The 111,807-nt window shown below is 68.0% G+C and carries 107 protein-coding genes, 1 tRNA gene and 1 pseudogene (1 of these 109 only partly in view); 43 read left to right on the forward strand and 66 right to left on the reverse strand.

What is annotated here, in order from left to right:
• Window positions 1-552 precede the first annotated feature (552 nt).
• Both ACT53R_RS11250 and ACT53R_RS11255 read left to right on the forward strand, forming a co-directional pair.
• Window positions 553-684: a hypothetical protein gene (locus ACT53R_RS11250; RefSeq protein ID WP_476171969.1), complete on the forward strand. Its 132-nt coding sequence runs from the start codon at window positions 553-555 to the stop codon at window positions 682-684.
• Window positions 685-693: 9 nt separating this feature from the next.
• Window positions 694-768: pseudogene (locus ACT53R_RS11255) on the forward strand (SymE family type I addiction module toxin); the annotation flags it as partial.
• Between the two features lie 168 nt (window positions 769-936).
• Here the strand turns inward: ACT53R_RS11255 and ACT53R_RS11260 are convergent.
• The 5 genes from ACT53R_RS11260 to aceE all read right to left on the reverse strand — a co-directional run bounded on the left by ACT53R_RS11260 (window position 937) and on the right by aceE (window position 7,572).
• Complete coding sequence (locus tag ACT53R_RS11260) at window positions 937-1,845, reverse strand: retron St85 family RNA-directed DNA polymerase (protein ID WP_476171970.1); 909 nt, start codon at window positions 1,843-1,845, stop codon at window positions 937-939.
• 14 nt (window positions 1,846-1,859) lie between these two features.
• The gene (locus tag ACT53R_RS11265; protein WP_476171971.1) at window positions 1,860-2,921 is read right to left on the reverse strand and encodes a retron St85 family effector protein; all 1,062 of its coding nucleotides are present in this window, start codon (window positions 2,919-2,921) and stop codon (window positions 1,860-1,862) included.
• 264 nt (window positions 2,922-3,185) lie between these two features.
• The gene (locus tag ACT53R_RS11270; protein WP_476171972.1) at window positions 3,186-4,238 is read right to left on the reverse strand and encodes an XVIPCD domain-containing protein; all 1,053 of its coding nucleotides are present in this window, start codon (window positions 4,236-4,238) and stop codon (window positions 3,186-3,188) included.
• 10 nt (window positions 4,239-4,248) lie between these two features.
• Window positions 4,249-4,644, reverse strand: a complete 396-nt coding sequence (locus ACT53R_RS11275) for a DUF6393 family protein (protein ID WP_476171973.1) — start codon at window positions 4,642-4,644, stop codon at window positions 4,249-4,251.
• A gap of 237 nt (window positions 4,645-4,881) precedes the next feature.
• Window positions 4,882-7,572: a pyruvate dehydrogenase (acetyl-transferring), homodimeric type gene (gene aceE / locus ACT53R_RS11280; RefSeq protein ID WP_476171974.1), complete on the reverse strand. Its 2,691-nt coding sequence runs from the start codon at window positions 7,570-7,572 to the stop codon at window positions 4,882-4,884.
• Window positions 7,573-7,876: 304 nt separating this feature from the next.
• On the opposite strand from aceE, the gene ACT53R_RS11285 reads away from it, so the two are divergent.
• Window positions 7,877-8,380: an REP-associated tyrosine transposase gene (locus ACT53R_RS11285; protein ID WP_476171975.1), complete on the forward strand. Its 504-nt coding sequence runs from the start codon at window positions 7,877-7,879 to the stop codon at window positions 8,378-8,380.
• A gap of 132 nt (window positions 8,381-8,512) precedes the next feature.
• Here the strand turns inward: ACT53R_RS11285 and ACT53R_RS11290 are convergent, their stop codons facing one another.
• The 4 genes from ACT53R_RS11290 to rsgA form a co-directional block, all read right to left on the reverse strand.
• Window positions 8,513-10,840: an NADP-dependent malic enzyme gene (locus ACT53R_RS11290; RefSeq protein ID WP_476171976.1), complete on the reverse strand. Its 2,328-nt coding sequence runs from the start codon at window positions 10,838-10,840 to the stop codon at window positions 8,513-8,515.
• Between the two features lie 43 nt (window positions 10,841-10,883).
• Window positions 10,884-12,239 carry a dicarboxylate/amino acid:cation symporter gene (locus ACT53R_RS11295; RefSeq protein WP_476171977.1) on the reverse strand — a complete coding sequence of 452 codons (1,356 nt, stop codon included), beginning with the start codon at window positions 12,237-12,239 and terminating at the stop codon, window positions 10,884-10,886.
• A gap of 34 nt (window positions 12,240-12,273) precedes the next feature.
• The gene (locus tag ACT53R_RS11300) at window positions 12,274-13,539 is read right to left on the reverse strand and encodes a flavohemoglobin expression-modulating QEGLA motif protein (protein ID WP_476171978.1); all 1,266 of its coding nucleotides are present in this window, start codon (window positions 13,537-13,539) and stop codon (window positions 12,274-12,276) included.
• A gap of 96 nt (window positions 13,540-13,635) precedes the next feature.
• The gene (rsgA, locus tag ACT53R_RS11305; protein ID WP_476171979.1) at window positions 13,636-14,760 is read right to left on the reverse strand and encodes a ribosome small subunit-dependent GTPase A; all 1,125 of its coding nucleotides are present in this window, start codon (window positions 14,758-14,760) and stop codon (window positions 13,636-13,638) included.
• A gap of 146 nt (window positions 14,761-14,906) precedes the next feature.
• On the opposite strand from rsgA, the gene ACT53R_RS11310 reads away from it, so the two are divergent.
• From ACT53R_RS11310 to ACT53R_RS11320, 3 genes are read left to right on the forward strand one after another with little or no spacing between them, the layout of a single operon-like run.
• Window positions 14,907-16,169, forward strand: a complete 1,263-nt coding sequence (locus tag ACT53R_RS11310; protein ID WP_476171980.1) for an aminotransferase class I/II-fold pyridoxal phosphate-dependent enzyme — start codon at window positions 14,907-14,909, stop codon at window positions 16,167-16,169.
• Window positions 16,170-16,205: 36 nt separating this feature from the next.
• Window positions 16,206-16,877 carry an SGNH/GDSL hydrolase family protein gene (locus ACT53R_RS11315; protein ID WP_476172182.1) on the forward strand — a complete coding sequence of 224 codons (672 nt, stop codon included), beginning with the start codon at window positions 16,206-16,208 and terminating at the stop codon, window positions 16,875-16,877.
• A complete protein-coding gene (locus tag ACT53R_RS11320; protein ID WP_476171981.1) occupies window positions 16,874-17,557 on the forward strand; it encodes a methyltransferase domain-containing protein in 684 nt (227 codons plus the stop codon). Before ACT53R_RS11315 ends, ACT53R_RS11320 begins: the two co-directional genes overlap by 4 nt.
• Before the next feature lie 233 nt (window positions 17,558-17,790).
• Here ACT53R_RS11320 and ACT53R_RS11325 read toward each other — a convergent pair whose 3' ends face one another.
• Window positions 17,791-18,588 (reverse strand): polysaccharide deacetylase family protein, encoded by a 798-nt coding sequence (locus ACT53R_RS11325; protein ID WP_476171982.1) that lies wholly within the window; start codon window positions 18,586-18,588, stop codon window positions 17,791-17,793.
• Window positions 18,589-18,602: 14 nt separating this feature from the next.
• Here ACT53R_RS11325 and ACT53R_RS11330 point away from each other — a divergent pair, with 14 nt between their 5' ends.
• The gene (locus tag ACT53R_RS11330) at window positions 18,603-18,950 is read left to right on the forward strand and encodes a rhodanese-like domain-containing protein (RefSeq protein WP_476171983.1); all 348 of its coding nucleotides are present in this window, start codon (window positions 18,603-18,605) and stop codon (window positions 18,948-18,950) included.
• Window positions 18,951-19,166: 216 nt separating this feature from the next.
• Here the strand turns inward: ACT53R_RS11330 and ACT53R_RS11335 are convergent, their stop codons facing one another.
• The 7 genes from ACT53R_RS11335 to ACT53R_RS11365 all read right to left on the reverse strand — a co-directional run bounded on the left by ACT53R_RS11335 (window position 19,167) and on the right by ACT53R_RS11365 (window position 28,991).
• Complete coding sequence (locus ACT53R_RS11335) at window positions 19,167-19,622, reverse strand: hypothetical protein (protein ID WP_476171984.1); 456 nt, start codon at window positions 19,620-19,622, stop codon at window positions 19,167-19,169.
• A gap of 2 nt (window positions 19,623-19,624) precedes the next feature.
• Complete coding sequence (locus tag ACT53R_RS11340; RefSeq protein ID WP_476171985.1) at window positions 19,625-20,065, reverse strand: hypothetical protein; 441 nt, start codon at window positions 20,063-20,065, stop codon at window positions 19,625-19,627.
• Window positions 20,066-20,072: 7 nt separating this feature from the next.
• On the reverse strand, window positions 20,073-21,542 hold the full coding sequence (locus tag ACT53R_RS11345) for a dihydrolipoamide acetyltransferase family protein (RefSeq protein ID WP_476171986.1): 1,470 nt from the start codon (window positions 21,540-21,542) through the stop codon (window positions 20,073-20,075).
• On the reverse strand, window positions 21,539-21,904 hold the full coding sequence (locus tag ACT53R_RS11350) for an SH3 domain-containing protein (RefSeq protein ID WP_476171987.1): 366 nt from the start codon (window positions 21,902-21,904) through the stop codon (window positions 21,539-21,541). The genes ACT53R_RS11345 and ACT53R_RS11350 overlap by 4 nt, the downstream gene beginning before the upstream one ends.
• A gap of 7 nt (window positions 21,905-21,911) precedes the next feature.
• On the reverse strand, window positions 21,912-22,931 hold the full coding sequence (locus ACT53R_RS11355) for an alpha-ketoacid dehydrogenase subunit beta (protein ID WP_476171988.1): 1,020 nt from the start codon (window positions 22,929-22,931) through the stop codon (window positions 21,912-21,914).
• Window positions 22,894-23,976, reverse strand: coding sequence for a pyruvate dehydrogenase (acetyl-transferring) E1 component subunit alpha (pdhA, locus tag ACT53R_RS11360; protein ID WP_476171989.1), 1,083 nt, complete (start codon window positions 23,974-23,976; stop codon window positions 22,894-22,896). Before pdhA ends, ACT53R_RS11355 begins: the two co-directional genes overlap by 38 nt.
• Window positions 23,977-24,167: 191 nt before the next feature.
• Window positions 24,168-28,991 carry a Calx-beta domain-containing protein gene (locus tag ACT53R_RS11365; RefSeq protein WP_476171990.1) on the reverse strand — a complete coding sequence of 1,608 codons (4,824 nt, stop codon included), beginning with the start codon at window positions 28,989-28,991 and terminating at the stop codon, window positions 24,168-24,170.
• 282 nt (window positions 28,992-29,273) lie between these two features.
• On the opposite strand from ACT53R_RS11365, the gene ACT53R_RS11370 reads away from it, so the two are divergent.
• The 4 genes from ACT53R_RS11370 to ACT53R_RS11385 all read left to right on the forward strand — a co-directional run bounded on the left by ACT53R_RS11370 (window position 29,274) and on the right by ACT53R_RS11385 (window position 33,194).
• A complete protein-coding gene (locus ACT53R_RS11370; protein WP_476171991.1) occupies window positions 29,274-30,134 on the forward strand; it encodes a tryptophan 2,3-dioxygenase in 861 nt (286 codons plus the stop codon).
• Window positions 30,135-30,141: 7 nt separating this feature from the next.
• Window positions 30,142-30,789 (forward strand): energy-coupling factor ABC transporter permease, encoded by a 648-nt coding sequence (locus tag ACT53R_RS11375; protein WP_476171992.1) that lies wholly within the window; start codon window positions 30,142-30,144, stop codon window positions 30,787-30,789.
• 255 nt (window positions 30,790-31,044) lie between these two features.
• Window positions 31,045-32,574 (forward strand): peptide MFS transporter, encoded by a 1,530-nt coding sequence (locus tag ACT53R_RS11380; RefSeq protein WP_476171993.1) that lies wholly within the window; start codon window positions 31,045-31,047, stop codon window positions 32,572-32,574.
• A 188-nt stretch (window positions 32,575-32,762) separates the two neighbouring features.
• Window positions 32,763-33,194, forward strand: coding sequence for a hypothetical protein (locus ACT53R_RS11385; protein ID WP_476171994.1), 432 nt, complete (start codon window positions 32,763-32,765; stop codon window positions 33,192-33,194).
• Window positions 33,195-33,200: 6 nt separating this feature from the next.
• On the opposite strand, the gene ACT53R_RS11390 is transcribed toward ACT53R_RS11385, so the two are convergent.
• Window positions 33,201-33,668 (reverse strand): MarR family winged helix-turn-helix transcriptional regulator, encoded by a 468-nt coding sequence (locus ACT53R_RS11390; RefSeq protein ID WP_476171995.1) that lies wholly within the window; start codon window positions 33,666-33,668, stop codon window positions 33,201-33,203.
• 100 nt (window positions 33,669-33,768) lie between these two features.
• On the opposite strand from ACT53R_RS11390, the gene hppD reads away from it, so the two are divergent.
• From hppD to ACT53R_RS11425, 7 genes are all read left to right on the forward strand, one after another.
• Window positions 33,769-34,863, forward strand: coding sequence for a 4-hydroxyphenylpyruvate dioxygenase (gene hppD / locus ACT53R_RS11395; protein ID WP_476171996.1), 1,095 nt, complete (start codon window positions 33,769-33,771; stop codon window positions 34,861-34,863).
• 76 nt (window positions 34,864-34,939) lie between these two features.
• Complete coding sequence (locus ACT53R_RS11400) at window positions 34,940-35,344, forward strand: endonuclease domain-containing protein (RefSeq protein ID WP_476171997.1); 405 nt, start codon at window positions 34,940-34,942, stop codon at window positions 35,342-35,344.
• On the forward strand, window positions 35,341-36,645 hold the full coding sequence (gene hmgA / locus ACT53R_RS11405; protein ID WP_476171998.1) for a homogentisate 1,2-dioxygenase: 1,305 nt from the start codon (window positions 35,341-35,343) through the stop codon (window positions 36,643-36,645). The genes ACT53R_RS11400 and hmgA overlap by 4 nt, the downstream gene beginning before the upstream one ends.
• A gap of 119 nt (window positions 36,646-36,764) precedes the next feature.
• On the forward strand, window positions 36,765-37,715 hold the full coding sequence (locus tag ACT53R_RS11410; RefSeq protein WP_476171999.1) for a sodium:calcium antiporter: 951 nt from the start codon (window positions 36,765-36,767) through the stop codon (window positions 37,713-37,715).
• A 13-nt stretch (window positions 37,716-37,728) separates the two neighbouring features.
• Window positions 37,729-38,982, forward strand: coding sequence for a Na+/H+ antiporter NhaA (nhaA, locus tag ACT53R_RS11415; protein WP_476172000.1), 1,254 nt, complete (start codon window positions 37,729-37,731; stop codon window positions 38,980-38,982).
• Window positions 38,982-40,349, forward strand: a complete 1,368-nt coding sequence (nhaD, locus tag ACT53R_RS11420) for a sodium:proton antiporter NhaD (RefSeq protein WP_476172001.1) — start codon at window positions 38,982-38,984, stop codon at window positions 40,347-40,349. Before nhaA ends, nhaD begins: the two co-directional genes overlap by 1 nt.
• Before the next feature lie 31 nt (window positions 40,350-40,380).
• Window positions 40,381-41,244 carry an NAD-dependent epimerase/dehydratase family protein gene (locus ACT53R_RS11425; RefSeq protein WP_476172002.1) on the forward strand — a complete coding sequence of 288 codons (864 nt, stop codon included), beginning with the start codon at window positions 40,381-40,383 and terminating at the stop codon, window positions 41,242-41,244.
• Window positions 41,245-41,272: 28 nt separating this feature from the next.
• Here the strand turns inward: ACT53R_RS11425 and ACT53R_RS11430 are convergent, their stop codons facing one another.
• The 10 genes from ACT53R_RS11430 to ACT53R_RS11475 form a co-directional block, all read right to left on the reverse strand.
• Window positions 41,273-41,908 carry a hypothetical protein gene (locus ACT53R_RS11430; RefSeq protein WP_476172003.1) on the reverse strand — a complete coding sequence of 212 codons (636 nt, stop codon included), beginning with the start codon at window positions 41,906-41,908 and terminating at the stop codon, window positions 41,273-41,275.
• 35 nt (window positions 41,909-41,943) lie between these two features.
• Window positions 41,944-42,759, reverse strand: coding sequence for a hypothetical protein (locus ACT53R_RS11435; RefSeq protein WP_476172004.1), 816 nt, complete (start codon window positions 42,757-42,759; stop codon window positions 41,944-41,946).
• Window positions 42,760-43,016: 257 nt separating this feature from the next.
• Entirely contained in the window at window positions 43,017-43,652 is a 636-nt protein-coding gene (locus ACT53R_RS11440; RefSeq protein ID WP_476172005.1) for a hypothetical protein, read from the reverse strand.
• 92 nt (window positions 43,653-43,744) lie between these two features.
• Entirely contained in the window at window positions 43,745-44,548 is an 804-nt protein-coding gene (locus ACT53R_RS11445; RefSeq protein ID WP_476172006.1) for a hypothetical protein, read from the reverse strand.
• 71 nt (window positions 44,549-44,619) lie between these two features.
• Window positions 44,620-45,435 carry a hypothetical protein gene (locus ACT53R_RS11450; RefSeq protein WP_476172007.1) on the reverse strand — a complete coding sequence of 272 codons (816 nt, stop codon included), beginning with the start codon at window positions 45,433-45,435 and terminating at the stop codon, window positions 44,620-44,622.
• 119 nt (window positions 45,436-45,554) lie between these two features.
• A complete protein-coding gene (locus ACT53R_RS11455; protein WP_476172008.1) occupies window positions 45,555-46,457 on the reverse strand; it encodes a DMT family transporter in 903 nt (300 codons plus the stop codon).
• A 31-nt stretch (window positions 46,458-46,488) separates the two neighbouring features.
• Window positions 46,489-46,971 carry an Mpo1 family 2-hydroxy fatty acid dioxygenase gene (locus ACT53R_RS11460; RefSeq protein ID WP_476172009.1) on the reverse strand — a complete coding sequence of 161 codons (483 nt, stop codon included), beginning with the start codon at window positions 46,969-46,971 and terminating at the stop codon, window positions 46,489-46,491.
• 33 nt (window positions 46,972-47,004) lie between these two features.
• Window positions 47,005-47,496, reverse strand: a complete 492-nt coding sequence (locus ACT53R_RS11465) for a hypothetical protein (protein WP_476172010.1) — start codon at window positions 47,494-47,496, stop codon at window positions 47,005-47,007.
• An 18-nt stretch (window positions 47,497-47,514) separates the two neighbouring features.
• A complete protein-coding gene (locus ACT53R_RS11470) occupies window positions 47,515-48,078 on the reverse strand; it encodes a hypothetical protein (RefSeq protein WP_476172011.1) in 564 nt (187 codons plus the stop codon).
• Window positions 48,079-49,008: a phosphoribosylaminoimidazolesuccinocarboxamide synthase gene (locus ACT53R_RS11475; RefSeq protein ID WP_476172012.1), complete on the reverse strand. Its 930-nt coding sequence runs from the start codon at window positions 49,006-49,008 to the stop codon at window positions 48,079-48,081. It abuts the gene before it with no gap.
• Between the two features lie 87 nt (window positions 49,009-49,095).
• On the opposite strand from ACT53R_RS11475, the gene ACT53R_RS11480 reads away from it, so the two are divergent.
• The 8 genes from ACT53R_RS11480 to ACT53R_RS11515 all read left to right on the forward strand — a co-directional run bounded on the left by ACT53R_RS11480 (window position 49,096) and on the right by ACT53R_RS11515 (window position 57,072).
• Complete coding sequence (locus ACT53R_RS11480; protein ID WP_476172013.1) at window positions 49,096-49,437, forward strand: J domain-containing protein; 342 nt, start codon at window positions 49,096-49,098, stop codon at window positions 49,435-49,437.
• Entirely contained in the window at window positions 49,437-49,976 is a 540-nt protein-coding gene (locus ACT53R_RS11485; RefSeq protein ID WP_476172014.1) for a hypothetical protein, read from the forward strand. Before ACT53R_RS11480 ends, ACT53R_RS11485 begins: the two co-directional genes overlap by 1 nt.
• 52 nt (window positions 49,977-50,028) lie before the next feature.
• On the forward strand, window positions 50,029-50,712 hold the full coding sequence (gene rpe, locus ACT53R_RS11490) for a ribulose-phosphate 3-epimerase (protein WP_476172015.1): 684 nt from the start codon (window positions 50,029-50,031) through the stop codon (window positions 50,710-50,712).
• Window positions 50,713-50,851: 139 nt separating this feature from the next.
• Entirely contained in the window at window positions 50,852-51,232 is a 381-nt protein-coding gene (locus tag ACT53R_RS11495; protein WP_476172016.1) for a YggL 50S ribosome-binding family protein, read from the forward strand.
• 408 nt (window positions 51,233-51,640) lie between these two features.
• Window positions 51,641-53,131, forward strand: a complete 1,491-nt coding sequence (gene trpE / locus ACT53R_RS11500; RefSeq protein ID WP_476172017.1) for an anthranilate synthase component I — start codon at window positions 51,641-51,643, stop codon at window positions 53,129-53,131.
• A gap of 438 nt (window positions 53,132-53,569) precedes the next feature.
• A complete protein-coding gene (locus ACT53R_RS11505) occupies window positions 53,570-54,778 on the forward strand; it encodes a hypothetical protein (protein ID WP_476172018.1) in 1,209 nt (402 codons plus the stop codon).
• Window positions 54,779-54,802: 24 nt separating this feature from the next.
• Entirely contained in the window at window positions 54,803-56,575 is a 1,773-nt protein-coding gene (locus ACT53R_RS11510) for an NACHT domain-containing protein (protein WP_476172019.1), read from the forward strand.
• A gap of 293 nt (window positions 56,576-56,868) precedes the next feature.
• Complete coding sequence (locus tag ACT53R_RS11515; RefSeq protein WP_476172020.1) at window positions 56,869-57,072, forward strand: hypothetical protein; 204 nt, start codon at window positions 56,869-56,871, stop codon at window positions 57,070-57,072.
• 241 nt (window positions 57,073-57,313) lie between these two features.
• Here the strand turns inward: ACT53R_RS11515 and ACT53R_RS11520 are convergent, their stop codons facing one another.
• Window positions 57,314-57,706: an H-NS histone family protein gene (locus tag ACT53R_RS11520; RefSeq protein ID WP_476172021.1), complete on the reverse strand. Its 393-nt coding sequence runs from the start codon at window positions 57,704-57,706 to the stop codon at window positions 57,314-57,316.
• Between the two features lie 192 nt (window positions 57,707-57,898).
• On the opposite strand from ACT53R_RS11520, the gene ACT53R_RS11525 reads away from it, so the two are divergent.
• On the forward strand, window positions 57,899-58,423 hold the full coding sequence (locus ACT53R_RS11525) for a hypothetical protein (RefSeq protein WP_476172022.1): 525 nt from the start codon (window positions 57,899-57,901) through the stop codon (window positions 58,421-58,423).
• A 28-nt stretch (window positions 58,424-58,451) separates the two neighbouring features.
• Here the strand turns inward: ACT53R_RS11525 and ACT53R_RS11530 are convergent, their stop codons facing one another.
• From ACT53R_RS11530 to thiS, 10 genes are all read right to left on the reverse strand, one after another.
• Window positions 58,452-58,931 (reverse strand): VOC family protein, encoded by a 480-nt coding sequence (locus ACT53R_RS11530; protein ID WP_476172023.1) that lies wholly within the window; start codon window positions 58,929-58,931, stop codon window positions 58,452-58,454.
• Between the two features lie 321 nt (window positions 58,932-59,252).
• Window positions 59,253-60,725, reverse strand: coding sequence for a hypothetical protein (locus ACT53R_RS11535; protein WP_476172024.1), 1,473 nt, complete (start codon window positions 60,723-60,725; stop codon window positions 59,253-59,255).
• Between the two features lie 248 nt (window positions 60,726-60,973).
• Complete coding sequence (locus tag ACT53R_RS11540) at window positions 60,974-62,305, reverse strand: XVIPCD domain-containing protein (RefSeq protein ID WP_476172025.1); 1,332 nt, start codon at window positions 62,303-62,305, stop codon at window positions 60,974-60,976.
• Window positions 62,306-62,316: 11 nt separating this feature from the next.
• A complete protein-coding gene (locus ACT53R_RS11545; RefSeq protein ID WP_476172026.1) occupies window positions 62,317-62,805 on the reverse strand; it encodes a hypothetical protein in 489 nt (162 codons plus the stop codon).
• Between the two features lie 636 nt (window positions 62,806-63,441).
• Complete coding sequence (locus ACT53R_RS11550; RefSeq protein WP_476172027.1) at window positions 63,442-64,872, reverse strand: XVIPCD domain-containing protein; 1,431 nt, start codon at window positions 64,870-64,872, stop codon at window positions 63,442-63,444.
• Window positions 64,865-65,401 (reverse strand): hypothetical protein, encoded by a 537-nt coding sequence (locus tag ACT53R_RS11555; protein WP_476172028.1) that lies wholly within the window; start codon window positions 65,399-65,401, stop codon window positions 64,865-64,867. The genes ACT53R_RS11550 and ACT53R_RS11555 overlap by 8 nt, the downstream gene beginning before the upstream one ends.
• A gap of 170 nt (window positions 65,402-65,571) precedes the next feature.
• The gene (locus ACT53R_RS11560; RefSeq protein WP_476172029.1) at window positions 65,572-67,413 is read right to left on the reverse strand and encodes an SLC13 family permease; all 1,842 of its coding nucleotides are present in this window, start codon (window positions 67,411-67,413) and stop codon (window positions 65,572-65,574) included.
• Window positions 67,414-67,415: 2 nt separating this feature from the next.
• Entirely contained in the window at window positions 67,416-68,195 is a 780-nt protein-coding gene (gene trmB, locus ACT53R_RS11565; protein ID WP_476172183.1) for a tRNA (guanosine(46)-N7)-methyltransferase TrmB, read from the reverse strand.
• Window positions 68,196-68,239: 44 nt separating this feature from the next.
• On the reverse strand, window positions 68,240-69,037 hold the full coding sequence (locus ACT53R_RS11570; RefSeq protein WP_476172030.1) for a thiazole synthase: 798 nt from the start codon (window positions 69,035-69,037) through the stop codon (window positions 68,240-68,242).
• 69 nt (window positions 69,038-69,106) lie between these two features.
• The gene (gene thiS, locus ACT53R_RS11575) at window positions 69,107-69,307 is read right to left on the reverse strand and encodes a sulfur carrier protein ThiS (protein ID WP_476172031.1); all 201 of its coding nucleotides are present in this window, start codon (window positions 69,305-69,307) and stop codon (window positions 69,107-69,109) included.
• Between the two features lie 177 nt (window positions 69,308-69,484).
• Between thiS and ACT53R_RS11580 the strand changes: the two genes are divergently transcribed.
• Entirely contained in the window at window positions 69,485-71,338 is a 1,854-nt protein-coding gene (locus tag ACT53R_RS11580; protein ID WP_476172032.1) for an autotransporter domain-containing protein, read from the forward strand.
• 71 nt (window positions 71,339-71,409) lie between these two features.
• Window positions 71,410-71,483 (forward strand) — tRNA-Gly (locus ACT53R_RS11585).
• A gap of 88 nt (window positions 71,484-71,571) precedes the next feature.
• Here the strand turns inward: ACT53R_RS11585 and ACT53R_RS11590 are convergent.
• The 10 genes from ACT53R_RS11590 to ACT53R_RS11635 form a co-directional block, all read right to left on the reverse strand.
• Complete coding sequence (locus ACT53R_RS11590) at window positions 71,572-72,411, reverse strand: sulfotransferase family protein (RefSeq protein WP_476172033.1); 840 nt, start codon at window positions 72,409-72,411, stop codon at window positions 71,572-71,574.
• A complete protein-coding gene (locus ACT53R_RS11595) occupies window positions 72,405-73,112 on the reverse strand; it encodes an SDR family NAD(P)-dependent oxidoreductase (RefSeq protein WP_476172034.1) in 708 nt (235 codons plus the stop codon). The genes ACT53R_RS11590 and ACT53R_RS11595 overlap by 7 nt, the downstream gene beginning before the upstream one ends.
• Window positions 73,109-73,864 (reverse strand): hypothetical protein, encoded by a 756-nt coding sequence (locus tag ACT53R_RS11600; RefSeq protein WP_476172035.1) that lies wholly within the window; start codon window positions 73,862-73,864, stop codon window positions 73,109-73,111. The genes ACT53R_RS11595 and ACT53R_RS11600 overlap by 4 nt, the downstream gene beginning before the upstream one ends.
• Window positions 73,865-73,868: 4 nt before the next feature.
• The gene (locus tag ACT53R_RS11605; RefSeq protein WP_476172036.1) at window positions 73,869-75,218 is read right to left on the reverse strand and encodes a coproporphyrinogen-III oxidase family protein; all 1,350 of its coding nucleotides are present in this window, start codon (window positions 75,216-75,218) and stop codon (window positions 73,869-73,871) included.
• On the reverse strand, window positions 75,218-75,499 hold the full coding sequence (locus ACT53R_RS11610; protein ID WP_476172037.1) for an acyl carrier protein: 282 nt from the start codon (window positions 75,497-75,499) through the stop codon (window positions 75,218-75,220). Before ACT53R_RS11610 ends, ACT53R_RS11605 begins: the two co-directional genes overlap by 1 nt.
• A complete protein-coding gene (locus ACT53R_RS11615; protein ID WP_476172038.1) occupies window positions 75,492-76,823 on the reverse strand; it encodes an AMP-binding protein in 1,332 nt (443 codons plus the stop codon). Before ACT53R_RS11615 ends, ACT53R_RS11610 begins: the two co-directional genes overlap by 8 nt.
• Window positions 76,824-76,828: 5 nt before the next feature.
• Entirely contained in the window at window positions 76,829-77,338 is a 510-nt protein-coding gene (locus tag ACT53R_RS11620; RefSeq protein ID WP_476172039.1) for a hypothetical protein, read from the reverse strand.
• A 367-nt stretch (window positions 77,339-77,705) separates the two neighbouring features.
• A complete protein-coding gene (locus ACT53R_RS11625; protein WP_476172040.1) occupies window positions 77,706-79,799 on the reverse strand; it encodes a nucleotidyltransferase family protein in 2,094 nt (697 codons plus the stop codon).
• A complete protein-coding gene (locus ACT53R_RS11630; protein WP_476172041.1) occupies window positions 79,796-80,575 on the reverse strand; it encodes an ABC transporter permease in 780 nt (259 codons plus the stop codon). The genes ACT53R_RS11625 and ACT53R_RS11630 overlap by 4 nt, the downstream gene beginning before the upstream one ends.
• Before the next feature lie 45 nt (window positions 80,576-80,620).
• Window positions 80,621-81,304 carry a GrpB family protein gene (locus ACT53R_RS11635; protein ID WP_476172042.1) on the reverse strand — a complete coding sequence of 228 codons (684 nt, stop codon included), beginning with the start codon at window positions 81,302-81,304 and terminating at the stop codon, window positions 80,621-80,623.
• Between the two features lie 398 nt (window positions 81,305-81,702).
• On the opposite strand from ACT53R_RS11635, the gene rimK reads away from it, so the two are divergent.
• The 3 genes from rimK to ACT53R_RS11650 all read left to right on the forward strand — a co-directional run bounded on the left by rimK (window position 81,703) and on the right by ACT53R_RS11650 (window position 84,933).
• Entirely contained in the window at window positions 81,703-82,608 is a 906-nt protein-coding gene (gene rimK / locus ACT53R_RS11640; RefSeq protein WP_476172043.1) for a 30S ribosomal protein S6--L-glutamate ligase, read from the forward strand.
• A gap of 329 nt (window positions 82,609-82,937) precedes the next feature.
• Entirely contained in the window at window positions 82,938-83,621 is a 684-nt protein-coding gene (locus tag ACT53R_RS11645) for a response regulator transcription factor (protein WP_476172044.1), read from the forward strand.
• Window positions 83,608-84,933 carry a sensor histidine kinase gene (locus tag ACT53R_RS11650; protein ID WP_476172045.1) on the forward strand — a complete coding sequence of 442 codons (1,326 nt, stop codon included), beginning with the start codon at window positions 83,608-83,610 and terminating at the stop codon, window positions 84,931-84,933. The genes ACT53R_RS11645 and ACT53R_RS11650 overlap by 14 nt, the downstream gene beginning before the upstream one ends.
• A 9-nt stretch (window positions 84,934-84,942) precedes the next feature.
• Here the strand turns inward: ACT53R_RS11650 and ACT53R_RS11655 are convergent, their stop codons facing one another.
• From ACT53R_RS11655 to ACT53R_RS11695, 9 genes are all read right to left on the reverse strand, one after another.
• On the reverse strand, window positions 84,943-85,560 hold the full coding sequence (locus tag ACT53R_RS11655; RefSeq protein ID WP_476172046.1) for a GIY-YIG nuclease family protein: 618 nt from the start codon (window positions 85,558-85,560) through the stop codon (window positions 84,943-84,945).
• Window positions 85,561-85,613: 53 nt separating this feature from the next.
• On the reverse strand, window positions 85,614-86,531 hold the full coding sequence (locus ACT53R_RS11660; RefSeq protein ID WP_476172047.1) for a branched-chain amino acid transaminase: 918 nt from the start codon (window positions 86,529-86,531) through the stop codon (window positions 85,614-85,616).
• 112 nt (window positions 86,532-86,643) lie between these two features.
• The gene (locus ACT53R_RS11665; protein WP_476172048.1) at window positions 86,644-87,924 is read right to left on the reverse strand and encodes a M12 family metallo-peptidase; all 1,281 of its coding nucleotides are present in this window, start codon (window positions 87,922-87,924) and stop codon (window positions 86,644-86,646) included.
• A 224-nt stretch (window positions 87,925-88,148) separates the two neighbouring features.
• The gene (locus ACT53R_RS11670) at window positions 88,149-88,796 is read right to left on the reverse strand and encodes a hypothetical protein (protein WP_476172049.1); all 648 of its coding nucleotides are present in this window, start codon (window positions 88,794-88,796) and stop codon (window positions 88,149-88,151) included.
• A 77-nt stretch (window positions 88,797-88,873) separates the two neighbouring features.
• Window positions 88,874-89,164, reverse strand: coding sequence for a CD225/dispanin family protein (locus ACT53R_RS11675; RefSeq protein WP_476172050.1), 291 nt, complete (start codon window positions 89,162-89,164; stop codon window positions 88,874-88,876).
• A gap of 34 nt (window positions 89,165-89,198) precedes the next feature.
• Window positions 89,199-89,612: a DUF2752 domain-containing protein gene (locus ACT53R_RS11680; protein WP_476172051.1), complete on the reverse strand. Its 414-nt coding sequence runs from the start codon at window positions 89,610-89,612 to the stop codon at window positions 89,199-89,201.
• Window positions 89,613-89,619: 7 nt separating this feature from the next.
• The gene (locus tag ACT53R_RS11685) at window positions 89,620-89,937 is read right to left on the reverse strand and encodes a CD225/dispanin family protein (protein ID WP_476172052.1); all 318 of its coding nucleotides are present in this window, start codon (window positions 89,935-89,937) and stop codon (window positions 89,620-89,622) included.
• A gap of 133 nt (window positions 89,938-90,070) precedes the next feature.
• Window positions 90,071-91,996: an MFS transporter gene (locus ACT53R_RS11690; protein ID WP_476172053.1), complete on the reverse strand. Its 1,926-nt coding sequence runs from the start codon at window positions 91,994-91,996 to the stop codon at window positions 90,071-90,073.
• Between the two features lie 67 nt (window positions 91,997-92,063).
• Complete coding sequence (locus tag ACT53R_RS11695; protein WP_476172054.1) at window positions 92,064-94,190, reverse strand: hypothetical protein; 2,127 nt, start codon at window positions 94,188-94,190, stop codon at window positions 92,064-92,066.
• A gap of 106 nt (window positions 94,191-94,296) precedes the next feature.
• Between ACT53R_RS11695 and ACT53R_RS11700 the strand changes: the two genes are divergently transcribed.
• The gene (locus ACT53R_RS11700) at window positions 94,297-94,689 is read left to right on the forward strand and encodes a helix-turn-helix domain-containing protein (RefSeq protein ID WP_476172055.1); all 393 of its coding nucleotides are present in this window, start codon (window positions 94,297-94,299) and stop codon (window positions 94,687-94,689) included.
• A gap of 131 nt (window positions 94,690-94,820) precedes the next feature.
• A complete protein-coding gene (locus tag ACT53R_RS11705) occupies window positions 94,821-95,222 on the forward strand; it encodes a helix-turn-helix domain-containing protein (RefSeq protein WP_476172056.1) in 402 nt (133 codons plus the stop codon).
• A 447-nt stretch (window positions 95,223-95,669) separates the two neighbouring features.
• Here ACT53R_RS11705 and purD read toward each other — a convergent pair whose 3' ends face one another.
• From purD to prmA, 7 genes are all read right to left on the reverse strand, one after another.
• Window positions 95,670-96,959, reverse strand: a complete 1,290-nt coding sequence (purD, locus tag ACT53R_RS11710) for a phosphoribosylamine--glycine ligase (RefSeq protein WP_476172057.1) — start codon at window positions 96,957-96,959, stop codon at window positions 95,670-95,672.
• Between the two features lie 13 nt (window positions 96,960-96,972).
• On the reverse strand, window positions 96,973-97,116 hold the full coding sequence (locus ACT53R_RS11715) for a hypothetical protein (protein ID WP_476172058.1): 144 nt from the start codon (window positions 97,114-97,116) through the stop codon (window positions 96,973-96,975).
• A gap of 214 nt (window positions 97,117-97,330) precedes the next feature.
• On the reverse strand, window positions 97,331-98,155 hold the full coding sequence (locus ACT53R_RS11720) for a hypothetical protein (protein WP_476172059.1): 825 nt from the start codon (window positions 98,153-98,155) through the stop codon (window positions 97,331-97,333).
• A 50-nt stretch (window positions 98,156-98,205) separates the two neighbouring features.
• Window positions 98,206-99,795, reverse strand: coding sequence for a bifunctional phosphoribosylaminoimidazolecarboxamide formyltransferase/IMP cyclohydrolase (purH, locus tag ACT53R_RS11725; protein WP_476172060.1), 1,590 nt, complete (start codon window positions 99,793-99,795; stop codon window positions 98,206-98,208).
• Window positions 99,796-99,872: 77 nt separating this feature from the next.
• Window positions 99,873-100,142 carry a DNA-binding transcriptional regulator Fis gene (gene fis, locus ACT53R_RS11730; protein WP_476172061.1) on the reverse strand — a complete coding sequence of 90 codons (270 nt, stop codon included), beginning with the start codon at window positions 100,140-100,142 and terminating at the stop codon, window positions 99,873-99,875.
• 337 nt (window positions 100,143-100,479) lie between these two features.
• Window positions 100,480-101,310, reverse strand: a complete 831-nt coding sequence (locus ACT53R_RS11735; protein WP_476172062.1) for a DUF3426 domain-containing protein — start codon at window positions 101,308-101,310, stop codon at window positions 100,480-100,482.
• Window positions 101,311-101,338: 28 nt separating this feature from the next.
• Complete coding sequence (gene prmA / locus ACT53R_RS11740; RefSeq protein WP_476172063.1) at window positions 101,339-102,265, reverse strand: 50S ribosomal protein L11 methyltransferase; 927 nt, start codon at window positions 102,263-102,265, stop codon at window positions 101,339-101,341.
• 126 nt (window positions 102,266-102,391) lie between these two features.
• On the opposite strand from prmA, the gene ACT53R_RS11745 reads away from it, so the two are divergent.
• The 6 genes from ACT53R_RS11745 to ACT53R_RS11770 all read left to right on the forward strand — a co-directional run bounded on the left by ACT53R_RS11745 (window position 102,392) and on the right by ACT53R_RS11770 (window position 107,609).
• A complete protein-coding gene (locus ACT53R_RS11745) occupies window positions 102,392-103,945 on the forward strand; it encodes a metallopeptidase domain-containing protein (RefSeq protein WP_476172064.1) in 1,554 nt (517 codons plus the stop codon).
• 84 nt (window positions 103,946-104,029) lie between these two features.
• On the forward strand, window positions 104,030-104,614 hold the full coding sequence (locus tag ACT53R_RS11750; protein ID WP_476172065.1) for an anthranilate synthase component II: 585 nt from the start codon (window positions 104,030-104,032) through the stop codon (window positions 104,612-104,614).
• Window positions 104,615-104,651: 37 nt separating this feature from the next.
• Entirely contained in the window at window positions 104,652-105,686 is a 1,035-nt protein-coding gene (trpD, locus tag ACT53R_RS11755; RefSeq protein WP_476172066.1) for an anthranilate phosphoribosyltransferase, read from the forward strand.
• A gap of 8 nt (window positions 105,687-105,694) precedes the next feature.
• Window positions 105,695-106,045, forward strand: a complete 351-nt coding sequence (locus tag ACT53R_RS11760) for an antibiotic biosynthesis monooxygenase family protein (protein WP_476172067.1) — start codon at window positions 105,695-105,697, stop codon at window positions 106,043-106,045.
• Window positions 106,042-106,890 (forward strand): indole-3-glycerol phosphate synthase TrpC, encoded by an 849-nt coding sequence (gene trpC / locus ACT53R_RS11765; RefSeq protein ID WP_476172068.1) that lies wholly within the window; start codon window positions 106,042-106,044, stop codon window positions 106,888-106,890. The genes ACT53R_RS11760 and trpC overlap by 4 nt, the downstream gene beginning before the upstream one ends.
• Window positions 106,887-107,609: a haloacid dehalogenase-like hydrolase gene (locus tag ACT53R_RS11770; protein ID WP_476172069.1), complete on the forward strand. Its 723-nt coding sequence runs from the start codon at window positions 106,887-106,889 to the stop codon at window positions 107,607-107,609. Before trpC ends, ACT53R_RS11770 begins: the two co-directional genes overlap by 4 nt.
• Before the next feature lie 200 nt (window positions 107,610-107,809).
• On the opposite strand, the gene ACT53R_RS11775 is transcribed toward ACT53R_RS11770, so the two are convergent.
• Window positions 107,810-108,253, reverse strand: a complete 444-nt coding sequence (locus ACT53R_RS11775; RefSeq protein ID WP_476172070.1) for a hypothetical protein — start codon at window positions 108,251-108,253, stop codon at window positions 107,810-107,812.
• Window positions 108,254-108,720: 467 nt separating this feature from the next.
• Here ACT53R_RS11775 and mgtE point away from each other — a divergent pair, with 467 nt between their 5' ends.
• The 3 genes from mgtE to ACT53R_RS11790 all read left to right on the forward strand — a co-directional run.
• Complete coding sequence (mgtE, locus tag ACT53R_RS11780; protein WP_476172071.1) at window positions 108,721-110,082, forward strand: magnesium transporter; 1,362 nt, start codon at window positions 108,721-108,723, stop codon at window positions 110,080-110,082.
• A 3-nt stretch (window positions 110,083-110,085) separates the two neighbouring features.
• Window positions 110,086-110,538 (forward strand): Cif family virulence factor, encoded by a 453-nt coding sequence (locus ACT53R_RS11785; RefSeq protein WP_476172072.1) that lies wholly within the window; start codon window positions 110,086-110,088, stop codon window positions 110,536-110,538.
• Window positions 110,539-110,647: 109 nt separating this feature from the next.
• A protein-coding gene (locus tag ACT53R_RS11790) for an alpha-amylase family glycosyl hydrolase (RefSeq protein WP_476172073.1) crosses the window boundary here: on the forward strand, window positions 110,648-111,807 show its 5' portion. Its footprint extends 286 nt past the window's final position; 1,160 of the gene's 1,446 nt are visible here — the first part of the coding sequence; the start codon lies at window positions 110,648-110,650; its stop codon lies beyond the right edge, outside the window.

A 111,807-nucleotide genomic window follows, 5' to 3' on the forward strand; every position in this document is an offset into this window, starting at 1 on the left:
ACGCAGAACACATCAAAGGTCGGATACAGTAACCACGGACTCTAGATCGGCCCGCTACTCAAAGCGGGGGGACGTCGCTGCAACGTCGGGACTTTCAGGGGCAACGATGCCGCTTTTTTCGCCATCGTTGCCGGTCAAAGGGGCAACGTCGGCGCTTTGAGGGGCATCGATGCCGCCGGGCGATCGGCGAGGCAGGGAAGAGCGGCGTGGCGTCGAAGGCGGGCGCCCTCCGCATGCGGTGGCGGGTCGGCGTGCATCGTGTGGGCGGCCGATTCGGTCCGGTTGACCGTCCGGAGGGGCGTGCGTAGAGTCGATGGCGGTGCTGAACACACCTCTCTCTAGGCGGCCGACCGCCCTCGTCAGTCAGGCGGTTTTTTTGTGCCCGAAGGATTCGTGTTGCCCGAATTCGGGCGACATCTCTCCATGGCCGGGTGGCGCGCAGCCATACAACACCCGAAAGGGAAAAACTGCGGGCCGTCCTAGAGCGGTGTTCAAGCACCCGGCCGCCCCTCTGAACAGGGGGCGCAATCGAACACTCTCTAGGAAACCGACATGTCCGCACGCACCCGCAAGCCGCGCAAAGAGCGGCACCTCACCACCACCTACACCCACCGCGACTACTACGACGACGGTTTCTGGGTCAGGTCGCAAAGCTTCCCCGTCCTCCGCTTCGGCGGCGCCTAGCTCGCACAGGCCGGCTTCGCCATCGGCCAACGCGTCCGCGTGAAGGTGCACAAGCACCGGATCGTGATCGAGCCGGTGACGTAGTCACGCACGACGCCACCTCGCGGGCTTCCGCTCCGATCACGGCGGGCCAAGGCCCGCCCTACGAGTTGCAACGATTGGCTTTCGTAGGGCGGGTTTTAACCCGCCTTGCGAGTTGCTTCCATCATCACTCGTAGGGCGGGCTCAAGCTCGCCTTATGAGCTGGGTCGATTATCCAGCCGGCGGAACTACATCTAGTGCTTGATGGCCGTAAGTTGAGATAAGAACAGACCTGAAACCGGGTTCAACACTGAGAACGAAAGCTAATTCGCCTCTCAATTTTTGAATTTCTATATCGCTAAGGAGGCCGCGAATGTATTTATCAACGCCTGCGCGAACGCCTCGTTTTCTTTTTCTCCCGACGGTGACGTTTCCCTCATTGGATAGAGTCAGGCCGGTAACTCTAAGGGCGCATCGCCGACTAACTGCAACCCTCTTTCCATCGTTAAGAGTGAGTTTTGGGAGGTGCATTTTTGTTACAAGAGATCTGATGTAATTCTCTGCGGTTGTTAGAATGTTTGGTTCGATTGATGAGATGGCGATGTCATCAGAATATCTGCTGTAGGAAATTCCGAAATCTTTGCAGTATGAAAATACTTTTTCATCAAAATCGAACATAACTGCATTCGATAAAAATGGTGAGCTAGGTGCGCCTAAGCATAGAGCTTGTTTTCCCCAGTAGTTCCACGTGCATGCATTGACAATAAATTTAACTTCAGCTTCGCTAATGTCATTGAAATTTGATCGCACTATGGAAGATATGCAATTCGCGCTTATGCTTGGAAAAAAATCCTTAAAATCAAATTTAGAAAGATAATTTGAATCTTTGTGGATTCTCGCGTTTGTCGAAATTGAACATCCCGGCTGATAAGCCGTAGCCGCATGGTGAACTGGCAACTTTTCCGAGAGAATACTAATAAGGGCCCTTTGGATGGCTTTCACTTCGCGCGCAGGCTGGGCAACGGTCCGGAAACCCTTCCCGTTTTTCTTCGGAATGGAAAATATTTTGTATCTCTTGTGCGCAGTGTGCGCAATTCTTCGGCATGAATCACTTGGCATGCCCGTGGCTTGGGATACCATTTTAACTATGCCTATCATTGTTTCACCATTATTTTTTGAATAACTTCAAATCTCGACCTTAAATTTGAAGAATAATAGGAGAGCACGTCAGATCGGAGTCGCTCTCTGTTAAACTGAGACCCGGGGTGAAACGAGAATGATATTCTCGATTTCCAGTCAATAGAGTGGTAATAGCGCCCATGTCCTTTGGACTTTGTCCCGAGAAGATCGCACTTGGAAAGGACAAATATGTATTGTTGAACTTGATGTTCGCTTATATTTATCCCGATATGTTTTAAATAATTCTGTATTTCCATCTGCGATAATGCGCCAAATAGGTCGCACAGTTCGCATATGAGGAGCATGATATGCGCTTCTAGGCTTGGTCGAAAAACTTGTTCGCCAATGTCTGATCGGGTATAGGAATATATGGCGGATATTATTTCTGGGACATCCGCTCGAACTTTTTCTAGGTCTTCTATGTATCGGCCGTGATTTTCACTGTGCCAATCATAAACCATGACGGATTTTTGATTATTGTCCTCTAATCTTTTAAGTGGGCCAAGTCGAATAAATGACTCTTGATCGTAATGGTGTTCTGGTACAACAACTAAAACCCGGTCTGTAAATGCGCTGCTTACAGAGAATGCTCCAAGCTCTGCGATTGCACCTGCACTTTCAACTACTAAGACAATGACTGCAGATAATCCTGCCAAGTGCTCTTCAAATGTTACAAGATCCTTGTATAAATCCCCTTTGAACCAGTCTTGTATTTCTTCCGCCAGTTTTAGTCTGGCCGCAAGATGTGAGTGCTTGCCTGAGACGATTTCGCCGTAAAGCATGTGTCTCAGCGATTTCAGGGGGGCAAGATCAATGTCTTGCGGTCCGCCGCAAAGCAAAATAAAACCCTCGAATGAACGAACTCTCGTCTTCGATAGGTCTATGCACTTTAAGAACTCAATTCGTGGATCTATCTGATCCTGTCTCAGACTCTTCACCAAGAGAACGCCCCGCGTAGCCGGCTTGGGCTTACCGCCGAGGACCGTGAGGACCGGAGGCGGTGAGACCAAGCCGGCTACGCGGGGCGATAATCCCACTCAATTCTTCGCTGTCTGGCGCAACGCCAGACCGACTCAACTTCCTGTACAACGCGTAAAGAGTTTTTCGATTTTCTAAGTTCCTACTATCTTCGTCAATAGCCGACTGGGAAAAGATCGTCGGTTGGTCTTCCTTTTGACTTGGTGGCTATCGTTTTCTTCGAATCGATCTGGGCTCGTCCGCTTGATTCATCCTTGCTTACTATTTCTTTTTTGCCTCCAGCACAGTAGTTCTCTGCGAAAAGGTACGATTTGAAGCCGGGCTCACCCCACCCGACCCCCAACCCCCCTCACCCCCGCCTCCTGCGTCTGCTGCTGCGTCTGCTCCGGCGCCGCCATGGCCTGCGCCTGCGTCCGCTGCATCGTGTCGTTGACCTGCTGCGAGGCCGCCGTCAGGGACGTGGCGTTGTCCTGTGCGGCGGGCAGGAAGGCGAGTTTGGCCGCGGGGTCGCCGAGGGCGCCCTGGCCAGCCACCAGGCCGTCGCGCTGGGTGTTGAAGACGACGAAGTCGATCCGGTCCAGCGCTTCGTTCCGGCCGCCCTGCGGGCGCTCGGTGCCGGCGAGGCTGGCATTGGCGAGGTTCGCGGCGGACTGTTCCAGCCGATCGCCGGTGAAGGTACCGGGCGGGATGTTCGGGGAACGCTCGATCGCGTCGATTGCCTGCTGGTAGCGCGCGTGGCCCGCGTGCTCCGGGTTGCGGATGTCCTGCGTGGTGTCGGGTGACGGCGCGGCCTTAGGCGTTTCCTTCGGGGTCTCCGGCGCGGCATCGGACGTGCTGAAGGTGCGGCTGGAATTGCCGATGCCGGGGACTTCCGGCTTGATGGTCTCGTCCAGTTGCCGACCCGAGGCCGGCGCCCAGTGCCCGGTGAAGCCGTCCTGCTTGGGCTCCGGCAGGCCGACGTCGCGCAGGACGCTGTCCGCCAGCGTGTTGGAGTTCTGCAACTGCGGGTCGTAGGGGTAGCGGTCGTCCTTGGTCTTCGCGTTGTCGATCATCGTCTGCCACGTCTGCGACAGGTCGGCGCCGGCGGTGATCGGTTCGCGGTATTGGCGCTGGCCCCTGGCGTTGGCGTTGTCCGGGTGATCCGGATTGCTGGCGTCGTAGGGCAGGTTGGTTTCGACGTGCATCTTGCCGTAGGGCAGGCTGGGCTTTTCGTCGCCGGTCCAGCCGCTGATGGTGTGCTGGTCGCCGTTGCGGTCGGTGTAGAGCAGGAACTTGTGGTGATAGTCCTGACCTGCGACGGACCCGATGTTGCGATAGCCGACTTCGATCGTTTCCTGCTGCGGCGTGTTCGCCTTGTCGCTGCCTTGCTCGTCCATGGCAGGCTCCTTACTGGTTCTTGAGGTGCAGCGCTTTCACTTCGGCCAGCTTGCCGGCAGCGTCGAACGAGAAGGTCATCACGACCGACCGCGCGTCCGGGTCGAGCATGGCGCGGCCCTTGTTGTCGCGCAGCAGCAGCCGGGTCGGCGTGTCCTCGATGATCTTGGTCGTCGACGACGATCGGAATGCCGCCTCCACCGCAGCCCTGTCCGTTCCCAGCGGAAGGTGCTGCAGCACGATGCCGCTGACGTCGAGCTGCTCGAAACGCACGGGTTTCCGGGAGGCGTAGATCTCTTCCAGCATGGGACGAACTCCTTGATCCATCGTTCGATTCTGCGCGGGTGCTTCGCGCTGTGAGGCCATGCCTGCGCATGAGGGCAGCGACAGGCCGGCGATGGCGGCCATCAAGCACAGCGCCCAGCCGGAACAGCGTCTTCGTGACATCGCGATCTCCCGTCACATCCTGGCGAATCGGTCATCGGCATCGGCGCCATGCCGGCGCCGCAGATTCAGGACATTAACGCGACGGTGCGGGCGATGGAATGGCGCCGGCCGCTTGCCACGATGCAAGCCGACAAAAGGAAAGGCGGCCCTTCGGCCGCCTTCCTCGTATCGCACGTCGATTCGCGAGAATCGATCGCATCAAGCCCCGAGAGGATTCCCCTTCTCCACATCGATCTTGTAGAGCTTGATCGCGCGGGCGACGTCCTTGCCGGTCATCTTGCCTTCCTTCGCGAGGGCGTCGATCGCGGCCTGGGCGATGTAGTAGCGGTCGACTTCGAAGTGGCGGCGGAGGTTGGCGCGGGTGTCGCTGCGGCCGAAGCCGTCGGTGCCGAGGACGGTGTAGCGCATCGGCACGAAGGCGCGGATCTGGTCGGCGAAGGCGCGGACGTAGTCGGTGGCGGCGACGGCCGGGCCCTGGCGGCCTTCCAGCAGTTCGGTGACGTAGGGCTTGCGCGGGGTCTTCGCTTCGGGATTGAGGCGGTTCCAGCGTTCGGCGTCGAAGCCGTCGCGGCGCAGTTCGGTGAAGCTCGGGCAGCTCCAGATGTCGGCGGTGACGCCGAAATCTTTGTCGAGCAGGTCGGCGGCGGCGATGGCTTCGCGCAGGATGGTGCCGCTGCCCAGCAGCTGCACGCGCAGTTCGCCCTTCTTCGGCTTGCCGGCGTCCTTCAGCAGGTACATGCCCTTGATGATGCCTTCGGCCGCGCCTTCCGGCATGTCCGGGTGGGCGTAGTTCTCGTTCATCAGGGTGAGGTAGTAGTACTCGTCGTGCTGCTCGTGGAGCATGCGCTGCATGCCGTGCTGCAGGATGACGGCGACCTCGAAGCCGAAGGTCGGGTCGTAGGCGCGGCAGTTGGGGATCGCGCCGGCGAGCAGGTGCGAGTGGCCGTCCTCGTGCTGCAGGCCCTCACCATTCAGCGTGGTGCGGCCGGCGGTGGCGCCCAGCAGGAAGCCGCGCGCGCGCATGTCCGCCGCCTGCCACGCGCTGTCGCCGATGCGCTGGAAGCCGAACATCGAATAGAAGATGTAGAACGGCAGCATCTGCAGATCGTTGGTGCTGTAGCTGGTGGCCGCGGCCATCCACGACGAGAACGCGCCGGCCTCGGTGATGCCTTCCTCCAGCACCTGGCCCGCGGCGTCCTCGCGGTAGTACATCAGCTGGTCGCGGTCGACCGGCTTGTACTTCTGGCCGTGCGGCGCGTAGATGCCGATCTGGCGGAACAGGCCTTCCATGCCGAAGGTGCGGGCTTCGTCGGCGACGATCGGCACGCAGCGCGGGCCGACGGCCTTGTCGCGCAGGATCACGTTCAGCGCCTGCACGAACGCCATGGTGGTGCTGATCTCGCGATCGCCGGTGCTCTTGAGCAGGCGGTCGAAGACCTCGAGCTTCGGCGTCTCCAGCGACTGCGTGGCCTTGCGGCGGCGCTGCGGCAGGAAGCCGCCCAGCGCGCCGCGCCGCGACAGCATGTACTCGACTTCCGGCGACTTCGGGCCCGGGTGGTAGAACGGCACCGCGCCGTCCTTGAACTGGTCGTCCGGGATGTCGATCTTGAAGCGGTCGCGGAACGCGCGCACGGCGTCGTCGTCGAGCTTCTTGGTCTGGTGCGTGGGGTTGAGCGATTCGCCCGAGGCGCCCATGCCGTAGCCCTTCACCGTCTTGGCGAGGATCACGGTCGGCATGCCCTTGGTCTCGACCGCGTTCTGGTACGCGGCGTAGACCTTGTGGGGATCGTGGCCGCCGCGGTTGAGGCGCCAGATGTCGTCGTCGCTCATGTTGGCGACCATCGCCGCGGTCTCCGGATACTTCCCGAAGAAGTTCTCGCGCGTGTAGGCGCCGCCGAAGGCCTTGCAGTTCTGGTATTCGCCGTCGACGGTTTCCATCATCAGGCGCTTGAGCTGGCCGGTGTTGTCCTTGGCCAGCAGCGGATCCCAGTAGCTGCCCCACACAGTCTTGACCACGTTCCAGCCGGCGCCGCGGAACTGGCCTTCCAGTTCCTGGATGATCTTGCCGTTGCCGCGCACCGGGCCGTCGAGGCGCTGCAGGTTGCAGTTGATGACGAAGACGAGGTTGTCCAGGCCTTCGCGGCCGGCGACCGAGATCGCGCCGAGGCTTTCGGGCTCGTCGCACTCGCCGTCGCCCATGAAGCACCACACCTTGCGGTCGGACTTCGGCATCAGGCCGCGCGCTTCGAGGTACTTCCAGTTGCGCGCCTGGTAGATCGCGCCGATCGGGCCGAGGCCCATCGACACGGTCGGGAACTGCCAGAAATCGGGCATCAGCCACGGGTGCGGATAGGAGCTGATGCCGCGGCCGTCGACTTCCATGCGGAAGTGGTCGATCTGCGATTCGCTGAGGCGGCCTTCGAGGAAGGCGCGGGCGTAGACGCCGGGCGAGCTGTGGCCCTGCACGCCGATGAGGTCGCCCGGGTGGTCGGCGCTGGGCGCGCGCCAGAAATGGTTGAAGCCGACGTCGTAGAGGGTCGCCGACGACGCGAACGAGGCGATGTGGCCGCCGAGGTCGCCGGGCTTGCGGTTGGCGCGCACGACCATCGCCATCGCGTTCCAGCGGATCATCGAGCGGATGCGCCACTCCATGTGCGGATCGCCCGGCATCCGCGGTTCGAGATGCGCCGGGATGGTGTTGATGTACTCGGTGGTCGGCGCGAACGGCAGGTGCGCCCCGGCGCGGCGGGTCAGCTCGACCATGCCTTCCAGCAGCTGGTGCGCACGACCGGCGCCGTCGGCGTCGATGACGGCCTTCAGCGACTCGATCCACTCGCGGGTCTCGGTCGGATCGGGGTCGTTCTGCAGCAGTTCGTTCAACCAGCTCATGGAGGCTCCGCGTGCGGCCCGGGGCCGCCGAATGGGGGATCGTCTGTGGGTTCGTCGTCTAGAGCATCGATTCTAGCAGCGGCCCCCGGCCCCGCCCCGTACGGGGGCGTGCGGTGGGCGCGGGGGCGTGCGGGAATTCGATTGCAGGGTGGCCCTTGTAGGAGCGCCGGAAGGCGCGACCGCTCCCTCGACAACCCGGACACGTTGCGACCACATCCCGGGCCGCTCGCCTGCGCCGTATCCCGACACCACGTCGCGGCATTCCCCGACATGCATCGCACTCAGACCGAGGCATGCTCCGGACATGTTCATCGCGCACGATAACCCCGGCCTGCGCGCCCTCCGCAAGGGACGCGCATCGCTTCCGCACCACGTCTATCTGGTCACGACCGTGTGCCATGAGCGCAGGCGGCATTTCGTGTCGGCCGAACAGGCAGATCCCGTCGCCGCACTGCTGCATGAAGATCGCCTGTGGCGGGATTCGACGGCCTTGTGCTGGGTGTTGATGCCGGACCATCTGCACATCGTGCTGCGGCTGGGCGAGGGCGAGCCGCTGTCGAGCTTGATGAATCGGGTGAAGTCGCTGACGTCGCGTGCTGCTGGCGTTCCGGGGGCAATGCCGGTCTGGATGCGGGGTTTCCATGATCGGGCGTTGCGGCGAGATGAAGATCTTGCCGCGATGATTCGCTATGTCAGCGCGAATCCGTTGCGAGCGGGATTGGTGGCCGCGGGGGAGGCGCTTCCGTACCGAGGCGGCACATGGATGGGTGGCCTGGAAAGCATTGAAGCGCCTGGCATGGAATCGTGAGGGCGCAATGGTTTCGGTCGCGCCTTCCGGCGCTCCTACAAAAGCAACAAAAACGGTGACAGAACGTTGCCTGTCGCCGTCTTGGGGCGGTTTGTACGCAGGGCCGCGCGCAGCGGCCCTGCGGTGCCGACCTCACTCCTCCCGCATCGCCCTGCGGTTCGAGGCCTCGGCTTCGCCGCGCTGCTGGCGGATCTGGGCGTCGACGGCGGCGATCGCGGTCATGTTGACGATGCGGCGCGGGGTGGAGGCCGGGGTGAGGATGTGCGCGGGCTGGTCGAGGCCCATCAGGATCGGGCCGATGGCGACGCCGTCGGTCATCACGCGCACCATGTTGTAGGTGATGTTGGCCGCGTCGAGGTTGGGCATCACGAACAGGTTGGGGCGGCCGCTGAGCGTGGTGTTGGGGAACATGCGGCGGCGCAGGCCTTCGTCCCACGCGGTGTCGGCCATCATCTCGCCGTCGATCTCCAGCTTCGGCGCGCGGCGGCGGACGATCTGGTAGACCTGCCGCATTTTCGCCGCGCTGGGATTGTCGTGGCTGCCGTAGTTGGAGTGCGACAGCAGCGCGACGCGCGGTTCGATGCCGAACAGCTTGAGGCGGTAGCTCGCCATCAGGGTGGCCTCGGCGATCTGGTCGGCGCTGGGGTCCACCTGCACGTGGGTGTCGAGGAAGAACCACACGCCCTGGCTGTTGATCACGCCGGTCATCGCCGCGGTGCCGCTGACGCCGCGGTCGAAGTTGAAGATGCTGCGCAGGTAGCCGAGCTTCTTGTGGAAGCGCCCGACCAGGCCGCAGATCATCGCGTCGGCTTCGCCGCGCTCGACCATCAGCGCGGCGATCAGCGTCGAACGCGAGCGGATGAGGTTCTTCGCCGCCGCCGGGGTCACGCCGCGACGTTCGGTCAGCGCGTGGTACTGCTGCCAGTACTCGTTGAAGCGCGGGTCGTCGTGGATGTTGGTGAGGTCGAAGTCGACGCCCGGGCGCATGCGCAGGCTGAGGCGCTGGATGCGCGCGTCGATGACGTCCGGGCGGCCGATCAGGATCGGACGCGCCAGACCTTCGTCGATCACGGTCTGCACCGCGAGCAGCACGGTTTCTTCCTCGCCTTCGGCGTAGACCACGCGCTTGGGATCGCGGCGGGCGCGGTCGTACACCGGCTTCATCAGCAGGCCGGTGCGGTAGATGAACTGCGCGAGTTTTTCCTCGTACGCCGGCATGTCGACGATCGGCCGCTGCGCGATGCCGGAGTCCATCGCGGCGTTCGCCACTGCCGGCGCCAGCACCGTGAGCAGGCGCGGATCGAACGGACGCGGGATGATGTACTCGGGGCCGAAACGCGGCACTTCGCCGCCGTAGGCGCTGCCGAGGTCGGAGGCCTCCATGCGCGCCAGCTTCGCGATCGCGCGCACGCAGGCGAGCTTCATCGCCTCGTTGATCTCCGTCGCGCCCACGTCCAGCGCGCCGCGGAAGATGTAGGGGAAGCACAACGCGTTGTTGACCTGGTTCGGGTAATCGCTGCGGCCGGTAGCGATGATGCAGTCCGGGCGCACGCGCTTCGCGTCTTCCGGCAGGATCTCGGGATTCGGATTCGCGAGCGCGAGGATGATCGGCCGTTCGGCCATCGTCGCGACCATCTCCGCCTTGAGGATGCCGCCGGCGGACAGGCCGAGGAAGATGTCGGCGCCGGCGACGATGTCGGCCAGCGTGCGCTTGTCGGTGTCGCGGGCGTAGCGCGCCTTGTCGGGATCGAGGTGCGCGCGGCCGGCGTAGAGCACGCCGTCGCGGTCGACCGCGAGGATGTTCTCCGGCTTCATGCCCAGCGCGACCAGCATGTCGAGGCAGGCGATGCCCGCGGCACCGGCGCCGGAGGTGGCGAGCTTCACCTCGCCGATCTTCTTGCCGACGATCTCCAGCGCGTTGAGCACGGCGGCACCGACGATGATCGCGGTGCCGTGCTGGTCGTCGTGGAAGACCGGGATGTTCATCCGCTGGCGCAGCTTGCGCTCGACGATGAAGCACTCCGGCGCCTTGATGTCTTCGAGGTTGATGCCGCCGAAGGTCGGTTCCAGCGAGGCGATGATGTCGACGAGCTTGTCGGGATCGCGCTCGTTCACTTCGATGTCGAACACGTCGATGCCGGCGAACTTCTGGAACAGCACGCCCTTGCCTTCCATCACCGGCTTGCCGGCCAGCGGGCCGATGTCACCCAGGCCCAGCACCGCGGTGCCGTTGGTGATCACCGCGACGAGGTTGCCGCGCGCGGTCATCTCGCTGGCGGCGTTGGGGTCGGCGACGATCGCCTCGCAGGCGTAGGCCACGCCGGGCGAGTAGGCCAGCGACAGGTCGCGCTGCGTGACCAGCGGCTTGGTCGGCGCGACCTTGATCTTGCCCGGCGGATCCTGGCGGTGGTACTCGAGGGCGGATTCTTTCAGGTCTTGGGACGTGTCGTGGTCGGACATCGCGGTGGATCCAGGGGCCGGGGGGCCATTCTAGTGGAAGGGCTCAGTCGTCGTCGTCGAGCGAACGCTGCGCCGGCGTATGGAAGGCCGGTTCCGGTGCGGGCGGCAGCGTGCCCGCGGGTGGCGGGCCGGCGGCCAGCTCCGCGCGCAGCCGCGCGAGATCCAGCCCGCCTTCCCAGCGCGAGACGACCAGCGTGGCGACGCCGTTGCCGATGAGGTTGGTGATCGCGCGCGCCTCGCTCATGAAGCGGTCGATGCCGAGGATCAGCGCCAGCCCCGCGACCGGCACCGACGGCACCACCGCCAGCGTCGCGGCGAGGGTGATGAAGCCGGCGCCGGTGACGCCCGACGCGCCCTTGGAGGTCAGCATCGCCACCAGCAGCAGGCTGAGCTGCTGGCCGAGGGTGAGGTCGATGTTCATCGCCTGCGCGACGAACAGCGCGGCCATCGTCAGGTAGATGTTGGTGCCGTCGAGGTTGAACGAATAGCCGCTGGGCACCACGAGGCCAACCACGGATTTCGGGCAGCCGAGGCGTTCGAGCTTCTGCATCAGCGGCACCAGTGCGGACTCCGATGACGACGTGCCCAGCACCAGCAGCAGTTCGTCGCGGATGTAACGCAGGAAGCGCAGGATCGAGAAGCCGGTCAGCTGCGCGATGGTGCCCAGCACCAGCAGCACGAACAGCGCGCAGGTGGCGTAGAAGCCGAGCATCAGTTTCGCCAGCGGGCCGAGGCTGTCGAGGCCGTATTTGCCGATGGTGAAGGCCATCGCACCGCCGGCGCCGATCGGCGCCAGGCGCATGATCAGCGCCATCATCCGGAAGAAGATCTCCGACAGCGCATCCAGCAGCGCGTGCACCGGCCGCGCGCGTTCGCCCAGCGCGCTCATCGCGAAACCGAACAGGCAGGCCAGCAGCAGCACCTGCAGCAGGTCGCCGTCGCCGGTGAAGGCATCGACGAAGGTCTTCGGGATGATGTGCAGCAGGAAGCCGACGGTGGTCTGCTCGTGCGCCTTCTGCGCGTAGTCGGCGACGGTCGCGGCGTCGAGTGTGGCCGGGTCGACGCCGAAGCCGGCGCCGGGTCTCCACAGGTTCACCACCAGCAGGCCGATGGCGAGCGCGAAGGTCGACACCACTTCGAAATAGAGGATCGCTTTCGCGCCGATGCGGCCGACGCCGCGCAGGTCGGACGCGCCGGCGATGCCGGCGACGACGGTGAGGAAGATGATCGGCGCGATCAGCATCTTCACCAGCGCGATGAAGCCGTCGCCGAGCGGTTTCAGCGCGACGCCGGTGGCCGGCGCGAAGTGGCCGATGGCGCCACCGATGACGATCGCGGCGATCACCCACAGGTACAGGCGGCCGGTGCGCGGCGTGGAGGACGATGCGGTGGCGGTCATCGCGGCAGGACTCCGTGTCGGCATGCGCTGCGCATCACACGCCGAGCCCCAGCACGAGGTCGTCGGCGTCGACGCGATCCAGCCGGATCTTGTTGGCGAACAGCGAGAACGCGAGCATGCCGGCGAGCCCGTTCGCCCGGCGCATCCACGGCGGCACGTAGTGCGGCGGCGCGACGATGCCGGCGTCGAACATCGGCTGCAGGGCGAACACGTCTTCCAGCGCGAGCTTGCCGGCGAACAGCTGCCGCGCCGTCGACAGCTTGCGGTGGCGCAGGCACCAGCGGAAGAACGTGTGCACGCTGAGCAGGCCGTGCAGGTAGACGGTGTCCTTGGTGAATGCCGCGCCGCCGCCGAGCGGCGCGCCGCGGAACACGCGCTGCGCCGACGAGAAGCTGTCCTCGGGCGTCTGCCCGGCGTCGAGGAAGAAGCGGAATACCTGCACGAAGTCGGCGCCGTTGATCGCCATGTCGATCGCGACGATGCGCAGGCTGATGCGCTTCATGCGCTCGATGTCCATCGAGCCGGAGATCAGCTCGGCGAACGTTGCCAGTCCTTCCTGCGTGGCGGTGGTGCGCGGCGCACCGCGGGCCAGCGACGGCAGCTGCGACTGCTCGCGCCCGTTGAGGCCGGTCAGCGTGTGCACGAACGCTTCGTGGACCAGCAACTGCTGGTGGTCGTAATCGCTGAAGCCGGTGTTGGTGCGGATGCGGATGCGCGTCGGACTGGCGGCGGCCTTCGCGATGAGGTCGGGGTCGAGTTCGACCTGGACGCGGTGGTCGACGAAGAACGCGTCGATCTCCGGCTGCAGCAGGTTGCGCAGGGTCTCGGCCGACATCACCGCTTCCGGTTCGATGTCGCGCAGCTCCTGGTCCATGTCGTCGGCGAGGCCGACGAAGTGCTGCGCGGCTTCGAGGTTGGTCGGGCCGTCGCCGGGCAGCATCTCCACCGGGCGGCCGTACAGCCGCGTCGAATACGCGGTCATGCGGTAGGTGCCGGCGGCATCGAGCAGGCGCGTGGCGATGCGCCAGCTTTCGGCGGTCGCCAGCAGGTAGCGGCCGAGCGGGTGGTCGGCGTCGGCGGCCTGCGTGATCGCTTCCAGCTCGGTGCGCACGTCGGTGAAATCGGTCTTCGCGTAGACGATTGCCGGCAGGTGGATGCGGCCGATTTTCCACGCGGCGAGGAAGGTCTCCTGCGCGCTGGCCGGCCAGCTGACGGTGTCGAGCAGGCGGATGCCGCGCACCGCCGCGACCAGCCGCGCGTCCAGCGCGACGTGATGGGCGATGGCGTCGGCGTCGGTCATGCCGATGTCCCTGTAGGAGCGCCGGAAGGCGCGACGAATGGTGGCAGCGCTTTCCTCGAACCGGTCGCGCCTTCCGGCGCTCCTACAGGAAAAGCCTCAATGCCGACCATATTTGTCGTCCAGCCGCTTGTTGAGCGCCTTGCCCTGCACCCGCGCGTCGGATTTCTGCGCGAGCCGCGTCGCGAGGCGATCCGCCGCGCCGGCGACCTCGTCGCGCAGCTTCAGGTAGTTCGCGAAGCGGGCGGCGTCGAGCGTGCCGGCCTCGATCGCCGCGCGCACCGCGCAGCCGGGCTCCTTCGCGTGGCGGCAGTCGCGGAACTTGCAGGTGTCGGCCAGCGCCTCGATGTCGGCGAAGCCGCCGTCGGCCAGGGTTTCCTCGCCGGTCGGCTTCAGCTCGCGCATGCCGGGCGTGTCGATCAGGCAGGCGCCGGACGGCAGCGGGATCAGCGTGCGGAACGTGGTGGTGTGGCGGCCGCGGGCGTCGCTCTCGCGCACCTCGCCGGTCTTCATCTTCTCGATGCCCAGCAACGTGTTGGTCAGCGTCGACTTGCCGGCGCCGGACGAGCCCACCAGCACCGCGGTGCGACCGGGGCCCAGCCACGGGTCCAGCGCGGCGACGCTGTCGCGGTCCTTGGCGTTGACCGCGATCGCGGCGATGCCCTGCGCCGCCAGTTCGGCCAGCGCGGCGAGGCCGGCCTCGGCGTCGCTGCCGTCGCGGTCGGCCTTGGTCAGCACCACCACCGGGGACGCCCCGCCGCCGCCGATCAGCAGCAGGTAGCGCTCGATCCGGCGCGGGTTGAAGTCGGCGTCCAGCCCGCAGACCACGAACACGGTGTCGATGTTCGCGGCGATCAACTGCTGGTGGTAGTGCTCGCCGGCGGCGGCGCGCTTGATCGCGGTGCGCCGGGGCAGCAGGGCGACGATCCGCGGCTTCGGGCTGGCGTCCTCGACCAGCGCCCAGTCGCCGACCGCGGCACGGTCCTGCGGCGGGAACCGGCGGCGGGCCCATTCCGGCGGCGATTCCACCGCCAGTGCGTGCCCCGGTGCCTCGGCCACGACGTAGCCGGTGCGGTGCTGCTCGATCACCCGCGCCGGGCGGGCTTGCGGGTGGGCGGCGAGGACCGCGGCCCAGGCCGGGTCGTCGACCGTGTCCGCGGCGGTGCCGGCGAAGGGCCAGCCGATCGCGCCGAGGGCGTCCGGGCCGGGGCGGGCGGGGTTCAAGCGGAGCGGGAGCGGGCAGGCATCGGGCGATTCTATGCCGCACCGGGCCGCCGAGGGGATCAGGGCGGGCGTGGCGCACCGCCGGAGACAGGCGGGGAAAGTCGATTTCCGCTAGTCTTTCCCGACTTTTTCCCGTGCCCGCCCCGATGCCGTCCTCGACTCCCAAGCCCGGTCTCAAGACCCGTGAACGCCTGTCCGAAGTCCGCTACGAGATCCGCGGCGAACTGGCCCGGCGAGCCCGCGAGCTGGAAGGCCAGGGCCGGCAGCTGATCAAGCTCAACATCGGCAACCCGGGCGCGTTCGGGTTCCGTGCGCCGGAGCATCTCCAGCGCGCCATCGCCGACCACATCGCCGCCACCGATCCCTACACCCACCAGCAGGGCCTGCCGGCCGCGCGCGAGGCCATCGCCGCCTTCCACCGCCAGCGCGGCACGCCGAACGCGTCGCCCGAGCGCGTGTTCGTCGGCAATGGCGTCAGCGAGCTGATCGACCTGTCGCTGCGCGCGCTGCTCAACCCGGGCGACGAAGTGCTGCTGCCGTCGCCGGACTACCCGCTGTGGTCGGCGGCGACCATCCTCAACGACGGCCGCCCGGTGTACTACCGCTGCCGCCCCGAGCACGGCTTCCTGCCGGATCCGGACGAGATCGCGTCGCTGGTGTCCTCGCGCACCCGCGCGATCGTGCTGATCAACCCGAACAACCCGACCGGCGCGACCTATCCGCGCGCGATCCTCGAACGCATCGTCGCGATCGCCCAGAAGCACGACCTGCTGCTGATGGCCGACGAGATCTACGACCACATCCTGTACGACGACGCGACCTTCCAGCCGCTGGCGCCGCTGGCCGGCGACCATCCCTGCCTGTCGTTCGGCGGCCTGTCGAAGGTGCATCGCGCCTGCGGCTGGCGCGTGGGCTGGGCGGTGCTCAGCGGCGACCCGCTGCGCAGCGGCGAGTTCCACCACGCGATGGACCTGCTCGGCGCGCTGCGCCTGTGCGCCAACGTGCCGGGGCAGTTCGCGATCGACGCCGCGCTGCACGGCGTCGACACCATCAGTGTGCTCACCGCGCCCGGCGGCCGCCTGTACGAAACCCGTCGCGCGCTGATCGAATGCTGCGACGCCAGCGAACACCTGTCGCTGGTCGCGCCCGCCGGCGCGCTGTACGGCTTCCCGGCCGTCGTCGGCGATGCCGCGAAGGGCTTCGACGACCACGCCTTCGCGCTGGAGATGCTGGAAACCGAGGACGTGCTGATCGTCCCGGGCTCCAGCTTCAACGTGCCGGAACGCAACCATTTCCGCGTGACCCTGCTGCCCGAGGCGCCCGCGCTGCGCGAGGTGTTCGCGCGCATCGACCGCGTGCTGTCGCGCCGTGCCGAGCAGGCCCGCGCCACACGCGCCGCGGTGGCCTGAACCGTGGGCGCGGTGCCGGCGCTGCTGGCCGCGGTGCTGGCGGCCGCCGCGCCGACCGGCGATGACGGCCGCGCCGCCTCGCCGGCCCTGCGTTACCTCGCCCTCGGCGACAGCTACACGATCGGTGAAGGCGTGCCCGCCGACGGGCGCTGGCCCGCGCAGCTCGCCGCGCGCCTGCGCGAGGACGGCCGCGCCGTCGACGCACCGCGCATCGTCGCCACCACCGGCTGGACCACCGACGAACTGTCCTCCGCGCTCGACGCCGCCGAACCGCTTGGGCGCGACTGGGACCTGGTCAGCCTGCTGATCGGCGTCAACGACCAGTACCGGGGCCGTCCGGTCGACGCCTACGCGCCCGCGTTCGCGGCGCTGCTCGATCGCACGATCGGTTATGCCGGTGGCCGCGCCGACCGCGTGGTGGTGCTCGCGATCCCCGACTGGGGCGTGACCCCGTTCGCCGTGGCGTCGGGCCGCGACCGCGCCGCCATCGCGCGCGAGCTCGATGCCTACAACGCCACGGCCGCGCGGATCTGCCGGGAGCGCGGCGTCGCCTTCGTCGACATCGCGCCGGTGAGCCGCGCACGCGGCGACGAGCCGACGATGCTGGCCGACGACGGCCTGCATCCGTCGGCCGCGCTGTATGCCGAGTGGACGCGCCTCGCGCTGCCGGTCGCGCGTCGCGCGCTGACGGACGCGCCTGCGCCGTGAGCGCGCCCGCGTTCGCGGCCGGTGAAGCGAAGCGCATCGCCGCGGCGTTCCTGCCCGACTTTGCGCTCGGCAATCGTTACGACTACTACTACGTGCAGGGCAAGCTGCGCAGCGATCCGCTGTATCCGGGCGCGCTGGCCGCACTGCGCGGCAGCGACGCGCCGCTGCTCGACCTCGGTTGTGGTCTCGGCCTGCTCGCGCACGCGCTGCGCGGCGACGGCCAGACGATGGCGTACCGCGGTGTCGACACCGACGCGGCGAAGATCGCGCGCGCCGTGCGTGCCGCGCAACGTGCGGCACTCGCTGACGCCGCGTTCGAGGTGGTCGATCTCGCGCGCACGCTGCCGGCACATCGCGGCAGCGTCGCGCTGCTCGACGTGCTGCAGTATCTTGACGCCGACACCCAGCGCACGCTGCTGGCGGGCATCGCGGCGATGCTGGTGCCCGGCGCGGTGCTGGTGATCCGCAGCCCGGTCGCCGACGACGGCGGCCGCTCGCGCACCACGCGCGTACTCGACCACGCGGCCCACCGCATCGGCTGGATGCGCACGCGGCCGCAGGATTACCCGACCCTCGACGGTCTGCGCGCCGCGCTCGAAGCGCATGGCCTGCACGTCGACTGCATGCCGCTGTACGGCCGCACGCCGTTCAACAACTGGCTGATCGTCGCGCGGCGTTGAGCGCGCGAAAACCATTCTCTGTGGGAGCGGCGTGAGCCGCGACGCGACGCACCGATTCAGCGGAAAGCAGGGCAATCTCGTTGGCTGCGGATGACTTCGTGGTTGTTCCGTCGCGACTCCCGTCGCTCCCACGGGATGGCGCGTCGCACGATGATGGCGAGAAGTCGCGGCAGGCATTTCCTGTGGGAGCGACGGGAGTCGCGACGAACCACAGCCGAGCTTTCCGAAGCGCTTCAGCCCGCCACCGGCAACACCGCGCGATAGCCCAGCGCATCGAGCCGCTGCAGCATCAGCCGCAGCGTCGCGAGATTGCCGCCATGCGCCGCACCTTCGTGCAGCAGCACGATCGCGCCCGGCGCGAGGTCGCGTTCGATCCGCGCGACCACCTGCGCCGGATCACCGGCGACGCCGTCGAAGCCGCGCGCGCTCCACGCCACGCGCGCCAGCCCGTGCGTGCGCAGCGCCGCATGCACGAACGGATTGGTCATGCCGACCACCGACCGGAACCAGCGCGGCGCTTCGCCGGTGATCTCCGCGAGGATGTGCTGTGTCTCCACGATCTCGCGACGCAGCCGCGCCGGACCCAGCGCCCAGAACCACGCCGCCGGATGGGTCGCACTGTGATTCCCGATGCCGTGGCCGCGACGCACGAGTTCGCGCACCAGATCGGGACGCCGCGCCGCGCGTTCGCCGACGAGGAAGAACGTCGCCTTCGCGCCGTGCGCATCGAGCAGGTCGAGCACCGCGAGCGTTTCGTCGGACGGGCCATCGTCGATCGTCAGCCAGACCACGCGGTCCGCCGTCGGCAGTCGCGCCAGCGCTGGCCCGAACACGCACGAACGCGGCCAGAGCGTGCCCCACCAGAACGGGGCGTGGCTGAGCAGCATCGCCGGCAGTCCGGCGGCCATGCCCCAGCGCCACCAGATCGCGATCACCAGCGCCTGCGAGGCGACCAGCATCCCGATCCAGGCATGCGGATGCCGCGGGACGCGATGCGGCGCGACGGGCGGACTGGCGGGGACGGTCGGCATCGCGGCATGATGCCATGCCCCCTTCCCGACCCGTGACCGCCATGGCCTTCCGCAATCTCTCCGTCGCCGATGCCGATGCCCGCGCCCGCTCCGGCGCCGTGACCCTGGTCGACGTGCGTCCGCCGGACGAACGCGCCATCGCGTCGGTGCAAGCGCCGTTCCAGGCGCTGGAGGATGGCGGCCTGGAGCGCCTCGTCGAACTGCCCAAGGACACGCCGCTCGCGTTCCTCTGCCATCACGGCGGCCGCAGCGCGCAGGCCGCGATGTACTTCGTCCAGCGCGGCTTCACCGACGTGTACAACGTCGTCGGCGGCATCGACGCGTGGAGCCTCAACGTCGATCCGTCGATCCGGCGGTATTGAGCTAAGCCCTCGCAGAGCCTGCTGCCCCCACGGATCATCCCGGGATACGCCACTCGCTTGCCCCTGCCTTAGGGCGGCGGCGGTATGCAGAATGCGAGAAATTCAGGGGCAGGGCTTTGCCGACGTTTGCAGCGCGGACGTCGGGAACGCGTGCAGCGTGTCGACATTGACCTCTCGATTCGGCAGTGCCGAACGCTTTCACGCAGTTTTACGCGATCAGGTCGTGGATTCCCGTATCCGCACACCGCGGCGAATGGCTTCCTCGGCAACGAGGCAACGCAATTCATCGTCTTGTATTTGCAGCGTGCAATTCGTGCGTTCGTTGAAGATGCGATAGAACTTGAATGAGCGGTCATGCCTTTCGAGTGAGAGGCCGGCAGCAAGACCCTTTCGGTAAATGTATTCAGCATCCAGGCCGTCGAGAACACCGGTTTCGATACCGCCGTCGGCGTTCAGCCTTGCTCGGAACTCCGACGTCGACATCGCCGAAAATCCACTTAACAGCGAACGCACGGCCTTAAAGAAAGCCGGCGTGATGCCTTCGGCGGGAATCGGAATCCAGATCGTGGCGGCGTCGTCGTGATGGACGTGGACGACCCAGCCGGGTTCGCTGCCGTCCCACAAACGATGGAACCGTGCGACATCGTCCGGCATGTCGTTCGTGTCGCGCATGATCACGTCGGCAGCGGCGGCTGCCCCAGTGACGCCATCAGCCGGTTCACGTCCGCCCGCGCCATCGAGCGCGGCAGTCGCACGAGGAAGCCGCCGCCGCTCAGGGCGATGTCGCCCTTCACCAGCAGGCCGTCGATCTGCACGTAGACCTTCAATGTATGGCGGTCACCGTCGCCGTCGTATTCGACGAACGCCGGTGCGGTGAGCAGGTTGCGGCCGCGCTTGTAGACCTGCTTGGTGCCCTCGGTGCGCACGTGGCGGAAGCCGTGCGCTTTCGCCCAGGTCGCGACGAGGCCGCGCACGTCGCCTTCGCGCGTGAAGGCGATGGTGTCGCACGGGCGCTTCATGCCGCGTGCGACCAGCGCCATCACGTTGACCAGCCCCATGCCGCAGACGGCACCGAAGGCGCCGAAGACCAGCATCGAGGTCGCGATGGGGGACATCGCGCGCTCAGCCCGCCAGCGCCAGGTCGTCGAGCATCGCGCGCAGGAAGCGCGCGGCCTCGCCGCCGGTGCAGGCGCGGTGGTCGAAGGTCAGCGACAGCGGGATGACCTTGTGCGATTCGAAGCCGCCGATCACCGGGGTGATCTGGTGGCGCGCGCGGCCGGCGGCGACGATCGCGACGCACGGCGGCACGATCACCGGCGTGGCGTAGCGGCCGGCGAACATGCCGAAGTTCGACAGCGAGATCGTGTAGCCGCTGAGTTCCGAGGACGGCAGGCTGCGCTCTTCGACCTGCGCGCGCAGGCGGTTCACGCTCTCGCGCACGCCGCGCGCGTCGAGCAGGTGCGCGTTGCGCAGCGCGGGCACGAACAGACCGTCGTCGGTGTCGACCGCGATGCCGACGTCGACGTGCGGATGCAGCGTGCGGGTCAGCGCGTCGCCGTCGAACCACGCATTGAGCGCGGGGACGGCCTTCGCCGCGGCGACGATCGCGCGCACCAGGCGCACGGTGACGTCGTTGCCGGGCGTCCACGCCTGGATGTCGGCGTCGTCGCACAGCGTGGTCGGCACCACCTTCGCGTGCGCGTCGGCCATCACCCGCGCCATGTTGCGGCGCACGCCCTTGAGCTGTTCCGGCTGGCCGGTGGCGGATACCGAAGGCGGCTGCGTGCGCATCGGCTTGCCGCTGGCGGAAAGCTGCGTGCGCTGCGCCGGTGCGGCCGTCGACGCGATGCCTCCACCCACGCCCGCTGCGTGCGCATCGCCCCCACCCATTCGCGCGATGCGCGAATCTCCCTCCCCCGCATGCGGGGGAGGGTTGGGGAGGGGGACGCCCGGCTTGGCAGAGCCATCCGCCGCCGCACGCTTCACGTCGTCCATCGTCACCACGCCATCGGTGCCGCTGGCGCGCACGCGCGACAGATCGACGCCGAGCTTGCGCGCCATCGCGCGCACCGCCGGCATCGCCTTCACGCCGCCGACCGCGACCGCGGCCTCGACGTGCACGGCGTCGGAGGTCTGCATCGCGCCGACGACGGTGCCGGCGTCGTCGCGCTTTTCACCTCTCCCCTCGGGAGAGGTCGCCGCGCTCTGCGCGGCGGGTGAGGGTGCGGCAACCGACGCAGTGTCGCGTGCGGACGGACCCTCTCCCCCGGCCCCTCTCCCGGTGGGAGAGGGGGGCGACGCATGGTGGTGCCCCGTGTCCTGGCCTTCCGCGCGCTGCGGCAGCGAAGGATCGATCTCGAATTCCGCGAGCATCGTGCCGGTGACGACGACCGCGCCGGCCTCGCCCGCGAGCCGCAGCACCTTGCCCGACACCGGCGACGGCACTTCGACCACCGCCTTCGCGGTCTCCATCGACACCAGCGGCGCGTCGAGGCGGATGACATCACCCGGCTTCACGAACCACTCCACGATGGTCGCGTCCGGCAGGCCTTCGCCGAGGTCGGGGAGGAGGAAGATCTTGGTCTGGCTCATGCAATCTCTCTTTCGGATTGTCCGTTTGGTTGGAGGTGCCCGTCGGGCACCCATCCACGTTGTCCATCGCTGCGTTCGCACCACCACCAGCCGCCGAGTTCCGAATGCAGCTCGACCTCATCGCCGGCCTGCACGTCGAGTTCCTGCGCGGAGTAATCGCGCAGCGCTTCCGCACGGCCGTCGCCGAGTGGCTTGAGCCAGTCGATCGGTGCCCAGCCGGCGTTGCCGTCGGCGGTGGTCGTCCACGCGAACGCGGGCCATTCGGTGTCGCGTGCGCCGAGCGTCACCACGTCGCCGGCCGCGAACCGGATCGGGTTCGCGTACTGCGTGCGGTAGGCGCGGACGACGCGGGCGCGGGGCATCGCCGGATCAGCCCGCCGCCATCGCCCGCTTTGCCGCAGCGACGATTTTCTCGACGCTCGGCAGGTACTTCATTTCCAGGCGGAACAGCGGGATGTGGGTGTCGTAGCCGGTGACGCGCTCGACCGGCGCGCGCAGGTCGTACATCGATTCGTGCGCGAGGCGCGCGGCGATCTCGGCGCCGAAGCCGGCGGTCCGCGGCGCTTCATGCACGATCACGCAGCGACCGGTCTTCGATACGGACTCGGCGATGGTGACGAAGTCGAGCGGCTTGAGCGTGGCGACGTCGATGACCTCGGCGCTGATGCCGTCCTTCGCGAGCGCGTCGGCGGCTTCCAGGCATTCCTTCACCTGCGCGCCCCAGGTCACCAGCGTGACGTCGGTGCCGTCGCGCAGCACGTAGCACACGTCCAGCGGCAGGGCTTCGCCGTCGTCGGGCACGAGTTCCTTGTACTGGCGGTAGATGCGCTTGGGTTCCATGTAGATGACCGGATCCGGGTCGCGGATCGCGGCCAGTAGCAGGCCGTAGGCGCGCTGCGGCGAGGACGGCATCACCACGCGCAGGCCGGGCACGTTGGTGAAGATCGCCTCATTGGCTTCGCTGTGATGTTCCGGCGCGCGGATGCCGCCGCCCCACGGCACGCGCAGCACCATGGGGCAGGTGAGGCGGCCGCGGGTGCGGTAACGGAAGCGCGCGGCGTGGCAGATGATGTGGTCGACCATCGGGTAGACGAAGCCGTCGAACTGCGCTTCCGCCACCGGGCGCATGCCCTGCGCGGCTAAGCCGACGGTGAGGCCGGCGATGGTGGTTTCGTCCAGCGGCGTGTCGAGCACGCGGTCGGGACCGAAGATCTGTTGTAGGCCGGCAGTGGCGCGGAACACGCCGCCATTGACGCCGACATCCTCGCCGAGCACGAGCACGCGTTCGTCGGCGCGCATCTCGTACGCGAGCGCCTGGGTAATCGCTTCGATCAATGTGATGGGTGCACCGTCAGCCATGCTTGCGGCCCTCCGCGGCGATGACGGCATCGCGCTGGGCGACGAAGTCCTGCGGCAGCTCGGCGTAGAGATAATCGAACATCGCGGTCACCGGCTGCACCGGCGTCTCCAGGTAGGCGTTGATCTCGATGTCGACGCGCTTGCCGCAGTCGTCGATCCAGGCGGCTTCCTGCGCCTCGTCCCACAGGCCGGTCTGCGTCAGGTACGTGCGCAGGCGCGCGACCGGTTCGCGGGTCCACGCGGCCTTCACTTCGTCTTCGTTGCGGTAGCGGCGTGCGTCGTCGGCGGTGGTGTGGTCGTGCAGGCGGTAGGTCATGAACTCGATGACGCTGCCGCCTTCGCCGTTGCGGGCGCGGTCGAGCGCGCGGCGCATGCCTTCGAGCACGGCGATCAGGTCGTTGCCGTCCACCTGCAGGCAGTGCAGGCCGCCGGCGAGGCCCTTCTGCGCCAGCGTCGGCGCGCCGGTCTGCGCCTTGCGCGGGACCGAGATCGCCCAGCCGTTGTTGATGATGCACTGGACGAAGGGCAGGGCGTAGGCGCCGGCGGAATTGATCGCGGCGTAGGTGTCGGTCTTCGAGCTGCCGCCATCGCCGCAGCAGGCCACGGCGACGCGCGGTTCGTTGCGCAGCTTGAACGCGAGCGCGGCGCCCGCGGCGTGCAGGCACTGGGTGGAGATCGGCACGCACCAGGCGTAGTCGTGCTTCGGCGCTTCGGCGAAGTCGTTGCCGCGCTCGTCGCCGCCCCAGTACAGCAGGATCTCGCGCGGGCGCACGCCGCGCACGATCTGCGCGCCGTATTCGCGGTAGCTGGGCGCGAACACGTCTTCGCGCTGCATCGACGCGCCGATGCCGACGTGCGTGGCCTCGTGGCCGAGGCAGCTGGCGTAGGTGCCGAGCTTGCCGGTGCGCTGCAGGGCGATCGCCTTGCTGTCGAAGGTGCGCACGAACAGCATCTGCTTGAACCACGGCAGCAGCGTGGCGGGATCGGCGAAGGCGGCGGGTGGTTCGGCGACCAGCGTTCCATCGGGGCCGAGGTATTGCAGGGATTCGATTTCGAAGCGTGCGGCGACGGTCATCGTGCGTCCGGTCCGTGAGCGGTGCGCGGATGATACCCGCAGCGCCGCGAGGGTCCGTTGCGCAGCGCGTCATGACGTCGCGCATGCGATGGCGTATGGCCGCATGCCTGCGTGAAACGCCGTGGTTTCCGCGCAAAAAAAAGAAGCGCGGCCGGAGCCGCGCTTCTGGGGTGACGCAGGTTTGCCGCGGTTCAGCGACGGCAGTAACGGTGCTCGCAGATGTCCGGCAGGGCGGAACCGGTGACCACGCGGGTCACCGTGTTGTTGGCCGTGTTCGGATCGGTCGTGGTCGAGGTCACCGTGGAGGTGATGCTGATCGCCTTCACGCCGCGGCCGGCCAGCGCCAGGCCGAAGAATGCATCGGTGCCCGAGGGCATCGCGGCGCTGGCGGTGCAGGTGAAGCGGAAGCCGGTGCCCACGCTGGCGCTGGTGCAGGTCCAGCCGGCGGCCGGCACGATCGACACGTTGCGGAGCAGCATGTTGCCGGTGATCGTCAGCACCGGGGCGTTGGCGCTGGTCGGGCCGGCGTTGTGCACGCCGACCAGATACACGCCGGCGCGCTCGCTGCGGCCGATCATCCGCACCGACAGGTCGGCGCTGTTGTTGGCGATCGAGACGGTGTCGCTGCCGCTGTTGTTGGCGGCGACGTTGTCGGGCGAAGTCGATGCGACCGTGGTGGTCAGGCGCACCGTGCGGCCGGCCAGCGCGGCCGTGGCCGGGAAGCTGGCGGCGAACGAGGCGCTGGCACCCGACGCGACCGGCGCGGACGCCGAGCACGACACGGTGGTGTTGCCGCCGGCCTGCACCGGCGCGGCGCAGGTCCAGCCGGCCGGGGCGGTGACGACCGGGGCGACGGTGGCGTCGAAGGTCAGGGTCGCGGTGGCGGCCGTGGCGGCGCTGGGACCGGCGTTGGTCACCGTGGCCGTGTAGGTCGCGGTGCCGCCGATCTGCACGCCGCCCGAGGTCGCGACGACGCTGGCCGACAGGTCGGCGTTGGCGTCGATGAAGACCTCGGCGGTGGCCACGTTGTTGCCCGGGTTGGTGTCGGCCGTCGCCGAGGCCGCGGTGGCGGTCAGGGTGACGGTCTGGCCGCCCAGGGCGGAGGTGGCGGCGAAGCTGGCGCCGAAGGTGCCGCTGGCACCGATGGCGAACGGCGTCGTGGTGCAGGTCACGCTGGTGTTGCCGCCGGCCTGGGCCGGCGCGGCGCAGGTCCAGCCGCCCGCCGGCGTCACCGTCGGCGCGACCAGGGCGTCGAACACGAGCGTCACCGACGCGCTGTCGGCGATGTTCGGGCCGGCGTTGGACACCGTGACCGAGTAGGTCGCGGTGCCGCCCACCGGCACGGTGCCGCCGCTGGTGGCGGTGGCCGACAGGTCGGCGACGGCGCGGACATCGACCGTGGCGACGGCCGAGTTGTTGTCCTTGTTCGGGTCGGTGGTCTGCGAGGTCACGGCCGCGGCGAGCGACAGCGACTGGCCGCCCAGCGCGGCATCGGCCGGCACGGTGGCGTTGAAGAACGCGCTCGTGCCGGTGGCGAAGACCGGCGTGGTGCAGGTGACGGTCGTGGTGGTGGCGTCCTGCACCGGCGCATCGCAGGTCCAGCCGCCCGGCGGGGTGACGGTCGGCGAGACCAGGCCGCCGAACACCAGCGCGACGCCGGCGAACTGCGCGCTGTCGACGCCGAGGTTGTCGATGGCGACGCTGAAGGTGGCGATGCCGCCCACGTCGACGGGGCCGGCGCTGGAGGCGGTGATCGACAGATCGGCCTCGGCGATGACCTGCACGCTGGCGGTGGCCGCGTTGTCGGCGTTGGCCGGATCGGCCGTCTGCGACGCGACGGCCGCGTTCAGGACGAGGTCGCTGTTGGCCAGGTCGGCGCCGGCGACGACGTCGGCGGTGAAGGTGGCGCTGTCGCCGTTCGCCAGCGACGGCGTGGTGCAGGTGACGGTGGTGCTGGTCGCGGTCTGGGTGGCCGCGGCGCAGGTCCAGCCGGCCGGCGCGGTGACGACCGGCGAGACCACGGCGTTGAACACCAGCGCGACCGAGGCCGAGGCGGCGTCGTTCGGGCCGGCATTGTCGACGCTGACCGTGTAGGTCGCGGTGCCGCCGACGTGCAGGCTGGCCGGGGTGGCCGAGGCGGCGACCGACAGGTTCGCGCTGCGGAACGCGGCGACGGTGATCGCCACGCGCACCGGGTCATGGTCGGAGATGCGGGTCGGGGTGCCGGCCACGCCGTAGTTCAGGACGCTGAAGTCGGCATCGATGCGGGCGTGTTCGACCGAGATGTCGCTGGCATCCAGCACCATGGCCTCGTTGACCAGGGCATGGTCCAGCGTCTGCGCGTTGCCGTCGAACGTGTACGAGTAACGCTCGGCCGGATCGGCGGTCAGCAGCGAGCCATCGACCAGCGGGGTGGTGATCGGGCTGGGCAGCCAGGTGATGACCTGGTCCTCGGCGACCTGGTCGCCGCGGACGATGCCCATCACGTCGACGTAGCCGTCGCTGAACTGGTAGGCGTTGAAGTCACCCAGCAGGATGACGCGCTCGCTGGGGTTGGCGGTCTGGATGCTCTGCACCAGGTTGGCCAGGAACACCGCCTGCTGGCCGCGCTTGTTGCGCACGCGGTCGCCCTCGGTCGGCCAGCCGCTGCTGCCGGCCGTGGTGTCGTCCAGGCCGTTGAGCGAACGCAGGTGGTTGATGATGACCGTGACCGGGTAGGTGGCACCGTTCTCGTGGTGCACCACCGCGCGCAGCAGCAGCGGCGGACGGTCGTTCAGCAGGCTGGTGCTGCCGTCCGGGTTGTTGAAGACGGTGGTCTTGCCGTACTGCGTCACTTCCAGCACTTCGACGCGCTGGGCGGCGCCCGCGACTCGGGTGTTGACCAGGTAGCCGACGTTGATGCCGCCGACGTCGTTGCCCTGCACGAGGTACGGGACGTACACCGGCGCGCTGGCGCAGGTGCCGTTGATGCGATCGGCGAGCATGCCGATGACGCGCAGGTTCTCCACTTCCACCAGGCCCAGGATGTCCGGGGTCTTGAGCTGGTTGCAGATGGCCAGCGTGGCCTTGGTGAGGCGCTTGTCCAGCGCGGCGGCGGTCAGCGTGGTGGCGCCGTTGCCGTCGTTGATCTCGTCGAAGAAGCGCTGCAGGTTGAAGCTGGAGATCGTCACGGCGTCGGCGCCGGCGTCCGTCACCGGGGTCGGGGTCTTGCCGCCGCTGAGCGTGCCGGAACCGACGTCGGGCAGCAGCGCCCACACGCCCGAGAAGTAGTCGAGCACGCCGGTCATGTTGGTGATCTGCGTGTCGACCTCGGGGGTCAGCGAGGTCGCGCCGACCTGGCCGCGGCTGCGGACCATGATGCGTTCGGCGTTGTGGTCGAAGCGCGGCGGGTTCTTGCCGGCCGGCACCGGGAACAGGTCGAGCACGTCCAGGCCCGGCTCGCGGAACGGACGCGCCACGCCGGCCAGCACGGTCTGGAACACGCCCGTGGTGCTGGCGTTGGCGCTGGACTCGGTGATGTTGCCGTCGGTGGGCGCCACCACGCGGCCGCTGGCCATCGTGACGCGCATGCCTTCGAGCTTCTCGGCCGTGCCCGGGGTGGCGCCGGGACCGAAGTCGGCGGTGGTCAGCACGACCGGGGTCGGCAGCGGGTTGCCGCTGGACAGCGACACCACCGTCGGCGACACCAGTTCGGTGATCGACAGCTGGTTGAGGTTGCTGGTCGGGGTGAACTCGCTGACCGTCGCGGTGACGCGCACGCGGTTGCCCACGGCGGCCGCGGCCGGCGGTGCGGTCGAGGTGAAGACGAAGATGCCTTCCGAGGTGTTCGGATCGGCGTCGGCCTCGGCGTCGGGCGCCTGCAGGAAGAAGCCGTTGTTGAACTTCAGCGCGGTGACGATGCCTTCGGTGACGACCACGCCGCCGTTGAGCGACGACACCAGGCCGTTGCCCTGGATGTCGTGGATCGGCACGACGTTGACGTCGTCGTTGAGGATCGTGCCCAGGCCCTGGCCGTCGGAGACGTTGGCGCCGGTCGCGGAGACGATGTTGACGAAGAAGGTCTCGTCGGGTTCGGTGGCGGTGTCGCCGATCACGTCGACGGTGATCGTGGTCGAGGTGGCGCCCTGCGGGATGGTGACGGTGCCGCTGGCGGTCGTGTAGTCGCTGCCGGCCGTGGCGGTGCCGTTGGCGGTGGCGTACTGGATGGTGACGCCGCCGGCGCCGGCCGGCTGGCTCAGGCCGAAGCCGAAGGTGAACGTGGTGGTGCCGCTGTTGCCTTCGGTGGCGCTGACGTCGTTGATCGCCAGCGCGGGCGTGGCCGAGCCGGTGGTGGTCAGCGAGAAGTCGTCGACCGCGAGGCCGTCGTCGGCGCCGGAGGCGTCGGCGTCGACCCAGCGGATGCAGAAGCTCGCGCCGTTGGCGATCGCCAGGCTGCCGATGGTGGCGGTGATCGCGGTGCGATTGCCGGCGGCGTTGCCGTCCTTCGCGCCGGTGGTGGCGGTATTCGGGGTGACGAAGTTCAGCGCCGCGAAGTCGGTCCAGGTGCCGGTCGTGATCGACGTGGCGTCGAGGCTGTACTGGAAGTTGACGTTGTCGACGCGCGCCGCGGTGCCCAGGCGCCACTCTTCGCCGGTGTAGGCGATGTCGAGGCTGCTCAGGGTGGTGCCGGTGTTGTTGGTGAAGCAGGCGCCGATGACCGGGATCAGCGTGCCGCTGCGCAGGCTGCCGAACGCGCGTTCGGTGCTGCCGGCGGCGCCGTAGCTGTAGGTGTCGCCGGTGGTGCTGGCGCCGGTGTCGACGGCGTATTGCTCGTTGTCGCGTGCGCCGCCGCCGGTTTCATTCAACTGCCAGCCCTGCGGCAGCGCGGTGTTCGTCGTGGAGCCGGCGGTGTTCGACAGCGTGTCGAAGTTCTGCGAGTACGTGCCGCCGGTCAGGCTGACGTTCTGCGCGAGTGCCGGTGCACCGAAGCCGCAGAGCAGCAGCAATGGCAGCCCGCAGCGGATGAGGTGCGGCATGGAGCCGGCCGCATGTCTGCGGCCCGAGAAACGAAGCATGGTGATCCCCCGATACCAGATGAGACCCGCGACAGCGCGCGGGGCCGGCAATTGTGACGGAAATCCTCCCGCATGTGGATTGCATTCCGATGACTGGCGGCGGCGATGCAGCTTGCCCGATCCCCGCGCGATCGTGGCCGGATCGGAGGTGATGCGCGATTTTCGACGGCACTGTTGCTTCCCCGGCAACGATCGCCCCGTGCGCGGCAGCCGTTCCATACGCTCCTGCGCTACCCTGTATGGATGACTCTGGAACGCAACGAACGTCCGCTCGAGGCGGGCATCCACACCGACCTCGCGGGCCGGATGACCTACGGCGGCTACCTGCACCTGGATCGCCTGCTGACGTCCCAGCACCCGCTGTCGGACCCGCCGCACCACGACGAGATGCTGTTCATCGTCCAGCACCAGGTGGCCGAGCTGTGGATGAAGCTGCTGGTGCACGAGCTGAGCGCCGCGGTCGACCATCTGCGCCACGATCGCGTCTGGCAGTTCGGCAAGGTCGCCGCGCGCTGCAAGCGCGTGCAGGAGCAGCTGACCTCGATGTGGGCGGTGCTGGAAACGCTGACGCCGTCGGAATACATGGAATTCCGCGCCGTGCTCGGGCCGTCGTCGGGGTTCCAGTCGCTGCAGTACCGCACCATCGAATTCCTGATGGGCAACAAGAACGCCGACATGCTGCGCGTGTTCGAGTACGACGCCGAAGTGCAGGCGCACCTGCGCGCGGTGCTGGAAGCGCCCAGTCTGTACGACGAGTTCCTGCGCTACCTCGCGCGCTGGGGCCATGCGGTGCCGGAGGCGCACGTCGAGCGCGACTGGACGAAGGCGCACGTGTCCGATCCGGCGCTGCTGCCGGTGTTCGAGCGCATCTACGAGGACACCGGCACGTACTGGCGCGAGTACGCGCTGTGCGAGGACCTGGTCGACCTGGAGACGCAGTTCCAGATCTGGCGCTTCCGCCACCTGCGCACGGTGATGCGGGTGATCGGCTTCAAGCGCGGCACCGGCGGTTCCAGCGGCGCCGGCTTCCTCAAGCAGGCGCTGGACCTGACCTTCTTCCCCGAGCTGTTCGAAGTGCGTTCCTCCGTCGGGCCGGGACGCTAGGCCGCGCATGGACGCCGTGCCGCTGCCGCCGGTCGCGCAGGGACTCGCCTGGGCAGGCGCGGCGGCGGTGCTGGCCTGGGCGGCGCGACGCCTGCCCTGGCACAAGGTGCGCAACGACGCCGAAGCCGTGCGCGTGCTGGCGATCGCCACGCTGCTGCTGGCCGGCATGCGCTGGTTCAACGCCGACGCGCTGCAGGGCGTGAAGCTGCATTTCCTCGGCGCCACTGCGGCGACGCTGATGTTCGGCCCGCGCTTCGCGCTGTGGTCGCTGGCGATGGTCAGCGCCGCGGCCACCGCGATGGGCAGCGACTGGCAGGGCTGGGCGGCGGATTTCCTGGTCTGCGGCGCGGTGCCGGTGCTCGTCACCGAGGCGGTGGGCCGCTTCATCGAATCGCGGCTGCCGCAGAACCCGCTGGTGTATGTCTGGATCCGCGGCTTCCTCGGCGGCGCGCTGGCGATCGCCGCCGCGAACCTGCTGAAGGCGGGCGTGTCCGCGTGGCTGGACGATCCCGCGCTCGCGGCGTATCTCGCGGCCACGCCGCCGATGATGTTCGGCGAAGGCTTCTTCTGCGGCGGGACGATGGCGCTGGTCGTCGTCTACCGACCGCAGTGGTGCGCCAGCTTCGACGACGCACGCTACCTGCGTTCGCGCTGACGCCGCGGCGCGCCGGCCCGACCAGTCGAAGCCGGCCTGCCGAAGCGGGCCTGTCGACGCCGGCTTGCCGACCGTGGCGATCCGCCGTCCGGCGTGGACGCGCGGCCGGGCGGCCGGCATCCTGCACGAGACCGGCCTGCTGCGGCGCAGCAGGCACCGCGGTTTGACGCCCGCAACCCGGTCGGTCATCCTCCGGCGGCCCGCCCCGCGGCGCGGCTTCGATTCCCGTTTCCATCGCCAGCAGAGAGAAACCGCATGAGCGGAGCGTCCGTTTCAGACGACCGAACCCAGGTCATTCCCGACTTCCAGCAGGTCCTGGGGCATCCCAGGCCGCTGTGGATGCTCTTCATGTCCGAGTTCTGGGAGCGCTTCGCGTTCTACGGCATCCGCTGGGCGATGACGCTGTACATCGTCGCCCAGTTCCACGGCGGCGAAGCGTCCGGCGAGAAGCCGGCCAGCGAGCTCTACGGCGCCTATCTGGCGCTGGTCTACGCCGGCGCGATCTTCGGCGGCTACGTCGCCGACAAGCTGATCGGCTACCAGCGCTCGATCCTGCTCGGCGCAGTGATCATGGCCATCGGCCTGTTCATGCTGGCGGTGCCCACCGAGACGGTCTTCAAGCTCGGCCTCGCCACCATCATCGTCGGCAACGGCCTGTTCAAGCCGATCATCTCGACCATGGTCGGCAAGCTCTACATGCAGGGCGATGCGCGCCGCGACGCCGGCTTCACCATCTTCTACATGGGCATCAACCTCGGCGCGTTCCTCGCGCCGCTGATCACCCAGTACCTGGCGAAGAAGGTCTTCGGCGCCGAGATGCCCGCCTACAAGGTGGTGTTCATCGCCGCCGGCATCGGCATGCTGGTCAGCCTCGTGTGGTTCTGGTTCGGCCGCAGCCAGCTCAAGGGCATCGGCCTGCCGCCGCCGGAAGCGACCAGCCTCAAGCGCGTGGCGCTGGTGGCGATCGGCGCCGCCGCGGCGATCCCGGTGTTCTACGCGCTGCTCACCATCGACGCCACGGTGCTGCAGTACATCCTGATGGCGCTGCTGGTCGGCCCGGCCATCATGCTGCTGGTCGAAGGCATCCGCGAAGGCAGCGTGCCGCGCGACAAGGTGATCGCGATGCTGATCATCCTCGCGTTCAACGTGTTCTTCTGGTGCTTCTTCGAGCAGGCCGGCAGCTCGTTCAACTTCCTCGCCGAGAAGATCGTCAACCGTGACATCGGCATGCACGGGCTGTTCAGCACCTTCGCCGGCGAGCCGGCGTTCCCGGTGTCGTGGTTCCAGAGCGTGAACTCGGTGGCGATCATCACCCTCGCGCCGATCATCGCGTGGATCTGGGTGAAGATGGGCCGCGCCAACCCGTCGATCCCGCGCAAGTTCAGCCTCGGCCTGATCTTCAACGGCCTGGCCTTCCTGCTGCTGATGTTCGCGCTGACCAAGCTGATCGGCGACGACGGCAAGATCCCGTTCTGGACGCTGTTCGCGGTGTACTGGATCCAGTCCGTCGGCGAGCTGTGCCTGTCGCCGATCGGCCTGTCGATGGTGACCAAGCTGGCGCCGCCGCGTCTCGCCGGTTTCGCGATGGGCGCGTGGTTCCTGTCGATTGCGATCGGCAACAACCTCGCGGGCATCTTCGCCGGCCACGCCAGCGGCGAGGGCGGCATGACCACCGGTTCGGCGCTGACGGCCTACACGATGGGCTTCTACATCCTCGCCGGCGCCGGCGTGCTGCTGTTCGTGGTCGGCGGCCTGGTCAACAAGCTGATGCACGGCGTGAAGTAAGGCGCCGCGTGCGCCACGGCGCGCGGACGACAGCGTCCGCGCCGCAAGGGGGCAAGGGACGGGTCCGTGCATGCGCGGGCCCGTTTTCCGATGAGGGAGGCGCCGGAGGATGCCGGCGTGGCGTCATTCGCGAAGGATCGAGGGGTGTCGTCCACGGACCATGGGGTCCGAACCAGGGGAGATCCGCGATGCAAGCAGCCCATCGGCCATCGTCGACGTACTGGATCGTCGCGATCCTGATGCTGGCCTGGAACGCGATGGGCGTGATGGCCTACATCGCGCAGGCGACCATGACGCCCGACGCGCTCGCGGCGCTGCCGCCGGCCGAGCGTGCGGCCTACGCGGCGATCCCGGCCTGGGTCACGGCCGCCTATGCCTTCGCCGTGTTCGGCGGTTTCTCCGGCTGCCTGCTGCTGCTCGTGCGCAGCCGATGGGCGCTGCTCGTGCTGTTGCTGTCGCTGCTGGGCGTGCTCGCGCAGATGACCTACGTCGTGCTGATCGCGAAGGCCTACGCGACCTTCGGTCCGCGCGGCCTGATCATGCCCGCGCTGGTGATCGCCGGGGCCTCGTTCCTGCTGTGGTACGCCGGCCGCGCCGCGCGTCGCGGCTGGCTGTACTGACGCGCCTCAGGCGCCGTCGAGGTCGCGCAGGCCGAGCGCCAGCTTCTCCAGCAAGCGCTCCAGTTGATCCTTCTCGCCCTCGGCGAAATGCGCCAGCAGTGCGCGTTCGCGGGCCAGCGCCATCGGCACCACTTCGTCGTAGATGCCGTAGCCGGCGGCGCTGAGTTCCAGCACGGAACGGCGGCGATCGTCGCCGTGCGTGTCGCGCTGCACCAGTCCCCGTTCCAGCATCCGCGCCAGCGCGCGGCTCACGGCGACCTTGTCCATCGCCGTGCGTTCGGCCACGCCGTTCGCCGACAGCCCCGGCTCGCGTCCCAGCACCGCGATCACCCGCCACTCGGTGATGCCGATGCCGAAGCGCGCCATGTAGATCTCGGCGATGTGCTGGCTGATGCGATTGCTGACCACGCTCAGCCGGTAGGGCAGGAAATGCTCGAGGTCGAGCCGCGCATGCGGGGGGGCGTCGGCGGTCATGGTGTCCCTTGCATATAGTTTCATCTGAAACTATATTCGCGGCACGCGGCCGCCGCAAGCGCGGCCGTGCTTCGTCTCGCCCGCCTCCAGGAAGCCCGCCATGAATGCACAGCCCGATCCCGGCATGTCGATCGTCACCTTCGAGAACCCGATGGGCATCGACGGCTTCGAGTTCGTCGAATTCGCCGCGCCCGCGGACCAGGCCGCGCACCTGCACGACTACCTGCGCCGCCTCGGCTTCGTGATGGTCGCGAAGCACAAGACGCGTGCCATCAGCACGTATCGCCAGGGCGACTGCACGTTCCTGGTCAATGAAGATCCCGATTCGTTCGCGGCCGATTTCGCCGCCAAGCACGGCCCCTGCGCCTGCGGCTTCGCGATCCGCGTCAACAAGCTCGCCGAATGGGTGCGGGTGCAGGCGCTGAAGAACGGCGCCACGCCGATCACGCACAAGGAACTGACCAAGGCCGTCGCCGCGCCGGTCATCGAAGGCATCGGCGGCTGCATGCTGTACATCGTCGATCGCTACGACGACCAGGGCACCATCCACGATCCGGACTACGAATGGCTGCCGGGCGCCGAGATGATGCCGAAAGGCCTGGGCCTGACCTTCATCGACCACCTCACCCACAACCTCTACTTCGGCAACATGGAGAAGTGGGCGGATTACTACGAGCGCCTGTTCAACTTCCGCGAGATCCGCTACTTCGACATCAAGGGCGCGAAGACCGGCCTGCTGTCGAAGGCGATGACCGCGCCGGACGGCATCGTGCGCATCCCGCTGAACCAGTCCAGCGATCCGAAGTCGCAGATCAACGAGTACCTGCAGCAGTACAACGGCGAAGGCATCCAGCACATCGCCTGTTTCACCGACGACATCTACGTCACCGTCGAGGCGATGCGCGCCAACGGCATCGAGTTCCTGGACACGCCGGACACCTACTTCGACGTCGTCGACGAACGCGTGCCGAACCACGGCGAGGACCTCGCGCGGCTGGCGAAGAACAAGATCCTGATCGACGCCGACCCGAACGATTCGCAGCGCAAGCTGCTGCAGATCTTCACCCAGAACGCGATCGGCCCGATCTTCTTCGAGATCATCCAGCGCAAGGGCAACGAAGGCTTCGGCGAAGGCAACTTCAAGGCGCTGTTCGAGAGCATCGAGCGCGACCAGATGCGTCGCGGCGTGCTGTAGGGTCCCCTCGCTCCTTCGCGTTCTCCCCTCTCCTGCGGGAGAGGGGCCGGGGGAGAGGGCAGGCGAAGCGACGACGATGAAACCGCCATTGCCGACCGACACCCTGGCGCATTCGCGACGGCTTCGTCGCGAGATGACCGACGCGGAACGCGCGCTCTGGCGTCATCTCCGTGCCGGCCAGCTCGAAGGTGCCAAGTTCCGCCGGCAGCACCCGCTGCCGCCCTGGATCGCCGACTTCTGCTGCATCGATGCGCGCCTGATCGTGGAAGTCGACGGTTCCCAGCACTCGCCGGACAGCGACGCTTTGCGCAGGCATGCGCTCGGAAGCCGCGGCTGGCGCATCGCACGATTCTGGAATCACGACGTGTTGCGGCAGACCGAAGCGGTCGTCGACGAAATCTGGAGACTCGTCGCCGATCCGACCCTCTCCCCAACCCCTCTCCCGCCGGGAGAGGGGCCAAAAGCGAGCGAAATCCCATGAAATCCAACGGCTACCAATCCGGTTTCGGCAACGAGTTCGCCAGCGAGGCGCTGCCCGGCGCGCTGCCGGTGGGACGCAATTCGCCGCAGCAGGTCGCGCACGGGCTGTACGCGGAGCAGATCAACGGCACTGCGTTCACCGCGCCGCGGCACCAGAACCACCGCACCTGGACGTACCGCATCCGGCCGGGCGTGATGCACGGCGGCTTCGTCGCCCACGTGCAGCCGGAATTCCACAACGATTTCGGCGACGGCCCGGTGCCGCCGGACCAACTGCGCTGGAGCCCGCTGCCGCTGCCGGGCTCCGATGCCGCCGCGGCCGCGGTCGATTTCATCGATGGCCTGTTCACGATGGCCGGCAACGGCTCGCCCGTGGCGATGTCGGGCGTCGCCATCCATCTGTACGCGGCGAACCGCGACATGGACGGCCGTTTCTTCTACGACGCCGACGCCGAACTGCTGATCGTGCCGCAGCAGGGCCGGCTGAAGATCGACACCGAGCTGGGCGTGGTCGAGGTCGAGCCGCAGGAAATCGCGGTGATCCCGCGCGGCATCCGCTTCCGCGTGTCGCTGCCCGACGGCGTCGCCCGCGGCTACGTGTGCGAGAACTTCGGCGCGTTCCTGCGCATCCCGGACCTCGGTCCGATCGGCAGCAACGGCCTCGCGAATCCGCGCGACTTCCTCACGCCCAATGCGGCCTACGAGGATATCGAAGGCGATTTCGAACTGATCGCCAAGTTCCAGGGCCACCTCTGGCGTGCGCCGATCGACCATTCGCCGCTGGACGTCGTGGCGTGGCATGGCAACCATGCGCCGTACAAGTACGACCTGCGCCGCTTCAACACGATCGGTTCGATCAGTTACGACCATCCCGATCCCAGCATCTTCCTCGTGCTGACCTCGCCCACCGATTCCGCGGGCGTGGGCAATCTGGACTTCGTGATCTTCCCGCCGCGCATCCTGGCGATGGAGAACACGTTCCGGCCGCCGTGGTTCCACCGCAACATCGCCAGCGAGTTCATGGGCCTGATCCATGGCGTGTACGACGCCAAGGCCGACGGCTTCCTGCCCGGTGGCTGCTCGATCCACAACTGCATGACCGGCCACGGCCCGGATGCGGCGACGTTCGAGAAGGCCTCGCACAGCGACACGTCGAAGCCGGACTACATCCGCGAGACGATGGCCTTCATGTTCGAGACGCGGGCCACGATCCGGCCCACGCGGCAGGCACTGGACGCCGCGCATCGCCAGCGCGAGTACACGCAGTGCTGGGCCGGCCTGCGCAAGCACTTCACCGGCTGATCCTCTCGACTCGATCCGCGCGGCCGGCGATGCCGCCGCCACGCGCAGCGCGGGCGGCGGTGGGCCGGGGTCGCCATCTGGCATAGAATCGGGCGATTGATCCTTCCGGAGAACGCGCGATGTTCGAGGCCATCGGCTGGTGCGTGCTGGCGCTGGCATTGCTGGCGCTGGGCGGCGATTCGGTGCTCAAGGGCGCGTCCGGGCTGGCGCGGCGCTTCGGGCTGTCGGCGTTCGCCACCGGCCTGCTGCTGGTGGCCTTCGGCACGTCGATCCCGGAACTCGCGGTCAACCTCCGCGCGCTGTTCGTCGGCAGCCAGAGCCTCGCGCTCGGCAACGCCATCGGCAGCAACATCGTCAACGTCGGTCTCACCCTGGGCCTCGCGGCCATCGCCGCGCCGCTGGCGGTGCGCTGGCGTGCGCTGGGGCCGCTGCTGGCCTGCCTCGTCGCCGCGACCATCGCGGTGATCGCGCTGGGCTACGACGGCGTGCTCTCGCGCATCGAAGGCGTCGGCCTGGTCGTCGCGTTCGTGGCGGTGCTGGCCTTCGTGCTGACCCGCAGCGGCCGCGAATCGCCCGAACTGCACGCGACGCTCGCCGGCTACCTCGACACCGACACCGGCCTGGGCCGCAACCTGCTGCGCTTCGCGCTCGGTGGCGCGTTCCTGTTCTACGGCGCGAAGCTGCTGGTGACGCACGCGCCGGTCGTGGGCCTCGCATGGGGCTTCACGCCGCTGATCACCGGCCTGATCGTGGTCGCGATCGCCACCGCCGTGCCCGAAGCCGCGGCGGCCGTGGGCGCGGCGCGGCGCGGACTCGGCGACATCGTCGTCGGCCACGTCATCGGCTCCAGCCTGTTCAACCTGCTGATCGTGGTCGGCGGCATGGCCGCGATCCGCGACCTGCCGGTGCCGGATTCGTTCGTGCGCTTCGAGTTGCCGGCGGCGCTGGCGTCGGCGCTGCTGCTGTATCCGATGCTGCGCCGCGACCTGCAGATCAGTCGCGCCGAAGGCGGGGTGCTGCTGCTGGCCTTCCTCGGCTGGCTGGCGTTCGAACTGTTCGGTGCGGGCTGAGCGGGGTCACGGCATGGCGACCGGCGGCCTTGCCCGCGTCCTGCCGCCGCGCGCGGCGCGTGCGTTGCAGGAATTCTTCCGGCTGGAGGCCGCGGGCGGCATCCTGCTGATCGCCGCCGCGTTGCTGGCGATGCTGTCGGCGAACTCGCCGCTGTCTGGCCTGTACGACGGCTTCCGCGACCTGCCGGTGCAGGTGCGCGTAGGGCCGCTTGACCTCGCCAAGCCGTTGCTGCTGTGGATCAACGATGGCCTGATGGCGATCTTCTTCCTGCTGGTCGCGCTGGAGATCAAGCGCGAAGTGCTCAGCGGGCAATTGTCGAGCGTCGGCCAGTTGCTGCAACCGCTGCTGTGCGCCGCGGCCGGCGTGGCGTTGCCGGCGGTGATCTACGCCACGATCAACCACGGCGACGCGACGGCGATGCGCGGTTGGGCGATTCCCGCCGCCACCGACATCGCGTTCGCGCTCGGCATCCTGTCGCTGCTCGGCTCGCGCGCGCCGGTGGCGATGAAGCTGCTGCTGTCGACGATCGCGGTGCTCGACGACCTCGCCGCGATCGTCATCATCGCGCTGTTCTACACCAGTGAACTCTCCGGCGTCGCGCTCGCCGCGGCCGGCGTCGCGATCGCGATCATGCTCACGCTGAACCGCTTCGGCGTGCGCGCGCTCACGCCGTACCTGCTGCTCGGCGTCGTGGTCTGGGTGTGCGTGCTGAAGTCGGGCGTGCACGCGACGCTGGCTGGCGTCGTCACCGGCTTGATGATCCCGCATGTGCGCCGCGACGACGACGTCGACGACGAGATCGAGCATTCGCCGCTGGAGCATCTCGAACACGCGCTGCATCCGTGGGTGGCGTACGGCATCCTGCCGCTGTTCGCGTTCGCCAATGCCGGGTTGTCGCTCGCCGGCCTGTCGCCGGCCGACGCGCTGGCGCCGGTGCCGCTGGGTATCGCGCTGGGGCTGCTGCTGGGCAAGCCGATCGGCATCGTCACCGCGGCGGTGCTGGCGCACGTCACCGGGCTTGCGCGCTTCGGCGAGGGCATGACCTTCCGCGCGGTGGTCGGGCTCGGGCTGCTGTGCGGGATCGGCTTCACGATGAGCCTGTTCATCGCCTCGCTGGCGTTCGAGGCTGCGCCCGCGCTGGCGCGCGACAGCGTCCTCGGCGTGCTCGCCGCGTCGGTATTGGCCGCGATCTCGGGTTACGTCTGGCTGCGCGTCGCGCTGCCGCCGGCGCCGGAGCGCGTGCCGGATGCGCCGTCCGCGCCCTGATGGCCGGCGTCGATTTCACCGCGCACTGGGCCGGGATCGCGGCGATCGTGCTGTTCGTCGCCGCCTACGCGCTGGTGATCGCCGAGGAATCCACGCAGCTGCGCAAGTCGCAGCCGATGATGCTGGCCGCGGCGGTGATCTGGGCCGTGCTGGCGGTGGCGTCGGCGCCGCTGGGTGCTTCCGAACAGCTCGCCGAGGCGGTGCGCCACTACCTCGTCGAATACGCGGAATTGCTGCTGTTCCTGCTCGCGGCGATGACCTACGTCAACGCGATGAGCGAGCGCCGCCTGTTCGAGGCGTTGCGCGCGCGGCTGCTGCGTCGCGGCTGGGGGTACCGTCGATTGTTCTGGGCCACCGGCGCATTGGCGTTCCCGATGTCGGCGCTGATCGACAACCTCACCACCGCGCTGGTGATGTGCGCGGTGGTGCTGGCGGTGGGGCGCGACAGCCCGAAGTTCGTCGCGCTGGCCTGCGTGAACATCGTCGTCGCCGCCAACGCCGGCGGCGCGTTCACGCCGTTCGGCGACATCACCACGCTGATGGTCTGGCAGCACGGACACGTCGCGTTCTGGACGTTCTTCGCGCTGTTCCTGCCGGCGCTGGTGAACTGGCTGGTGCCGGCGCTGTGCATGCATCCGGCGGTGCCGGCGGGCGCACCGGTGCCGTCCGACGAATCCGTGTCGCTGCGCCGCGGCGCGCTGGCCATCGTCGCGCTGTTCGCGCTGACCATCGTGCTGGCGGTCGGCTTCCATCAGTTCCTGCACCTGCCGCCGTTCCTCGGGATGATGGCCGGGCTGGCGCTGCTGAAGCTCTACGGTTGGCGACTCTCGCGCACGGTCGCCGCGCGCGATGCGCAGGGCGCCCAGAACGAGTATGTCCAGGAGCAGGCCGACTTCGATCGCCAGGGCGCGCCCGGTGATGTCGACGCCTTCGACAGCTACGAGCAGGTGGCGCGCGCCGAGTGGGACACGCTGCTGTTCTTCTTCGGCGTGATCCTCTGCGTCGGCGCGCTCGGTTACTGCGGCTGGCTGGCGCTGGGTTCGCAGGTGTTCTACGGCGACCTCGGCGCGACGCAGGCGAACATCCTCGTCGGCCTGCTGTCCGCGGTGCTCGACAACATCCCGATGATGGTCGCAGTCCTGCAGATGGCGCCGGACATGAGCACCGGCCAGTGGCTGCTGGTCACGCTCACCGCCGGCGTCGGCGGCAGCCTGCTGTCGGTGGGCTCGGCCGCGGGCGTGGCGCTGATGGGGCAGGCGCGCGGGCAGTACACGTTCTTCGGCCACCTGAAATGGACGTGGGCGGTGGCGCTGGGCTACGCCGCGTCGATCGCGGTCCACTTCGCGGTCAACGCGCGGTACTTCTGAACGATGACGCTGCCACGATGAAAGCTGCACGATGAAGACCGCGCTCGTGTTCGGCGCCAGCGGGCAGATCGGCCTGCCGTTGCTCGACCTGCTCCGCGACGACGGCTGGCGTGTGGTCGCCGTGTCGCGCGATGTGCATCCCGATCGACCCGGGCTGGAATGGCGGCGCGGCGATCTGTCGCGCGACGACGGCCTGCCATCGCGACCCGACGCGGTGTTCTGCTGCGGACCGCTGGATCTGTTCGCCGCGTGGCATGCGCGCACCGCCGTGCGCACGCCGCGACTGATCGCGTTCGGTTCGACCAGCATCGATGCCAAGCGCGGTTCGGCCGATGCCGGCGAGCGTGAACTCGCCGAGCGCCTGCGCACCGCCGAACAGCGGTTGTTCGAGACTGCGGCCGCGCGCGGCGAAGGCGCCACGGTGCTGCGCCCGACGCTGGTCTACGGTCGTGGCCGCGACAAGAACCTGAGCCGGATCGCGGCGATCGCGCGCCGCTTCGGGCGCATCGCGCTGCCGCGCGACGCCAACGGCCTGCGCCAACCCGTGCACGCGGACGATCTCGCGCGTGCCGCGTTCCTCGCGCACGACGCGCGCGCCGCGCACGGCCGCGCCTACGCGCTGCCCGGCGGCGAGACGCTGCCTTACCGCGAGATGGTGGCGCGCGTCTGCGCGGCGCTGGAACCGCCGGCGCGGCTGCACGAATTGCCGTCGCCGTTCTTCAACGCACTGCTGGCGGCGGCGCACGCGGCCGGCTTCGCACTGGATTTCAACGAAGCCGCCGTGCAGCGAATGCGCAACGATCTCGTGTTCGACGACGCCGAGGCGCGTCGCGATTTCGGCTACGCGCCGCGACGATTCCGCCCGACCGCGGCGATGTTCGCCGCGGCGGAGTGAGCGTTCTCCTGCGGAGGACGCGGGCGACTCACAGGTCGAAATCGCCGGGCGACGTCTTGACGTTGCGATCGAAGCGCAGGATCGAGACGAACACCGACGTGCCGTCGGTGAAGCGCATGTCCAGCCCGGTCGGATTGCCGTTCGTGAACCAGACGATGGCGTCGGCGACGCCGGTGCCGTACGTGTCGGGCGCGAGCTGCGCGCCATACACGCCGTCCTTGGGCGCGCCCGGCGGCAGATCGAACGCCTTGCCGAAACGGAAGAGTTCGCCGGCGGTGCCGAGCAGCCACACCGCGAGCGGATCGAGCGCGGCGTCCGCGCTGTCCTTGCCGCTCAGGCCGGTGGCCTTGTCGACCCAGCGCACGGTGCCGGCCTCGGCGACGGCGACGAACTCGTTCCATGCGCCGGGACGCAGGCGGAGGCGCAGGCGGTCGGGGCGTTCGAACAGCAGCTCGGCCGGATAGCGCTCCGGCGCGCCGCGCTTGCCGCTCTTGGCGGGTGCGGGATAGCGATCGACGCTGGCCTCGACGAGGCCGCTGTAGAGCGTCTTGTCGAGCGTGGCGAGATCGGCGGAGGCGGAGGCCGCGTGCGCGGCCGGCAGACCGCAGGCACCGAAGGCGAACGCCAGCGCGAAGGCGATGCGGAGGAAGGGACGCAGGGTCATGTCGAGGCTCCTGGAATCGGGGCGGGGGCGGCGCGTCACTGGCCGCAGCCGAGGGTGACGGTGGTGCGCAGCGAGGCGGGCGGCGTCATGCCCTGCAGCAGGCTGCACTGCGCGCCGGGATCCATCACCAGCGAACGCACGGCGTAGGTGCGGAGCGCGCCGACTTCCGCGGGCACGCCCGGTTCCGAGGTATCGAAGCACTGGCCGGGATCGAGGTCGCGTTCGAGCATGCTGCCCGGTGCGCCCGGCACGGTGATGCGGATCCGCGTCGTGCTGCTGTTGCAGATCGTGCGGATGCGCAGGTTCGACGACAGCTCCGGCGGGCCCGGGATCACGCCGTCCGCGTTCACCGGCTCGCTGCCGGCGCACATGCCGCCGTGTTCGATGGTCCGCGTCACCGTGCCGGTCAGGCGCTGTGCGGTGGCGGTGTTGTTCTCGAGGATGCGGCTGCGCAGGCCGGGCACGCCGCTCATCGACACGATCGGATAGGTCAGCCAGCGAGAGGCCGCGGTGAACGTCACGGCCGTGCTGTCCGTCGACGGCGTGAAGTCCACGTTGCCGGTGAAGCCGGTCGCCGTCTGCGGCGCGAAATCGGCGGGCGTGCTGGTCATGGTGATCGTCGGCGCGAAATCCGGGCAGCTGAAGCCCGGGCGCGACACGCAGGGCTGTTCCTGCGTGAGGTTGTAGCCGGCACTGACGGTGTCGCCCGGGCAGTACTGCGCCGGCGAGATGCGGCCGATGTTCTGGCCGGGCGGCGCATCCGCGTGTGGTATCGCGCAGCCGTTGGTGAGCAGGACGCCGGCGGCGAGCGCGGACAGCCCGCCGCGGACGAGGAGGCGGATCGGAAGCATGCGGGAGATCTCCGTTGAAGAAGCGGGGTGTTGCGGGATGGACGAAGTCAGCGAGCGATGCGGTCGCAGGCTGATGGCGGCCCGGTGCGGTTCACGGGCGCGTCGATGCGGCGAAGGTGCGTGCGATCCATGCAGGGCATCCTGGTCGGGGGCGTCGCGATGCGACTGCCCGCTGGCGGCGCGTCGGGCGCGCCGCCGTGAAACGGTGGAGAGCGTCAGGGCGCGGCGGTCAGCGGGCGCTGATCAGAGCACGTCGATCAGAGCGTGAAGTCACCGGGCTTCGTCGGCACATTCTGCTTGAACGACAGCACCGAGATGAACACGCGGCTGCGGTCGCTGAAGACGAATTCGAACCCGACGGGCTGGTCGTTGCCGAACCACGCCGTCGCGGCGATCACGCTCGTGCCGAAGCTGCGCGGCGCGAGGTTGACGCCGCGCACGGGGTTCTTCGTGCTCACCGCGACTTCCTTCGCCGGCGCGAAGCGCAGCAGCTCGCCGACGGTGCCGAGCAGCGCCTGCGCGGCGGGATCGACGACATCCACGGTCTTGCCCTGCCCGGACAGGCCGGTGCCGAGGTCGATCCAGCTGACCACGCCGCCGCTGGCGGCCGCGCGGTATTCGTTCTTCGCGCCGGGGCGCAGCACGAAGCGGAACTGGCCCGGTCGCGCGAACAGCAGCTGCGCCGGATACACCGTCGGTGCCGCGTACTGGCCCTTGGTGTTCGGCGGCGCGTACAGCGAGACGCGTGCGTCGAGATAACCGGTGGTGGTCGCCTTGTCGAGCGCGATCAGGTCGGCGGTGGCGGTGTTGACGGCCTCGACGCGCGTCGGGGCGACGAGCACGCACAGCGAAGCGGCGAGGGCGGTCGTGAGGAGCGGGCGGAAGAGCGTCATGGGCGTTCTCGAAGAAGGAGTCGAAAGAAGACCGGGGGCATGGGGGCGACGGGCATGGGGCGACGAATCGAGCCGCGGTCGCGCGGTTGCGTTCAACGGCACATCATCCGCGCGAGCGTGCGCAGCGACGGCGGCGGCACGTTCGGGCCGGTCGCGGTGCAGCGCGTGGCGGGATCGACGACGGCCGGGCGCACGTCGACCACGCGGGCATCGGCCGTGCTGGCCGGCACGCCGGGCATCGACCCCAGGCACGCGCCGGGCGACAGCGTCTGCGTGTACGTGCTGCCGTCGGGGCCGCCGGACAGGGTCACGACCACCGCGACCGCATTGATGTTGCACAGGTCGGTCAGGCGCAGGTTGGCCGAGACCTGCGGCAGGCCCGGCAGCGTCTGCGGACTGTTGACCGGCGTGGCGCCGGCGCACATGCCGTCGTGCGTCAGCTCCTGGTCGACGCCGGAGATCCGGGTCGCGACCCGGGTCTGGTCGAGGCTGTCGCGTTGCAGGAACACGCGGCCTTCGGGCCTGACCTCGGCGGTGGGGACCAGCACGCTGTCGCGATCCGGGTTGAACAGGACGCTGACGCTGGTCGATGCCGGCGCCGGGAACGAGACGCTGCCGACGAAGTTCGTGATCGACTGCGGCGCGAACGCCGTGGGCGTGCTGCTGATGGCCACGACCGGGAAGAAGCTCGCGCAGCTCGCGTCCGGCGGGCAGACATCGGTGCCCAGGAAATCGAACGACGCCGTGATCGTGTCGCTCGGGCAGTACTGCCGCGGCGCGATGGCGGTGTACGAGGGGCGCAGTGGCCCGCGGTCGATGATGCAGCCGGTCGCCACGATCGCACTGCATGCGGCGATGACGGTGCAGCGGAACGCGGTACGGTACGACGGACGCATGCGGAACTCCCTGGATGGACGGGGCGACGGCGACGCGGTGCGAAGGCGCGTGGCCTTCGCAACGCGCGTCCTCAGCGGCAGGCGATGCGCGCGACGGTGCGCAGCGCCGCCGGCGGGTTGTTCGGGCCCACGGCGCTGCAGCGGGCGGCGGGATCGGCGATCAGCGGACGCACCGACACCACCGTGGACATGTCGACGCCGGTCGGCACGCCCGGCATCGACGGATCGATGCACTCGCCGATCGACAGCGTCTGCGTGTAAACCGCGCCGGGCGCGCTGCCGCTGAGCGTGACTTCCATCGGCGCGCCGCTGCGGTTGCACAGGCCCACCAGGTGCGCGTTGGGCGAGATCCGCGGCGCGCCGGGCACGTTCGCCGGCGCATGGGTCGGCGTGTTGCCGGCACACAGGCCCTCGTGGGTCAGTTCGATCTCGAACGGGCCGGTGATGCGGCGCGCGGTCTTGTCGCCGTCGCGCACGTTCGTGCGTCCGACCGGCGTGCCCACGCTGCCGTCGGGGTTGCGGATCGGGATGTACACGGTGCCGCCGTCGTTGTTGATGTCGTAGTGCGCGCTGACGGTATCGCCGCTGGCCGGGAACGACACGCTGCCGCGATAGTCGCGGATGCTCGTGGTCGCGAACGAGCCGGTGGGGCTCGACAGCGTGAGCGTCGGGAAATACGCGGAGCAGGTGTCGCCTGCGGGACAGCTCAGTTCGCCGAGGTAGTCGAAGCCGGCGGTGAGCGTGTCGCCGCTGCAGTACTGCTCGGGCAGCAGGGTGTAGGGCGCGTTGATCGGGCGGCGATCGAGCTGGCAGCCGGTGGCCACCGCCGCGGCGCAGGCGGCGATCGTGCAGAAGCGGACCAGCTTGCGCGGGAAGAGACGGGACATGGCGGACTCCGGGCGTTCGTGGCCGATCCGTTCGGCGGGATGAAGGCGTCGTACCCCGGATTCACGTCATCGGCCGCGACGATCGGACAAGCGCCCGCGGATGTCCCCGGTCGCGGCGTTCAGTCGCGGCCCAGCGCCTTCGCCCGGGCGCGCAACGCGATCGCCATCACGCCGCCCAGCACCATCGCCCCGCCCAGCCACAGCCGCGGCCCCGGGCGATCGCCCCAGACCACGATCCCCAGCGCCACCGCGAACACCGGCACCAGCAGGAGGTAGGGCATCACCTGCGCCACCGGGTGCCGTTGCACCAGCCGGAAGAACAGCGTGTGCCCGACCAGCGACGCGACGATCGCCGAGTACGCGGCCGCGCTCCAGACGACCGGGCTCGCGGCGCGCAGCGCAGTGAAGCCGCCGGGCTCGATCGCCGCGCTGATCGCCAGCAGCGGCAGCACGCCGATCAGCGCGGTCCAGCCCTGCAGGCCGACCGCGTCGACGCCGGAGAGTCCGCGCATCAGCACCGTGCCCAGTGCGATCAGCAGCGCCGAGAACAGCATCATGCCGAGCGCCGCGGGATGGTCGAGCACCAGCGGATCGAAGCCCAGCACCAGCACGCCGGCGAAACTGACCGCGATCGCGGTGCCGGTGCGCCACGCGAAGCGTTCGCCGCGCAGCATCCACGCCAGCAGCACCGACATCGGGATGTAGCTCTGCAGCACGATCGCGGGCGAGGACACGTCGCCCGCGAGGCGCAGCGCCCACAGGCTGGTGCCGAAATGCAGCGCGCCGTTGAGCAGCGCCACCGCCACCAGCCGCGGCCACTGGTCGCGCGGCGGCGGCCGCACGAACGCGACCAGCATCGCCCCGAGCAGCGCCAGCCGCACCGCGCTGAACAGGAACGGCGGCACCTCGCGCAGCGCGAACGCGGAGGTGAGGAAGTTGCCCGCCCACGCGAGGCAGACGATCAGCGCCAGCGCGAAGTCGCGCGCGCCGAACGCAGGCATCGCGGTCGCGCGATCGCTCATGCGCGCGAGCCGCGCGCGCGAAGCCTGCGCATCAGTACTTCAGACCGAAGCGGCGCAGCACCTTCGCCAGCACCCATGCCGGACCGATCAGCAGGTACACCAGATCGGTCAGGAAGCTCGGCTTCTTGCCTTCCAGCTTGTGGCCGACGAACTGCGCGATCCACGCGACCACGAACACCGCGATCGCGACCTTCAGCAGCATCGACAGGCCGATGCGCTCCTGCAGGTAGCGGTCGATGCCGAGCATCACCACCAGCACCGCCAGCATGCCGAAGCCCAGCGTGCGCGAAGCGCGGTAGTAGAACATCCATGCCGCGAACGACGCGAACGCGGCCCACGCGCCGGCGCCGAACAGCGTGCCCGGCACCGGCACACACCACAGCAACGCGGTCACCGTCCACAGGATGGTCGGTACCGCGATGAAGTGGATCGTCTGGTTGGTCTCGTTCTGGTGGTCGTCCGAATACTTGGCGAACCAGACATCGATCGGGCGTTCGGCGGTGGCGGTCGTCATGGCGGACTCCGGCGGAAAGAGGGCGGGGCGCAATCAACGGAAATGCAGGTTGACCGCGAGGAAGAACAGGAACAGCCCGGTCGGGCCGTCGACGGCGTCGGGCAGGTCGAAGCGGAAGCTGCGCTTCCACAGCGTGAAGCCGGTGGTTTCGGCGAGCTTGCCGACCTGACGGCCACCGTCATCGAGCAGCGCGTAGCCCAGCGAGAACAGGCCGCTGCGCTTCTCGAAACGGAACGTCGTGCCGTGGACGTGCGCCACGTAGTCGCGCTTGCCGTGCACCTTGTCGGCGAAGGCGAGCGTCTCGCCGTTGCCGTCGACCAGCGAAAAGCGGAAGTCGCTGACGATCACGCCGTCGCGCGTGCGCTCGTAGTCGATACGGTACGTGTGGCTGTCGAAGTCGATGACGATCGGATCCTTCGGCAGCGTCTTCAGCCGCAGCTCGCCCTTCGCGGTGCCCGATGCGACGGACGCGGCGTAATGGAACTTCGAGAAGCCGGAGGTGATGAGCAGGGACGTGGCGGGCATGGCGGTCGTGGGTACGGGTCAGGGCGTCACAAGCGCGGCCCGGCGGCGTTCGCGCCACTGCCGCGCGCAGGCGTCGAATTTCGGCAGCAGGAAATCGGCGATCCACTGCACGTGTTCGGGCGTGTAGTAGCGCAGCCACACGTCGACGCAGCGCCACTGGTCGGCCGACCAGTCGTGTGCTTCCAGATCCTTCGGATACGGATCGAAGCCGGGGAACGCGACCGGCGGGTCCGGCGGCAGGCTCGCGCGCACGCGGCGGTTCGCATCGAGCACCGCCTGCACGTCGTCGTCCGACAGGAAGGCCATGTAGCGGCAGCGATCGTGGAGCGCGCCGGGAAGCGGCGACGGCGCGCCGGCGTCGTACTGGAACTCGATCGTGAGTTCGCTGCCGAAACCGTCCCACCAGCCGTACTTGTCGATCTGCACCCAGAACGACACGCTGTCGTCGCCATCGCTCAGCGACCATGCCGACGACGAGAGTTTCGAGCGCTTCCAGCCTGCGGCCTTCAGCGGTCCCGCCCACGCGTCGCGCAGGCGTGCATGCACCTCGCGCGACAGCAGCTTGGCAGGCGCCGGCTGCATTCAGTCGACGCTGATCCCCGCCAGCCGCTGCAACGCCTCGGCGTACTTCGCGCGGGTGCGGTCGATCACGTCCTGCGGCAGGCGCGGGCCGGGCGCGGTCTTGTTCCAGTCCAGCGTTTCCAGATAGTCGCGCACGAACTGCTTGTCGTAGCTCGGCGGGCTGATGCCGACCTCGTATTCGTCGGCGGGCCAGTAGCGCGACGAATCCGGCGTCAGCATCTCGTCCATCACGTACAGCCGACCGTCGGCGTCGGTGCCGAACTCGAACTTCGTGTCGGCCAGCAGGATGCCGCGCTGCGCGGCGTAGTCGGCGGCGTGGCGGTACAGGCGCAGCGTGGCGTCGCGCACCTGTTCGGCCAGCTCGGCGCCGACGGTGCGCACCATCGTGTCGAAATCGATGTTCTCGTCGTGGTCGCCGACGGCGGCCTTGGTCGACGGCGTGAAGATCGGCTCGGGCAACTGCTCGGCCTGACGCAGGCCGTTCGGCAACGTGATGCCGCTGACGCGCCCGGTGCGCTGGTAGTCCTTCCAGCCGCTGCCGATGAGATACCCGCGGGCGATGGCTTCGACCGGCACCGGCTTGAGCTTCTTCGTCACCACCGCGCGCTTCGCGTACAGCGCGGCGTCGACGCCGTCCGGCAGCACCGACGCCACGTCGATCCCGGTGAGATGGTTCGGCAGGATGTGCGCGGTCTGCGCGAACCAGAAATTGCTGATCTGGCAGAGCATCTCGCCCTTGCCGGGGATCGGGTCGGGCAGCACCACGTCGAACGCGCTGAGCCGGTCGGTCGCGACCATCAGCAGCAGCGGGCCCCGGTCGCGCGCCCCGGCGGGCAGCCGCTCCGGCGGCAGGTCGAACACGTCGCGGACCTTGCCGCGATGCCGCAGGGGCAGGCCGGGGAGATCGGAGTCGAGCAGGGTGGTCGCCACGCGCAGTCCGTCGGAAGCGTTCGGGCCGCCTAGTGTACGGCCCGCCGCGCCCGCGAGAAGACCGGCCGGGCCTGTAAACTGTGCCCCATGACGCGCTGGTACGGAAAAGTCCTCGGCCTCGCCGCCGGCTGGGTGCTGACGCGCCATCCGGACGGCATCCTGCTGGGCCTGCTGCTGGGCCACGCCTGGGACGCCGGCTGGTTCCGCCGCGCCCCCGCGCCCGTGCAGGACGGCCCCTACCGCGTCCTCGGCCTCGACCCCGATGCCACCGACGCCGAAGTCGAACAGGCCTACCGCCGCCTCATCGCCCAGTACCACCCCGACCGCCTCGTCGGCGTCGCCGAAGACCTCCGCCGCCAGGCCGAGGACAAGGCCGGCGAGATCAACGCCGCGTACGAGCGGATCAGGAAGCAGCGGAGACGATCCTGATGTGGAAATGGCTGCATCGAAAAGGCGTCTCGCAGGTGGCGAGCAGCAATAGCCGGACTTCGTCTCCGGATCTCCTGCCGGTAGAGATTTCCCGCAACGCCCGCAGCCTGATCGCAAAGGGGCAAGTCGCCAATGCCCTGGACGCGCTCGATGCAGGCTTGCAACGTTTCCCGGGCGAAGCGCTTCTCCACGCCGATCGCGGAACGCTATTGGGGATGATCGGACGGTTTGAGCCGGCGCTCGTCGATCTCGAGAAAGCGATCGCCGCGGGCTATGCCTATGCCGCCACGTGGGCGAGTCTGGCGACGGCCCAGTCGAATCTGGGCAGGTCCGACAAGGCCCTCGTAGCCTTCGCGAGAGCGATCGAACTCGATCCGGGATGTGCCTTCGCCTACTACAACCGCGCCCGGTTGCTGGCGGCGCAGGGTGACCGCGCCGCAGCTTCTGCAGATCTGGAAGCCTGTCTCGCCCTCGGTCCGGACCCCGCATTCAAGGCGGTGATCGAAGCCCGGATTGCCGAAATCCGCGAGTCGGGTTGATCCGGCAAACCTTCACACGTCTCCTTCCATCGTCCTCGTGCCGGGATCCCCCATGCGCCCCACCGTCATCGCCCCCTCCATCCTGTCCGCCAATTTCGCGAAGCTCGGGGAGGAGGTCGACGCCGTCCTCGCCGCGGGTGCGGACTGGGTGCATTTCGACGTGATGGACAACCATTACGTGCCCAACCTCACCATCGGGCCGCTGGTCTGCGAGGCGCTGCGCAAGCATGGCGTGACCGCGCCGATCGACGTGCACCTGATGGTCGAGCCGGTCGACCGCATCGTGCCGGACTTCGCGAAGGCGGGCGCGTCGCTGATCAGCTTCCATCCCGAGGCCAGCCGCCACGTGCACCGCACGATCCAGCTGATCAAGTCGCAGGGCTGCCAGGCGGGCCTCGTGCTGAACCCGGCGACGCCGGTCGAGGTGCTGGACTACGTGCTGGACGAACTCGACCTCGTGCTGCTGATGTCGGTGAACCCGGGCTTCGGCGGGCAGAGCTTCATTCCGTCGGCGCTCGACAAGCTGCGCGTCGTGCGCCAGCGCATCGACGCCGCGACCGCGCGTACCGGCAAGGCGATCCGGCTGGAAATCGACGGCGGCGTGAAGGTCGACAACATCGCCGAGATCGCGCGCGCCGGCGCCGACACCTTCGTCGCCGGCTCGGCGATCTTCGGCCAGCCCGATTACGCGAGCGTCGTGTCGGCGATGAAAGCGGCGGTGGCGGCGGTGCGTTGAACGATCCCTGTCATCCCGAGCGCAGCGAGGGACCTGCTTGATCCCGACTGCATCGAGAAGCAGGTCCCTCGCTGCGCTCGGGATGACAGCTTCTTTGGGCGCGCATGAGCCACGACGCCCCGCCCTTTGTAGGAGCGACGTGAGTCGCGACCCGATGGGCCCCGAGGTCGCGACTCACGTCGCTCCTACGAAAAGCAAACCCCAGACCCGCAGCCGCCGCCTGCGCAAGAAGCTCCACGTCGACGAATTCCGCGAGGACGGCTTCCACGTGCGATTCACGCTGCATGTTCTGTCCGCAGCGGAGGCCCGTCGCTTCTGGGACGACCTGCTCGCCGAGGCGATCGAGGCGCACGGCCTGACCTGGGGCGGCGGCGAGGACGGGTTCGTCATGCCGGCGCGTGGTTCGGCCACGGAGGCCGATCGCGAGGCGGTCCGCGCGTGGCTGGTGGCGCGTCCGGAAGCGGCGTCCGTGGACGTCGGCCCGCTGGTCGATGCGTGGCACGACGCCCCGCTTCTGTAGGAGCGCCGGAAGGCGCGACCTGATGCATCGCGGGGTCGCGCCTTCCGGCGCTCCTACAAAAGCATGAGGCGTGCCGGGCATCGGACAAAAAAAAGAGCGGCGCCTTGCGGCGCCGCCCGGAGAGATTGGAAGCAATCCCGCTTCCGTCCGTCGTCCCTGCGATGGCCTTCCATGGTCCGGGCGGGCGGTGACGGTTCCGTGACGGGGGCATGGCGTGTCGAAGTCAGGGCGCGGGTGCGGCAGGGCGCACAAGCCGTTAGCATGGGGACATGCAGACGATCCATGACATCCGGGCCCCGCGCCCGCAGCAGGCGGCCGCCATGGCCGTGCAGGGGCGATGGCGCGGCTGAGCCGCCTTTCCATCCCTCCCGCCTGTCCGCGCCCGCGTGCGCTCCCGAGGATTCCCGCGTGATCTCGTACGAACAATTCCAGCAGCATGCCGCCGACGGCCACACCCTCGTGCCCGTGGTGCGCGAAGTGCTGTCCGACCTCGACACCCCGCTGTCGGTCTATCTCAAGCTGGCCGACGGCCCGCACACCTACCTCTTCGAATCGGTCGAAGGCGGCGAACGCTTCGGCCGCTACTCGATCATCGGCCTGCCCGCGCACCGCGTGTACGCCTTCGCCGGGCACACGCTGTTCGTCACCGAGTTGGGCGAGTTGATTGAAAGCCGCACCGTCGACGACCCGCTGGCCGAGGTCGAACGCCTGCGCACTGCGCAGAAGATCCCGCGCCTGCCGGGCCTGCCGGGCTTCACCGGCGGCCTCGTCGGCTGGTTCGGCTTCGAGTGCATCCAGTACATCGAACCGCGCCTGCGCGGCAGCGACGGCCTGCACCGCGATTACCACGACGAACTGGGCACGCCCGACATCCTGCTGATGGACAGCCGCGACGTCGCGGTGTTCGACAACCTCAAGGGTCGGCTGTACCTCATCGTCCACGCCGACCCGCGCGAGTCGCAGGCGTGGGCGCGCGCCAACCGTCGCCTCGACGAACTGACCCATCGCCTGCGCCAGGGCGGCCCCGGCTATCCCGAGGCGCGCGACTCCGCCGGCCTCGTCGAAGAGGATTTCGTCTCCGGCTTCACCCGCGAGGGCTTCATCGCCGCGGTGCAGAAATCGAAGGAGTACATCCGCGCCGGCGACATCTTCCAGGTCGTGCTGAGCCAGCGCATGTCGGTACCGTTCAAGGCGCGCCCGGTCGACGTGTACCGCGCCCTGCGTGCGCTGAATCCCTCGCCGTACATGTATTTCCTCGACGTCGGCGGCACACAGGTGGTCGGCTCGTCGCCGGAAATCCTCGTGCGCTTGGAGGAGGGCACCGTCACCGTGCGCCCGATCGCCGGTACCCGCCCGCGCGGCCGCACGCACGAGGAAGACCTCGCGCTGGAAGCCGAACTGCTGGCCGACCCCAAGGAACGCGCCGAGCACCTGATGCTGATCGACCTCGGCCGCAACGACGTCGGCCGCGTCAGCGAACCGGGCACCGTGGACGTCGGCGAGCGCTTCGTGATCGAACGCTACAGCCACGTCATGCACATCGTCAGCGAAGTCACCGGCAAGCTGAAGGACGGCCTGAGCTACGCCGACGTGCTGCGCGCCACCTTCCCCGCCGGCACCGTCAGCGGCGCGCCCAAGATCCGCGCGCTGGAAGTGATCCGCGAACTCGAACCCGTGAAGCGCAACGTCTACGCCGGCAGCATCGGCTACATCAGCTGGCACGGCGACGCCGACACCGCCATCGCCATCCGCACCGCCGTCATCCAGGACGGCCGCCTCTACGTGCAGGCCGGCGCCGGCATCGTCTACGACTCCGACCCGCAGACCGAGTGGGAGGAGACGATGAACAAGGGCAGGGCGCTGTTCCGGGCGGTGGAGCAGGCGGCTAAGGGGTTGTAGGGGGGCGAACTTTATCTCGCGCCATTCGGTGGCTTGATGCTGGATCTCGCTTTTTGAGTTGCCCCTTAATTGGCGTCGACGCAGTCCTGGGCAAGGACCGCCGCGGCGACACCGCCACCGAGATCGAATTGATCCGTAGATTGAGGCGGAGAAGGGGGCGGGAATGTAGTGCCGTATCAGGCCATGCGCAACGCGGCGCAGTGAATCGGCTGCCTCCAGAAGTCGGCGCAGGATGGGCCGATCAGTGCATGACGCGGATGGAAGCTGTCAAATCTTACAGTCTGGGCCAAATCTCACATGCGCTTTACGATGTGAGTGGTGAGTACAGGCGTGACATGCAGTCCGCTGGTGCCATTGCCAAATGTCGATTGGTTGAAAGCCAAGTAAATTGATGGAATCTGCTTCGCACATTGCGGAAGATAAAGAGGAATAAGGGATATGCCTTTTGCAGCGTTTGATCAGTTGGAGCGAACATTGTCGCAATATAGAAAGCGCTTGTCTGGCGCGGATAGCGACATTCGAGAATTAATTGCTGCGGTAGATTTTCATGTTCGTATCGCTTATACGCTAGTTATTGCGGCAAGTGCTGCGGGCGACGGCACTTGCCTGCGAGCATCCTCCATGCCAGGTTTCGGCACAATGCTGGCTGTCCTGTCAGTGAAAAATGTTGGTGCGCTGAGTCGAGCAAATTCATTGCTAAGCCGAATTGCTCGACTTGCCGAAGGTGTGCGGATTGCGGTTGAGTCATTCAAGGTTCCGAAGCGATATGCGTCGTTTAAGACGATGAGGGACCAGCTTTCACACGGGCATCCGCTTCCTTCTGATGCGGATGTGGTGCAGGTTGCTTTATCTAATCTTTTAGTTTTAGAGCGCACTTTGACAGATAATCTTCGCGCACTTTTTTCGGATGTCTATGCGGTTAATGATGGTGGGCATTCTCATATCGAGTTGCTCGGCGAATGTTTGGATTTGATGTCGTTGTGGCGCCAGAGCAATGATGGTTCTGGGGTTGAAATCTATTCCCATTTTGCTAACGATGAAATCTGGTACATCACTCGTTCCGGCGATATCACAGCATCGGGTGACGTTAACGCCGTAAGTCGATTTATTGACGCGGTGTTGGTTGATCGAAAGAGTATTGGCAGTGAGATTGCTAGATTTGTTAAAGACCTTCTTGCCGACATCTCTGCATTCACCGAGGATTATTCACCGCCAAGCTATTTTTTTGGGGATGAAGAAGAGCTTGGGTATATTTTTGTGCCGTGGACTCGTTCCACAAGTGATGAAAATCAACCGCGAATCGACGCCTTTCGGATTGGGCCTGATGGGCGAAAGGAATGGAATGATAATTCATCGAAGTCATGGGTTGCTTATTCTGAGTTTCTTAAGGCTGTTGCTAATTGGCAAGTGCTGGCCCGTCGTATAGGTATAGGCCTGGAATCTTTTGCGGCTGAGAGGAATCAAGAGGAATTAACCCGGCTAGGTGGATCCAGTCTCAATGATGTTCGTGGGCCAGCAATTCTTCGAGAGAAAACAGACGATCTTAGTGGGCAAAAGCGCGACACTCTCTTTCCGCTTGAGAGCCGTGTAGACGAGTCATGCCAATTGGTTAAACCTTCGACGATTGTATTTTTTTTAGTAGGATAGGCTGGTCTTGGCAAGACGGATCTGATGCTGAGTCTTGCAAGAGAGCGCGCTGCAGAAATTGCATCGCGACCAAAATCAACTAAGCCGCTATATCTTTTCGTTTCATCTACTGGGCGGACACTAGCTAGTCTTGATGATGCGGTTAATAGTGCATTGAATATTACGAAACTTTTGTCAAGTCATAGTGCGCGTGCTTTATGCCGAAACGGTTTGCTCGTGGTTTTGGTTGATGGGTTCGACGAGCTTCTTGGGAGCAGTGGTTACGAGAATGCATTAGGTTCGCTTGAGCCTTGGTTTCGGGATCTGGCTGGACGAGGAGTCCTAGTTGCCTCTGCTCGCTCGTCTTACTATCTCACCCAATACCGCCGTTCGCTTGCGAATCATGCCAATCTCAATGTTGATCATACATTGGTTGAAGTCCAGCCGTGGTCTAGGGAGCAAGCTGCAATATATTTGAGGAATCGTGGCGTTCCTGAAGCGGCAATTTCTAAAATTAGTCAGCGAGACTGGGAAATTCTTGGGGTTCCTTTCTTTGCTAAGGCTTTTTCCGCTTGGTTTGAAAAATCCAATTTCGATCCTGATCTTCCTAAGATATTCGATATTGTTGTCGATCAGTATCTGGATCGAGAAGCATCCAAGCTGCGCGATCCCAACAGTGGCGAGCTTCTAAATCCGCTTGAGCTTAAGAGTCTTTTTGCTGAAGCGGCTGAGATCATGCAGTTGACTAAGAGTCGCGAGCTGGAGCAGGCGGATATGGTTCTTTGCGCTCAACAGGTCGTTGGTGAAGAAATGTTAGATAAAGTTCGCCCAGGATTGACGCGAAGACTCTCGTCGCTATGCGGGCTTGGCGTCAGCACGGACTTGTCCGGAAATAACCAGTTCTCATTTTCTCACGAAGTGCTTTTTGATTGCTTTCTGTCAGCATCGCTTCAGGGGCATCTTAACGGCGCTGTGGCATCGAATTACCGCTCTATTCTTGAGCAGAGCAATGTCAACCCTGTGGTATTTGAGTGGCTTCTGGATAAGCGAAGCGATGCGCTTGAAATCCTGCCTGCGGCAATTGACTTCGGCGGCCTTGGGAAAATTGGGGGGCAGGTTATAGCAGGAAATTTAGGGTCTCTTTGGTGTTCGTTGTTGAATAAGAGAGGCGGGGTGCCGCCGACGAGTAGGGTGGGTTGGCTTAGCTTGGATGAGGTTAGATTGTCTGGGAAGGGTTGGACCAAGATTGATTTCGATAGCTGTAGAATCGGCGCGCTTAATATTCCTGATAGCGGAGACTTCAAGATTAATTTGCGCAATTGCGAAATTGACTACCTCGATTGTGCATCGGAGCAACAATTGAGATCCTCGGCGGTCGGTCTCGAAAGCTGTAAGGTTCTTGAAGTGCGGGTTGCGGATAAATATGGAGATGACCCGGCGCGAGTGCGAGAGGTTCTACAGAGCGTTGGAGTTATAAATAAGGAAGAAACCGTACAGACCTCTCGCTTTGCGGACGCTGCCGAATTTTATTTGGACAAAATAGCAAGGCGGCCGGATATCCCGATTATCGTAACGAGAGACGGACACGAAGTTGATGTGGAGGAACAGCGGTTAACTTGGACGGCTCGTTTTGAGGAAGATTGCTGGCATGCATTCGTCGATGCACTGGTGGGCTGTGACCTGGCTCGATGGGATGCCATTACATCGTCGGGAAAAGCCAAGGTTAGGCTCGTACTTCACGTGTCTGCCGAAACAGTTCTCAATCGGCGGACCTCAAAAGAGGTTGAAAATTTTTGGGTAATGCTTCGTAAGCAGTAGGCTATGCCACGTATAGGTGGGTCAAAAGCCTGTTACTTTCACGTAACGGCACACTGGAGCTCGGCCTATATGGATCATCTTGCAAGGTGCGCCTCGGCGCACCTTGCGCGGGATGATGCAGCGCTCTGATGTGTTGGGTGATATGCCCACCGTTGTCGTCCCAGCATCGCACCGTGCTCGGCGCGTCAAGGTCGAGGTGAATTGCTGCGCAAACCTTGACGCGCCTGCGCGCGATGCGCCTCTGAATCGCCAACGGCGTCCACTCCTGGCGTCGGGCGAAACGGAGTGCCGTCATGTCCAAGCCCAAGTCGCCGCCTGCGTCCCGCGCCGCGCTGTCGAACGTCCTGCTGGTCGAAGTCCCGCCCCAGTTCATCGCCCTGTGCGAAGCCAGCGGCACCCGCCCGCAAGCCGCCCTGCGCGGCATGGCCGCGATGGTCTGCGGCCTGCGCTACGACGACGACAATCGGCTGGTGCCGCTGGAGGCAGACGCCGCATGAGCTTCGCCGGGCGCAGGCGTTGCCTGCGCCCGGATTCCGTAGGGTGGTGGTGAGCGCAGCGCCCCACACCATGCCGCACCGGCGAAGTCGTAGCCCGGGCAAGGCCAAAGGCCGCACCCGGGATTGCGGAAAGGTCTGCGTCGGTTCATCCCGGGTGCGCGCGTTGCGCTTACCCGGGCTATCTGGCCTCGAGTTCTGCCGATTCACCTTGCCGGCAGCGGCGAGCGCGGCCGGCACGCGGTCATCCCGGGAACTTCGGGAACTTCTCGTCCGGGTGCTTGGCCTTCCATTCGCGGTGGGAGGCCGTGCCTTCCCACGCGGTGAACGCGCGGGGCGGGCGGCCACGACCGGTCCAGGTTTCGCCCGTATGCGGCAGCCAATACTTGGGCGCGACTTCCGCTTTCGCCGGGGCCGCCTTCTTCGCGGCCGGTGCCTTCGGCGCGACGAGTGCGGCGATCTCGGCCTTCTGCTTGGCATCGAAGTGCGGTCCGAACTCGGTCAGCAATTCGATGACCTTGGAAAACGCGCCCCCTGTCTGTTCCTTCCGCAGATCCTCCTCTTGCTGTTCGAGCTGGCGCAGTTCTTCGGCGAGCTTGGCTTTGGCCGAGGCGATCGAATCGAGGGTGGGCTTCATGGTCGATACCGAGGTTGTGCAATCCCGCAGTATAGCCGCGGGGCTCCGCCGGCCGGCGTGCGGGGCGTCCCGGTGCGCTCCGCATGCCCGGGCCCCGGGCAGGGCCCGGCCCTTCGCCTGCGAGGGTCAGCCGCGCTTCGCCGCGTGCACCCCGTGCGGTATCGTCGCCGACGACCACGAGGCATCCCGGCCATGATCAAGACGAAACGATGCGCGTCGACGCTGGTGCTGGTGTCGCTGCTGGCCTGCCTGCCCGTCGGCGCGGCGCAGGCACTGTGCAGCGGGACCGATCCGCAGTTGCCGTGGTCCAGTCCGGATTACTACTCCGTCGCGAAAGAGCGTGCGCGCGCCCGGTACGTGGTGATCGCGCGCAGTGTTCGCGAGACGTGGCTGGGCGAGGATGGCCGGCCCAGGCCGCTCGCGCCGCCGTTCCAGGGCGGTGCGGCGACGCCCAACGGCTTCGATCCCTACGCGGGCGCGCTCTACCGCGTGAACGTGCTGCGCGTGTTCAAGGGCAAGCCGCCGGCCAGCCTCACCCTCTTCAGCGAGAACAGCACGGCACGCTTCCGGCTGGAGCCCGGGAAGGAGTACCTGCTGTTCGTGACGGAAGATCCCTTTGATCCGCCGATCGGTCGCCGCCTCACGATCGACACCTGCGGCAACTCCGCGCCGCGGGCGAAGGCGGCGGAGACCCTGCGGCGATTGCGCGGCCGCTGAACAGGGCCGGGCGAGCCGGCCTCCACCGTCAGCCGCGGATCGCCGCCTCGATCGTGGCGATGTCGATCTTGGTCATCGTCATCATCGCCGCGAACGCGCGCTGCGCGACGGCGGGATCGGGGCTGGCGATCGCGTCGCTCAGCACGCGCGGGGTGATCTGCCACGACAGGCCCCACCGGTCCTTGCACCAGCCGCAGGCGCTGGCCTGGCCGCCGTTGCCGATGATCGCGTCCCACAGCCGGTCGGTCTCCGCCTGGTCGTCGGTCGCGACCTGGAACGAGAACGCCTCGGTGTGCGGGAACACGGGGCCGCCGTTGAGCCCGAGGCAGGGAATGCCCAGCACCGTGAACTCGACGGTGAGCACGTCGCCGGCCTTGCCCGACGGGAAGTCACCGGGCGCATGGTGCACCGCGTCCACCGAACTGTCGGCGAAAGTCGCCGCGTAGAAGCGCGCCGCGTCGAGTGCGGTGCCGTCGTACCAGAGGCAGATGCGGTTCCTGGGGAGCATGGCGTGTTCCTGCGTGTGCGTGTGGCGACCATGATGATCGAAGTTCGGTGGATGAGCGCCAGCGCCGCCTGCGTCGTGCAGGATGTGCCGTCGACATGGGGCGGCGACACGGTCCCCGCATCTTCGCCGGCAACCCCGAACCCATCCTCGTCATCCCGGCGAACTCCAGGATCGCGATTTCGTGCCGTTGCGTCCTCCGGTCCGGTTCCGAAGCCGTCGCTTCGCCGCAGGCGGTGAGGGCGACGAAATCCATCGTCCACGATGATGCACCGCGATCCGGATTCCGGAGATCACGCGCGCGATGCGTGTCGCGCTTGCCGGTCAATGCATGTGCCCATGAGGGTGGGGGTGCGGCTGCGTCGGTGCCGGCGTGTCGGTGTCTGCGTGCGCGATCTTCGCCAGTTCGTCGCTGGCGGTCTGCCCGCTCCAATGCAAGATGTCGATGCGGACGCCAACACGGCTGTCGTCATTGGACGGGCGATCCGTCGCGAACAGGATCCGATGGTCCGCATCGGGGAACATTTCCGCGATCGCGTGTGTCGTCGACCCATGGCGCTGGAGTTCGCAGGCCACGCCCGCGGCGACATTCCGCAAGGCCGTGGCATCGAGTCCCAGTTGGGCCGCATAAGGCCTGAGCATGTACTCCGCCTCGAGCGCCACGCGATAGATCGGGTGGTTGGAATCCGGGGGCGTGCCGGCGGAAAGGTCGGGCGTGGCGAGGCACTGGCCGGGTGCCGTTCGCGCGCGCTTGGTGTCGACGGGGTCCGACGGACGTGCGCCGTCCGCTTTCGATTCCTCGGGTTCGCGCTTGCGTTTCCTCTCCTGCGTGTCCGTCACCGTCGCGATGTCCGGCGCAGGGCGGGATGCCGGCCTGCGGAACAGTTCGGTGTCCAGCTTCGATCGGTCGAGCCCGAGCGCGTGGAGGTCGATCACGATCTCCGGTGTTCCGCGCTTTCGATAGACAACGCGCGTCTTTTCGTCGCGCGAGAAATTGACGACCTTGTCCTTCCTGTCGATGACATCGAGCAGTCCCGATGCGTCGTGATGACGGTAGTCGAGTGTCCCCGATCGACCCAATCTCGCCTCGCTGCCGGGTTTGTCGTAGTAGAGCCGTTTCATGGCCTCGATGTTTTCCGCGTTCTGCTGCAGCGAGAAGACATCTTCGGTGTGCAGGACGGACTTCAGCTGGCAATACCTCCAACCTTCCGCCGTGTGCTCGTCCATGAAGTCGCTCATCCTGTGCGGGCAGCCGTCATGGAATTCCTCCAGCGCGACGAAAGACGTGCTCCTGGTCGCCCACGACATGTAGGCGTTGTAGCCCCCGAGATGCGCCTTGGCCTCGTCCGCGCGCCGTGCGTCGAGCATGTCCTGCAACGGCTGCGTGTAGTCGTGCGACGGGACCCCTTCGCTCTCGGCGACCTTGCGCACCTCATCGTCGAATTTCTCTGCGGCCGCGAGGATGTCGGGTCGTCGCAGGGCGTGGTCGGTCTCGTGTCCCAGCGCGAAGACCAGTTCGCCGACGGCGAGGCTGTCCGGCGTGGCCTGGCGGATCGTGTCCTCGTTCAGCAGGATCATGCCTGTCTTCGACGAATAGGCGTTGTTCTCCACGGCGTTCTCGTCGGACAGCGCGAATCCGGCGAGGTGTTTCCCGTGGACGGCGCGCTCCAGGTTCTCGCGCAACACCGGCGACGCATTGATGGCATCGCGCAAATTGCGCGCCCAGCCGGTGCCGTCGTCGTGGTCCTTCTCGAACGCGGTCAGCATCCGGTCCAGCGGTGGCTCGGGCATGTACATGGTCGAATCCTTCCGTGTGCGGGCGACGCATGGCGGGGGCCGCGCAGGCGACCCGGCGGTGCCGGGCCCGCGCCTTGCCGGGGCGAGTGTAGCGCTCGCATCGTGGCGACGGATCGCGTGCGTGCGGCCGCGGCCCCCGGCCCGGCGGGATGACCGCGGCTCGCCGTCATCGTGTACGGACGCGGAAACGAAAAACGCCCCGCATCGCTGCGGGGCGTTTCGTCTTGCAGCGGCATTCGCCCCAGGGCTTACATGCTCATGCTGCGGGGTGCCTGCTGCTGCGTCTGGCCCTGCTGCGGGTCGGGCAGCATCATCGTCGCGAGCGACTGGTCGGCGGGCTGCTGCTTCGCCTGCTGCACGTTGATCGCGACGCGGTCGGCGGATTCGCTGGCGGGGTCGCCCTGGTAGGCGAAGACCTGGCCGTTCTTGCCGAGCAGCGCGCCGTCGATGCGTTCCATGCCGGAGGTCTGGGCCTGCAGGGCGGTGGCGGCGGCGACGTTGCGCAGTTCCTCGCCCTTGAGGCCGAGGCCGTCGACCTTCTTCAGCGCGTCCTCGGCCTGGCGGTACAGCGCCGGTTCCGGGGCGGGGGCGTCCACCGTCGGCTTCTTCGGGCTGCTGTCGGTGTAGTGCAGGCCCGTGTCCATCAGGTTCTTCTTCAGGTGCAGCTCGTTCAGGTCGAGCTTCACTTCCGGCGCGGTGGCCTTCGGGTCGTGCTTCTTGGCTTCGGCCAGTTCGCGCTTCTCGGCGTTGTCGATCACGCCGAGCGCCCATTCGCCGTAGTAGTTCGGGTAGTCCTGGTTGCCCTTGGTGCCGAGGCGCGCGGAGCTGGGCGGCTGGTCGAAGTAGTGCTTGCCCATCGCCTCGACGTTCTTGTCGGTGGACTTCAGGGTCATGTCCGCTTCGATGGTCAGGCCCGGCTTCATCGCGTAGGTGAAGTTCGGCGCCTTGCCGCCGCGCTCGATGAAGTCGCCCATGCGGCCCGGCTGGGCGTTGTACAGCTCCTTCAGCGTGGGCGCGGTGTCGTCGCCGGCGTCGTGCTTCTGCTTGGCGACCTGCGACACGATGGCGTTGTAGCCGCCGATGTGTGCGCCGGCCTCGTCCTTGCGGTAGCTGTCGATCAGGGTCTTCACCGAGCCGGTGTAGTCGTGCGGACCCGGGGTCTTCGCGATCTTGTCGACGTCCTTGACGTAGGCGTCGACCGCCTTGTCGCTGACGGTGCTGTTGAACGAGTGCTGGATCTCGTGGCCCATCACGAACACGAGTTCGGACGCGGCGGACTTGTCCGTGCCGGCCTTCTTCAGGTAACCCGGCGGCAGCTCGATCGTCTTGTTGTCGCTGTTGTACGTGCCGCCGGCATTGGCGCCGGCCGGCAGCATGTCGAACTTCTCGAGGTGGCCCTTCTGCACCGACTCGACGATGCGCGCCTTCAGGTCGGGCGAATTGTCGAGCAGCTGGCGCAGGTTCTTGCCGGGCGTCTCGGTGGCGGTGTCGTGGGCCTTCTCGAAGTCCGACAGCATCTTGTCGAGCTTCGTTTCGGCGGCTTTCCTGGCTTTCAGGACGTCTTCGGGAACGGCGGCCATGGCGGGATCCCTCAGGCGTTGATGATCAGGCGGGAGACGCAGGCGCGATCGGCCTTGTCGTCGTTCTCGCCGCGCACGTAGACCTGCACGGTCACGTCGTCGCGGGCGAAATCCCAGTGGAGGATGTTGCCGAGCTTGCCGTGGGCCGGTGTCGGGCGATAGCCGGCGGCCGACAGCGCGGCGGCGTAGTCGTCGAAGTCGACCGCGATCGGCGCCATGTCGGCGTTGGCATTGCTCTCGTCGTCGAACGAGAACATCAGCCGCGAGGGTCTGGCTTCACCGATCTGCGGCAGCGACACGAGGTTGTAGGCCCAGGCGTCGGTGAGCTGGCCGCCGGTGCCGTATTCGCGGGCGTCGTCGGGGTTGAACTCGATCTTCAGCCCGGTGAGCTGTTCGATGCGGGCGGGGGCGAGATCGTCCGGGCCGCGGACGTTCTCGACGAGGTGGAGCACGCGCCGGCCGATGTCCTCGGCGCTGCTGGGGGATGCGGACTGATCCATGCGAAAACCTGTGATGACGGAGGGTGGCGGTCCGTCGGGCGGACCGGGCGCACGTCGAGGGGACGGTCGTGCGGGCCCAGTATGGAACGCGAAGCCCGCCGCGGGCAGGCCAGCGGCGGGCTTCGGGCTGAGGTATCCCCACTTTTTGTCCCGGCAGATCATCGGGTCGGGTGAGTTCGACCCATCTTGTGTCATCCGAGCCGCAGGCGAGGGATCTGCTTTATCCCGCAGCCCCATTCCCCGTCATCCCGGCGGATGCCGGGATCCCGCTGTGAAGGTTCTGCCGTTGTTCTCCTGTTTCGCTCGCTGCCGCGAGCGAGTCACCTTTCTTTGCTTGTGCAAAGAAAGGGTGACCCAAAGAAAGCACACCCCGTCGGTCGCGCCCGACGCTGCGCGTCGGGTGCACGGTCTTCGCAGGGTTTTTCGACAGCACATCCATGTGCTGATCGAAAAACGCGCGGCATCCTGCCGCGCGCCCTTCGGGCCTGATCCGCGAAGCCCGTCGCGACCAGGGGCCCCGGAACGTCAAGACCAGAATCGGCTCACGGATGTCATCGGGACATGAATGTCCGAGGCTTCCGCAAAAACTTGTGGGGATGCCTCAGGCTTCGGGGCGCGGCTTCGCGGTGAGGCGGATCAGACGTGCTGCGGCTTGTGTCCCTGCGGCTCGGAGGGCGGCGGCAGCGATGCGGCGGGCTGGCCCACGGCGACCTGCGGCGGTGGTTCGACCGGCGTCAGCTTGCCGAGGCTCTGTCCCTCGGGCGTGCCGATCGCGGCGAGGCCTTCGACCCGCGCGCTCACCGAGACGTCGCCCGCGCCCTGGGTGGCGATCAGGCCCTTGCCGTCCAGGCTGTGCGAGACGCTGTCGATCTGGCGCAGGCCGTGTTCCTGCGCCGAGACCGCGAGCGCCGCGGCGAGGTTGCGGACTTCCTGCGGACTGCCGAGGTGGTCGCGGGCGTGCAGCTCCCCGACCTGGGTCAGCGCCTGCCGGAACAGCGGGTGGTCGTCGGCGCCAGGCACCAGCGAGACCGGTGCCGACGACGAGGACGCCACCGGCACCGAGGGCTCGACCAGCGGTTTGCCGACCACCAGCGGTCCGAGGTCGCTCAGGTCGAGTTGCACCACTTCGATCTCGCCCCTGGCCTGCAGGCGGCCGTTCTCGGGCAGGCCCAGCGCGGGATGCGCCTGCAGCCGGACCGGGTCGATGATGTAGTCGCGATTGACCATGCCCGACTCGGCGAAGGCGCGTTCGGTGTCCTTGACCAAGCCCGCGGCGAACTGGATCGAATCCTGCCGGTAGTTCATGTGCGGCGCGCCGAGCTGCGCCTTGTCGGCGTAGTAGCCCTTCATCGCCTCGATGTTCTCCGGCGAGTAGGGCATCAGCCCGTCCCGACCCAGCGTCAGTCCGTCCTTCAGCGCGTAGGTGGCGGGTACGCCGACCGAGGTCTTCGCGATGAAGTCGCCCATCCGCGCCGGGTGCGTTTCGTACAGCTCGCGCAGCAGGTGCTCGGGCTTCGGATGACGGTCGTTGATGACGTACGAGGCGATGGCGTTGAAGCCGCCGATGTGGGCGCGACCTTCCTCGGCGCGCGTGCGTTCGGCGAAGGCGTTGATGGCGTCGGTGTAGTCGCGTGGCCCCGGGCCGTCGCTGCGCGCGATGCGTTCGATCTCGGGCGCCAGCCGGGTCACGCCGTAGTTCACGCCCTTCATCGAACGCGCATGCTCGGTCTCGTGGCCGAGCATGAACATGGTTTCCATGTAGGTGTGGTCGTAACCGTCGAAGCGCGGCGCCACCCGGATCGAGCCGTCGCTGACCTGGTAGGACGCCGAGCCGGCGCCGTTGACGGCCCGGTCGCTGTAGCTGCGCAGATGGCCGTCGTGGATGGTTTCGAGCGTGCGCGCCTTGAGGTCCGGCGACAGCGACATGATCTGTTCGATGCCCTTGGCCATGTCCTTGTGGCCCCGCGTGTCGCCCTTGCGGTAATCGTCGAGCATCTGGTCGAAGCGTTTCTCGTCTTCGGAGCGACGATCGAAGAAATCCCTCACGCCCTTGAAGAACTCAGCCATGGCCCACCTCCGCCGTCGCGTCGGTCGTGACCACCAGCTGCGTCACCCGGAAACGGATCGGCATCGCCAGCGCGTCCTCGCGCTCGGTCTGCACGTCCACGGCCACGTCGCCGCGCACGAAGCGATGGCCGCAGGTTGCACCGCGGGGGCCGGGGATCGCGCTCTGCGCGTAGCCGCAGGTGCGCAGCTCGTTGGCGAAGCCGGAGAACTCCGGCGAGGCGGCCGGCAGCCGCGCATCGGCACGGCGGGCGATGTTGTCGACCGAGACCACCAGCCGTTTCGGCGGACCGCCGCGGCGATCGGGGATCGAGGCGAGGTTGCAGGCCCAGGTGTCGTCGAGCATCGCGCCGAAGCCGTAGCGATGCGGGTCTTCGGGGTCGCGGCCGATCGGCAGGCCGGTGAGGTATTCGACCTTGGCCGGCGAGAGGTCGTCCGGGCCATACAGGCCATCGATCAGGTGCACGAGGCGGGTGCCGAGGTCGCCGGCGCGGGCGAGCGCCTGGGCGGTCAGCGGGGCGGGTGTCGTCATGGCAGTGCGTTCCTTGGACTGCGGAATGGGGATGGTCCTTCACCGGGCAGGCGTGCGTCGCGGAGGCGCCGCCGCCGTGCCTGCATACGGAAAAAACGGTTACAGGCGGCCGCGGGAGGGGGCGTCGGCCCGGGCGCTGCGCTCGGAACAGCCGGCTCAGAACAGCCGGCTCAGAACAGCAGGTTCACCATCAGCACCACGACCACGGTGTAGATCAGGCTCAGCGGCCCGCCCACGCGCCACAGTTCCTTCGCCGAATAGCCGGCGGGACCGACGATCATCGACATCACCGGATTGGACGCGGTCATGAAGTTGTTCGACGCCGACAGCGCCACGATCAGCGCCGCGGAGGTCGGGTTGCCGCCGGCGGCCAGTGCGATGTTGATCGCCACCGGCACCATCACGATCGTCGCGCCGACGTGGCTGATCACCAGCGAGAACGCGGTCGTCAGCAGGCCCACCGCGATCTCCAGCAGCCACGTGGGCGTACCATCCGGCAGGCGGTCCAGCGTGTGCGCCGCCACCCACGCCGCGGCGCCGCTGGAGTCCATCGCCCAGCCCAGCGGAATCAGGCAGGCCATCAGGAACACCGTCTTCCAGTTGATGGCGGCGTAGGCCTCGTCCATCTTCAGCACGCCGGTGATCAGCATGCCGGCGACGCCGGTCATCAGCGCCACCGACGCCGGGATGCGCGAGGACAGCGCGATCGCCATGGTGATGCCGAAGATCGTCATCGCGATCTTGAACTTGTGCGGGCGCTGCTCGGCCTTCGGGTAGTCGGTGACCGGCACGAAATCGCGGCCGCCCGCGGACTGCGCGAGGTCGGTCCAGATGCTGTGCAGCACCAGCAGGTCGCCGGCGCGCAGCGGGATCTCGCGCACGTCCTCGCGCAGCACCTGCTTGTCGCGGTTGATCGCGAGCAGGCGCAGGTTGAGGCGCCGGCGCAGCTGCAACTGCGTGGCGGTCTTGCCGATCCAGGTGGACGTGGGCGGGATCACCGCCTCGGAGATGCCGGCGCGCGCCGGGTTGAACAGGTCGGCGAACTCGCGCAGCCGCCCGCTCATGCGCAGGAAGCGGTTCTGCGCGAAATCGACGATCGCCTGCCGCGGCCCCATCACGCCGAGCACGCTGCCCACCCAGATGCGCGCGTCGCCGGGCGGCGCCAGGCGCGATTCGTTGCCGGTCTTCAGCGCGAGGATCGTCGGCGCGTCGTGCAGGTCCTCGGTCTCGCGCAGCGACATGCCCACCAGCGGGCTGTCGGCGCCGACGGTCAGCTCGTACACCTCGCCGTCGATGCCGTAGGCGCTGGCGAAGTAGCTCTGCGTGAGCGCCGGGGTGACGCCGGAGTCGCTGTCGTCGTCGCGCAGCCGGCGCACGCCGGAGAAGTGGAAGTAGGCCAGTCCCGCGGTGAGCAGCGCGGCGCCGATCGGCAGCGGCGCGAACATCGGCAGCGGCTTCAGCGTCATCAGGCCGGACGGCAGGCTGTCGTTCGCGGTGCGCAGCAGGTCGTTGAGCAGGATCAGCGGCGAGTTGCCGACCATCGTCAGGCCGCCGCCCATCACGATCGCCGCGCCGATCGGCAGCAGCATGCGCGACAGCGGGATGCCGGTGCGCGAGGACAGCCGCGAGGCCACCGGCAGGTACAGCGCCATCACCGACGGGTTCTGCATCACCGACGAGTTGAGCCCGGCGATCGCGGAGGTGAACAGCAGCAGGCGCGTCTCCGCGCCGCGTGCGCGCCTCAGCAGCCAGCCGGCGAGGCGATTGAGCGCGCCCGTGCGGTCCAGGCCCGCGCCGAGGATCATCGTCGCGATCACGCTCATCACCGCGTTACTCGCGAAACCGTTGAACAGGTCGCCGGGTTCGACCAGCCCGGTCAGGCCCAGCAGCACCAGCACCACCAGTGCGACCACGTCCGCGCGCAGGCGCTCGAACAGGAACAGCACCATCGTCAGCACCGTCAGCCCGAGCACGAGCTGCATGTCGCTGGTGAGGGTGAGCTGGTTCTCCATCGTCAGTCGTGGACGTCCGGTGCGGGCAGGGGATCGTCGGTGCGCGTGTAGAGAAGGTCCCACACGCCGTGGCCCAGCTTCTGGCCGCGCGTCTCGAAATGCGTCTGCGGCCGCCATTCGGGCCGCGGCACCGCGCCGCGCGGGCCGGCGACGTTGCGCAGGCCGGGCACGACATCGAGCACGTCCCACATGTGCTCGGCGTAGGCTTCCCAGTCGGTGGCCAGGTGCAGCCGTCCGCCGATGCGCAGCTTGCGCACGAGCAGGGCGGCGAATGCAGGCTGCACGATGCGACGCTTGTTGTGGCGCTTCTTGTGCCACGGATCGGGGAAGTAGATGCGGATTTCGTCGAGCGCGCCGTCGGCGATCTCGTGCTCCAGCACTTCCACCGCGTCGTGGCGGTAGACGCGGACGTGGTCGCTGCCGTCGTCGTCCAGCCAGTTCAGCAGCCGGCCGACGCCGGGCGCATGCACTTCGATGCCGATGTAGTTCCGCGAGCGGTCCTGGGTCGCGGCGAAGCGCAGCGCTTCGCCGTTGCCGAAGCCGATTTCCACCACGACCGGCGCGGGCCGGGCGGCGAACAGCGCCGCAAGGTCGCGCGGCGTGCCTTCGTAATCCACGCCGAACCGCGGCCACAGCGTATCGAACGCGCGCTGCTGCGCTTCCGTGAAGCGTCCCTGCCGCAGCACGAAGCTGCGGATCTGGCGCTGGCCGGGCGTGATCGTGAACGGTTTGTGCAGGCCCTGCGCGTCGAGGTCGTCGTGTGGCCTGCCGTCGTCCGACATGCCGTCGTGCAGCGTGTCGTCTTCGGGCGCGTGGATCGTGTCGGTCATCCGATCAGCCCGTCGACCGGCGACGAGGCCGAGGCGAAGCGCTTGCGCGGGATGCGGCCCGACAGGAAGGCGTGGCGGCCGGCCTCGATCGCCAGCTTCATCGCCAGCGCCATGCGCACCGGATCCTTCGCGCCGGCGATGGCGGTGTTCATCAGCACACCGTCGCAGCCCAGCTCCATCGCGATCGCGGCGTCGGACGCGGTGCCGACACCGGCGTCGACCAGGATCGGCACCTTCGCGCTTTCGATGATTTCCAGCAGGTTCCAGCGGTTCTGGATACCGAGGCCCGAGCCGATCGGCGCGGCCAGCGGCATCACCGCGCAGCAGCCGATCTCTTCGAGGCGCCTGGCGAGGATCGGGTCGTCGCTGGTGTAGACCATCACGTCGAAGCCGTCGGCGACGAGCTGCTCGGCGGCCTTCAGCGTCTGCACCACGTCGGGGAACAGCGTGCGCTGGTCGCCCAGCACTTCGAGCTTCACCAGCTTGTGGCCGTCGAGCAGCTCGCGCGCGAGGCGGCAGGTGCGCACGGCGTCCTCGGCGGTGTAGCAGCCGGCGGTGTTGGGCAGGATGGTGTAGCGGTCCGGCGGCAGCACGTCGAGCAGGTTGGGCTCGCCGGGGGTCTGGCCGATGTTCGTGCGGCGGATCGCGACGGTGACGATCTCGGCGCCGGCGGCGTCGGTGGCGCGGCGGGTCTCGTCGAGATCCCTGAACTTGCCGGTGCCGGTGAGCAGGCGCGAGCGGTACGTCGTGCCGGCGATGACGAGCGGGTCGTCGTAGGGGGTAAGCGCGGTCATCGCGGGATTATCGCCCATCGTCGCGGCGATGGGGGCGGCACGACGCCCGTGGATCGCGCGTCGCCGGGATCAGCCGCCGCCGAGGGCGTGGACGATCTCGACCACGTCGCCGTCGGCGAGGACGTGCTCGGGATGGCGGCCGCGGGGGACGATGTCGCCGTTGACCTCCACCGCGATCCGACGTCCGGCCAGGCCTTGGGCGACCAGCAAGTCGGCCAGGGTGCAGGGGGCGGGGAGGGCGAGAGGGGTGCCGTTGAGCCGGATGTCCATGGGCCGGATTGTCGCCCGCGACCGCCCGCCTGCCCAGTCGTCCGGGGCCCTTGTCACACTTGAGTCACACAAGCCTTCGTGAAACGATGCGGCCACCATCCGGCAGCGTATCCCCACAAACGCCGGAGCCCTGCGACACGCTTTTTTCTTTTTTCCATCAGTTCGGGAGTGGGATCCATGTCGTCCAACCGTCGGGCCATCCGGCCCATCCGCAATGCCCTGTCGATCGCGGTCCTGACCGCGAGTGCCGCACTGGCCCTGCCGGCCTCCGCCGCCGGTCCGTACAGCCAGACCGTCTTTTTCGGCGACAGCCTGACGGACAGCGGTTTCTTCCGTCCGCTGCTGCCGGCCAGCGTCCGCGCCGTCACCGGCCAGTTCACCACCAACCCGGGCTTCGTCTGGTCGCAGTACCTCGCCGATTTCTACGGTACCGGCGCCGCGCCCAACGGCAACGGCCAGACCGGCACCAACTACGCCGCCGGCGGCGCCCGCGTCGGCGTGAACAGCACCGGTGCGCTCGGCCCGATCCCGTCGCTGGCCACCCAGGTCAACAACTACCTGACCGCCAACGGCGGCCGCGCCGACAGCCGTGCGCTGTACACCGTGTGGGGCGGTGCCAACGACCTGTTCGCCATCACCAGCGGCGGCGCCGATCCGACCACCACGATCGCGAATGCCGTCACCTCGCAGATCGGCATCGTCGGCACGCTGCAGAACGCCGGCGCCCGCTACATCCTGGTGCCCACCATCCCGGATCTCGGCGTGACCCCGGGCTTCCGCGCCCAGGGCGCCGCCGCCCAGGCGTCCGGCACCGCGCTGACCCAGAGCTACAACAGCGCGCTGTTCAATGGCCTGGCCAGCAACAACCTGCACGTGATCCCGATCGACACCTTCACGCTGATCCGCGAGATCACCGCGAATCCGTCGGCCTACGGCTTCGGCAACATCACCGGTACCGCGTGCCAGCCGCAGATCACCGCCAACTCGCTGACCTGCAATCCGACCAGTCTGGTCTCGCCCGACGCGCCGAACACCTACCTGTTCGCCGATGGCGTGCACCCGACCAGCCGCGCGCACCAGATGCTCGCCGAGTACACGATCTCGGTGCTCGAAGCGCCGCGCCTGATCGGCCTGCTGCCGCACACCGAGGGCGTGATCGGCCGCGCCCGTGCCGATCGCGTCTCCGGCCACCTGGCCGGCAAGCCCGACGGCGACGGCATGCGCTGGTGGATCGACACCCGCGGCGACTTCCAGCGCTACGAAGACGGCAAGCTCTACGACGGCATGGGCCCGACCCTCACCGGCGGCATCGACTGGGCGCGCGGCAACGTCGTGTACGGCGCCTTCGCCGGCCTCGGCCGCAACGACCTCGACTTCGGCCACCGCAACGGCGGCTTCGACCAGACCGAAGCCACCCTCGGCGGCTTCGGCGCCTGGTACGGCGACGGTTTCTGGGCCAGCGGCCAGCTCAGCTACACCCAGGTCAGCTACGACGTGAACCGCACGGTGTGGATCGGACCGGTCAAGCGCACCCACACCGGTTCGCCCGACGGCACCAACCTCACCCTCGGCCTGAACGCCGGCTACGAGTTCAAGGGTGAGAAGCTGAGCCACGGCCCGGTGCTCAGCGTCCTGTCGCAGAACATCGACGTCGACGGCTACGCCGAAAGCCAGCCGGCCGAATCGACCTCGCTGGCCTTCCTCGACCAGAGCTACGACTCGCTGATCACCAGCCTCGGTTGGCAGGCCAGCTACCGCATCGACGACCACCTCGTGCCCTACGCCCGCCTCACCTGGGACAAGCAGCACGAAGACGACGCGCGCGACGTCAAGGCCCGCTCGCAGAGCATCGCCGGCAGCCTGCCGTACTCGGTGCCCGGCGTGCAGTTCGACGACAGCTACATGACCCTGCAGATGGGCGCCCGCACCGAACTGTTCGGCCTCGACGCCAACATCGGCGCCAGCGTCACCACCGAACAGGGCGTCGGCCACGACGCCAGCGTCTTCGCCACCGTCGGCAAGTCGTTCTGATCCACCGCACGTCCCTGCGACGCGGCCCGCCGGTTGCGGGTCGCGTCGGAGGCGCTACACTGAAGCCCTCCGCGGGTGTAGTTCAATGGTAGAACTGCAGCTTCCCAAGCTGCTAGCGTGGGTTCGATTCCCATCACCCGCTCCAGATTTTCCGCAACGGCGACCTCCCCGGAGGTCGCCGTTGTCGTTTGGGGTCTGGAGGATCGGTGCCGGCGATCGGCAACCGATGGCGATCACCAGCCGTCGGGCCAAGGCTGGCCGGTCGCTGCAGCGAAGCCGGCGTTGCGCGTGCGTGCCTGGTCGCGCAGGCGTTCGCGGAGGGCGTCGGGGATTGCGACCGGCGCCTTGCCGGCATGCAGGCGCGAGGCGTCAGGGTTCAGTTTGCGGCGCAGGTGCTCGGGCAGGTCGCGCAGTTGCTTCATCGCGGTCATGCGCACGGCGTCCCGGGCCTGACGCGGGTCGAAGCTCACGGGGGCATCGGGATCAATGTCCAGCCATGTGCACAGATCACGGAAGCCGGCTTCCGGCGCGGGATAGAAAGCGTCGAACAGCAGGACACGCATGCGATCGCCCGGGAAATGCGCGCGCCAGCGCGCCAGCGGCGTGGCGATGTCCAGCAGGTGCAGGTAGTGCAGGCCGAACGGGAAGTAGCTCGTGTCGAAACGGGCCTGCTGCGTGCGGAACAGCGCCGATGCGGGATCCGCATCGTTTTCGTTGCCGGTGCGCAGGTACAACTCGTACAGGCTGATGGCCATGTCCGCGGGATTGCGCAGCAGCAGCACGATGCGCGCATCCGGATGCGCCTGCGCGATCCGTGCAGGCGCCTCGCGGCTGTAGAAGTACCAGACCGAAGCTTCGGCGCGGTAGCGCTGGTCGCCCGCCGCGGCGAACAGGCGCGCGTAGTCGTCGGGATCGGTCACCGTGTGCGGTTGCGCGGGCAGGTCCGGCGCGTGGAAATGCGGCTCCTTCAGCACCGAGGCATAGACGTCGGGATGCTGCTTCAATGCGGCGAACAGCGAGGTGGTGCCGCAGCGAGGTGCGCCGATGACGAAGAGGTTCGGCGCCTTCACCACGGGAACGGCGCCTTGTCCTTGTAGAACTGTCCGGTCTCGCCGCCGCCGTCCAGTGCCAGCCACAGGATCGTGTCGGCGCCTTCCTCGGGTGTGCGCGGCGCGGCGATGCCGCCGAGCTTGGTGCGCACCCAGCCGGGCGTCATGCAGTTGACGCGGATGCCGCTGTCGGCGAGTTCCAGCGCCATCGCCTGCGTCAGCACGTTCAGCGCCGACTTCGAGCTGCGATAGCCCAGGTTGTTGCCTTCGATGCGCGTGGAACTGCCGTGCCCGCTGGAGACATTGATGATGTGCGCCTGCGGACGGCCGCGCATCAGCGGCACCGCGAGCTGGCTGAGGCGCCATGGGCCGAAGAAATTCACGTCGAAGGTCGCGCGCGCCTGCGCCAGGCTTTCCTCGCTGGGCTTGTCGCGCACGCCGACGGAGACACCGGCGTTGTTGACGAGAAGGTCGAGGTGGCCGTGCGCCGCGGCGATGGTGTCGATCGCCGCGGTCATCGAGGCTTCGGAACACACGTCAAGCCGGATCGGCGTGACGTTGGCGAGTTGCCGGCGTTCGATCGCCGCGCGGCCTTCGTCGAGGTCGCGGCAACCCATGTAGACGTGAACGCCGCGGCGCGCGAAGCCTTCGCAGACGGCCAGGCCGATGCCGCGATTGCCGCCGGTGACGAGGGCGACGCACGTGTCGTCGTTGGTGCCGTTCATGCCGTCTCCGTCCGGTATTCGGGAAAGCGATTGAAGAGGAAGGCTTCCTTGCGCAGGACGAACGCGCGCAGGGCGTCGTCGAAATAGGCGTCCGCATCCGTGCGGACACGCGCCTCGTGCGCCTGGTCGGGCAGGACGCGCGCATGCGTGCGAACTCGCTGCACGTGCGTCGCCGCCACGCCGAAGCGTTCGAGACAATCGGCGAGGTCGTCGTTGAGCGTCTCGGTGCGCAGGAACTCGACCGGATATTCGTGCGCATCGAGTCGGCCGCGTGCCAGATCCTGCTCGGTCAGGTCGGCGAAGGCCTCGCGGGACTCCCGGCAGAAGAAGCGGATGAACTGCTCGGTGTGCCAGCCGGGCGCCAGTGCCGGCGGCAGGTGCCGGGCTTCGTAGCCCGTGGCGACGCCGCGATGGACGTTCACGAAGAAGCGATTCGCGATCGCCACGAAATCCACGAAAGCGACGTCGGGATACGCGGGGAATGCCTCGCGGATGACCGCCGCGTCGCAATACTCCTGCGGCTGCGTGCGCCACCAGCCGTAGTGATACTGCGACACGTAGCGATCGAACGGCGAGCGCATCACCGACAGGATCGGCTTGCCGCAGTCCGCTTCCGGGATCTCGTCGCAGGTGGCGTGCTTGCGGCCCGTTTCCACCGCCGTGTCGCCGTAGACCTGGCGCAGCATTTCGGTGATGAAGGTCCCGCCCGTCTTCGGCATGTGGATGAAGACGAAATCCGGTGTGATCAGCATGCGGTCAGGCCCTGAGCGGCCTCGCGTCGCCGGTGAGCACGCGCCGCAGGCCCGCGCCGAGATAGCGCCCGCTGTAGTCGCCGTACAGCACGCCTTCGTCGGTGAGACGCAGGCGGCCGTCGTCGACCGTGACCAGACCTTCGCGCACCAGGTGCGCGATGTCCTCGGCGAGCACGTGGTCGAGGCGCAGGCCGTGCCGGCGACGATAGTCGTCGAGGTCGATCACGGTCGTCTTCAGGCCCATCACCAGGTCGCGCATCATGTGGTCAGCGCTGCTGAGTTCGAGCACGCGCTGGGTCGGGATGCGACCGCTTTCGACGCGTTCGAGGTAGGCGTCGATCTCGCTGACGTTCTGCCGCGAATGCCCGGCGACGGTGCCGAAGGCCGATGCGCCGAACCCGTACAGGTCCTCGCCGCGCCAGCGACTGATGATGTGGTGCTGCGGATACTTGCCTTCGCGCGTGAAGGTGAAATAGGTCGACGGCAGGTAGCCGTGTTCGCGCAGCCGCGACAGGCCCCAGCGCGCGAACGCCATCTCCTGGTCCTCGGTCGGCAGCGACAGCGTGCCCTGGCGGATGTCGCTCATGTAGTGCGCGTTGGAGTACAGCTCCATCTTGTAGACGGTGACCGCATGCACCCCGAGCGAGATCGCGCGGTTGATCGAATGCTGCCAGCTTTCCATCGTCTCGCCTTCGAGACCGGACAGCAGATCGATGTTGACGACGGCGCCGGTCTGCAGCGCGCGCTCGATTGCGCGGGAATTCTTTTCGTCGGTGTCGTGGCGGCCGGTCAGCGCGACGACGCGATCGTCGAACGACTGGATGCCGAAACTGATGCGGTTGACGCCCAGATTCGCGAGGCCGTCGATCATGCGGTTGTTGAGCGTGACCGGCTCGATCTCGAAGACGAACTCCGGGTCGTCGAGGCGGAAGCACTGTTCGATGGTCCGCTTGATCCGCGCCAGCTGGTCCGGCTGGATCACGCTGGGCGTGCCGCCGCCGAAGTAGATCGAGCGCACCTTGCGCCCGCGCAGGCGATGCGCGTCCGCGACCAGTTCGATCTCGCGGCACAGCGCGTCGACGTAGCGCTCGCGCGTCGCGTGCGAGGATTCGGACAGCACCTCGATCTTGTAGAAGCAGTAGCGGCAGCGCTGCAGGCAGTACGGGATGTGGAAGTACAGGTGCAGCGGCTTTTCGGAAACGAGGTCGATCTCGCTCGCGGATTTCCAGTAACGCTGCGGCGGCCAGGCCACGACGAAGCCGTTGCGGTTGGGCGCCTCGCCGCGGTAATCCGCCGGCGCTTCGGCCTGCGGTGGCGCGGTATCGCCGACGAGCGCGATCTTCAGCGGTTCCATCACGCATCGACCTCGCAGGCGCGGTCGGCCATCCGCTTCAGCACGAGGTCGGCGACGCTGTCGAGCGAGCGGAACGTCGCCGATTCCAGGTCCTCGTCGAGGATGCGGATCGGGAAACGGCGTTCGAGGTGGTTGATGAACTCGGCCATGCTGATCGAATCGAGCGCGAGCCCGTCCTCCAGGAACGAGGCCGCATCGTCGATCTGGTCGCGGTCGATGTTGAGATCGAGGTCCTCGGCGATGATCTGCTTCAGGAGGTCGATGACGCGGGCTTTATCCATGGCGGTGGTCCTTCGTGATGGTGTTCCGGTCGGGCTTGCCGCTGCCCAGTCGCGGGAGTTCGGCGACGAGCACGTAGCGATCCGGTCGTGCGAAGACCGGCAGCGTGTCCGCCGCGTGTTGCTTGAGTCGATCGAGGGTCAGGTCCGGCGATGACGGCTGGACCGCGACGGCGATGGCCTTGCCGGCGATGGTGTCTTCATCGAGCACGATCGCGACGGCGAGTTCGACGTCGGGCCACGCCATGATCGTGCGTTCGAGGTCGGCCAGCACCAGCAGCTTGCCCGCGCGATTGAGGCTGAGGTCCGCGCGCCCGCGGATCCCGAAGCGGCCGTCATCGTGGAAGACCGCGATGTCGCGCGTGTCCCATTCGCGCGGCACGGCCCGGCACGCGTCCTCGTGGACGATGTGCGTCGCGGCATGCGGGTGGACGACGACGAGCGTGCTCTGCTCGACATCGGCCTCGGCCGGGAACACGCGCACGCCGTCGAGCGCACGCAGTGCCTGCGGCCGGTTGGCCTCGGAAATGGCGATCACGCCGAGTTCCGAGCTGCCGTAGAGATCGAAGACGCGGCCGAAGAGTCGTTGCGCGTGGGCGTGCAGCGATGGCGGGATGCCGTCGCCCGCGAGCACCAGGCCGCGGCAACCGGGCACGGGCGTGTGCTTGCGCTGCACCAGCGTGCGCAGCAGGTGCGGCGTCGAGAAGACCCAGGTCGGCATCGCGGCGCGCAGGGCGTCGTTGAAGCCGAGCAGATTGGCCTTCGGCAGCAGATGCACGTCCGCACCGGCCAGCAGCGCGGGGATCAGTGCGGCACCGAGACCGTACATGTGGTGCAGCGGGACGGTGACCAGCACGCGGTCGTCCGCGGCCAGCTCGAGGCGCTGCAGCGCCAGCGCCGCGGTCGCGAGCAGGTCGCGGTGCGCATGGCGGATCAGCTTCGGCGTGCCCAGCGTGCCGGAAGACAGCACCACCAGCCCGTCGGGCCAGCCGATCGACACCGTGGAGGACGGTGCGACGTCGTGTGCATCGCCTGCCGCGCCGATCACCGCATCGCACGGCGCCGGGGGCATCGCATCGGCGGCGCAGAGCAGCGCCGGGCGGTGATCGACGATGGCCGCGAGCAACAGCGACAGCATGTCGACATCGCCGATCCCGCGCAGTGCGGGCAGCCTGTGCGCGGGATGCGCCTGCCAGCGTGCGCGCCCGCGTGCGAGCAGCGTCTTCAGCGGAACGCTTTCGCCGCCGAGATGCACCACGCTGTCGCTGGCGGCGAGGACGGCCGTCCAGTCGTCGCCGGTATCCGCCACGCATTCGACCTCGCTCACCGCGTTCACCGCGCCCGCTCCAGCGATTCGTCGTTGAGGATCTCGCGGATCTCTCCGCAATGCACCCCGTTGAACGTCAGCTCGAAGTAGCGCGAGATCGCCCAGTCGGAAGTCGTCTGCAGGCCGGGCGGCGCCGGCACCCGCAGCGTTTCGATGTCGCGCTTCTCGAGGAGTCCGAGGTTGTCCGGGTCAAGCAGCTTGCCGATGCCTTCGGTGCGTTCGATGAGGCGTTGGCGTTGGCCTGCATCGAGCCGGGACAGCGAGATCGAGGATTCCGCCACCAGGATGATGTTGCGGACATGGCGCACGTACAGGCGCGAATGGCGGCGCAGGATCTCGCCCCGTTCGGGATGCGACTCGATCGATTGGTGCACGACTTCGACTTCGACCGGATGGCCGGAGACGGTTTGCAGGAAGAACGTCGTGGAGCCCTGCAGCGCCAGGTATTCGGCGAGCCGTCCCGAAGGCGCGACTTCGATCGATCCCGTGCGGGAGTCCGGAGAAGCGGTGTCCATGCCCGGAAGCATGGGCCGGAGAGCCAGGGGATCAGCGTTCATGAACGTCCGTGCAGAAAAACGATTCCATTGACCGACGCTGCGGTCGCTGCATGTGCGGATTCAGCGCGACGCGTGCGTGCGAAGACCGACATGCCAATGCATGCACTCCCGTTGCCGGGGAGGCATGGGCCGACTATAGGCGCAGCCGAAGGCGGAACACAACATGACGATCGACCTGTCGTGGTCCCGGATCCGGGCCTGCTTCACGGAGCGCAGCCGTTCCGTGCGGCGCTTCGCGACTCAGCAAGCCTGCCCCCGCATCGTCTCGTCGCACGAGAACCGTGGTGCGATCGATTGCCTGGCGGGTCGATTCCGATGCCGGGCATCATCGCGTCCGTTCGGCGAGCGCGGTTGTCATCGATGCCACGTACACCCAGGCGCTCTGGCGGCAGCGCTTGGCGTTGGGGTCGTAGCCGCCGATGTAGAGCCTGTCCGCCGCGAACGGCGACACGGCGAACGTGCGCGCGGCGACGAGTTCCGGCGCGGGAGGCGCATCGGGATCCTCGACGCGACCGAGCGTGTAGCGCGTGCCGTCGGGATCGCGGATCAGATACCACGCGTCGCGCACCCACCCGTCCGCCGGGTGCCTGTCGAGCTGTGTGCTGTAGGTGGCACCGAGTCCGCACAGCAGTCGCGCCTCGCCGCTGCGCGGATCGACCACCGGCAGGAAGTCGTCGTAGGCCGCGACGGCGTAGGTCGGGCGTTCGCCCCAGTGCCGGCCCAGGAAGTCGATCACGTCCAGTTCGAGCGTTTCGCGGAAATCGTCCTGCGGATCGATGCGCACCACGCGACAGAGGTCGCCTTCCAGCGCCGCCAGCAGCACCTCGCCCGGGCCGTCCGGATTCGGCACGGTGGTGAGGCCGCGGAATCCGCTGCTCGGGACGACCAGCGGATGCGGGATCGTGTAGACCTTTTCCCAGCGTGGCGCCGGGCCGTCGATGCGCCGGTAGATGTCCGGCTTGATGCTGACGTACAGCTGCCCGTTGCATTCGGTGAAGGACATCGGACGGCGCGTGTAGCCGGATAGCTCGGCTTCGGTGTCCCAGCGGATCCTGCCCGGCACGTCGGCGTCATGGACGCCGCTGAAGATGCCGGTGGGCGCGGTGCCGGCGAACACGCGCTCCTGGCCGGTCACGCAGTCGCGATGGACGAAGAAATTGCGCGTGCTGGCCACGCCGGGGCCGCTGCCGAGGTGTGTGCGCGTCCACGTGCCGTGCTCGTCGTCGAAGCTGTCGATGTAGACCAGTCCGCGGCTGTCCGACGGCGCGGCGAGCAGCACGGACACGGGCGCATCGAGTGCGCGTCCGTCGCCGTCGCGGGTGAACGTCACCGAGTCGAGCGTCGCGCGCCAGTGCGCGCGCTCGAAGGCGTGGACCTGCCGCCATTCGCCGTCGTCGCGATCCAGCATTGTGATCTGTGCGCCGTTCTGCGGATCGTCCGGGCGATAGTCGTTGAGCTTGTACGAGAGCGAAGCGAACAACCGTCCGCGATGCGGCACCAGATGCAGCACCTCGGTGCCGCCGAGCAGGTGGCCATCCGCGTCGTGCTGGCCGGCCTGGAAAACGCGACGGAACGGGGGCGCCGTGGCGGAAGTCGATGGGGCCATGCCGATGTCCGGTTTGAAGAAGACGTCCAGCGTCGCGAAGGAGGCCGGCTCGCGCGCGCAGGCGTAGAGCCGTCGGCGGAATTCGGCCCGCTGCGCGGCGTCGATGTGGAGGTGGTTGGGGATCCAGCGGTGGATGCGCTCGCCCATGCCCTGGATGTCGCGATCCGCGCGCCGTGCGAGGTGCACGCGCACGCCGTCGGTGGCGGCGTAGCCGCGGCACAGGAACTGGAGGATGCGGAACGTGGTGCGGTAGCTGGTGTCCAGCACGCGCGGATGCGTGACCAGCCGCAGCGTCTTCGTGCGCACGTCGTCGAGCCCGTACCCGAGCGGGTCGAGGAGAACGTGCTCGCGGCAGTCGTAGTAGAACGCGTTGACCGAGAAATCGCGCATCTGCGCGTCCTCGACCAGATCGCTGCGCGGGACGAACGTGGTGCTCCACATGTCGTCCCGCTGGATGTCGCGCCAACTGCGCAGCATGTTGATGTCGATGCCGCCGGAGGCCTCGTTGCCCCAGCGCAGCACGCCGAAGCGTTCGTTGTGCATGCGCAGGGCATCGATCCCGGGATATGCCGTCTCGAGCCGTCGAAGCACCGCATCGACGGAGGCGTCCACGCACAAGTCGATGTCGTTCCCGGGATAGCCGGCCAGCCAGTCGCGCGGCGCGCCGCCGACGATGAAGACCCGCATGCCGGCGTCCTGCAGCAAGGCGACCACGTCGCGGACGCGCACGTCGTGGCGGTCGTCGCGGTACACCGGGCGTTCGAAGGCGGCGTCGACCAGGTGGGGATCGAGTGCATCGTCGATGCGGTTCACGATCGTGTCCCCGTGCCGCGGCGCAGCAGGTGGAGCGCCAGCGCGGACAGGACCAGCGCGAGGCCGAGCATCACCGCCAGCGACACCGCGAGCCCCGGCGCGCCGGTGCCGAGCATGCCGTAACGCAATGCGCCGATCATGTGCGCCAGTGGATTGGCCTGCGCGATCTGCTGCCACGGCGCGTGCAGCAGGCCGATCGGATAGAACACGCCGCCGAGGTACGCCAGCGGCGTCAGCACGTAGTGCGAGACATGGCCGATGTCGTCCAGCGTCTTCGCGTACAGCGCATTGATGAAGCCCAGCAGCGAGAAGACCGTCGCGGCCAGCAGCACCGACAGGCCGGCGACCAGCGGGTGCGCGATCGGCAGCGACGGCGACAGCAGCCACGCGATGGCGATGACGATCGTGCCCACCAGCAGGCTGCGCACCACGGCGCCGGTGACGTAGCCGAGCAGGATGATGCCGTTCCGCATCGGCGATACCAGCATCTCCTCCACCGCGCGGTTGAAGCGCACGAAGAAGAACGAACTGGAGGCGTTGCCGTAGCTGGTGGTGATGACGGACATCATCACCAGGCCGGGCGTAATGAATTGCAGGTAGCTGGAGGCGCCTTCGAAGGTGCCGATGCGATCGCCGATGAGCTTGCCGAAGATCGCGAAGTACAGTGCCGTGGAGATCGCCGGCGGCACCAGCGTCTGCAGCCACAGGCGCAGGATGCGCGCGACCTCGCGGCGCACGATGCAGTGCAGGGCGATCAGGTCGGACGACGCGTTCATGCCGTCGCGAGGCCGGTGGACAAGCAGGACATCCGCATCAGGGCGTCAGGTCGGTGCGCCGGCGGTGCGCCACGCGTTGGCACGCGCGGTGATGCGCACCACGAGGATCTTCTTCAGCGCGCTGTATTCCAGCCAGGTCTGGTCCGGCGTCGCCGCCAGGGTGCGCTTGAGATCGACGTAACGCTGCCGTTCTTCCGGGAAGGTGCGCAGGAAGTCGCGGAAATTCGTGACGTCGGCGAGGCGCGGATGGTCGGCGGGGCAGGTGTGGACGACGAAGGCGCGCCCGCCGTCCGCGCCGATGCGCCAGTGCCACGCGAACCCGGCATCGATCGGACTTTCGCCATGCGCCCGATAGCCGAGGTCGGCGAGTGTCCGTGCCAGTGGTTCGATCGCGTCCTGCGTGCGTGCGGCCACGACGATGTCGAGGATGTCCTTGCTGGCGAGGCCCGGGATCGACGTGCTGCCGATGTGCTCGACCGCGGCGACGTCCGCGTCGCCCAGGGCGCCCAGCAGGCGCTGCTTCTCGTCCTCGAAGGCCTGCGGCCAGCCGGGGTCGTAACCGCTGCGCAGATCGAGATCGAGCGCAGGGACGCGCACGCGCGAGTAGCGACGCACGAACTGTTCGACGGTTTCGGCGCCGAGTTCGCCGGGCTGCACCTGGGATTGCAGCCGGCGCAGGATGCGTGCGAGCTGGAGCGCACCGCCGATTCCGTTCGATGCCGCGTTCATCGCGCCACGCTCCATGTCTGGCATGGGCGCGTCTCGCGGAATGCGACGGTGAGCGGCCCAGTCGTGTCCCTGTCGATGCCCGGTGCGGGGCGATCGGCATCGCACGTGGCGATGCGCGCATCCGTGCGCATGACGGGCGGTGGCGGGCTCATCCTGATCCTCGAAGCAACTGCTGAACTCCTTTCGGCACCATAGCACGGCCTCGCGGAGCGTCGACAGTGACGCATGTGCGCCGCTCCCCGTCCCGTGCCTGCGCATGTCGCCGCGGCGGGTCCGGCATGGCGTTGCATGCCGTCTCCCGTGCGCTCGCGCCTGCAGGGCCGTGCGTCGCCGACCGCGGCGGGAACTGTCATCATTCCGCGGCAGGCTGGCATCGCCCGCCCCGACGGAGCGTCCGCATGAAACTCGCCATCCTGTCCCGCAACGCCAAGCTCTACTCGACGCGTCGCCTGGTCGAAGCCGCGCGGGCGCGCGGACACAGTGCGCGCGTGCTCGATCCGTTGCGCTGCTACATGCGCATCGCCAGCGACGGCTTCGACATGCACTACAAGGGCCGCTCGATCTCCGGCTATGAAGCCGTGCTGCCGCGGATCGGGGCGTCGATCACCCGCTACGGCTGCGCGGTGCTGCGCCAGTTCGAGCTGATGGGCAGCGTCACCCCGAACGGGGCGGAGGCCATCGTCCGCGCACGCGACAAGCTGCAGGCGCACCAGCGGCTGGCGGCGGAGGGTATCGGCATGCCGATGACGGTGTTCGGCGACAACCCCGACGACACCACCGACCTGCTGTCGATGCTCGGTCCGCCGCCGCACGTCATCAAGCTCAACGAGGGCACCCAGGGCGCGGGCGTGATCCTGACCGAGAAGCCGTCGGCCTCGCGCAGCGTGGTCGAGGCCCTGCGCGGGCTGTACGCCAACTTCCTGGTGCAGGAGTTCATCGCCGAGGCCGAGGGCGCCGACCTGCGCTGCTTCGTGGTCGGCGATGCGGTGGTGGCGGCGATGCGCCGGCAGGCGCCGCCGGGCGACTTCCGCTCGAACCTGCATCGCGGCGGCTCGGCCGAGGCGGTGGTCGCCGAGCCGGACGAATGCGCGGTCGCGGTGCGCGCCGCGCGGGCGCTGGGGCTGGGCGTGGCGGGCGTGGACCTGATCCGCTCCCGCCGCGGCCCCCTCGTGCTGGAGGTCAATTCCTCGCCCGGACTGGAGGGGATCGAGGCCGCCACGGGCGTGGATGTGGCCGGAAAGATCGTCGAACACATCGAAAATTCTGTGAAACCGCAGCCAAAGGCCGGAAAGCGGAAGCGCTGATCGGCCGCCGCCCGGCGGCTGTCACGGCGCTTTAACGCCGCTTTAATCGCGCCGGGCGTAGCGTGTCCCGGCCGATTTCTGTGATTCCACCCATCCTCGTCAGGGCAGGTGCAGAACCGGCGAATCGGGGTGACACCCAACCTTCGGCCCGGGCGGCACGCGTCGTCCGGGCCCTTTTTTGCACGGTGCGCGCGACTGTGCATGGTGTCCTGCGCACGCGCCCGGCGTGCCGGGACCCGTGTGACAGAATGTCCGCACGCGGCCTCCGGCGCCCGCGGGAACTGCCCGCGGAACGACCGGTCCGAGCAAGACCTCCGAGGACTTTCCGCATGCGCATACTCGTGATCGAAGACAACCAGGACATCGCCGCCAATCTCGGCGATTACCTGGAGGACCGCGGCCATACCGTCGATTTCGCCGCCGACGGCATCACCGGCCTGCATCTGGCCGTGGTGCACGATTTCGATGCGATCGTGCTCGACCTCAACCTGCCGGGCATGGACGGGCTGGAGGTCTGCCGCAAGCTGCGCGGCGAGGCCCGCAAGCAGACGCCGGTGCTGATGCTCACCGCCCGCGACAGCCTGGACAACAAGATCGCCGGCTTCGATTCCGGCGCCGACGACTACCTGATCAAGCCGTTCGCGCTGCAGGAAGTCGAAGTCCGCCTCAACGCGCTCGCCCGCCGCGGCAAGGGCACTCAGACCCGGGTGCTGGAAGTCGGCGACCTCGAATACAACCTCGATACGCTGGAAGTGCGTCGCCAGGGCAAGCTGCTGCAGCTCAACCCGACCGCGCTGAAGATCCTGCAGGCGCTGATGGAGGCCTCGCCGGCCGTCGTCACCCGGCAGGAACTCGAGACCCGCGTCTGGGGCGAGGAACTGCCGGACTCCGACAGCCTGCGCGTGCACATCCACGGCCTGCGCGCGATGGTCGACAAGCCGTTCGGCGTGCCGCTGATCCAGACCCGCCACGGCATCGGCTACCGCATCGCCGCGCCCGATGCCTCCAGCTGACGGCGCTCCTCCCCGGCGCCGACGCCCGGCCTACCGCCGGCGCCTGCGCAGCCGCATCGTGCTCTCGTTCCTGTTGCTGGGGTTCGGGCTGACGTCGCTGTTCGCGTTCGCGACGCAGTGGACGCGCGACCGCGTGGAAACCGCGGTCGTCGAAGACCTGATGAACCGCAACATCGAAGAGGCGGCGCGCAATTTCAAATCCGATCCGTCGAATCCGCAGTTCGCCGTCGACCAGATCCGCGCCTTCGTCTATACGCCCGACAAGTTCGACTCGGTCAAAGTGAACCGGCCGGAGTGGTATCGCCTGTCCGACGGCATCACCAGCTTTGCCGGCGTGGACGAGAGCGGCAACGCCTTCAATTACAAGCTGGCGGTCCGCAAGACGCCGGAGGCGTGGTTCTTCCTCGCCTACGACATGACCCGCGCCAGTCGCGGGCAGGCGGAATTCAATCGCGCGATCTTCTTCTCCGTCGTCTTGTTCACCTTGTTCTCGCTGCTCGTCGGCCTCTGGGCCGCTTCCCGCGTGATGAGCCCCGTCACCGAACTCGCGCAGCGCCTGCGCCGTTCCGGCCGCAGCGCGGAGCCGGAGGCGCTGGCCTCGCATTTCGCCGAGGACGAGGTCGGTGAACTGGCGAAGGCGCTGGATGATTACGCCGAACGCCTGACCGACGTCGTGCGCCGCGACCGCGAATTCAACGCCGACGTCAGCCACGAACTGCGCACGCCGCTGGCGGTGATCCGTGGTGCGGCGGAACTGCTGCTCGCGCGTTCCGATCTCGACGACAAGACGCGCACGCGTCTGCGCCGCATCCAGCGCGCCGAACAGCAGTGCACCGACCTCATCGGCGCGCTGCTGCTGCTGTCGCGCAACGAGCGCGGCCACGGCGCCGCCGACGTCGGTCGCATCGCCGAACAACTGCTGGACGCGCACCGTGGCCAACTGGGCGGCAAGCCGCTCGAACTCCGCCTCGACGGCGCGCCGGGGCAACTCGTGATCGACGCACCGGAAGCCGCGGTGACGGTGGCGCTGAGCAACCTCATCGGCAACGCCGTGAAGTACACGCCGCAGGGCGAGGTCGTGGTGCGGCTGGGCGAATCCGCGGTCGACGTCATCGACAGCGGCCCGGGCCTCAGCGCCGAGGACGCCGCGCGACTGTTCGAACGCGGCTATCGCGGCAGCCACGCCGAGCACACGCAGGGCGGCGGCATCGGCCTGTCGATCGTGCGCCGCCTGTGCGCGCTCTACGGTTGGCGCGTGCGCGTGGTGCCGGGAGCGGAGAAGGGTGTGGTCGCGACGCTGGCGTTCGGTTAGGCGCGTCCCCTACTCGCCTGATCCGTAAGTCTCGTCATAGATATCCCTCAATAGCCGGCCATCGAACGTCCAGTAGGGGCCCGGGGCAACACTGTAATCAATTCCTAGCGACAGGCGTGTTGCCGCCGTCAGTGACATTTCCACGTTTTCGAACAAAACCTTCCTGTTCGAATGCACGATCGCAGTGCATTCGTTTCGTGTCGATTTCAGGCTGGCGCCGACAGGGATTCCCATCTCCTCGAAATCGAAATTTGGTCGCGCGGCCTTGGCCTGTTGAGCGGCTGCAATGGATTGGGAGTCCACTGCGCTCGGCTGCTTTTCTACTTCGCCGGTGGCATCTTCCACGTGCAGAAGCTTCAAGATTGCGATCGCTTGACCGGGGTCGATCCGAAAGAATTCACGCTTGGGGTTTAACCGCTGCGGGGCGAACGCCATCTGGAGCGCCCGCTCGACCTCTTCGGGATTCGGAACCTTGCAAGCAAACTCAAGTTGGAACGGCAATGGCACGCCTGTCGTGTATAGCTGTCCAATCCTGGTATTGGCGTCAGCCTGTGTCGTGTATCCGATCTTGACGAGCCCGGGCATTGCGGGATTGGTCAGAACGTAGACGATCTTCAGTTCGCTCATTACGGCAGGCTCTGTTCGATTACATGCATTCGCTGTCGCCAGCGAAAGAACGCTCACACCCGCTCCAGCCACCCGTACTTGTCCGCCGTCTTGCCGCTGAACAGGCCGAAGAACAATTCCTGCAGGCGGCGCGTGACCGGGCCGGGCTTGCCGGCGCCGACCTGGCGGCCGTCGACGGAGCGGATCGGCGTGATCTCGGCGGCGGTGCCGCACATGAAGAGTTCGTCGCAGAGGTAGAGGTATTCGCGCGGCAGGTCGCGTTCGATCACTTCGATGCCGGCGTCGCGGGCGAGCGTGATGATGGTGTTGCGGGTGATGCCGTTGAGCAGCGCGGCGCTGACGGGCGTGGTGTGCAGTGCGCCGTCGAACACGAGGAACAGGTTCTCGCCGGCGCCTTCGCTGAGCAGGCCGGTGGAGGCCAGCGCGATGCCTTCGCCGAAGCCGAGGCGGCGTGCTTCGCGCGCGACCAGTTGGCCGGAAAGATAGTTGCCGCCGGCCTTGGCGCCCGCCGGGATCGTGTTCGGTGCGAAACGCTGCCAGCTCGACACGCAGGCGTCGATGCCTTCCTCCAGCACGGTGGCGCCGAGGTACTGGCCCATCTTCCAGGTGGCGACGGCCATGTCGACCGGCGTTTCCGCGGACAGGCCGAAACCGCCCAGGCCGCGGTAGGCGACGGGGCGCAGGTAGTCGGTGGTGTTGCCGTTGGCCTTGATCACGTCGCGGCAGGCGGCGTTGATCGCGTCCAGTCCGTACGGCATCGGCATGTCGTAGATCTTGGCCGAGGCGTACAGGCGGCGGTTGTGGTCGGTCAGGCGGAAGATGATCGGGCCGTCGGGCGTGTCGTAGCAGCGGATGCCTTCGAACACCGACGAACCGTAGTGGACGACGTGGGCCATCACGTGGGTGGTGGCTTCGGCCCAGGGCTTGATCGTGCCGTTGTGCCAGATCCACTCGGGGTATTGCTGGGCCATGACCAAAGTCCGTGCTCGGGAAAGACCGTAATTCTACCAGCGCGTGCGCGGCGCCTCGAACGAAAACGGGGCCCGGAGGCCCCGTTTCCTGTTGCGGGTGGTGCGTTCCGACTCAGCGGAAGGCCGCCACCGTGGCGGCCGTGTTGTTCAGCACACGCTGGTTGTGGCTGACCGTGGTCGTGCCCATGGCCTGACCGCCGTAGGTCTTGGCGGGGTTGGACCAGTAGTTGATGCGCGTGCAGCTGACCGGGCAGTCGTAGGCCATGATCGTGCGCCAGGCGTTCGTCGGCGAACGGTAGCCGTGGCCGTAGGCGTACGGCGTGGTGGTCGGGTCGGTGGCGGGATCGTGGCGCGCCGACTGCAGGTGGCCGATCTCGTGCCCGAACGAGAAGTAGCCGGTCGCGCAGCTGTAGTGCACGGCCGCGAACGCGGTGGTGGCGGTGGAACCGATGCCCGACGCCAGGCCGCAGGCGGAGCTGTTGTTGATGATCAGCACGCCCACGTCCGCGGCGCTGCTGTTGCGGGTGGTGTGGATCGAGTCCATGTAGCCGTCGGCGGTGCCGCGGAACCGCGACAGGTCGGTGCTGAAGCTGCCCGATTCGGTGTGCGTGGTCGCCACCGTCGCCGCGAGCTGCATCGTGATGGCCACGCCGCTGTTGACGTAGCCCTGGTTGGTCTCGGCCACGGCGAGGGTGATCTTGCCGACGATGTCGCCGCTGGCGGCGGCGGCCGACGGCGTGTAGGCCACCAGCACGCGGATGATGGCGTTGGCCTTCGCGATCGAACCGTCAGCGCCGGAGGCGGCGATCTGGCGGCGCAGCAGGCGGCCGCTGTACTGCGAGTCGCGGTAGATCTTCGCGTAGGCGGCGGCCGGATGATCCGCCGGCATCTTCGACTCGTCGATGCGGACCAGCGCGTGGCCGCCGGAACGCAGCGGCTGCAGCGAGTACAGTTCGCCGTTCTTGCGGATCGTGCCGGTGAGCTTGTCGCCGTTGCGGACGATCATCACCGAGTTGTTCGGATCGTTGGCGATCTCGCCGGTGGCCTTGGTCGCGATCGCGCCGATGCCGCCGAAGTCGTGGCCGATCGTGCCGTACCACACCTGGGTGCCGTCCGGATTGCGGTAGCCGTTCTGCAGATACACGGTGCCGGCATCGCCGAGGCCCAGCTGCAGCGTGCTGCGCTTGGCGTCGATCTGGCTGGCATCGGCCTGCACGAGCTGCACCGAGACCGTGGCGCGATCGGTGACCAACGCGCGGTAGCTGGCGTCGGCCACGAGCCCGGCCGGGGCGGCCTTGAGCGAGGTGAACAGCGGCGCGGCCTGGGCGCCGAACGTGGTGGCAGCGAAGACCGTCATCGCGCCGAGCGCGATCGTGAGCGTGGAACGCTTCATGAGCAACCTCTCCTTGGTAATGCCCCGATGACCGCGACGTCCGGGCGGCTTGCGGCATCGGGATCTTGGGATGTGTGGAAACGCCCGGACGATGTGCCGTCGGCATCGTGGCCATGTCGCGACCCCACACGCAAGCTGCGCCGCGACATGCGCCTGCGTATGTCGTTAACGCCGTCTCGGTGCGGCTGCGGACAGGGCGCGGCCCGTCGACCGGGCCGCCGGGTTCAGAGCACGATCCACCAGCACTCGAGGTACCGGCGCAGGCCGAACACGGTCCGCGACGGCGTGCTGCCGTTCTTCAGCGTCTGCTCCAGCCGCAGGCCGGTGGCGACGGCGCGGCGGGGCGCCGGCGGGGCCGCATCGCCCGCGGGGGCATCGGCGCGGGCTTCGGGCAGGGCAGGGGGCCGCGATGGCGTACTGTCGGTCGGGGCGTCCGGCGCGGGGGCGGGCGGCAGCGCGCGCAGCACCGCGATGTCGATCAGCGGGCGATCCACGATCGCCTGCAACTGGGCGAGGATGCGGTCGCCGCTTTCGGCGTTCTGGCCGACCCAGTGGTAGACCGACGCCAGGCCATTGACGTCGTGGGCGTCGACGGCGGCGGTGATCGCCGCGGTCAATGCCGGCAGCGTGCGCGCGCAGCCGCTGCGGTACGGGCCCGCGCCGGCGGGGGCGGGCACGCCGCGCACCACGCGCGCGGTCGCGCCGAGGCTGTCGCAGGGGCGGTCGGTGTAGATGGTGTCGCCTGCCGGGCCTTCGCAGCGGTTGAGTCGCGTCTCCTGCGCCTGCACCGGGGGCGTCCAGGCCGGGGCCGACAGTCCGGCGACGAAGACGAGCGCTGCGGGAAAGGCGAGACGATGGGCGAGGGACGGCATCGCCGGAGTGTGGCAGTCGTCCGATGAACGGAACGCCGGGGCCATGGTCTGGCGTGCGGAACCTGTGCGGGGCGGGCTCAGCGGTCCGCGGACAGTGCGCCCAGCATCGCCAGGCCGCCGAAGAACAGGATCCACAGTGCGACCAGGATGAACACCGACGCGGCCGAGGCGATGGCCCAGAAGCGCGCCTTCTCCGACGCGGTCCGCGCCCCTTCGATGTCGCCCGCCGCGCGCCGGCCGTCGACCTGCGCCGCGTAGACGATCGACACGATCCCCAACGGCAGGCAGCAGAACAGCGTGGTCAGGATCGCCCACGCCATCTGGTTGGGGATGTATTCGCCGCGAGGCGGAAGGCTGGGCGTGGACATGGCGGTTCTCGTCGGGAATGCGGGTGAAGGCGTCTCAGCCCGGTGCCAGCAGCGTGAACGGCCACCACGGCAGGTTGCGGGCGATCCAGTAGGCCGGCAGCAGGATCATCCACAGCTTCGGCGTCATCACCACCGACATCAGCGGTTGCAGCACCGCCGGGCGCACGCCGCGCTCGTGCAGCAGCATCAGCGGCATCAGCGGCAGCACCAGCATCGCCAGCGGATTCATCGAGAACGCGCGGGCGATGTCGCCATGCACCAGCGCATGCAGCGCGCGGGTCAGGCCGCAGCCGATGCACCAGTAGCCCGTGGCCTCGTGGAAGATGCACTTCGGGAAGAAATTGCCGGCGACGTTGGGGTCGTAGTGCTGCATCACCCAGACGCCGGCGACGGCCGTCACTGCGACGGCCGCCAGCACGACACGGTCGCTGGTCTTCAGTGCCAGCACCGCGGGATCAGCGCACGTTCTGCAGCTGCTGCATCGTTTCCATGTACGACGCCATGCCGCCCATCGCGAACCAGCCGACGTTGATCAGCAGACCGATGCCGGCCAGCACGCTGGCGACGATGCACCAGGTCTTGGCCGAATCCGAAGCCTGACGGGCGCCGGCCAGGTCGCCCTGGTTGAGCAGCGCATTGACCTTGTTGGACTGGACGATGGCGACGATGCCCAGCAGGCCCAGCGGGCAGCACAGGCAGGTGGCCAGCACGGTGGCGATGATCGCCCAGGCCAGATGGTTCGGAACGCTGCCGGGGGCGGCGGTGGTGTTCATGGGGGACTCCTCGGAGGACTGGGGATGGGCGCCGCCCGTTTCCCCGCGGCGGTCGCCGCGTACGGCTTGGTGCATTGTGCCGATTCCACCGCGGGGCGCAATCGGCGCTGGGCGACGGTACGCCCCGGCGGCGTCAGGCGGCGTCGCCGCGCAGCGCGCGCACCCGGGCTTCCAGCATCGCCGCGCCGGCCTCGCGGCCGTCGACCGGTTCGCCGGCCATCACCTCGACGTGTGCACGGAAGCGGCGCGGCACGCGCATGCGCGCCATGCGGCCGTCGCGCTTGCTCCACATGCTGGTCCACATGTTCTTCAGCGCCATCGGCACCACCGGCACCGGGCGTCGCGCCAGCACCTTCTCCACGCCGGCCTTGAACGGCGCGATGCCGCCGTCGCGGGTCAGCGCGCCCTCGGGGAAGATGCCCACCAGCTGGCCGTCGGCCAGTGCGGCGTCGATCTCCTCGAACGCGCGCCGCATCAGCTCCGGGTCCTCCTTCGCGCCGGCGATCGGGATCGCCTTCGCAGTGCGGAAGATCCAGCGCATCACCGGGATGTTGAAGATCTTGTAGTACATGACGAAGCGGATCGGCCGCGGGATGCTGGCCGACAGCACCAGCGCGTCCATGTAGGTCACGTGGTTGCACACGATCAGTGCCGGGCCCTCGTCGGGGATGTGCTGCTCGATGCCGTGCAGCCGCAGCCGGTACAGCGTGCGCACCAGCACCCAACTGAGGAAGCGCATGAAGAACTCGGGCACGATCGTGAAGATCCACAGCGCCACCAGCGTGTTGGCGATCGCCAGTCCCAGGAAGACTTGAGGAATGCTCAGCCCCGGCATCGGCACCGTCGTGCCGCCGATGGTGAGCGACTTCATCTGCAGCGCCACGCCCGTGCCCGCGGCCAGCACGATGAAGATCGCGTTCTGGATGTTGACGCCGGCGATCACCCGCGACAGCTCGCTGCGCGGCGTGCGGCTCTGGATCAGCGCGAACAGCGGCACCACGAACAGGCCCGTGAACAGGCCCACGCCGGTGAGGTCCATCGCGATCCGCCAACTGCCCGGCTGGCGCAGGAATTCGGCGACGCCGAGGTCCGTCACCGGCGACAGCCCGCTGCGCGCGAAGTACAGGTCGAACAGGAACGCGCTCATGCCGAACGCGCCCAGCGGCACCAGGCCGATCTCGACCACGCGGCCCGACAGCCGTTCGCACAGCACCGAGCCCACGCCGGTGCCGATCGAGAACAGCGCCAACGCGAAGATGTACAGCGACTGGTGGTTGCCGCCGCCGAGGTGCAGTTCGGCGTAGGCCGGCAGCTGCGACGTCAGCACCGTGCCCACGAACCAGAACCACGACACGCCCAGCACCGAGTTGCGCACCGCCAGCTGCTTGCGGGTGAGCGCGAGCATCCGCAGCGATTCGGGGATCGGGTTCCACTGGATCTTCAGGTCCGGCGCGCCGGCATCGCACGGCGGCACCGCGCGGCTGGCGAAATAGGCCGCGAACGCGATCAGCAGCACCGCCGTGGCCGCGACCTGCGGGCCGTGGGTGTCGGCGAGCTGGAAGATCAGCCCGCCCACGATCATGCCGACCAGGATCGACAGCGACGTGCCCATCTCGACCAGGCCGTTGCCGCCGGTCAGTTCCTCGGGTTTGAGTACCGAGGGCAGGATCGAGTACTTCACCGGCCCGAACAGCGTGGAATGCACGCCGAGGAAGAACAGCGCCACCAGCAGCAGCGGCAGGCTCTTGAGCAGGAAGCCCACCGCCGCGACCGCCATCACCGCGATGCCCATGACCGTGGTGATGCGGATCAGCCGCGATTTCTCCAGCTTCTCCGCGATCTGCCCGGCGATGGCCGAGAACAGGAAGAACGGCAGGATGAACAGCGCCGGCGCGAGGTTGGCGTAGAGCGTCTTCTCCTCGGTGCTCACGCCCAGCCAGATCAGCAGGCCGATGATGCCCTGGCGGTAGACGTTGTCGAGGAACGCGCCCAGCGACTGCACCGAGAAGAACGGCAGGAAACGGCGCTGCCGCAGCAGGTCGAACTGATGGTGGGCCATGCGCGCTCCGCGGGGCCGGCCGCAGCCGGCGAGGTCGGGCGAGCCTAGCAGAGATGCGCGACGGGGTTCAGGGGGCCGGCGCGGGTATCGCGCTGCGGGCCGGCACCGGCATCGACGGTGTACCGGCGGTGTCCGCCAGCGTCGCCAGCAGGTCGGACAGCCGGCCGCCGCTGCGTTTCCACGACCAGAACAGCGGCGCCGGCACCACCGCACGCCGCCAGCGGCGTGTGTCGCGACGCATCGGCGGCAGGGCGTCGACGTGGCGCAGCCAGCGCGCCAGCGCCCGTTCCGCCGCCGTCGGCGTCAGCGGGGCGGCCGGGCAGAACGGCAGGAAGGTCACGAGGTACACGTGCGTCGCCGTGCGCACCAGCGCATCCGGCCAGCCGCCCGCGGCGAGCGTGCGCGCCAGCAGCGCCTCGTGCGCATGCACCGCGTGGCGACGCGGGTCGATCAGGTCGTGGCGTTCGATCGCCGGGTCGGCCTCGGCGCAGGCCAGGAAGGCCGCGCGCAGGCCGCCGTCGCGGTCGTCGCAGGGCGCGTGGGTGTGCACGGCCTTCGTCACCGGCATCGAACGCCGCGCCCGCAGCAGCCGGAACGGCACGTCGCCGAGGCGTTCCGGCACGGCGTCCGGGCCCGCGTCGCAGTCCGGCGGCAGCGCCGGATCCCGCCCCGCGCCGTCGCGCAGGCCGGCGACGAACAGATCGTCGGTCGATGGCGTGTCCGCCTCGGGCGGCGGCGCGTGGGGCAGGGCGTCGTGATCGCCGCGGCAGCGCGGATCGTCGACGAGCGCCAGCACGTCCATCCGGTGCCGCGGCGGCCGCCCGCGCGCCGCGCGTTCGAGGCTGTCGGCGCGCAGTTCGGCGAAGTCCGGCTCCGGCCACAGCAGCGGTGCGCCCACCGACGGCAGGACGGCGGCGAGCGCCGCGTCGCCCCGCTGCGTCCGCAGCGCCACGACGACGCAGATCCGCGCATCGGCCAGTGTGGCCCGCGGCGGCAGGGTGTCGAACACCGCGCGCACGCCGTCGGCCACGGGGGCGTCGCCGGCGATCGCGAGGGCCTTGTCGGTGAATCCGGCCTCGCGCAGCCGGCATCGGACGGCCCGCCGGACGATCTCCGCATCGCAGAGGATGGCGATCCGAGGTCGCCGCGCGGGATCCAGCGCGACGAAGGCGGCGTCGCGCGCCGCCAGTTCGCGCAGGCCGGCGTCGAGTTGCGCGCGATGCACGCGACCGAGCCGCGGACGCCGGCCGGGATGCCGCGGCGGCGTCTCCGGCAGCGGCGATCCCGACACCGGCACCGCGACCAGCGCCGGCAGCTTGCAGGCGCCGCGGCGGATGGTGCGGGCGGCGTCGATGTCGGTCAGCGGCTCGGGCCCCGCGCACGCGGTCGTGCACAGGTCCACGCGCACGCGCGAGCGGAGGTGGCCCGATGCGCCGCGCGTCTCCGCGACGACGCTCAGCAGCCCGGGCGACGGGGGCGTCTTCGCGGTCGATGCGTCGTGCACCCGCAGCGCCGGATCGCGGCCGCCGAAGGCGCGCGCCAGCCAGTCGAAGAACGCCGCGCGCCGGCCCGGCGGCAGGAACAGCCGCGCATGGCGGCGCAGGCTCGCATCCGCGTCGGCCGACAGCGCCGTGCGCAGGCGCCGCGCGATGCCCGGCGTGGCCGCGGTCAGGACGAGGCGGACGCGTGCGTCGTCCTCGTCCGCGGCGCAGGCCCAGCGCCAGACCACCAGCGCCTGCGCGACCCAGCGCAGCCCGCAGCCCGGCGCCAGCCGCAGCACGTGATGCGCGGCACGCAGCGGTGGCGGTGCGGGTGCCGTCGCCGCCGGGCCGCAGGCGCGATCGCGCAACGTGTCGGCGTCGTCGCTGCGCAGGATCTCGTGCGCCAGCAGCAGATGCACCAGCGCCTGCCGCTGCGCGGTGTTGAAGTTCGCCACGCGCGCGCGACAGACGGCGTCCGCGCACCACCAGCGCAGCAGCTCCGCGCCGGCCGGCGACAGCCGCATGCACGCGCGCGGCGTCGACGGCCGCGTCGACGGCAGTTCCAGTTCGGCGATCAGCGTGCGCGCGGCGTATTCCAGCGTGGCGGCCAGCGGCGGCGATGTTTCGACGGCGGCCGGCGGTACCGGGCAGGCCGTCGCGGAGCAGGGTGTCGCGGACGAGGTTGCGGCCGTGGCGTCGTCGATCGTGCGCATCCGCTTCCCCTCCGTGGTCATGATGGTGGCGCACGCTAACAAAAAGTTTGATAAGGTACAAATCACATCTTTCCACTGCCGGCGTGCACCGGCCCGACGTCGGGTGATGAACAATGAACAGATCGCGTTCAGCGAACGGCTGCGCGCTGCGTTGCAACGGGCGGGGCTCGGAGAGAGCCCCGTCGAACTGGTCCGCCTGCTCGCCCGCTTCGGCGGCGAGCCGGTCTCGCAGCAAGCCGTCTCCGGCTGGTTGAGGGGTCGCGCGATGCCAAGGCAGGCCAATCTGAGGGCACTGGCGAAGATGCTGTCGCTGGAACCGCAGCAATTGCAGTACGGAGACGACGGCAAGCGCGGGCGCGAGGGCCGGGGCGACGGCGGCCTCGATCCCCGCGACCGGCTCGCCATCGAGTCCTACCTGCAGTTGCCGCCGGCCCAGCGCCGGCTGCTGCGCCAGGTCATCGACGAATTCGTCCGGTCCGGCGGCGGGCGCAAGCCCTGATCCCCGGCCGGCGAAACCTCGTGCCCGGGCACCGTCCCGCGCGCAGCGGGCGTTGCTGCGTCAACATATTGTGGATTTGATACACAAGCGCGTTTTTCACACCGGGCGCCGCGCCGGCCTATGGTCGGCGGATGAAAACCGAACAAGACGCCTTCAGCGAACGCCTGCGCGCCGCCCTGCGTCAGGCCGGGATGAGCGAAAGCCCGGCCGAACTGGTGCGCCTGCTCGCCCGGTTCGGCGGCGAACCCGTGTCCCAGCAGGCCATTTCCGGCTGGCTCAACGGCCGCGCCATGCCGCGGCAGGGCAACATGCGCGCGCTGGCCCGGATGCTGTCGATCGAACCGCAGCAACTGCAGTACGGCAACGACAAGCACGTCCGCGAGGCCCGCGGCGAGTGGCGGATGAACCCGCACGACCAGCTGGCCATCGAATCCTTCCTCAAGCTGCCGGCCTCGCAGCGCAAGCTGGTGCGCAGCCTGATCGAGGAACTGTCGAAGCAGCACGCGCCGGCGAAGGCGGCGAAAAAGCGCTGAGCCGCGATTTTCGACCTGCCCCCTCAGCTGTCATCCCGAGCCGCAGGCGAGGGACCTGCTTTATCCCGCAACACCATTCCCCGTCATCCCGGCGAACGCCGGGATCCCGCTTTGAAGGCTCTGCCGTTGTTCCCTTTTTTCGCTCGCTGCCGCGAGCGAGTCACCTTTCTTTGCTTGTGTAAAGAAAGGTGACCCAAAGAAAGCACACCCCGTCGGTCGCGCCCGACGCTGCGCGTCGGGTGCACGGTCTTCGCAGGGTTTTTCGACAGCACGTCCGTGTGCTGGTCGAAAAACGCGCGGCCTCCTGCCGCGCGCCCTTCGGGCCTGATCCGCGAAGCCCGTCGCGACCAGGGGCCCCGGCAGTTCAAGACCAGAACCGGCGCACGAATGTCGTCGGCAAGAATGAAGTCGTCGCGTTGTCCGCAACCCTTACGCGATGCGCCGGCCTCAGCCCCGTTCCCGCGCCACCGCCCGCCAGCCGATGTCGCTGCGGTGGAATTCGCCGTCCCAGCCGATCATCGCCAGCGCGGCATAGGCTTCGCGCTGGGCGTCGGCCACGGTGTCGCCGCGGGCGCAGACGCACAGCACGCGGCCGCCGGCGGTGACGACGCGACCGGCATCATCCAGCGCGGTGCCGGCGTGGAAGACCTTGGCGTGCGCCGGCTGCGGCGCGTCCAGGCCGTGGATGACGTCGCCGGTGCGTGGCGTCTCGGGATAGGGCGACGCGGCCATCACGATGCCCAGCGACGGCTGCGGATACCAGCGCGCCTCGACCTCGTGCAGGCGGCCGTCGATCGCGGCCTCGACCAGATCCAGCAGGTCGCTGTCGAGGCGCAGCATCACCGGCTGCGTTTCCGGATCGCCGAAGCGCACGTTGAATTCGATCACCTTCGGCGCGCCGGCCGCGTCGATCATCAGCCCCGCGTAGAGGAAGCCGGTGAACGGCACGCCGTCGGCGGCCATGCCGCGCACGGTCGGTTCGACCACTTCGCGCATCACGCGCGCATGTACCTCGGGCGTGACCACCGGCGCGGGCGAGTACGCGCCCATGCCGCCGGTGTTGGGGCCGGTGTCGCCGTCGCCCACGCGCTTGTGGTCCTGCGAGGTCGCCATCGGCAGCGCGGTGACGCCGTCGACCATCGAGATGAAGCTCGCCTCTTCGCCGTCGAGGAACTCCTCGATCACCACGCGCGCGCCAGCGGCGCCGAACGCGTTGCCCGACAGCATGTCGCGCACCGCGGCTTCGGCTTCGGCCTGCGTCATCGCCACGATCACGCCCTTGCCCGCGGCGAGGCCGTCGGCCTTCACGACGATCGGTGCACCTTTCTCCCGAATGTAGGCGAGTGCGGCGTCGACGTCGGTGTGCACGGCGTAGTACGCGGTCGGGATGCCGTGGCGCGCAAGGAAATCCTTCGCGAACGCCTTGCTGCCTTCGAGCTGCGCCGCTGCGGCGGTCGGCCCGAACACGCGCAGGCCTTCGGCGCGGAAGCGGTCGACCACGCCCGCGACCAGCGGCGCCTCGGGCCCGACCACCGTCACCGCCACGCCTTCGGCGCGCACCAGCGCGACGAGGCCGTCGAGGTCCGTCGCTTTCACCGCGACGTTGCGGCACTTCGCCTCCGTCGCCGTGCCGGCGTTGCCCGGCGCGACCAGGACTTCGTCCACCCGCGGCGACTGCGCGAGCTTCCAGGCGAGGGCGTGTTCACGGCCGCCGGAACCGATGACGAGGAGTTTCATGGGTGTTGTCTTTTCAGTGGAAGTAGATGACGGCGGACAGCGTGCTGATGAGTCCGCCGATGAAGCCGAGCCAGATTTTCAGGCGTTCGTTGCTTTCTGTGGTTTCCGACCGAAAGCCACGCAGATTCGACTTAATCAGTTTTCGGTTCTCGGCCATGCTTGTAGCTTCGGCGAAGTTGGCAACAAGGCTACATGGCGGAGGGTGGTAACGGCGATGGGTGAGTCTGTGGATAAGTAGGGTTTGAATTAAATCTTTGAAGAAAAACAATAAACTTAACTAAGTTGTCTCATGGACTGAGACGAGTTCCGGTTGGTGGCGCGGCTTGTCGTGCTTTCGCTCTTTTTTCCCGAACAAAAGTTGCTCTAGTCGATCACCCGTCCTGATCACACCCGTCCCGCACCAGCACGCGCGGCGCGACGCGATAGCGGGTGCCGTCGAACGTCGTCGGGATGCTGCGCTTGACCTTGCGGCCCCCGCGTTCGCCGGTCACGTCGATGCTGAGTGCGTAGAAGCCGCGATCGGCCTTCGCCGGGTCGACCCGCAAGGTGCAGTCGAGCGACACCGAGCGCGCGCGGCAGCCGCGGTCGCCGTCGGGATCGCAGTCGCCGCTGTTGTCGAGGTGCGTCGCGAACGACAGGCGTTCGACGAAGCGGTCGCTGTCGGCCTGGTGCAACGACATGCTTTCCGTCGTCCAGCCCATGTTGGAGAACGCGCTGGACAGCGCGAACGCGGTGCGGCCGCTGCCGATCTCGATCAGTGTGACGTCGCCGGGCGAGCCCCAGCCGCCGGTCTGCAAGCCGCGTTCGCGCGCGCCGATGCGCGCCTGCGTCTGCCCGCCGCGCGGGTCGAGCAACTGGAACAGGTCGACCTCGCCCGCCTGCGCGTGGCCGGCGTCCTCGAAGCTGCCGCACACGGCGACGAGTCGCGGGCCATGCGTCTGTGCGCCCGAATCCGCGCACACCGTGCGCACCGACGGCGACGGCTCGTCGTTGGCGCGATGCGCATCCTTCGCGCGCCATTCGCTCTTCAGCGACACCGCTTCGCCGGGGTAGGCCGTGCGCAGCAGGCGCAGGACTTCGGCGTCGCTGACGATGCCCGGTGCCTGGGTGATCGCGGGGCGCGGCGGTGGCACCGGCGTGGCGGCGAACGCGGCCGTGCTGCCGAGGGCGAGGAGGAACGCGGCGCGTCGCTGCATGGGAATCTCCGGGGATCATGGACCGGCGCCGTGGCGGCACCGGGCGTGGCTCAGTGCCTGAAATGGCGCACGCCGGTGAACACCATGGCGAGGCCGTGTTCGTCCGCGGCGTCGATCACTTCCTGGTCGCGCATCGAGCCGCCGGGCTGGATGACGGCGGCGATGCCGGCCTGCGCCGCGGCGTCGATGCCGTCGCGGAACGGGAAGAACGCGTCGCTGGCCATCACCGAGCCGGGGACGACGAGACCGGCGTCGTCGGCCTTGATCCCGGCGATGCGCGCGGAATACACGCGGCTCATCTGCCCGGCGCCGACGCCGATCGTGTGCAGGTCCTTCGCGTAGACGATGGCGTTCGATTTCACGAACTTCGCCACCCGCCAGGCGAACAGCAGGTCGGCGAGCTGCGCCTCGGTCGGCGCGCGCTTCGTGACCACCTTCAGTTCGTCCGCCGTCACTTCGCGGATGTCGGCGGTCTGCATCAGCAGGCCGGAGCCGACGCGCTTCACGTCCATGTTGTTGCGGCCGTCGCCGTGCGGAATGCGCAGCACGCGGACGTTGGCCTTCTTCTTCGCGTACGCCAGCGCGTCGTCGGTGTAGTCGGGCGCGATGAGCACCTCGACGAACTGGCGGTCGAGGATGGTCTTCATCGTCGCGCCGTCGACCGGCACGTTGAAGGCGAGGATGCCGCCGAAGGCCGAGGTCGGGTCGGTGGCGTAGGCGTGTTCGTAGGCGTCGAGCGCGCTGGCCGAGACCGACACGCCGCAGGGATTCGCGTGCTTGACGATCACGCACGCCGGCGTCGTCATGCCGAACTGGCGCACGCATTCCCACGCGGCGTCGGCGTCGGCGAGGTTGTTGTAGCTCAGTTCCTTGCCCTGCAACTGGGAGAACGTCGCCAGCGTGCCCGGCACCGGCCACAGGTCGCGGTAGAACGCGGCCTGCTGATGCGGGTTCTCGCCGTAGCGCAGGTCCATCACCTTCACGAAATTGCTGTTCTGCTGCGCGGGGAACAGTGCGAGATCGCCGTCGTCCTGAAGCGCGGACAAATAGTTGCCGATGAAGGCGTCGTACTGCGCCACGCGGTTGAACGCGGCGACCGACAGCGCGAAGCGGGTGCGGCCGGTGACGGCGCCGTCGTGCGCGTCGAGTTCGGCGAGCAGCGCGTCGTACTGCGCCGGATCGGTGACGACGGCAACGCGGGCGTAGTTCTTCGCCGCGGAGCGCAGCATCGCCGGACCGCCGATGTCGATGTTCTCGATGATCTCTTCGATCGTGCTGTCCGGATTGGCGCAGACGCGCTCGAACGGATAGAGGTTGAGCACCAGCAGGTCGATCGCGTCGATGCCGTGTTCGGCCATCACCGCGTCGTCGGTGCCGGCGCGGCCGAGCAGGCCGCCGTGCACCATCGGATGCAGCGTCTTCACGCGGCCGTCCATCATTTCCGGGAAGCCGGTGACGTCGCTGACGTCGCGCACCGGCAAGCCGGCATCGCGGATCGCCTTGGCGGTGCCGCCGGTGGAGACCAGTTCGATGCCGCGGGCGGCGAGGGCACGGGCGAGGTCGATCAGGCCGGTCTTGTCGGACACGGACAGCAGCGCGCGGCGGAGCGTCACCGGGGCGCCGGGGAGATGGCGGGTCATGGGCGGAGAGGTGCGGCGGGGAGGCCGCGATTATACCGGGGCGCCACCCCGGGCCCCGGGGCCGGCCGGCAGGCCGTTCAGGCCAGCCCGTAGTCCTTCAGCTTCTTGCGCAGGGTGCCGCGGTGAATGCCCAGCATCGCCGCGGCGCGGCTCTGGTTGCCGTCGCAGTGGCGCAGCACTTCGGCGAACAGCGGGATCTCGAACTCGCGCAGCGTGACTTCGTACAGGTTCTCGGTGTCCGCGCCGTCGAGATCGCCGAGATAGCGGCGTACCGCCTTCGCGACGTGGTCACGGAGCGTCGGCTGGGGAGCGGGACGATGGGCGGCGTCGAGACGTTCGGCGTTCAAGCACGGTATCCGGAAGAAAGGTGCGCGGCGGCCCCGTCCCTGGCCGGCCCGCTCGCCCGGTGGCGGAGGGGGCGCAGAGTCTAGCGTGGCCGTCCGGGCGCCGCCATGGTGAACACGGCGAAATCGACGCGTGGCGGCAGGGTTTCCCGATGAGTGGTGCACGCGGCGCGCATTGTCCGCGATCGGGACGTTTTCGCGTTCCGGCCGGGGATTCGCGATGTGTCCGTCACGACACGCGATCCACGATCGACGATCGGCGATGTCGATGACGGCGCCCGGGATCACATCGGCATCGTTCCGGAATCGTGTCGCCGGCGGTGCCCGGACGCCCGGTGTTTCAGCGGAAGGCGAAATCGTAGCCGACGATGCCGGATGCCGGTTCCAGGATGTCCATCGCGACGGACGCGCTTTCGCCGCTGCCCAGTGACGGCTGGCTCGGCGGGCCGCCGAGGTATTCCTCGACGCGGAAATTGCGTTCGCCGGCGGCGCGGCCGTTGGCGTCGGTGAGCGTGAGCCGCAGCTGCGGCCACGGCTGCGCCCAGCGCGCGTCGTTGCGGAACGTCGCGGTGACGCGCAGCGCGCCGGGCAGGCGCGGATGTTGGCGGATGTCGCGCTGGACCAGCGTGAACGCGGCCGGTTCGCGCCACGGCGGCAACTCGCAGCGCAGCGCGCCGCACAGCGTTTCCAGCAGCGGCCGCCAGCGCGCGTCGCCGGCGAGGCGCGCGCGATCGGCGAGCAGCAGTTGCAGCGCGAGCGTGCAGCACAGCGCGACGACCGCGACCGGCAGCCAGCGTTCGCGCGGCCCGGTGCTCGCCGCGGGGCCGTGCGCGAAGCTGGGCGTGCGGCGCAGGCCGCGCGGTGGCGTCGCAGGCGCGGGCGCGACGCTTGCGGGCGCAGCCGGCGCGGGGGCGTCGGGCGTGCGCACGAGGATGGCTTCGGCGGCCGGCGCGGCTTCCTCCGCTTCGACGGCAGATGTCGCCGTTTCCGTTGCGATCGGCGTGCGCAGCAGTGCGGCGGCGTCCAGCGGCGGCTGCGCGTCGCCGTCGTCGTCCGGCGCATCGGGATCGCGCCGCAGCAGGCTGTCGCAGTGCGGACAGCGCACCGGGGCGAGATCCGTCACCGGATCGGTCGCCACCAGCGCCTTGCAATAGGGGCAGTTGATGAACATCGCGGCGGTCCGTTCGTGCCTGCGTCCGTCAGGCCGCGGCGCGGCGCACGCCGTCGATGCGTACCCAGTCGCCGTCCTGCGCGACGCGCAGATCGTCGAACCACGCGGCGTAGCGCACCACCAGCGCGTCTTCCTGGCCGACGAGGATGCCCGACAGCGCGATCCGTCCGCCCGGCGCGACCCGCGCCGCGAGCAGCTCGGCCAGCGCGTCGAGCGCGGAGGCGAGGATGTTGGCGACGACGATCGGATACGTCGCGACCGGCGCGTCCTGCGGCAGGTGCACCGCGAGGCGGTCGTCGACGCCGTTGCGCTCGGCATTGTCGGCGGTGGCGAGGATGGCCTGCGGATCGTTGTCGACGCCGATCGCCCGGGCCGCGCCCAGTTTCAGCGCTGCGAGCGCGAGGATGCCGCTGCCGCAGCCGAAATCGAGCACCGTGCGCCCCTGCAGCAGGCCGTCGGCCGCCAGCGCGTCCAGCCAGCGCAGGCACAGCGCGGTGGTCGGGTGGGTGCCGGAGCCGAAGGCGAGGCCCGGGTCCAGCCGCACGACGGCGGCGTCGGGCGTGTCGGCGCCTTCGGGCAGGGCATGGTTCCACGGCACGATCCAGGTGCGCGCGCCGAAATGCAGCGGCACGTACTGGTCCATCCATGCCCGCACCCAGTCCTGGTCCTCGACCTTGCGGAACGAGGCGTTCGTCCAGTCGAGTGCGGGATCGAACGATTCCAGCGCGGCCAGCAGCACCAGCGGGTCGGCGTCGGCGTCGAACAGCGCCGACAGCGACACCGCGTCCCAGATCGGCATCTCGCCGACGCCGGGTTCGAGGATCGCGCGCTCGTTCGGGGTTTCGGCTTCGGCGTCCAGCAGCGTGACCGCCAGCGCGCCCACGTCCTCCAGCGCGTGTTCGTAGCGTGGCTGGTCCGCCTCGCGGCAGCGCAGGGTCAGTTCGAGATGGGGCATGGGGGCGGCAGGTCGACGAACGGCGGTTCCCGACAGCTTACCGGACGGCGAACGCGACTTCCGTCGCGGCGTCGTGCGGACCCCCGGTGCTACGATCCCGCCGACCGTCGAACGCGGAGTTCCCCCATGTCCCGCCTGCGCGCTTCTGCCGCGATCGTCCTCGTCCTGCTCGCTTCCGGTCCGGCCTCGGCGGAATCGCGCGGCAACCGCCTCGTCGAGCGCGGGACACGCGCGACGGCCATTGCGGACGCCGCGCCGCTGATCGGCCGGCTGGAGCTGGTCTGGGGCGATGCCGACCCGGTGCGCAAGGCCGCCGGCGCACCGCCGCGGTTCGAGGTCGCGCTGGTCGACGATGCCGGGATGCGCCATCCGTTGGACGCTGTCCAGGCACGGCATGCCGCCGGCGACCTGGCGTCGCTGTTCGGCAAGCGGGTGGCGGTGTCGACCGCGCCGGCCGCGACCAAGGGCGGCGCGCGGGTGATCGACGCGATCGTGCCGGTGGGCGACCTCTCGCCCGCGAAGGCGGTCGAATTCCCCTCGAAGATCACGGGCACCACCGTGTGGGTGACGCTGATGTGCAAGTTCAGCGACATCGCCACCGAACAGAAGACCCGCGACTTCTTCCTCGGCCAGTACGGCACCGCGCCGGGCCAGCTCGGCCATTACTGGCAGGAAGTCTCCTGCGGCCAGATCAACCTGACCGGCAGCGGTGCCTACGGCTGGGCCACGCTGCCGCAGCCGCGCAGCTACTACGTGACCAAGGACGCCAACGGCAAGGACAAGGCCAACCTCGGCCAGTTGTTCACCGACTGCGTGGCCGCGCACGACGCCAACGTCAACTTCGCCGCGAACGGCGGGGTGCAGGGCATCAACATGATGTTCAACGGCGACCTCGACGGCTACGCCTGGGGCGGCGGCCAGTGCGCCGCGCTCGACGGCGTGAGCAAGTGCTGGAGCACCACCTGGAACCCGCCGTGGTCGTTCGGCAACCTCGCGCCGCTGTGCCACGAGATGGGCCACGGCTACGGCCTGCCGCACGCCAACAACTCCGACAAAGACAGCGATCCCTACGACAACCCGTGGGACAACATGAGCGACACCTGGAACAACGGGGTCGCCAACGCCACCTACGGCACGCTGCCCAAGCACATCGGCATGTATTCCCGCGACCGCCTCGGCTGGGTGGTCGCCGCGCGCAAGCGCACGCTGGCGGTCGGCAGCGCGATCCCGTCCGTGGTGATCGACCGCGCCAGCCTGGCAGGCTCGCAGAACGTGCAGATGCTGGTGCTCAACAACCCCGCCGTGCCCTCGCGCTACTACGTCGTGGAGGTGCGCAAGCGCTGGGGCGACTACGAGAACAAGCTGGCCGGCGACGCGGTGATCATCCATGCGGTCGACACCTCGCGCGGCGAACCGGCGTGGAGCGTCGATGCCGACACGCCGCCCGCCAACCGCGCCAACAACGAAGGCAGCATGTTCAAGGTCGGTGAGTCCTGGACCGCGCCGGACTACTCGTTCCGGGTGACGGTGAATGCCGCCACGGCGCAGGGCTTCGATGTCACCGTGCGCCGGCTGCCGCGCCGGACGCCGGTGGGCGATGCCCCGGTGCCGGCGGAGGCACCGTCCCGCCATGCCCCCCGCCTGCGCGACGCGGACCCGGACCCCCGCGACCGGCGCTGAGCCCGCGCGGGCGGGTTGTCGCGGCCCGTCGCGGCCCGCGTCCTGCTACATTGGCACTCCCCCCGACGACGCAGGAATGCTGTCGTGCTGCTGATGATCGACAACTACGACAGTTTCACCTGGAACCTGGTCCAGTACTTCCAGTCGCTGGGCGCCGACGTGAAGGTGGTCCGCAACGACGAGCTGACGGTCGACGAGATCGAGGCGCTGGCGCCGTCTGGCATCGTCATCTCGCCCGGCCCCTGCACGCCGAACGAAGCCGGCGTCTCCGTCGACGTGATCCGCCGCCTCGGCGACCGCATCCCCATCCTCGGCGTGTGCCTCGGCCACCAGAGCATCGGTCAGGCCTACGGCGGCGACGTCATCCGCGCCGGCCGGATCATGCACGGCAAGACCTCGCGCATCCATCACGAAGGCAAGGGCGTGTTCGCCGGCCTGCCCGACGCTTACGAGGCCACGCGCTACCACTCGCTCGTCGTCGACCGCCACACCCTGCCCGAGGCGCTGGAAGTCACCGCCTGGACCGAGAACGACGACGGCAGCGTCGAGGAGATCATGGGCCTGCGCCATCGCGATCATCCGGTCGAAGGCGTGCAGTTCCACCCCGAGTCCATCCTCACCGAGCACGGCCACGCGCTGCTGAAGAACTTCCTCGCGCGCGCCGCCTGAGCGCGGCCCGCGCCGCCTTCCGATCTTCCGAATCCCCATGTCGATCACGCCCCAGCAAGCCCTGCAGCGGACCATCGAGCACCGCGAGATCTTCCACGACGAAATGGTCGACCTGATGCGCCAGATCATGCGCGGCGAAGTCTCGCCGTCGATGGTCTCGGCGATCCTCACCGGCCTGCGCGTGAAGAAGGAGACAGTGGGCGAGATCGCCGCCGCGGCGTCGGTGCTGCGCGAGTTCTCGAACCGCGTCGACGTGCGCGAACGCGACCGGCTGGTCGACATCGTCGGCACCGGCGGCGACGGCGCGCACACGTTCAACATCTCCACCGCCAGCATGTTCGTGGTCGCCGCCGCGGGCGCGAAGGTCGCCAAGCACGGCAACCGCAGCGTGTCGTCGAAGTCCGGCAGTGCCGACGTGCTTGAGGCGCTGGGCGCGAAGATCGAACTCCGGCCCGAGCAGGTCGCCGCCTGCATCGAGACCACCGGCATCGGCTTCATGTTCGCGCCGGTGCACCACCCGGCGATGAAGGTGGTCGCACCGGTGCGTCGCGAGATGGGCGTGCGCACGATCTTCAACATCCTCGGCCCGCTGACCAATCCCGCCGGCGCGCCCAACATCCTGATGGGCGTGTTCCATCCCGACCTCGTCGGCATCCAGGCGCGCGTGCTGCAGGAACTCGGCGCGAAGCGCGCGCTGGTGGTGTGGGGCCGCGACGGCATGGACGAACTCTCGCTCGGCGCCGCGTCGCTGGTCGGCGAACTGCGCGACGGCGTCGTCCGCGAATACGAAGTGCATCCCGAGGACTACGGCATCGCGATGGCGGCCAGCCGCAACCTGCGGGTGGAAAACGCCGAAGAATCCCGGACGATGCTGCTCGAAGCGCTGAACAACCGTCCCGGCCTGCCGCGTGACATCGTCTGCCTCAACGCCGGCGCCGCGCTGTTCGTGGCCGGCGTCGCCGACAGCATCGCGCACGGCATCGAGGCCGCGCGCGCCGCGATCGCCAGCGGCGACGCCCGCGCCAAGCTCGAACACTTCATCGCCACCACGCAGAAGCTGGCCGCGGCCTGAGGCTCGCCATGTCGCAGACCGCGTTCGCGAACACGCCCGAACCGCCGTACTACGCGGTGATGTTCACCTCGCTGCGCAACGATGCCGATGCCGAGGGCTACGCCGAGGCGGCCGATCGCATGGTCGAACTCGCCGCGCAGCAGCCGGGTTACCTCGGCGTGGAATCGGTGCGCGGCGCCGACGGCATCGGCATCACGATCAGCTACTGGCGCAGCGAGCACGACATCCTCGCCTGGAAGCACCAGGCCGAGCACGCGGCGACCCGCAGCCGCGGTCGCAGCGACTGGTACACCCGTTACATCACGCGCGTCGCCAAGGTCGAACGCGCCTACGACTGGTTCGCGAAGACAACGCCATGAGCAACGACGCCACCGCCGCCCCCGCCGACACGCGACGCGCGGACATCCTGCAACGCATCCTCGACCGCAAGGCCGAGGAAGTCGCCGAGCGCAGCGCGCGCGTGCCGCTGGACGCGCTGCGCGCGCGCCTGGCCGACGCGCCGCCCGCACGCGGCTTCGTGGCCGCGATCGCCGCCAAGCGCGACGCCGGCCTGCCCGCGGTCATCGCCGAGGTGAAGAAGGCCAGCCCGTCGAAGGGCGTGATCCGCGAGGATTTCGACCCCGCCGCGATCGCCGCCAGCTACGAAGCCGGCGGTGCCGCCTGCCTGTCGGTGCTGACCGACATCGACTTCTTCCAGGGCGCCGACGCCTACCTGCAGCAGGCCCGCGCCGCGTGCACGCTGCCGATGCTGCGCAAGGACTTCACGATCGATCCGTACCAGGTCGTCGAGGCGCGCGTGCTCGGCGCCGACTGCATCCTGCTGATCGTCTCCGCGCTCGACGACGCGCAGCTCGATGCGCTGTATCGCGAAGCGGTCGGCGTCGGCCTCGACGTGCTGGTCGAAGTGCACGACGCCGAGGAACTCCAGCGCGCGCTGCGACTGCCCCCGCTCCGCGGCCGCCTGCCGCTGATCGGCGTCAACAACCGCAACCTGCGCACGTTCGAGGTGTCGCTGGCGACCACGCTGTCGCTGAAGTACGCCGTGCCCGCGGACCGCATCCTCGTCACCGAGAGCGGCATCGGCACGCGCGACGACGTCGACTGGTTGCTGGCCGCGGGCATCGAAGCCTACCTCGTCGGCGAATCCTTCATGCGCGAGGCCGACCCGGGCGCGGCGCTCAAGCGCCTGTTCTTCCCGGCATGAGCACGCCGACTTACGCGACGCCGGCGGCCGACGCGCCGCTGGTGGTCTTCGACTTCGACCACACGCTGTACGACGGCGATTCCGGCAGCCACCTGTTCAAGTGGCTGATCGAGCGCGACTGGTGGCGCAAGGCACTGGCGTTGCTGATCGCGCCGATCGCCGGGCCGATGGTCGCGTGGATGCCCACGCGCCGCCGCGGCATCTCCGCGTTCGTCTGGGTCGGCACGCTGGGCATGCGCACCGCCGCGGACTTCAACCTCGCCACCGACCGTTACGTCGCCGCGCATGCCGATGCGATCCGCGCGCGGCTGCTGCCGATCGCGCTTGAAGTGCTGCGCCTGCATCGCGAGGCCGGCGACAATGTGGTCGTCGCCACCGGCGCGCCGCCGGAACTGGCCCGCGCGATCCTCGCCTTCGTCGCGCACGAGGATCTGCCGGTCATCGGCACGATCGTCGGCCCGAAGTTCGGTGCGATCGGCGCGCTGCGCCACTGCCACTACCGCATGAAGATGACGATGCTGCGCGAGGCCGGCTTCAATGCGCCCGTTGCCGCCGCATATACCGACAGCAGCGCCGACCTGCCGCTGCTGCAGGCCGCGAAGCAGCCCGTCGTCGTCAATCCGAAACCGCAGCGCGTCGCGATGTTCCGCCGCGTCCTGCCGCCCGGCACCCAGATCCTCAACTGGGGCTGCCCGGGGCGGGGTGGAGATGTGGTGTAGGGCGAACGCGTCGGGAACGAACGTGCCCGTCCGTCGAAGCCGCGACGAAGTCCAGCCGTGCTTTCGAAAGGCGCGCTGCATTCTGGCGCCCTAGCTAGAGACAAGTGAAAGATAGGGGCGTGCTGGGCCGAATAGTGAGAAGCTTTTGTTAGAAATTTACCGAGGGCTGAGCTGACTTTTCGGGTCGTCTTGGGAAGGCTCTAGACGGATTGATCTCGGTAAAGTACTTCTCTCATGAGGCGAACGGATGCGAGCGACTGTTCAAATAGCGAATGGTTTCCATCGTTGAAGTCTTGTTGGACGAGCTCGTCATTCCATGGATCTTTGACATGAATCCATGAGTTCCTAAATTTGCGAAGGTCATGCGCGCGCTGTTTCAGTGCGTCATTCATGTCAGAAATGTTTATCAAATCAATCGAATTGTGTATGTCTGGGTGGTCGCTTCTGAGAAGTGTTTCAATCGCTTGGAATGCTGTTATAACGCAAGCTAGATATGCGCCATTTGCAAAACATAAGTCGCAGTTCCGAATCCACTCTGCAGAAAATTCGGACGCTATGATTCCGCCTTTGAGCATTTCTTCGTCGAGATCGACGATATAAGCCCAGCGAGCTTCGCTGCTTGAAAATAGTTTGGATTTTTTCATATGGCTGTTCTATTTCTTGTTCTTACATCCAGCTAAATCTGGAAATTGTTGATTTTGGATTGAGTCCGCGCGCAAGTTTCGATGCATTTCTGCCTGTATCAGATTTGGCCGAGCCTTTAGCGGAGCTCGCGATGACTACCCTGAGTTTCGGGTGTGGCCTGCATGGCGTCAACGACCGAGGTTTTGATGGTGTCGATCGCGTTGTGGCTTCGAACAGCAGGTCCCTCGCTGCGCTCGGGATGACAGGTGTTCGGGTCGCGACTCACGTCGCTCCTACAGAAGCGATGCGGTTGCGAGGCGCCTTGTGCCTGCGAGAGCGGGAGGCGCGGTGAGGTTCACATTGCGGCCGTGCAGGGGGTGGGCAGGGCCGCGATCAGGGGGGATAATGCGCGCCATGGACAGATAGCCCGTCGCGCCGTCGTGGCCCCGCCTCGAAGGGTGCGCCTTCCGCCTCCGGAACCCTTCGCATGGCCGAGACCATCCGCCACGACAAGACCGCGCGTCAGCTGCGTCTGCTTTCGGACGCGCTCGACAGCGGGCGCCTGGGCCCCGTGCGGCGGCTGGTCAACACGCTGTCGCCGGCCGAGATCGGCAACCTCCTCGAATCCCTGCCGCCGGGCAAGCGCGAAGTCGTCTGGGGCCTCGTCGATCCCGAGGACGACGGCGAGGTGCTGGTCCACGTCGGCGAGGAGGTCCGCGAGGGCCTGATCGCGGAGATGGACCCGGACGAACTGGTCGCCGCGGTCGAGGACCTCGACATCGACGACCTCGCGGACCTGGTCGAGGACCTGCCGGACACGGTGATCGACGAGGTCCTGAAGTCGATGGACCGCGAGAACCGCGAGCGCCTGGAGCAGGTGCTGTCCTACGACGAGGACACCGCGGGCCGCCTGATGAATCCCGACGTGGTGACGGTGCGCGCCGACACCACGGTCGACGTGGTGCTGCGCTACCTGCGCCTGCGCGGCGAGCTGCCCGAGCACACCGACCACCTGTACGTGGTCAGCCGCCGCCACCAGTACCTCGGACGCATCGCGCTGCAGTCGCTGCTGACCCGCGACGCCAACACGCCGGTGAACCAGCTGGTCGACGACGAGCAACCGGCAATCGGCGTGGACGAGACCGCCGACGTCGTGGCGCAGATGTTCTCCGACCACGACTGGATCAGTGCGCCGGTGGTCGACGACAACAACGTGCTGCTCGGCCGCATCACCATCGACGACGTGGTGGACATCATCCGCTACCAGGCCGAGCACCAGGTGATGTCCGCGGCCGGCCTGAACGAAGAGGAAGACCTGTTCTCGCCGGTGCGGCGCGCGTTCCGCCGGCGCATGCTGTGGCTGACGATCAATCTCGCGACGGCGTTCCTCGCCGCGTCGGTGGTCAGCCAGTTCCAGGCCACGATCGCGCACCTCGTCTCGCTGGCGGTGCTGATGCCGATCGTCGCCGGCATGGGCGGCAACGCCGGCACGCAGGTGCTGGCGCTGATGGTGCGCGGTCTCGCGCTCGGGCAGATCGGCGCGACGAACGTCGGCGCGCTGGTGTGGAAGGAAGTGCGCATCGCGATCATCAACGGCGTCGGCATCGGCCTGCTGCTGGCGCTGATCGTGCTGCTGTGGTTCGGTGACTGGAAACTGTCGCTGGTCATCGGCCTCGCGCTGACGATCAATTTCACCGCGGCCGCGCTGGGCGGCGTGTTCGTGCCGGTGACGGTGAAGCGGCTGGGCTTCGATCCCGCGCTCGCCGGTGGCGTGATCCTGACCACCGTGACCGACGTGATGGGCTTCCTGTCCTTCCTCGGCCTCGCGACCTTGATCCTGCTGCACTGAGCCATGCAAGCGAACGATGCCGACGACATGGCCATCGACTCGCTCGTCGCGCGCCTGTACGCCGCCTTCCGCACGCGTGACGGCGCGGTCGCGCCGGTGGACACGCTGCGCACGGTGTTCCTGCCCGAGGCGGTGATCGTGAAGGCGGTCGGGCCGGTGCCGGAGGTGTTCGACGTGACCCGCTTCATCGAAACGCGGCGCGCGATCCTCACCGATGGCGCGCTCGTCGATTTCGACGAATGGGAACTCGATGCTCGCAGCGAACGACACGGCCATGTGGTGCATCGCTGGAGCCTGTATCGCAAGGTCGGCACGAAGGACGGCGTCGCCTTCGATCTGCGCGGTGTCAAGAGCCTGCAATGCGTGTCGACGCCCGACGGCTGGCGCATCGCATCGCTGGTGTGGGACGACGCGCGCAACGGGCTGTCGCTGCCGGAACAGTGGCCCGTATCGTGAGCGCGCCGTGCTGCGATGCATCACGCATGATGCAGGGAGTGCAATCGATTTCGAGTTGACCCCGCGGCGCCGGCTGCGTACACCGGACGCACCTTCCCGGAGCCCGCCCATGCGCCTGACGACCTTCCTCGCGACCGTCTGCGTTGCGTTCGCCGCCATGGTCGGCACCGCTTTCGCTCATTCCACCCCGAGGCCCGACGTGGACGACCGTTCCGCCGAGCAGGACCCGCGCTACCGCCCGCAGCCCTACATCACGCTCAAGAATCCCGAGTGGACGAAGGACGCGGTGCTGTACCAGATCAACACGCGACAGTTCACGCCGGAAGGCACGTTCCGTGCCGCCGAGCGCGAACTGCCGCGGCTGAAGGCGCTGGGCGTCGACATCCTGTGGCTGATGCCGGTGCATCCGATCGGCGAGCAGAACCGCAAGGGCACGCTGGGCAGTCCGTATTCGGTGCGCGACTACTACGGCGTGAATCCCGAGTTCGGCACCAAGGCGGACCTCAAGCATTTCGTCGACGCCGCGCATGCGCAGGGCATGCACGTGATCCTCGACTGGGTCGCGAACCACACCGCGTGGGACAACCCGCTGATGAAGCAGCATCCCGACTGGTACGCGCGCGACTGGAAGGGCGATTTCCATTCGACGCCGTGGTGGGACTGGACCGACATCGTCAACCTCGACTACCGCCATCCGGGCCTGCGCAAGTACATGACCGACGCGATGACCTACTGGGTGCGCGAGATCGGCGTCGACGGTTACCGCTGCGACGTCGCCGGTTTCGTGCCGCTGGATTTCTGGAACAACGTCCGCGCCGAACTCGATGCGATCAAGCCCGTCTTCATGCTCGCCGAGTGGGAGTCGCGCGACCTGCATGCGAAGGCGTTCGACGCGACCTACGCGTGGAGCTGGTACGACGCGATGCTGCACGTCGCGAAGGGGCAGGCCGACGTCGGCACGTTCCGCGTCTACTACTCGTGGAACGAGGCCTACTACCCGCGCGGCGGCATGCGCATGACCTTCCTCAGCAACCACGACAAGAACAGCTGGGAAGGCACCGAGTTCGAGCAGTTCGGCGATGCGTTGCCGGCGGCGATGGTGCTGTCGTTCGTGGCCGACGGCATCCCGATGCTCTACAACGGCCAGGAAGCGGGCAACACGAAGCGACTGGAATTCTTCGAGAAGGATCCGATCGTCTGGCGCACGCATCCCAACGGCGTGCTGTACGCCGATCTCATTCGCCTCAAGAAATCGACCTCGCCGCTGTG

The sequence above is a fragment of the Lysobacter sp. DMC104 genome (genome assembly GCF_056313665.1).

Excerpts from the sequence above, each read along its gene's own strand:
- ACT53R_RS11250 (WP_476171969.1), top strand. The coding sequence starts at position 553 with ATGTCCGCACGCACCCGCAAGCCGCGCAAAGAGCGGCACCTCACCACC.
- ACT53R_RS11260 (WP_476171970.1), bottom strand. The coding sequence starts at position 1,845 with ATGGTATCCCAAGCCACGGGCATGCCAAGTGATTCATGCCGAAGAATT.
- ACT53R_RS11270 (WP_476171972.1), bottom strand. The coding sequence starts at position 4,238 with ATGGACGAGCAAGGCAGCGACAAGGCGAACACGCCGCAGCAGGAAACG.
- ACT53R_RS11275 (WP_476171973.1), bottom strand. The coding sequence starts at position 4,644 with ATGGCCGCCATCGCCGGCCTGTCGCTGCCCTCATGCGCAGGCATGGCC.
- aceE (WP_476171974.1), bottom strand. The coding sequence starts at position 7,572 with ATGAGCTGGTTGAACGAACTGCTGCAGAACGACCCCGATCCGACCGAG.
- ACT53R_RS11285 (WP_476171975.1), top strand. The coding sequence starts at position 7,877 with ATGTTCATCGCGCACGATAACCCCGGCCTGCGCGCCCTCCGCAAGGGA.
- ACT53R_RS11290 (WP_476171976.1), bottom strand. The coding sequence starts at position 10,840 with ATGTCCGACCACGACACGTCCCAAGACCTGAAAGAATCCGCCCTCGAG.
- ACT53R_RS11295 (WP_476171977.1), bottom strand. The coding sequence starts at position 12,239 with ATGACCGCCACCGCATCGTCCTCCACGCCGCGCACCGGCCGCCTGTAC.
- ACT53R_RS11300 (WP_476171978.1), bottom strand. The coding sequence starts at position 13,539 with ATGACCGACGCCGACGCCATCGCCCATCACGTCGCGCTGGACGCGCGG.
- ACT53R_RS11310 (WP_476171980.1), top strand. The coding sequence starts at position 14,907 with ATGCCGTCCTCGACTCCCAAGCCCGGTCTCAAGACCCGTGAACGCCTG.
- ACT53R_RS11325 (WP_476171982.1), bottom strand. The coding sequence starts at position 18,588 with ATGCCGACCGTCCCCGCCAGTCCGCCCGTCGCGCCGCATCGCGTCCCG.
- ACT53R_RS11330 (WP_476171983.1), top strand. The coding sequence starts at position 18,603 with ATGCCCCCTTCCCGACCCGTGACCGCCATGGCCTTCCGCAATCTCTCC.
- ACT53R_RS11335 (WP_476171984.1), bottom strand. The coding sequence starts at position 19,622 with ATGCGCGACACGAACGACATGCCGGACGATGTCGCACGGTTCCATCGT.
- ACT53R_RS11340 (WP_476171985.1), bottom strand. The coding sequence starts at position 20,065 with ATGTCCCCCATCGCGACCTCGATGCTGGTCTTCGGCGCCTTCGGTGCC.
- ACT53R_RS11345 (WP_476171986.1), bottom strand. The coding sequence starts at position 21,542 with ATGAGCCAGACCAAGATCTTCCTCCTCCCCGACCTCGGCGAAGGCCTG.
- ACT53R_RS11350 (WP_476171987.1), bottom strand. The coding sequence starts at position 21,904 with ATGCCCCGCGCCCGCGTCGTCCGCGCCTACCGCACGCAGTACGCGAAC.
- ACT53R_RS11355 (WP_476171988.1), bottom strand. The coding sequence starts at position 22,931 with ATGCCGTCATCGCCGCGGAGGGCCGCAAGCATGGCTGACGGTGCACCC.
- pdhA (WP_476171989.1), bottom strand. The coding sequence starts at position 23,976 with ATGACCGTCGCCGCACGCTTCGAAATCGAATCCCTGCAATACCTCGGC.
- ACT53R_RS11365 (WP_476171990.1), bottom strand. The coding sequence starts at position 28,991 with ATGCCGCACCTCATCCGCTGCGGGCTGCCATTGCTGCTGCTCTGCGGC.
- ACT53R_RS11370 (WP_476171991.1), top strand. The coding sequence starts at position 29,274 with ATGACTCTGGAACGCAACGAACGTCCGCTCGAGGCGGGCATCCACACC.
- ACT53R_RS11375 (WP_476171992.1), top strand. The coding sequence starts at position 30,142 with ATGGACGCCGTGCCGCTGCCGCCGGTCGCGCAGGGACTCGCCTGGGCA.
- ACT53R_RS11380 (WP_476171993.1), top strand. The coding sequence starts at position 31,045 with ATGAGCGGAGCGTCCGTTTCAGACGACCGAACCCAGGTCATTCCCGAC.
- ACT53R_RS11385 (WP_476171994.1), top strand. The coding sequence starts at position 32,763 with ATGCAAGCAGCCCATCGGCCATCGTCGACGTACTGGATCGTCGCGATC.
- ACT53R_RS11390 (WP_476171995.1), bottom strand. The coding sequence starts at position 33,668 with ATGACCGCCGACGCCCCCCCGCATGCGCGGCTCGACCTCGAGCATTTC.
- hppD (WP_476171996.1), top strand. The coding sequence starts at position 33,769 with ATGAATGCACAGCCCGATCCCGGCATGTCGATCGTCACCTTCGAGAAC.
- ACT53R_RS11400 (WP_476171997.1), top strand. The coding sequence starts at position 34,940 with ATGAAACCGCCATTGCCGACCGACACCCTGGCGCATTCGCGACGGCTT.
- hmgA (WP_476171998.1), top strand. The coding sequence starts at position 35,341 with ATGAAATCCAACGGCTACCAATCCGGTTTCGGCAACGAGTTCGCCAGC.
- ACT53R_RS11410 (WP_476171999.1), top strand. The coding sequence starts at position 36,765 with ATGTTCGAGGCCATCGGCTGGTGCGTGCTGGCGCTGGCATTGCTGGCG.
- nhaA (WP_476172000.1), top strand. The coding sequence starts at position 37,729 with ATGGCGACCGGCGGCCTTGCCCGCGTCCTGCCGCCGCGCGCGGCGCGT.
- nhaD (WP_476172001.1), top strand. The coding sequence starts at position 38,982 with ATGGCCGGCGTCGATTTCACCGCGCACTGGGCCGGGATCGCGGCGATC.
- ACT53R_RS11425 (WP_476172002.1), top strand. The coding sequence starts at position 40,381 with ATGAAGACCGCGCTCGTGTTCGGCGCCAGCGGGCAGATCGGCCTGCCG.
- ACT53R_RS11430 (WP_476172003.1), bottom strand. The coding sequence starts at position 41,908 with ATGACCCTGCGTCCCTTCCTCCGCATCGCCTTCGCGCTGGCGTTCGCC.
- ACT53R_RS11435 (WP_476172004.1), bottom strand. The coding sequence starts at position 42,759 with ATGCTTCCGATCCGCCTCCTCGTCCGCGGCGGGCTGTCCGCGCTCGCC.
- ACT53R_RS11440 (WP_476172005.1), bottom strand. The coding sequence starts at position 43,652 with ATGACGCTCTTCCGCCCGCTCCTCACGACCGCCCTCGCCGCTTCGCTG.
- ACT53R_RS11445 (WP_476172006.1), bottom strand. The coding sequence starts at position 44,548 with ATGCGTCCGTCGTACCGTACCGCGTTCCGCTGCACCGTCATCGCCGCA.
- ACT53R_RS11450 (WP_476172007.1), bottom strand. The coding sequence starts at position 45,435 with ATGTCCCGTCTCTTCCCGCGCAAGCTGGTCCGCTTCTGCACGATCGCC.
- ACT53R_RS11455 (WP_476172008.1), bottom strand. The coding sequence starts at position 46,457 with ATGAGCGATCGCGCGACCGCGATGCCTGCGTTCGGCGCGCGCGACTTC.
- ACT53R_RS11460 (WP_476172009.1), bottom strand. The coding sequence starts at position 46,971 with ATGACGACCGCCACCGCCGAACGCCCGATCGATGTCTGGTTCGCCAAG.
- ACT53R_RS11465 (WP_476172010.1), bottom strand. The coding sequence starts at position 47,496 with ATGCCCGCCACGTCCCTGCTCATCACCTCCGGCTTCTCGAAGTTCCAT.
- ACT53R_RS11470 (WP_476172011.1), bottom strand. The coding sequence starts at position 48,078 with ATGCAGCCGGCGCCTGCCAAGCTGCTGTCGCGCGAGGTGCATGCACGC.
- ACT53R_RS11480 (WP_476172013.1), top strand. The coding sequence starts at position 49,096 with ATGACGCGCTGGTACGGAAAAGTCCTCGGCCTCGCCGCCGGCTGGGTG.
- ACT53R_RS11485 (WP_476172014.1), top strand. The coding sequence starts at position 49,437 with ATGTGGAAATGGCTGCATCGAAAAGGCGTCTCGCAGGTGGCGAGCAGC.
- rpe (WP_476172015.1), top strand. The coding sequence starts at position 50,029 with ATGCGCCCCACCGTCATCGCCCCCTCCATCCTGTCCGCCAATTTCGCG.
- ACT53R_RS11505 (WP_476172018.1), top strand. The coding sequence starts at position 53,570 with ATGCCTTTTGCAGCGTTTGATCAGTTGGAGCGAACATTGTCGCAATAT.
- ACT53R_RS11510 (WP_476172019.1), top strand. The coding sequence starts at position 54,803 with ATGCTGAGTCTTGCAAGAGAGCGCGCTGCAGAAATTGCATCGCGACCA.
- ACT53R_RS11515 (WP_476172020.1), top strand. The coding sequence starts at position 56,869 with ATGTCCAAGCCCAAGTCGCCGCCTGCGTCCCGCGCCGCGCTGTCGAAC.
- ACT53R_RS11520 (WP_476172021.1), bottom strand. The coding sequence starts at position 57,706 with ATGAAGCCCACCCTCGATTCGATCGCCTCGGCCAAAGCCAAGCTCGCC.
- ACT53R_RS11525 (WP_476172022.1), top strand. The coding sequence starts at position 57,899 with ATGATCAAGACGAAACGATGCGCGTCGACGCTGGTGCTGGTGTCGCTG.
- ACT53R_RS11530 (WP_476172023.1), bottom strand. The coding sequence starts at position 58,931 with ATGCTCCCCAGGAACCGCATCTGCCTCTGGTACGACGGCACCGCACTC.
- ACT53R_RS11535 (WP_476172024.1), bottom strand. The coding sequence starts at position 60,725 with ATGTACATGCCCGAGCCACCGCTGGACCGGATGCTGACCGCGTTCGAG.
- ACT53R_RS11540 (WP_476172025.1), bottom strand. The coding sequence starts at position 62,305 with ATGGCCGCCGTTCCCGAAGACGTCCTGAAAGCCAGGAAAGCCGCCGAA.
- ACT53R_RS11545 (WP_476172026.1), bottom strand. The coding sequence starts at position 62,805 with ATGGATCAGTCCGCATCCCCCAGCAGCGCCGAGGACATCGGCCGGCGC.
- ACT53R_RS11550 (WP_476172027.1), bottom strand. The coding sequence starts at position 64,872 with ATGGCTGAGTTCTTCAAGGGCGTGAGGGATTTCTTCGATCGTCGCTCC.
- ACT53R_RS11555 (WP_476172028.1), bottom strand. The coding sequence starts at position 65,401 with ATGACGACACCCGCCCCGCTGACCGCCCAGGCGCTCGCCCGCGCCGGC.
- ACT53R_RS11560 (WP_476172029.1), bottom strand. The coding sequence starts at position 67,413 with ATGGAGAACCAGCTCACCCTCACCAGCGACATGCAGCTCGTGCTCGGG.
- trmB (WP_476172183.1), bottom strand. The coding sequence starts at position 68,195 with ATGTCGGACGACGGCAGGCCACACGACGACCTCGACGCGCAGGGCCTG.
- ACT53R_RS11570 (WP_476172030.1), bottom strand. The coding sequence starts at position 69,037 with ATGACCGCGCTTACCCCCTACGACGACCCGCTCGTCATCGCCGGCACG.
- thiS (WP_476172031.1), bottom strand. The coding sequence starts at position 69,307 with ATGGACATCCGGCTCAACGGCACCCCTCTCGCCCTCCCCGCCCCCTGC.
- ACT53R_RS11580 (WP_476172032.1), top strand. The coding sequence starts at position 69,485 with ATGTCGTCCAACCGTCGGGCCATCCGGCCCATCCGCAATGCCCTGTCG.
- ACT53R_RS11595 (WP_476172034.1), bottom strand. The coding sequence starts at position 73,112 with ATGAACGGCACCAACGACGACACGTGCGTCGCCCTCGTCACCGGCGGC.
- ACT53R_RS11600 (WP_476172035.1), bottom strand. The coding sequence starts at position 73,864 with ATGCTGATCACACCGGATTTCGTCTTCATCCACATGCCGAAGACGGGC.
- ACT53R_RS11605 (WP_476172036.1), bottom strand. The coding sequence starts at position 75,218 with ATGGAACCGCTGAAGATCGCGCTCGTCGGCGATACCGCGCCACCGCAG.
- ACT53R_RS11610 (WP_476172037.1), bottom strand. The coding sequence starts at position 75,499 with ATGGATAAAGCCCGCGTCATCGACCTCCTGAAGCAGATCATCGCCGAG.
- ACT53R_RS11620 (WP_476172039.1), bottom strand. The coding sequence starts at position 77,338 with ATGGACACCGCTTCTCCGGACTCCCGCACGGGATCGATCGAAGTCGCG.
- ACT53R_RS11630 (WP_476172041.1), bottom strand. The coding sequence starts at position 80,575 with ATGAACGCGTCGTCCGACCTGATCGCCCTGCACTGCATCGTGCGCCGC.
- ACT53R_RS11635 (WP_476172042.1), bottom strand. The coding sequence starts at position 81,304 with ATGAACGCGGCATCGAACGGAATCGGCGGTGCGCTCCAGCTCGCACGC.
- rimK (WP_476172043.1), top strand. The coding sequence starts at position 81,703 with ATGAAACTCGCCATCCTGTCCCGCAACGCCAAGCTCTACTCGACGCGT.
- ACT53R_RS11645 (WP_476172044.1), top strand. The coding sequence starts at position 82,938 with ATGCGCATACTCGTGATCGAAGACAACCAGGACATCGCCGCCAATCTC.
- ACT53R_RS11650 (WP_476172045.1), top strand. The coding sequence starts at position 83,608 with ATGCCTCCAGCTGACGGCGCTCCTCCCCGGCGCCGACGCCCGGCCTAC.
- ACT53R_RS11655 (WP_476172046.1), bottom strand. The coding sequence starts at position 85,560 with ATGAGCGAACTGAAGATCGTCTACGTTCTGACCAATCCCGCAATGCCC.
- ACT53R_RS11660 (WP_476172047.1), bottom strand. The coding sequence starts at position 86,531 with ATGGCCCAGCAATACCCCGAGTGGATCTGGCACAACGGCACGATCAAG.
- ACT53R_RS11665 (WP_476172048.1), bottom strand. The coding sequence starts at position 87,924 with ATGAAGCGTTCCACGCTCACGATCGCGCTCGGCGCGATGACGGTCTTC.
- ACT53R_RS11670 (WP_476172049.1), bottom strand. The coding sequence starts at position 88,796 with ATGCCGTCCCTCGCCCATCGTCTCGCCTTTCCCGCAGCGCTCGTCTTC.
- ACT53R_RS11675 (WP_476172050.1), bottom strand. The coding sequence starts at position 89,164 with ATGTCCACGCCCAGCCTTCCGCCTCGCGGCGAATACATCCCCAACCAG.
- ACT53R_RS11685 (WP_476172052.1), bottom strand. The coding sequence starts at position 89,937 with ATGAACACCACCGCCGCCCCCGGCAGCGTTCCGAACCATCTGGCCTGG.
- ACT53R_RS11690 (WP_476172053.1), bottom strand. The coding sequence starts at position 91,996 with ATGGCCCACCATCAGTTCGACCTGCTGCGGCAGCGCCGTTTCCTGCCG.
- ACT53R_RS11695 (WP_476172054.1), bottom strand. The coding sequence starts at position 94,190 with ATGCGCACGATCGACGACGCCACGGCCGCAACCTCGTCCGCGACACCC.
- ACT53R_RS11700 (WP_476172055.1), top strand. The coding sequence starts at position 94,297 with ATGAACAATGAACAGATCGCGTTCAGCGAACGGCTGCGCGCTGCGTTG.
- ACT53R_RS11705 (WP_476172056.1), top strand. The coding sequence starts at position 94,821 with ATGAAAACCGAACAAGACGCCTTCAGCGAACGCCTGCGCGCCGCCCTG.
- purD (WP_476172057.1), bottom strand. The coding sequence starts at position 96,959 with ATGAAACTCCTCGTCATCGGTTCCGGCGGCCGTGAACACGCCCTCGCC.
- ACT53R_RS11715 (WP_476172058.1), bottom strand. The coding sequence starts at position 97,116 with ATGGCCGAGAACCGAAAACTGATTAAGTCGAATCTGCGTGGCTTTCGG.
- ACT53R_RS11720 (WP_476172059.1), bottom strand. The coding sequence starts at position 98,155 with ATGCAGCGACGCGCCGCGTTCCTCCTCGCCCTCGGCAGCACGGCCGCG.
- purH (WP_476172060.1), bottom strand. The coding sequence starts at position 99,795 with ATGACCCGCCATCTCCCCGGCGCCCCGGTGACGCTCCGCCGCGCGCTG.
- ACT53R_RS11735 (WP_476172062.1), bottom strand. The coding sequence starts at position 101,310 with ATGTTCATCAACTGCCCCTATTGCAAGGCGCTGGTGGCGACCGATCCG.
- prmA (WP_476172063.1), bottom strand. The coding sequence starts at position 102,265 with ATGCCCCATCTCGAACTGACCCTGCGCTGCCGCGAGGCGGACCAGCCA.
- ACT53R_RS11745 (WP_476172064.1), top strand. The coding sequence starts at position 102,392 with ATGTCCCGCCTGCGCGCTTCTGCCGCGATCGTCCTCGTCCTGCTCGCT.
- trpD (WP_476172066.1), top strand. The coding sequence starts at position 104,652 with ATGTCGATCACGCCCCAGCAAGCCCTGCAGCGGACCATCGAGCACCGC.
- ACT53R_RS11760 (WP_476172067.1), top strand. The coding sequence starts at position 105,695 with ATGTCGCAGACCGCGTTCGCGAACACGCCCGAACCGCCGTACTACGCG.
- trpC (WP_476172068.1), top strand. The coding sequence starts at position 106,042 with ATGAGCAACGACGCCACCGCCGCCCCCGCCGACACGCGACGCGCGGAC.
- ACT53R_RS11770 (WP_476172069.1), top strand. The coding sequence starts at position 106,887 with ATGAGCACGCCGACTTACGCGACGCCGGCGGCCGACGCGCCGCTGGTG.
- ACT53R_RS11775 (WP_476172070.1), bottom strand. The coding sequence starts at position 108,253 with ATGAAAAAATCCAAACTATTTTCAAGCAGCGAAGCTCGCTGGGCTTAT.
- mgtE (WP_476172071.1), top strand. The coding sequence starts at position 108,721 with ATGGCCGAGACCATCCGCCACGACAAGACCGCGCGTCAGCTGCGTCTG.
- ACT53R_RS11785 (WP_476172072.1), top strand. The coding sequence starts at position 110,086 with ATGCAAGCGAACGATGCCGACGACATGGCCATCGACTCGCTCGTCGCG.